The sequence below is a fragment of the Runella sp. MFBS21 genome (assembly GCF_029433105.1).
In the GTDB taxonomy this organism is placed as follows: Bacteria; Bacteroidota; Bacteroidia; order Cytophagales; family Spirosomataceae; genus Runella.
The window spans coordinates 1-115,343 of record NZ_JARNTW010000015.1; the positions used below are offsets into that span (position 1 = coordinate 1).

Annotated in this window: 103 protein-coding genes (1 of these 103 running past the window's edge); 54 read left to right on the forward strand and 49 right to left on the reverse strand. The window is 41.5% G+C overall.

The annotated features are described in order from the left end of the window. Positions 1-142 precede the first annotated feature (142 nt). The gene (locus P1X15_RS22905) at positions 143-697 is read right to left on the reverse strand and encodes a DapH/DapD/GlmU-related protein (RefSeq protein ID WP_277340474.1); all 555 of its coding nucleotides are present in this window, start codon (positions 695-697) and stop codon (positions 143-145) included. 65 nt (positions 698-762) lie between these two features. Between P1X15_RS22905 and lhgO the strand changes: the two genes are divergently transcribed. Beyond that, complete coding sequence (gene lhgO, locus P1X15_RS22910; protein ID WP_277340594.1) at positions 763-1,959, forward strand: L-2-hydroxyglutarate oxidase; 1,197 nt, start codon at positions 763-765, stop codon at positions 1,957-1,959. A 61-nt stretch (positions 1,960-2,020) separates the two neighbouring features. Here the strand turns inward: lhgO and P1X15_RS22915 are convergent, their stop codons facing one another. After that, the gene (locus P1X15_RS22915; protein WP_277340475.1) at positions 2,021-2,872 is read right to left on the reverse strand and encodes an FKBP-type peptidyl-prolyl cis-trans isomerase; all 852 of its coding nucleotides are present in this window, start codon (positions 2,870-2,872) and stop codon (positions 2,021-2,023) included. 51 nt (positions 2,873-2,923) lie between these two features. Next, positions 2,924-4,195 (reverse strand): pitrilysin family protein, encoded by a 1,272-nt coding sequence (locus P1X15_RS22920; RefSeq protein WP_277340476.1) that lies wholly within the window; start codon positions 4,193-4,195, stop codon positions 2,924-2,926. A gap of 193 nt (positions 4,196-4,388) precedes the next feature. Between P1X15_RS22920 and P1X15_RS22925 the strand changes: the two genes are divergently transcribed. The 3 genes from P1X15_RS22925 (at position 4,389) to P1X15_RS22935 (ending at position 7,303) form a co-directional block, all read left to right on the forward strand. Beyond that, positions 4,389-5,237, forward strand: a complete 849-nt coding sequence (locus P1X15_RS22925; protein WP_277340477.1) for an EamA family transporter — start codon at positions 4,389-4,391, stop codon at positions 5,235-5,237. Between the two features lie 108 nt (positions 5,238-5,345). Beyond that, on the forward strand, positions 5,346-5,903 hold the full coding sequence (locus P1X15_RS22930) for a glutathione peroxidase (RefSeq protein WP_277340478.1): 558 nt from the start codon (positions 5,346-5,348) through the stop codon (positions 5,901-5,903). Positions 5,904-6,352: 449 nt separating this feature from the next. Beyond that, complete coding sequence (locus tag P1X15_RS22935) at positions 6,353-7,303, forward strand: N-acetylornithine carbamoyltransferase (RefSeq protein ID WP_277340479.1); 951 nt, start codon at positions 6,353-6,355, stop codon at positions 7,301-7,303. Between the two features lie 50 nt (positions 7,304-7,353). Here the strand turns inward: P1X15_RS22935 and P1X15_RS22940 are convergent, their stop codons facing one another. The 11 genes from P1X15_RS22940 to P1X15_RS22990 form a co-directional block, all read right to left on the reverse strand. Further along, positions 7,354-7,749, reverse strand: a complete 396-nt coding sequence (locus P1X15_RS22940) for a contact-dependent growth inhibition system immunity protein (protein WP_277340480.1) — start codon at positions 7,747-7,749, stop codon at positions 7,354-7,356. A gap of 84 nt (positions 7,750-7,833) precedes the next feature. Then, positions 7,834-8,952, reverse strand: a complete 1,119-nt coding sequence (locus P1X15_RS22945; RefSeq protein WP_277340481.1) for a VWA domain-containing protein — start codon at positions 8,950-8,952, stop codon at positions 7,834-7,836. A 495-nt stretch (positions 8,953-9,447) separates the two neighbouring features. Continuing rightward, positions 9,448-9,984 carry a M23 family metallopeptidase gene (locus tag P1X15_RS22950; protein ID WP_277340482.1) on the reverse strand — a complete coding sequence of 179 codons (537 nt, stop codon included), beginning with the start codon at positions 9,982-9,984 and terminating at the stop codon, positions 9,448-9,450. Between the two features lie 12 nt (positions 9,985-9,996). Next, the gene (locus tag P1X15_RS22955) at positions 9,997-10,572 is read right to left on the reverse strand and encodes a hypothetical protein (protein ID WP_277340483.1); all 576 of its coding nucleotides are present in this window, start codon (positions 10,570-10,572) and stop codon (positions 9,997-9,999) included. Between the two features lie 45 nt (positions 10,573-10,617). Then, positions 10,618-11,178, reverse strand: coding sequence for a hypothetical protein (locus tag P1X15_RS22960; RefSeq protein ID WP_277340484.1), 561 nt, complete (start codon positions 11,176-11,178; stop codon positions 10,618-10,620). A 21-nt stretch (positions 11,179-11,199) separates the two neighbouring features. Next, positions 11,200-11,820: a hypothetical protein gene (locus tag P1X15_RS22965; protein ID WP_277340485.1), complete on the reverse strand. Its 621-nt coding sequence runs from the start codon at positions 11,818-11,820 to the stop codon at positions 11,200-11,202. Between the two features lie 39 nt (positions 11,821-11,859). Then, positions 11,860-14,106, reverse strand: a complete 2,247-nt coding sequence (locus P1X15_RS22970) for a PLAT/LH2 domain-containing protein (protein WP_277340486.1) — start codon at positions 14,104-14,106, stop codon at positions 11,860-11,862. Positions 14,107-14,219: 113 nt separating this feature from the next. Further along, a complete protein-coding gene (locus P1X15_RS22975; protein WP_277340487.1) occupies positions 14,220-14,576 on the reverse strand; it encodes a LytTR family DNA-binding domain-containing protein in 357 nt (118 codons plus the stop codon). A 32-nt stretch (positions 14,577-14,608) separates the two neighbouring features. Further along, positions 14,609-14,923, reverse strand: a complete 315-nt coding sequence (locus tag P1X15_RS22980; protein WP_277340488.1) for a hypothetical protein — start codon at positions 14,921-14,923, stop codon at positions 14,609-14,611. A gap of 435 nt (positions 14,924-15,358) precedes the next feature. Next, the gene (locus P1X15_RS22985; RefSeq protein WP_277340489.1) at positions 15,359-15,991 is read right to left on the reverse strand and encodes a response regulator transcription factor; all 633 of its coding nucleotides are present in this window, start codon (positions 15,989-15,991) and stop codon (positions 15,359-15,361) included. 76 nt (positions 15,992-16,067) lie between these two features. Further along, the gene (locus P1X15_RS22990) at positions 16,068-19,127 is read right to left on the reverse strand and encodes a two-component regulator propeller domain-containing protein (RefSeq protein ID WP_277340490.1); all 3,060 of its coding nucleotides are present in this window, start codon (positions 19,125-19,127) and stop codon (positions 16,068-16,070) included. Between the two features lie 190 nt (positions 19,128-19,317). On the opposite strand from P1X15_RS22990, the gene P1X15_RS22995 reads away from it, so the two are divergent. Genes P1X15_RS22995 through P1X15_RS23005 form a run of 3 tightly spaced genes read left to right on the forward strand, consistent with a single transcriptional unit; the run spans position 19,318 to position 21,827 of the window. Next, on the forward strand, positions 19,318-19,836 hold the full coding sequence (locus tag P1X15_RS22995; protein ID WP_028663893.1) for an RNA polymerase sigma factor: 519 nt from the start codon (positions 19,318-19,320) through the stop codon (positions 19,834-19,836). Positions 19,837-19,850: 14 nt separating this feature from the next. Continuing rightward, positions 19,851-20,768, forward strand: coding sequence for a hypothetical protein (locus P1X15_RS23000; protein WP_277340491.1), 918 nt, complete (start codon positions 19,851-19,853; stop codon positions 20,766-20,768). A gap of 42 nt (positions 20,769-20,810) precedes the next feature. Further along, positions 20,811-21,827, forward strand: coding sequence for a hypothetical protein (locus P1X15_RS23005; protein WP_277340492.1), 1,017 nt, complete (start codon positions 20,811-20,813; stop codon positions 21,825-21,827). Between the two features lie 70 nt (positions 21,828-21,897). Here the strand turns inward: P1X15_RS23005 and moaC are convergent, their stop codons facing one another. Continuing rightward, positions 21,898-22,371 (reverse strand): cyclic pyranopterin monophosphate synthase MoaC, encoded by a 474-nt coding sequence (moaC, locus tag P1X15_RS23010; protein WP_277340493.1) that lies wholly within the window; start codon positions 22,369-22,371, stop codon positions 21,898-21,900. A gap of 251 nt (positions 22,372-22,622) precedes the next feature. Between moaC and P1X15_RS23015 the strand changes: the two genes are divergently transcribed. The 6 genes from P1X15_RS23015 to P1X15_RS23040 all read left to right on the forward strand — a co-directional run bounded on the left by P1X15_RS23015 (position 22,623) and on the right by P1X15_RS23040 (position 29,386). After that, positions 22,623-23,501 carry an EboA domain-containing protein gene (locus P1X15_RS23015; RefSeq protein ID WP_277340494.1) on the forward strand — a complete coding sequence of 293 codons (879 nt, stop codon included), beginning with the start codon at positions 22,623-22,625 and terminating at the stop codon, positions 23,499-23,501. Continuing rightward, a complete protein-coding gene (locus P1X15_RS23020) occupies positions 23,485-24,507 on the forward strand; it encodes a TatD family hydrolase (RefSeq protein ID WP_277340495.1) in 1,023 nt (340 codons plus the stop codon). Before P1X15_RS23015 ends, P1X15_RS23020 begins: the two co-directional genes overlap by 17 nt. Positions 24,508-24,632: 125 nt before the next feature. Then, a complete protein-coding gene (gene eboC / locus P1X15_RS23025; protein ID WP_277340496.1) occupies positions 24,633-25,508 on the forward strand; it encodes a UbiA-like protein EboC in 876 nt (291 codons plus the stop codon). Between the two features lie 14 nt (positions 25,509-25,522). Beyond that, on the forward strand, positions 25,523-26,689 hold the full coding sequence (locus tag P1X15_RS23030) for a 3-dehydroquinate synthase (protein ID WP_277340497.1): 1,167 nt from the start codon (positions 25,523-25,525) through the stop codon (positions 26,687-26,689). A gap of 139 nt (positions 26,690-26,828) precedes the next feature. Continuing rightward, complete coding sequence (gene eboE, locus P1X15_RS23035) at positions 26,829-28,025, forward strand: metabolite traffic protein EboE (RefSeq protein WP_277340498.1); 1,197 nt, start codon at positions 26,829-26,831, stop codon at positions 28,023-28,025. Beyond that, the gene (locus P1X15_RS23040) at positions 28,022-29,386 is read left to right on the forward strand and encodes an alkaline phosphatase family protein (RefSeq protein ID WP_277340499.1); all 1,365 of its coding nucleotides are present in this window, start codon (positions 28,022-28,024) and stop codon (positions 29,384-29,386) included. The genes eboE and P1X15_RS23040 overlap by 4 nt, the downstream gene beginning before the upstream one ends. Here the strand turns inward: P1X15_RS23040 and P1X15_RS23045 are convergent. Genes P1X15_RS23045 through P1X15_RS23060 form a run of 4 tightly spaced genes read right to left on the reverse strand, consistent with a single transcriptional unit; the run spans position 29,383 to position 31,700 of the window. Further along, positions 29,383-29,709: a hypothetical protein gene (locus P1X15_RS23045; protein WP_277340500.1), complete on the reverse strand. Its 327-nt coding sequence runs from the start codon at positions 29,707-29,709 to the stop codon at positions 29,383-29,385. The genes P1X15_RS23040 and P1X15_RS23045 overlap by 4 nt on opposite strands. Continuing rightward, positions 29,706-30,278, reverse strand: coding sequence for an RNA polymerase sigma factor (locus tag P1X15_RS23050; RefSeq protein ID WP_277340501.1), 573 nt, complete (start codon positions 30,276-30,278; stop codon positions 29,706-29,708). The genes P1X15_RS23045 and P1X15_RS23050 overlap by 4 nt, the downstream gene beginning before the upstream one ends. Further along, entirely contained in the window at positions 30,262-30,606 is a 345-nt protein-coding gene (locus P1X15_RS23055) for a hypothetical protein (RefSeq protein ID WP_277340502.1), read from the reverse strand. The genes P1X15_RS23050 and P1X15_RS23055 overlap by 17 nt, the downstream gene beginning before the upstream one ends. A 14-nt stretch (positions 30,607-30,620) precedes the next feature. Beyond that, the gene (locus tag P1X15_RS23060; RefSeq protein WP_277340503.1) at positions 30,621-31,700 is read right to left on the reverse strand and encodes a serine hydrolase; all 1,080 of its coding nucleotides are present in this window, start codon (positions 31,698-31,700) and stop codon (positions 30,621-30,623) included. 133 nt (positions 31,701-31,833) lie between these two features. Here P1X15_RS23060 and P1X15_RS23065 point away from each other — a divergent pair, with 133 nt between their 5' ends. From P1X15_RS23065 to P1X15_RS23080, 4 genes are all read left to right on the forward strand, one after another. Next, positions 31,834-32,358: a DUF6252 family protein gene (locus P1X15_RS23065; protein WP_277340504.1), complete on the forward strand. Its 525-nt coding sequence runs from the start codon at positions 31,834-31,836 to the stop codon at positions 32,356-32,358. Between the two features lie 133 nt (positions 32,359-32,491). Next, positions 32,492-34,237 carry a tetratricopeptide repeat protein gene (locus P1X15_RS23070; protein ID WP_277340505.1) on the forward strand — a complete coding sequence of 582 codons (1,746 nt, stop codon included), beginning with the start codon at positions 32,492-32,494 and terminating at the stop codon, positions 34,235-34,237. Positions 34,238-34,671: 434 nt separating this feature from the next. Beyond that, positions 34,672-35,808 carry an aspartate aminotransferase family protein gene (locus P1X15_RS23075; RefSeq protein ID WP_183978419.1) on the forward strand — a complete coding sequence of 379 codons (1,137 nt, stop codon included), beginning with the start codon at positions 34,672-34,674 and terminating at the stop codon, positions 35,806-35,808. Positions 35,809-35,954: 146 nt separating this feature from the next. Continuing rightward, positions 35,955-36,566, forward strand: a complete 612-nt coding sequence (locus P1X15_RS23080; RefSeq protein WP_277340506.1) for a Uma2 family endonuclease — start codon at positions 35,955-35,957, stop codon at positions 36,564-36,566. A 428-nt stretch (positions 36,567-36,994) separates the two neighbouring features. Here P1X15_RS23080 and P1X15_RS23085 read toward each other — a convergent pair whose 3' ends face one another. The 7 genes from P1X15_RS23085 to P1X15_RS23115 form a co-directional block, all read right to left on the reverse strand. Next, entirely contained in the window at positions 36,995-37,888 is an 894-nt protein-coding gene (locus P1X15_RS23085; protein ID WP_277340507.1) for a hypothetical protein, read from the reverse strand. 162 nt (positions 37,889-38,050) lie between these two features. Beyond that, positions 38,051-39,109 (reverse strand): SdrD B-like domain-containing protein, encoded by a 1,059-nt coding sequence (locus tag P1X15_RS23090; RefSeq protein ID WP_277340508.1) that lies wholly within the window; start codon positions 39,107-39,109, stop codon positions 38,051-38,053. Positions 39,110-39,264: 155 nt separating this feature from the next. Beyond that, on the reverse strand, positions 39,265-40,167 hold the full coding sequence (locus tag P1X15_RS23095; RefSeq protein ID WP_277340509.1) for a hypothetical protein: 903 nt from the start codon (positions 40,165-40,167) through the stop codon (positions 39,265-39,267). Between the two features lie 806 nt (positions 40,168-40,973). After that, a complete protein-coding gene (locus tag P1X15_RS23100) occupies positions 40,974-42,314 on the reverse strand; it encodes an NAD(P)/FAD-dependent oxidoreductase (protein WP_277340510.1) in 1,341 nt (446 codons plus the stop codon). A gap of 138 nt (positions 42,315-42,452) precedes the next feature. Continuing rightward, the gene (locus P1X15_RS23105; protein ID WP_277340511.1) at positions 42,453-43,058 is read right to left on the reverse strand and encodes a hypothetical protein; all 606 of its coding nucleotides are present in this window, start codon (positions 43,056-43,058) and stop codon (positions 42,453-42,455) included. 97 nt (positions 43,059-43,155) lie between these two features. After that, positions 43,156-44,598, reverse strand: coding sequence for a BamA/TamA family outer membrane protein (locus tag P1X15_RS23110; RefSeq protein WP_277340512.1), 1,443 nt, complete (start codon positions 44,596-44,598; stop codon positions 43,156-43,158). A gap of 3 nt (positions 44,599-44,601) precedes the next feature. Continuing rightward, a complete protein-coding gene (locus P1X15_RS23115) occupies positions 44,602-45,306 on the reverse strand; it encodes a M15 family metallopeptidase (RefSeq protein WP_277340513.1) in 705 nt (234 codons plus the stop codon). 245 nt (positions 45,307-45,551) lie between these two features. Here P1X15_RS23115 and P1X15_RS23120 point away from each other — a divergent pair, with 245 nt between their 5' ends. Continuing rightward, positions 45,552-47,018, forward strand: coding sequence for a Gfo/Idh/MocA family protein (locus tag P1X15_RS23120; protein ID WP_277340514.1), 1,467 nt, complete (start codon positions 45,552-45,554; stop codon positions 47,016-47,018). Between the two features lie 57 nt (positions 47,019-47,075). Here the strand turns inward: P1X15_RS23120 and folB are convergent, their stop codons facing one another. The 3 genes from folB to P1X15_RS23135 form a co-directional block, all read right to left on the reverse strand. Further along, positions 47,076-47,426 (reverse strand): dihydroneopterin aldolase, encoded by a 351-nt coding sequence (folB, locus tag P1X15_RS23125; RefSeq protein WP_277340515.1) that lies wholly within the window; start codon positions 47,424-47,426, stop codon positions 47,076-47,078. A 12-nt stretch (positions 47,427-47,438) separates the two neighbouring features. Further along, on the reverse strand, positions 47,439-48,269 hold the full coding sequence (locus P1X15_RS23130) for a DivIVA domain-containing protein (protein ID WP_277340516.1): 831 nt from the start codon (positions 48,267-48,269) through the stop codon (positions 47,439-47,441). 81 nt (positions 48,270-48,350) lie between these two features. After that, positions 48,351-49,790 (reverse strand): M61 family metallopeptidase, encoded by a 1,440-nt coding sequence (locus tag P1X15_RS23135; protein ID WP_277340517.1) that lies wholly within the window; start codon positions 49,788-49,790, stop codon positions 48,351-48,353. Between the two features lie 150 nt (positions 49,791-49,940). Here P1X15_RS23135 and P1X15_RS23140 point away from each other — a divergent pair, with 150 nt between their 5' ends. From P1X15_RS23140 to P1X15_RS23150, 3 genes are all read left to right on the forward strand, one after another. Beyond that, complete coding sequence (locus P1X15_RS23140) at positions 49,941-51,842, forward strand: sensor histidine kinase (protein WP_277340518.1); 1,902 nt, start codon at positions 49,941-49,943, stop codon at positions 51,840-51,842. Between the two features lie 93 nt (positions 51,843-51,935). After that, a complete protein-coding gene (locus P1X15_RS23145) occupies positions 51,936-52,577 on the forward strand; it encodes a response regulator transcription factor (protein ID WP_277340519.1) in 642 nt (213 codons plus the stop codon). Positions 52,578-52,698: 121 nt separating this feature from the next. Next, positions 52,699-53,460, forward strand: coding sequence for a DUF4595 domain-containing protein (locus tag P1X15_RS23150; protein ID WP_277340520.1), 762 nt, complete (start codon positions 52,699-52,701; stop codon positions 53,458-53,460). A 10-nt stretch (positions 53,461-53,470) separates the two neighbouring features. On the opposite strand, the gene P1X15_RS23155 is transcribed toward P1X15_RS23150, so the two are convergent. From P1X15_RS23155 to P1X15_RS23170, 4 genes are all read right to left on the reverse strand, one after another. Next, entirely contained in the window at positions 53,471-54,046 is a 576-nt protein-coding gene (locus P1X15_RS23155; RefSeq protein ID WP_277340521.1) for a non-canonical purine NTP diphosphatase, read from the reverse strand. A gap of 45 nt (positions 54,047-54,091) precedes the next feature. After that, positions 54,092-55,051, reverse strand: a complete 960-nt coding sequence (locus tag P1X15_RS23160) for an FKBP-type peptidyl-prolyl cis-trans isomerase (protein WP_277340522.1) — start codon at positions 55,049-55,051, stop codon at positions 54,092-54,094. Positions 55,052-55,120: 69 nt separating this feature from the next. Beyond that, positions 55,121-56,002: an FKBP-type peptidyl-prolyl cis-trans isomerase gene (locus P1X15_RS23165; RefSeq protein ID WP_277340523.1), complete on the reverse strand. Its 882-nt coding sequence runs from the start codon at positions 56,000-56,002 to the stop codon at positions 55,121-55,123. Between the two features lie 102 nt (positions 56,003-56,104). Continuing rightward, positions 56,105-57,133 (reverse strand): bifunctional oligoribonuclease/PAP phosphatase NrnA, encoded by a 1,029-nt coding sequence (locus tag P1X15_RS23170; protein ID WP_277340524.1) that lies wholly within the window; start codon positions 57,131-57,133, stop codon positions 56,105-56,107. Between the two features lie 193 nt (positions 57,134-57,326). Here P1X15_RS23170 and P1X15_RS23175 point away from each other — a divergent pair, with 193 nt between their 5' ends. After that, on the forward strand, positions 57,327-57,746 hold the full coding sequence (locus P1X15_RS23175) for a nucleoside-diphosphate kinase (RefSeq protein WP_277340525.1): 420 nt from the start codon (positions 57,327-57,329) through the stop codon (positions 57,744-57,746). 192 nt (positions 57,747-57,938) lie between these two features. Beyond that, positions 57,939-58,619 (forward strand): response regulator transcription factor, encoded by a 681-nt coding sequence (locus tag P1X15_RS23180; protein WP_277340526.1) that lies wholly within the window; start codon positions 57,939-57,941, stop codon positions 58,617-58,619. A 32-nt stretch (positions 58,620-58,651) separates the two neighbouring features. Here P1X15_RS23180 and P1X15_RS23185 read toward each other — a convergent pair whose 3' ends face one another. Continuing rightward, a complete protein-coding gene (locus P1X15_RS23185; protein WP_277340527.1) occupies positions 58,652-59,683 on the reverse strand; it encodes a LytTR family DNA-binding domain-containing protein in 1,032 nt (343 codons plus the stop codon). A 269-nt stretch (positions 59,684-59,952) separates the two neighbouring features. On the opposite strand from P1X15_RS23185, the gene P1X15_RS23190 reads away from it, so the two are divergent. The 4 genes from P1X15_RS23190 to P1X15_RS23205 all read left to right on the forward strand — a co-directional run bounded on the left by P1X15_RS23190 (position 59,953) and on the right by P1X15_RS23205 (position 70,573). Next, a complete protein-coding gene (locus P1X15_RS23190; protein WP_277340528.1) occupies positions 59,953-60,132 on the forward strand; it encodes a hypothetical protein in 180 nt (59 codons plus the stop codon). A 13-nt stretch (positions 60,133-60,145) separates the two neighbouring features. Further along, the gene (locus tag P1X15_RS23195; RefSeq protein WP_277340529.1) at positions 60,146-61,255 is read left to right on the forward strand and encodes a hypothetical protein; all 1,110 of its coding nucleotides are present in this window, start codon (positions 60,146-60,148) and stop codon (positions 61,253-61,255) included. A gap of 700 nt (positions 61,256-61,955) precedes the next feature. Beyond that, positions 61,956-65,858, forward strand: coding sequence for an SdrD B-like domain-containing protein (locus P1X15_RS23200; protein ID WP_277340530.1), 3,903 nt, complete (start codon positions 61,956-61,958; stop codon positions 65,856-65,858). 449 nt (positions 65,859-66,307) lie between these two features. After that, on the forward strand, positions 66,308-70,573 hold the full coding sequence (locus tag P1X15_RS23205; RefSeq protein WP_277340531.1) for an SdrD B-like domain-containing protein: 4,266 nt from the start codon (positions 66,308-66,310) through the stop codon (positions 70,571-70,573). Positions 70,574-70,658: 85 nt separating this feature from the next. Here the strand turns inward: P1X15_RS23205 and rfbB are convergent, their stop codons facing one another. Together rfbB and galE are read right to left on the reverse strand one after the other, a co-directional pair. Next, a complete protein-coding gene (gene rfbB / locus P1X15_RS23210; RefSeq protein ID WP_277340532.1) occupies positions 70,659-71,714 on the reverse strand; it encodes a dTDP-glucose 4,6-dehydratase in 1,056 nt (351 codons plus the stop codon). Between the two features lie 24 nt (positions 71,715-71,738). Beyond that, entirely contained in the window at positions 71,739-72,752 is a 1,014-nt protein-coding gene (galE, locus tag P1X15_RS23215; RefSeq protein ID WP_277340533.1) for a UDP-glucose 4-epimerase GalE, read from the reverse strand. Positions 72,753-72,846: 94 nt separating this feature from the next. Between galE and P1X15_RS23220 the strand changes: the two genes are divergently transcribed. Further along, a complete protein-coding gene (locus P1X15_RS23220) occupies positions 72,847-73,704 on the forward strand; it encodes a transglutaminase-like domain-containing protein (RefSeq protein ID WP_277340534.1) in 858 nt (285 codons plus the stop codon). On the opposite strand, the gene P1X15_RS23225 is transcribed toward P1X15_RS23220, so the two are convergent. Further along, on the reverse strand, positions 73,701-74,339 hold the full coding sequence (locus P1X15_RS23225) for a 4'-phosphopantetheinyl transferase superfamily protein (protein ID WP_277340535.1): 639 nt from the start codon (positions 74,337-74,339) through the stop codon (positions 73,701-73,703). The genes P1X15_RS23220 and P1X15_RS23225 overlap by 4 nt on opposite strands. Before the next feature lie 171 nt (positions 74,340-74,510). Between P1X15_RS23225 and P1X15_RS23230 the strand changes: the two genes are divergently transcribed. The 6 genes from P1X15_RS23230 (at position 74,511) to P1X15_RS23255 (ending at position 81,766) form a co-directional block, all read left to right on the forward strand. Next, on the forward strand, positions 74,511-75,419 hold the full coding sequence (locus P1X15_RS23230; RefSeq protein WP_409049701.1) for a WD40 repeat domain-containing protein: 909 nt from the start codon (positions 74,511-74,513) through the stop codon (positions 75,417-75,419). A gap of 69 nt (positions 75,420-75,488) precedes the next feature. Beyond that, positions 75,489-76,874: an MATE family efflux transporter gene (locus P1X15_RS23235; RefSeq protein ID WP_277340536.1), complete on the forward strand. Its 1,386-nt coding sequence runs from the start codon at positions 75,489-75,491 to the stop codon at positions 76,872-76,874. Between the two features lie 73 nt (positions 76,875-76,947). Next, positions 76,948-77,697, forward strand: a complete 750-nt coding sequence (locus P1X15_RS23240; RefSeq protein ID WP_277340537.1) for an isoprenyl transferase — start codon at positions 76,948-76,950, stop codon at positions 77,695-77,697. Between the two features lie 46 nt (positions 77,698-77,743). Then, on the forward strand, positions 77,744-80,389 hold the full coding sequence (bamA, locus tag P1X15_RS23245; RefSeq protein WP_277340538.1) for an outer membrane protein assembly factor BamA: 2,646 nt from the start codon (positions 77,744-77,746) through the stop codon (positions 80,387-80,389). A 75-nt stretch (positions 80,390-80,464) separates the two neighbouring features. Then, a complete protein-coding gene (locus P1X15_RS23250; RefSeq protein WP_028663943.1) occupies positions 80,465-81,085 on the forward strand; it encodes an OmpH family outer membrane protein in 621 nt (206 codons plus the stop codon). Between the two features lie 6 nt (positions 81,086-81,091). Beyond that, positions 81,092-81,766 (forward strand): OmpH family outer membrane protein, encoded by a 675-nt coding sequence (locus P1X15_RS23255; protein ID WP_028663944.1) that lies wholly within the window; start codon positions 81,092-81,094, stop codon positions 81,764-81,766. A gap of 58 nt (positions 81,767-81,824) precedes the next feature. Here P1X15_RS23255 and corA read toward each other — a convergent pair whose 3' ends face one another. Next, positions 81,825-82,805 (reverse strand): magnesium/cobalt transporter CorA, encoded by a 981-nt coding sequence (corA, locus tag P1X15_RS23260; RefSeq protein ID WP_277340539.1) that lies wholly within the window; start codon positions 82,803-82,805, stop codon positions 81,825-81,827. Positions 82,806-82,952: 147 nt separating this feature from the next. Here corA and P1X15_RS23265 point away from each other — a divergent pair, with 147 nt between their 5' ends. The 3 genes from P1X15_RS23265 (at position 82,953) to P1X15_RS23275 (ending at position 85,241) form a co-directional block, all read left to right on the forward strand. Beyond that, positions 82,953-83,513: an RNA polymerase sigma factor gene (locus P1X15_RS23265; RefSeq protein WP_277340540.1), complete on the forward strand. Its 561-nt coding sequence runs from the start codon at positions 82,953-82,955 to the stop codon at positions 83,511-83,513. A 62-nt stretch (positions 83,514-83,575) separates the two neighbouring features. Then, positions 83,576-84,193: a hypothetical protein gene (locus tag P1X15_RS23270; protein WP_277340541.1), complete on the forward strand. Its 618-nt coding sequence runs from the start codon at positions 83,576-83,578 to the stop codon at positions 84,191-84,193. Beyond that, positions 84,168-85,241 carry a hypothetical protein gene (locus P1X15_RS23275; RefSeq protein WP_277340542.1) on the forward strand — a complete coding sequence of 358 codons (1,074 nt, stop codon included), beginning with the start codon at positions 84,168-84,170 and terminating at the stop codon, positions 85,239-85,241. The genes P1X15_RS23270 and P1X15_RS23275 overlap by 26 nt, the downstream gene beginning before the upstream one ends. A 63-nt stretch (positions 85,242-85,304) precedes the next feature. Here P1X15_RS23275 and P1X15_RS23280 read toward each other — a convergent pair whose 3' ends face one another. The 5 genes from P1X15_RS23280 to P1X15_RS23300 form a co-directional block, all read right to left on the reverse strand. Further along, complete coding sequence (locus P1X15_RS23280) at positions 85,305-85,664, reverse strand: VanZ family protein (protein ID WP_277340543.1); 360 nt, start codon at positions 85,662-85,664, stop codon at positions 85,305-85,307. Positions 85,665-85,673: 9 nt separating this feature from the next. Then, positions 85,674-86,897, reverse strand: coding sequence for an MFS transporter (locus tag P1X15_RS23285; RefSeq protein WP_277340544.1), 1,224 nt, complete (start codon positions 86,895-86,897; stop codon positions 85,674-85,676). A gap of 24 nt (positions 86,898-86,921) precedes the next feature. Further along, entirely contained in the window at positions 86,922-88,172 is a 1,251-nt protein-coding gene (locus P1X15_RS23290) for an MFS transporter (protein ID WP_277340545.1), read from the reverse strand. Between the two features lie 96 nt (positions 88,173-88,268). Continuing rightward, positions 88,269-88,958: a LytTR family DNA-binding domain-containing protein gene (locus tag P1X15_RS23295; RefSeq protein WP_277340546.1), complete on the reverse strand. Its 690-nt coding sequence runs from the start codon at positions 88,956-88,958 to the stop codon at positions 88,269-88,271. Between the two features lie 113 nt (positions 88,959-89,071). After that, entirely contained in the window at positions 89,072-90,670 is a 1,599-nt protein-coding gene (locus tag P1X15_RS23300; protein ID WP_277340547.1) for a sensor histidine kinase, read from the reverse strand. Positions 90,671-90,845: 175 nt separating this feature from the next. Between P1X15_RS23300 and P1X15_RS23305 the strand changes: the two genes are divergently transcribed. After that, positions 90,846-91,265, forward strand: coding sequence for a hypothetical protein (locus P1X15_RS23305; RefSeq protein WP_277340548.1), 420 nt, complete (start codon positions 90,846-90,848; stop codon positions 91,263-91,265). Between the two features lie 3 nt (positions 91,266-91,268). Here P1X15_RS23305 and P1X15_RS23310 read toward each other — a convergent pair whose 3' ends face one another. The 3 genes from P1X15_RS23310 to P1X15_RS23320 form a co-directional block, all read right to left on the reverse strand. Next, the gene (locus tag P1X15_RS23310; RefSeq protein WP_277340549.1) at positions 91,269-92,192 is read right to left on the reverse strand and encodes a sugar phosphate isomerase/epimerase; all 924 of its coding nucleotides are present in this window, start codon (positions 92,190-92,192) and stop codon (positions 91,269-91,271) included. 129 nt (positions 92,193-92,321) lie between these two features. Further along, the gene (locus P1X15_RS23315; protein ID WP_277340550.1) at positions 92,322-94,229 is read right to left on the reverse strand and encodes an amidophosphoribosyltransferase; all 1,908 of its coding nucleotides are present in this window, start codon (positions 94,227-94,229) and stop codon (positions 92,322-92,324) included. 168 nt (positions 94,230-94,397) lie between these two features. After that, the gene (locus P1X15_RS23320) at positions 94,398-95,393 is read right to left on the reverse strand and encodes a cation diffusion facilitator family transporter (RefSeq protein ID WP_277340551.1); all 996 of its coding nucleotides are present in this window, start codon (positions 95,391-95,393) and stop codon (positions 94,398-94,400) included. A 71-nt stretch (positions 95,394-95,464) separates the two neighbouring features. On the opposite strand from P1X15_RS23320, the gene P1X15_RS23325 reads away from it, so the two are divergent. Beyond that, positions 95,465-96,022 carry an NUDIX hydrolase gene (locus tag P1X15_RS23325; RefSeq protein ID WP_277340552.1) on the forward strand — a complete coding sequence of 186 codons (558 nt, stop codon included), beginning with the start codon at positions 95,465-95,467 and terminating at the stop codon, positions 96,020-96,022. Between the two features lie 23 nt (positions 96,023-96,045). After that, positions 96,046-96,672: a LysE family translocator gene (locus tag P1X15_RS23330; protein ID WP_277340553.1), complete on the forward strand. Its 627-nt coding sequence runs from the start codon at positions 96,046-96,048 to the stop codon at positions 96,670-96,672. Positions 96,673-96,675: 3 nt separating this feature from the next. Here P1X15_RS23330 and P1X15_RS23335 read toward each other — a convergent pair whose 3' ends face one another. From P1X15_RS23335 to P1X15_RS23345, 3 genes are read right to left on the reverse strand one after another with little or no spacing between them, the layout of a single operon-like run. Continuing rightward, on the reverse strand, positions 96,676-98,052 hold the full coding sequence (locus P1X15_RS23335) for a S9 family peptidase (RefSeq protein ID WP_277340554.1): 1,377 nt from the start codon (positions 98,050-98,052) through the stop codon (positions 96,676-96,678). Positions 98,053-98,078: 26 nt separating this feature from the next. Continuing rightward, the gene (locus tag P1X15_RS23340) at positions 98,079-98,726 is read right to left on the reverse strand and encodes an SdpI family protein (RefSeq protein ID WP_277340555.1); all 648 of its coding nucleotides are present in this window, start codon (positions 98,724-98,726) and stop codon (positions 98,079-98,081) included. Next, positions 98,723-98,980, reverse strand: coding sequence for an autorepressor SdpR family transcription factor (locus tag P1X15_RS23345; RefSeq protein ID WP_028663960.1), 258 nt, complete (start codon positions 98,978-98,980; stop codon positions 98,723-98,725). The genes P1X15_RS23340 and P1X15_RS23345 overlap by 4 nt, the downstream gene beginning before the upstream one ends. A 177-nt stretch (positions 98,981-99,157) precedes the next feature. Here P1X15_RS23345 and P1X15_RS23350 point away from each other — a divergent pair, with 177 nt between their 5' ends. From P1X15_RS23350 to P1X15_RS23415, 14 genes are all read left to right on the forward strand, one after another. Further along, positions 99,158-100,426, forward strand: coding sequence for an OmpA family protein (locus P1X15_RS23350; RefSeq protein WP_277340556.1), 1,269 nt, complete (start codon positions 99,158-99,160; stop codon positions 100,424-100,426). Positions 100,427-100,578: 152 nt separating this feature from the next. After that, positions 100,579-101,247 carry a CBS domain-containing protein gene (locus P1X15_RS23355; protein WP_277340557.1) on the forward strand — a complete coding sequence of 223 codons (669 nt, stop codon included), beginning with the start codon at positions 100,579-100,581 and terminating at the stop codon, positions 101,245-101,247. A 174-nt stretch (positions 101,248-101,421) separates the two neighbouring features. Further along, positions 101,422-102,297: an NAD kinase gene (locus P1X15_RS23360; protein WP_277340558.1), complete on the forward strand. Its 876-nt coding sequence runs from the start codon at positions 101,422-101,424 to the stop codon at positions 102,295-102,297. An 87-nt stretch (positions 102,298-102,384) separates the two neighbouring features. Further along, on the forward strand, positions 102,385-103,368 hold the full coding sequence (locus P1X15_RS23365; RefSeq protein ID WP_277340559.1) for a hypothetical protein: 984 nt from the start codon (positions 102,385-102,387) through the stop codon (positions 103,366-103,368). 29 nt (positions 103,369-103,397) lie between these two features. Further along, positions 103,398-104,087, forward strand: coding sequence for a DUF6089 family protein (locus P1X15_RS23370; RefSeq protein ID WP_277340560.1), 690 nt, complete (start codon positions 103,398-103,400; stop codon positions 104,085-104,087). A gap of 64 nt (positions 104,088-104,151) precedes the next feature. Then, a complete protein-coding gene (locus P1X15_RS23375) occupies positions 104,152-105,171 on the forward strand; it encodes a dipeptide epimerase (protein WP_277340561.1) in 1,020 nt (339 codons plus the stop codon). Positions 105,172-105,185: 14 nt separating this feature from the next. Next, entirely contained in the window at positions 105,186-106,259 is a 1,074-nt protein-coding gene (locus P1X15_RS23380) for an aminotransferase class I/II-fold pyridoxal phosphate-dependent enzyme (RefSeq protein ID WP_277340562.1), read from the forward strand. Positions 106,260-106,407: 148 nt separating this feature from the next. Further along, positions 106,408-107,109, forward strand: a complete 702-nt coding sequence (locus tag P1X15_RS23385) for a DUF2306 domain-containing protein (RefSeq protein WP_277340563.1) — start codon at positions 106,408-106,410, stop codon at positions 107,107-107,109. 125 nt (positions 107,110-107,234) lie between these two features. Continuing rightward, positions 107,235-107,705 carry a MarR family winged helix-turn-helix transcriptional regulator gene (locus tag P1X15_RS23390; RefSeq protein WP_277340564.1) on the forward strand — a complete coding sequence of 157 codons (471 nt, stop codon included), beginning with the start codon at positions 107,235-107,237 and terminating at the stop codon, positions 107,703-107,705. Between the two features lie 393 nt (positions 107,706-108,098). Beyond that, positions 108,099-108,749 carry a TetR/AcrR family transcriptional regulator gene (locus P1X15_RS23395; protein WP_277340565.1) on the forward strand — a complete coding sequence of 217 codons (651 nt, stop codon included), beginning with the start codon at positions 108,099-108,101 and terminating at the stop codon, positions 108,747-108,749. A 116-nt stretch (positions 108,750-108,865) separates the two neighbouring features. Next, complete coding sequence (locus tag P1X15_RS23400) at positions 108,866-110,221, forward strand: TolC family protein (protein WP_277340566.1); 1,356 nt, start codon at positions 108,866-108,868, stop codon at positions 110,219-110,221. 74 nt (positions 110,222-110,295) lie between these two features. Then, positions 110,296-111,432: an efflux RND transporter periplasmic adaptor subunit gene (locus P1X15_RS23405; RefSeq protein WP_277340567.1), complete on the forward strand. Its 1,137-nt coding sequence runs from the start codon at positions 110,296-110,298 to the stop codon at positions 111,430-111,432. A gap of 89 nt (positions 111,433-111,521) precedes the next feature. Continuing rightward, a complete protein-coding gene (locus P1X15_RS23410) occupies positions 111,522-114,980 on the forward strand; it encodes an efflux RND transporter permease subunit (protein WP_277340568.1) in 3,459 nt (1,152 codons plus the stop codon). A 218-nt stretch (positions 114,981-115,198) separates the two neighbouring features. Then, positions 115,199-115,343, forward strand: partial view of a hypothetical protein gene (locus P1X15_RS23415; protein ID WP_277340569.1) — the 5' portion only. Its footprint extends 62 nt past the window's final position; only the first 145 of its 207 coding nucleotides appear in the window; its start codon is at positions 115,199-115,201; the stop codon falls past the right edge of the window.

The window sequence follows — 115,343 nt, forward strand, 5'->3', positions numbered from 1 at the left end:
AAGGGACCATTAACTAAAAGATGGAGAGCATCAAAACGTGAGAAAAAGCAAAAAGTACAATTTTAGAAACTATTTCAGTGACCAAAAATGAATCCTAAATCTGTCAAGCTATTTCAGGGTGATACATGGGAAGTTTGGGCAATCACTTAAACCAAGGCTGCCAGTCTAGTTTATACTTTAAGCTGCTTTTGCGCTCTCCCACTATTTGGGCGGGTACGCCTGCTACCATCATCATTGGCGGAACGTCTTTGGTGACTATACTACCAGCTCCAACTACTGCACCACGACCAATCCGCACGCCTGGCATAATCGTGGCTCGTGATGCAATCCAGGCATAATCTTCAATAATCACCTCTTTGCCCCATACCTTATGAAAATCGTCGTGTGGGTCGTGTGAGAGTGTCCAAATATTGACTTCTTGCGCTATATCTACATGATTGCCGATGAGCAGCTTACCGCCACGACCATCGAGCAACGTATGCTTATTGATAAAACACCCTTCCCCAATTTCAATATTTTTTCCATTTCGAAATTCGACATTCATCATTACAAATCCTCCCTCGCCCAGTTTCTTCACGGTTTGTTTGATAAATATCCTGCGAAAAGCGTAAAAAGGGACTTTCATTATCCCTTCCCGAAACAAATAATCTTTAAAACCTAAAAACGCCGTATAGAAATTGATTATGGTCTTCTTCATGCGTCAAAATTACTGAGTTTAATCTAACTTTGCAGTACACAAAACGCAAAATTACATTGGAGAAAATATACGACATTGCAGTGATTGGAGGAGGCATAGTAGGACTCGCTACCGCCCTGAAAATCAAGGAGAAAAACCCTAAACTAAGCTTAGTAATCATTGAGAAAGAGCATGAGGTGGCTATGCACCAAACGGGCCACAACAGTGGAGTGATTCACTCGGGGCTTTATTATAAACCCGGTAGCCTCAAAGCCACCAACTGTATCAATGGTTATAAGATGTTGGTGGATTTTGCCCAGAAAGAAAATATTCCGTTTGAACTCTGTGGAAAAATTGTAGTAGCTACTCGTCCCGAGCAAGTTCCGATTCTCGACGGCCTGTATGAAAGAGGCCAACAAAACGGTCTGACTGGCCTCAAAATGCTTGACCTCAATGGGCTACGCGAATATGAACCTCATGTACAAGGACTTAAAGGTTTTTTTGTTCCTCAAACGGGTATTATCAACTACAAAGTAGTATGCGAAAAATACGCCGAAAAAGTGCAGAAACTTGGTGGTAAATTGGTATTGGGACAACGCGTCATCGAAATAAGGCAAAATGAGAAAATCTCGATGGTAATCACCGAGCAAAACTATTATGAAGCCAAGTTGGTAATCAATTGCGCAGGCTTATATTCCGACAAAGTGGCTCAGTTTACCCAAAAAGAACCGATTCATTTACGCATTATTCCTTTTAGAGGAGAGTATTTTGAGTTAAAACCTGAGAAGCAACACTTAGTCAAAAACCTGATTTATCCTGTTCCTGACCCTAATTTTCCCTTTTTAGGCGTACACTTTACCCGAATGATAGGAGGCGGGGTAGAAGCAGGTCCCAATGCTGTTTTGGCTTTTAGACGCGAAGGCTACGAGAAGCTCGACATTCATTTTAAAGAATTGTGGAAAACCCTCACTTGGCCTGGCTTCCAGAAAGTAGCTGCCAAATATTGGAAAACAGGTTTAGGAGAAATGTACCGTTCGTTTTCGAAAGCGGCTTTTACGAAAGCATTGCAAGAGTTGATTCCAGAAATCCAATCTTCTGACCTTATCCCCGGCGGGGCGGGTGTCAGAGCACAGGCCTGCGACCGCGAAGGAGGGCTTTTGGATGACTTCAGCATCATTGAGCGTCCGCATACTATCAATGTGTGCAATGCCCCTTCGCCAGCCGCTACTTCTTCCCTGTCGATTGGGCAAACAGTAGCAGAACTTGCCCTCAAAAGATTCTAAAAAAAACGCTGGCGACGTTCAGAACATCGCCAGCGTTATGAAAGACAATCGAGAACCTTTTCTATTTCACGACCTCCACTTCAAATACCAAAGGCGCATAAGGCATAATAGTCGTGCCTGAGCCTTGAGTTCCGTAGCCCAAGGAAGAAGGAAATACCAAAATCGCTTTTTCGTTGTAGCGCATCTTACTCACGCCTTCATCAAAACCTTTGATAACACCCCCTCCGCCTACACGTACTTGAATTTCGCCCGAATCAAACTGCTTATCATTCAATAGTTTGCCAGTGTATTTCACTTTCACCACCTCTCCTGCGGCTACTTTATTCTCAGTAGTGGTAGCTGTACGAATAAAACGAAGCCCTGTGGATGACAGTTCTGTCACGGCAAGTTGCTTGGTTGTGATATAATCTTCAATACGTTGGTCTTCCGTACGTACACTCATTAATTCCAAATCGGCTCCTATTGCCGAATAGGCCGGAAGTATATTGTCAGACTGACTACCAAAAGCTAAAAAATGGTTCATAAGAAGTAACATTCTATCACCCGTACGCATGATCGACATGGCCTCATCCATACCAGCAATTAGCGAGTTGACCCCATAAATGTAAGTCAGAGGCTTATTGGCTACGCGCTCCGTACTGTCAAACTTTACATCTTGAAGCGTAAAAAGTGTATAATGAATCGCTACTTCATCACCTACTTTGGGTTTTGTACCGCCAGAATTAGACTTTAAGTAAGTATAATAAAGCCCCGACCCAGAAGGGCTTTTTTCCATTGTGAGCTTTTTGGAAGTAATATAATTCTGAATTGCTTGTTCGTTGAGCTCGAGGTTCTTCTGCCCTTCATTGTCCAACATATTTTGACACGATACCAAAAACACGGCGGCCATTACCGCTAATACAATTTGCTTCATTCTTTTTAAGTGTTTGTACACTAGTTAATTATCACTCAATTTAATTAGAGATTATCCTACAATCACTCGCTGCAATTCATTCCATTGCCAGTATTCACGCGCCATGTTTTGAATCTCCTCTGCTGTTACGACGCGTAACCGTTGGATATAGTTGGAATAGAAATCAACATCCAATCCTTCAAGTACCATCAATCTGACCCTATCTGCGATTTCGAAGGGAGTATTGAGAGAGCCCGCAAATTCTCCCGCCATATAATTTTTAACTACTTCCAACTCATCAGCCGGTACAAGTTCATTTTGGAGGGAGGTAATTTCTTTCTGTACTTCATCCAAAGTAACTTGGGCAAACTCCTTTTTTACATCGGTCCCAATCACCCAGTATCCTTCTTGGCGCATTGGCACCAAACTCGCAGAGATGCCATAAGTAAAGCCTTTGTCTTCGCGAATGTTTTTCATCAGGCGTGATCCAAAGTACCCTCCTAGGATTTCGTTGGCAACTATCATCCGATAAAAATCGGGGTGTTGTCGCTTGAAAAGTCTCCGCCCTACTCGAATAGACGACTGCACCGCCCCTTCTTTTTCCAACCATAGAGGTTCGGTTTGAGGAGTGATTTCGCGCGAAGGTAGCTCAAGTATCGATTCGACTGTTTTTTGTTGGCCTAAAAACTGATTTACGAGCGCAATCTCTTTTTCTCCCACCTGCCCAGATAAGAATACGCGAAAAGGTCGCCCTTTGATGCGTTGATGGTAGAAATTTTGCAAGTCTGAAGTTAGTAATGCCTTTATAGTTGCTTCATTTTGGCTACGCCCGTAAGGGTGGGCGGTGCCAAAAAGGTGCTTTTTAAATTGATGAGTGGCTACGTACGCATTTTTTTCAAGATTGATCCGAAGATTTTGAAGCGTAATATTCCGCAAATCGTTAAACTCTTTCTCAGGAAAGGTTGCCTCTTGAAGCATTTCAGACACCATCTCCAAAATGGAACCTAAATGCTTGGTAAGCCCATACACCATGACATTGGCGCGGTCGGGGGTATGACTTAAATCTACAAAGGCGCCAATTTTGTCAAAATGCCCACTAATCTGCGCCGAACTAAAGTTTTTGGTACCTTCAGTTAGCATTTTTATTGTAAAAAATGATGCTCCTTCGGTTTGTTCGTGCCAAGTTCCTGCTTCAAAAAGCACCTCAAGCCTCACCACCGGCTGCTCTCCCACATTGACTACGTATAGCGGCCGACCATTGTCTAAAGTCACGACCTGAGGAGTAGGAAATTGAACCGATTCAATGGTGCGAAAATCGGGTGCTTGAGTTCTATCTAGTTGCATACTTTATTGGTGGTCAAAATTTAAGAGTGCAATATTACGGACTGTTTTTGTTTAGATAAACGTTTTTGCTAAAATCGCGTTCGTAATCCTCAACTTCCTTCCGAACTTTCTTACCCAACACCCACTATTTTTCTTTGCTACGATGATTTACTTTCTACTTGCTGTCGCCTTTACTGTGGCTTTATATTTGATAATGAGGTCTTTTCCTAAATATAAAGTCAATTCGCTCCATGCGGTAATATTCAATTATTATACTTGTGTGGCGATGGGGCTGCTACTCATGCCCGACCCTACCCAATATACTCACGCCGCATGGACCAGCGTCCCTACTTTACTTACATTGGCATTGGGGATTATGTTTGTGGTAGTATTTGTATTGATAGGCTCCACGACTACCCAAGTGGGTGTTACAACAGCCGCATTAGCCAGCAATATGTCGTTAGTGATTCCGGTATTGTTCGGATTATTTATTTTCAAAAACAACAACAAAGACTTCACATTTTTAAATTATTTAGGACTATTGCTTGCTTTGGTCGCCTTAGCTTTGAGTACACTCAAAAAAGGAGAAACAAAAACTTCAAGCAGTGGGCTGCTACTATTTTTACCTGTATTGTTGTTTTTAGCGAGCGGTACCAACAATACCCTCATCAATTACATCAGTGCCACTTTTTACGAGCCTTCCCAATCTGCCCTTTTTACGGCAATTGCCTGTACAGGTGCTATTTTGATTGGCACTATTTTCTTAATCATCAAAATACTGACCACCAACGACCAACTCAGCCTAAGGAGCATTGTAGGAGGGCTTATTTTAGGGCTACCCAATTTCCTTTCTTTTTATTTTTTGTTAAAAGCCCTCAGTGCTTTCGGCAACAGTGCAGCCTTTGTTTTCCCGATTTACAATGTGTCAAGCATGTTGGTATCGTCATTTTTGGCATGGCTATTTTTCAAAGAAAAACTACAGTCTCTCAACAAATGGGGACTTCTAGTAGCGGTGATTGCTATCTTTCTGATTTCATATCAAGAAATTTTAGCTTCCTTCTAAAACTTGCTTTGTTTGTTTGAACAATCATCTAACCCATTTCGTTACTAACAGTACAGTTTTTAACTCTAATCCTTATCTATAATGGCTACTATCAAAACCATGTTTGTTATGCTTTTGTCACTCATTACGGGCATTTTTGCCAACAAAAAGGAAATCAAAACTAACACCGAAAACATCAAACCTGCCGCTTCTGTGTATGATTACAAAATGAAGACCCTTATTGGCAATCAAGAAATATCATTGAACAAGTATAAGGGCAAGAAGATTGTGTTGCTCAATGTAGCCTCTGCTTGCGGTTACACTCCTCAGTATGCTGACTGGCAAAAATTCCACGAACAATACGGAGATAAAATCGTGGTATTGGGCTTCCCTGCCAACAACTTTGGTGCACAAGAATCAGGCAGCAACGACGAAATTGCTACCTTTTGTAAGAAAAACTACGGCGTGACTTTCCAAATGTTTTCTAAAATCGACGTTGTAGGAGAAAATCAACATCCACTTTACAAATGGCTTTCAGATAAGTCACTCAACGGCTGGAATGACAAAGCACCTACGTGGAATTTCTGCAAATACATAGTGGATGAAAATGGAAAATTGACGCATTTTTTTGCTTCAAAAATTAAACCAACTGACGAAGAGTTTAAAAAGGCAGTAGGCATTCAGTAGGGGCACGCCTTGCGTGTGACCACATAGTATTTCGTAGGGGCACGCCTTGCGTGTGCCCACATAGTATTTCGTAGGGACACGCCTTGCGTGTGACCACATAGTTTTTCGTAGGGGCACGCCTTACGTGTGACCACATAGTTTTTCGTAGGGGCACGCCTTACGTGTGACCACATAGTATTTCGCAGGGGCAGGCCTTGCGTGTGACCACATAGTATTTCGCAGGGGCAGGCCTTGCGTGTGCCCCCTGATCTGCGTTATTGACTGACATAAATGGGGCAGACGCAAGGCCTGCCCCTACGGAATTTTAAATCATATTTTCTAAAAAAGGGACAATAAAAGTCAATATAACTTTTATTGTCCCTTTTTTTATAACTATTCCTTTAAAAGAGGTGGTTATTAAAACAATTTTGCAATTTTGTTTTTTCTACAACACCACCTTCATTTCAGAAATGCGACATTTTCTTTCGGTACATGATGTAACCAACATTGATACCCTTGTAAACGAGGGACTTCAGCTTAAAAAGTCACCTTTTTCTCACAAACACCTTGGTGAAAACAAAACCATCGGGTTATTGTTTTTCAATCAAAGTCTCCGTACCCGACTAAGCACGCAGCGCGCTGCTCAAAATCTTGGCATGAACACCATGGTAATGACCGTAGGGCAAGACAGCTGGGGATTGGAATTGGAAGAAGGGGTAATCATGGACGGTGGTAATGCCGAACACGTAAAAGAAGCCGCTGCCGTAATGGGTAAATACTGCGATGTTTTGGCCGTTAGAGCCTTTGCAGGGCTGCAAGACCGCGAGAAAGACTATGCCGAATTGGTCATGAATCAATTCAAAAAATACGCAGGTGTTCCTATCGTCAACCTTGAGTCGGCGACGCGCCACCCGCTTCAATCCTTGGCTGATTGTATTACGATAGAAGAATACAAAACCACAGCACGCCCCAAAGTAGTGCTGACTTGGGCACCTCATTTTAAAGCACTTCCTCAAGCGGTAGCCAACTCGTTTTGCGAATGGATGACCCGCCGCGATGTGGATTTTGTAGTAACTCATCCCGAAGGCTACGAACTGAATCCTGAGTACTTGAACAATGCAAAAGTGATTTATAATCAGGACGAAGCGTTTGCGGGAGCCGATTTTATTTATGCCAAAAACTGGTCATCCTACCAACAATATGGTAAAGTACTGACCAAAGACCCGTCGTGGATGATTACCCAACAAAAAATGGATTTGACCAACCACGGCAAGTTTATGCACTGTTTGCCCGTCCGTCGCAACGTCAAAGTAACCGACGAAGTGATTGACGGCCCGCAGTCTATCGTAGTAGAGCAGGCAGGCAACCGCCTCTGGTCGGCTCAGGCGGTATTGAAGCAGATTTTGGAGGGATTGGGATAACAAACTTATTTTTTGGGGTTTATCTTCACAAAATCATCATACGCTTCCATCTAGCGTTTTTCGATAACAGGGGCAATGTGAGTTATTGATAATATATTCCGATTTTTTTCAATCAGGGCAATTACCCGTTGCCACTGTTTCTTTTCGCGTTGCCAATACGTTTCATCGCTTCTCAAGACAGACACTAATAAGTCGCCCTCATAAAAATCGCCAGCAGCAAGCACATTTGAATGGAGGACTTCGAGAGCAAGGGGAATCAAATACAGTAAACCGATCCTTTGTCCAATCATGATTCTGAGGTCTTCGGTTGTAAAATCTACTAACCGTTTTTTTCGTAATTGAGCGCATGTTTGAATCAAATAGGTTTCCTCTTTCATTTCGTCACTCCAAACCTCATTTTCCAGTTCTTCCAGCGTTCGTTGTTTCCAATTGTTTTCTGCCCCCATTTCAATAACTAACTGATGTTACGCAGCCCTATATAAAAGTTTTTTTGTTTTAGTCAATCAAAACCAACACTTGATAGACTCTAACTATGGTTTTATTTCAAACCCATGTTCTCTTAGCTGCGTTGTAAGCCCTTCCAACATGACTTTGTCAAGTGTTTTAGTACTTTCACTTTTAGGCAGTTTTTCGAGCAGAAAGGCCTGCATTTTTGTATCTAGGTCAATGATCTGTTTTTTGATCTTACTGCGCTCTATTTGTTTGCTACCAATATATTTTTTCCGTTCAGCGGTAGACATAAGGCGCATCTTTTCGGGCAAATCTTCTACCTTAAGCGTTTCTATCAATTGAGGATTCTGCTCAGAAGCGTCGATCAAATCCCAACTTTCGTTACGATATCCACCTTTTGCTTTATAAGATGTACGCAATGACACATTAGCTTTTCCATAGTTGGCAGCATTAGCATCTTGCTCTGTTTGTTTTTTCAATTTGCTCTCACCGTGTTTTCCATAGGCGATATATGTCTCATTGAGCTGGCGATTAAGCGCAAAAAGAGTGTCATCATAGGGAGTAGGTATATGCTCAATTTTGCGATCCTTATCAATATTAAAATACAGTCCTTTACCAAGACTAGCACCATCTTGCCAGTGGGTTCTGACACCCTCTTTCCAATTACCACAAAAAATAGTATTGATAAGGATGCTTTTGTTTTGCGCAGTTGTGCATGCATTTCGATAATCGGTTGGTCCTTGATTAAAAGGTTCATTGCCCGCAATAAAGATAATTTTCATGTCGACATTAGACTCCGACCATGCTAAGCTAGTCGTAGCACTCCCGATAGCCCAACCGCAGAATTCCTCTCCACCTTTCGTATAAAGTGCGAAAAGTTTTTCTGAAATATCATCCACATCGGTGGTCAGGGCATTGACCATGCGGAGGTAGCCTTCTCCTGCGGCAAGGTTACTATTCCCATATTCATAAAGCGCTATTTCAATCACTGGGCTTTCATTGCCTCGTTTTGCTTTGATAAGATGATTAACCATTTTCCACAATTGAGCTTTGGTCTGATCTATCAATCCATCCATAGAATTAGAGGTATCGAGCAGAAGAGCTACTTGGATTTTAGGAGCTGTTTGCGAAACCGAAGCTACAACTACTATACTTTTAAAAGCAGCAAGAAGAGCAAAAATAAGAGCTGTTTTTTTCATGATCATTTTACGTTTTAGGGCTGTTTTTCAATGAATTCAAACCATTTTCCCAATAACGAATACTTGCCCTTACAAAATACACCAAAGTTAGAATTAGTAGATATGTTATGGTTTTGGCAAGTAAAAACAAATCTCTAAAAAGGCTATTGGCGGATACTATTTATAAAACCACAATGCATGCTGAGGCTCATAGCAATCTGCGGACGCTCTGCTTCCAGTGTGATTAAGTAGTATAGAATCCTAAAAAGCGAATCTATCTGTGTTTGGGATAGTGTTTTTTGTTCCTTAAAATTGGAGGCACCTGTTTTGATTTTACATGAAGAGGCAAACTGTGAAGTAGAAATTTTCCATTTTTAATACCTATGTATCCTTGTTCAAAACAGACGGCTTCTATTTTAGTAGCTTTTCAAACGGAAAAGTATTCGCTCGACTTTGAGCAGTTGGTATAAAGCGGCAATCGTCTTCTATAATTGAATGAGGGAGCGTTTCCTTTATTTATTGACTAAGGAAATCTACTGCCTTAAAGAAGATCTCAGTAGCATTATCTTTAGAATGTAAAAACGGATAACGGCCTAGTATTTCCTGCGGATCTTTACGAAATTCAAACTTACTTCCTTTTGGAACAGGGTCTTTATACCGAATCTCAAAATGTAAATGCATATCTCCTAGATGTTTGCTTTTGGCATTTCCACTGTTGCCCGTATATCCAATTATCTCACCCTCGCTTACTTGAACCGAAGCCTTTGAAATCTCCTTACTTAAGTGAGCATATTGAGCATAATAGGTAGTACCTAAGTAACCAAATTTTAAAATTAATTGCTCCCCATAGCCTCCAGGATCATTCCTGTAGGTCAACGTTCCGTTTGCGATTGCACGTGCAGGAGTACCAATTCTAGCAAATAAGTCCCAACCATAATGCGCTTTTGCCTTGCCATTACTTCCAACTCTCACATCCCCAAATTCATTGCTCTGAGGGTCTATTCTAGCGCCCTGTGTTGGGCGCATCATCATAAATTCTAAAGGAGTTGTCATACTAAAAGAATGTTATTTTTGAGGAGAACCTGTTTCAGTCAATATAGTTATAACCATCATCCACGTACCAATCAAAACAGCGAAGAATTCAACAATCCAGACTATATAAAGCATCCCTCCTGACACATTGTTCCCCCTTATTGCCCAGACTCCCGTTGTCGCAATCTTGGTCATCAGGCTAAACATTTCTGAAGGGTGGAACACTAAATGAGCTACCCCCGAATAGTCAACATGCGTAATTGGAAACGTAAACACCAAAAAAGAAGAAAAGCTTTCGAGATTTAATGCCAAACTTAACCAGATGGCCCAACTAATATAGAAAGCACATCCACTGCCCAAAAAGCTACCTACCATTACGAGCCGCTGGTTGGTAAGGGCACGGATTTTTACCAAACTTGTGGCTAAAATAGCTCCCGGCACTAAGATCAATACCAGTGCAACTATTCTCAGGAACACTACCGGTATATACCAAAGTGCATATGCATATAGCCAACCTACTATTGGTATGGTCACAAGAGCAACAATAAACTGCTGAAAAGAATGAACATGTGATTCCGTCAATACTGTATCTGTCGATGTTGTTTTCATTTTAGTAATATTTTGATTAAACTCAATCCTGTATCTCTCAAAACACTATGGACGATACGTTCCAAACCCTATATCAAAACATCGATAGCCTACAAGTTGGATTCGCTTCTGAGATTCTATTAAGTTCCCAATTACACTGATTACGCTTCGGTCATCTATCATACTGCCCAAACTACTTAAATCTACAATGGGCTTGATAAGTAATCTTCGATTGGGAGCCGACCTTACCACAGGAGTTCCTCCTTCCCAAAAAACCGCCGTTTGTGCAGTAACACTTGACACATCAGAGCCTATCTGATACCCCCCCCATGTAAAAGCAAAACAGAAATACCCCTCATGGTCTGTACGAACTATATAAGCATTGTTGTTTTTTTCTACTTTCCCCAAAGTAGTAATTTGTAAAGGAGTAACATCACCAAGAAGTACGTCCCAAATATAAACTTCACAGTTTGAGGCAGGAGCTCCACGATTGAATACCCTCCCAATCACAAACCCTGCCGAATCTGCTGTTGTGTCCAATGCCGCTTTTAGTCTTTGGCAAGCATCCCAAATCGCCATGCCTTTTTTTATGACATGTATTGCTTTGTCTATTTTATCTTCATCCATTTTTAAAGAATTATAGTTGTTTCAATTTTCACGATAAACACCTAATATTTTACCTTCATCAATCATGTTTTTTAATGATAATTTAGCCAAAGCTATGCGTCGAGCATCATATTGATTTTTCTTATCACTGTCAATCCTCAAATCAATCAAGCCAGTAGATTTGGTGGTTTCGTACTGATGTGGATAAAACAAAATGGAGTCTGCTTGTACTTCTGCTACCCGAAAGAGCGTATAGGCTTTGTCTCCCAATTTGACCTCATACACATCTCCATATTGAGGAGTAGTCACAAATGTCAATGTTTCTTTGTCTTTTTGTTGATCCGAAATAATCCCCCAAGTGGTGAAAATACCCAAAAGCGCTAAACCAGCAAACGTCCAAACAGGCGTACTCGCTTGGGCAGCAATCAATTTGGAGGTTGTCTCAAGCGACAACGGCATTTCATGAGCCTGAAGAGTTTGCCGGCAATGCCCACACTGCGACACCTTAGCCTTCCCAATAGGGAAAAATGGTATCCAAAAGATGTGAAAATAGCGTTGAAATATACTGACATAAATACTATGTTGTGCTCCACAATGAGCACAGATTTCTTGCTCTACTTTATCAGTTCGAAGTAGTTTAGCTTTTGTTCCAAAAATGATCATGAGGCTAAGATTTCAGAAGTTATAAATGCTTTAAGAGAATCACCAATAGCTAATACTACCATCAGCATTGACTTTGGTTTTACACATTGGCAAATTCAAAGTTCGATTTAGATGCACGGCTAACTTTCTCTGTATAGAAGGATAGTCAAAATAAGTATGAATAGAAGTAGAGACCGCCGGATTGTTAGTGCTACCTACGGGGCTCAAAATTGCAAACTGAATGATCCCCGAAACACATGGTAGGGCTAATACAAAATCAATGATTGATTTTTGGGTTCTCTCGTACAAGCTTATCCTTACTGCAACACGATCCGCTCCTTTATATGTAACTTCTACTGCGCTTGCTTTTTCTTCCCAGGCTACTTTTTTTGAGGCTTGAAAACTTCCATTGAGCTCATTTCCAAAAACACTGGCTATCATTAATTCTAGCATTGCATTAGAAATTGTACGGGAGGATTGATAAATCAGTGGGTTAGCAGTATATGACCACTGAGAACTCCTCCGTAAATCGGCAGATGAAATCGTATATTTAGGCGAATAGCCATCATTACCATCGATAGTAAGCGGATTAGAAGTTAAATTATTGACATAAATTTGGTAGCCGTTTACTCGAATTGTAATATTTTCCATGCTCCAAGCATCAGTTCCTTCTTTGCCTATTGTGAGATATTTAATGTCTTTTATGGTTTTGAGAGAAGGATCAAGAATATAATAACTATCCGTTTGATTTTTTTCGCGGTCATCTTTCGGTAAATCAAGATAATAGTTATTCATTGCGTCATTGAGTTTTACGTACGCTTTATCATCTGTACCAGCATCAGAAGTATTTGCGGTTTTTATGACCAATTCCAAACTATAAATAGGTACATCTTCTATACTAGCAGGCTTAGTAAAAGTAGGTTCGGCCTCAGGAGTAGGCAGTATAATCGACTCTCCATAGGTTGTACCCTTTATATTGGTAGCGTATGATCTTACATAATAAATGGTATTTTCCTTCAAATCACCAAAGGTACTTTTGAAATTTTTCGGAAAACTCCCTTCGTATTTCCCCAATGTTATTTTACCCGTATTGGACGCCAATGTCGGGACTGAGGTTCCTATCAAATGACCATAGTCAGTAATAGGAGCTCCACCATCGCCGCCAAGCGCGCTTTCTAAGGTAACAGAATTATAGGTCATCGCTCTTGAGACATTACTATTACTAATAACAGGTGGTTTAATAGCAAGTGTATTTACTTCTTGCACTTTACCGTAAGCTGTACCTTTAGCATTGGTTGCATAAGGTCTTACATAATAGGTTGTTCCTTCCTTAAGACTTTTTATTTCGCTGGTAAACTTAAGGGGAAATGGCCCTTTGGTAGCATTAAGCTGGGTATTAGAACTAGTAGTAGTGGGTATTTTTTCCGTAGAAGAATATACATGTCCATGTTGAATAATTTCTAAATTACCACTATTGCTAATCGTACTACTTATTCTCAATGACTCTATTTGAGTATCTTCTATTTTAGAGTTATCATCTATACTCGGAGTCGATGTCACAATTACGGCTGCCGTAGTCACTTCTGCCGTTTTTCCATAACTAATTCCTTTTTCATTCTGAGCATAAGCACGAATATAATACTTCGTATTTGACTTAAGCCCCGTAAAAGTCTTAGAAAAAGAGAAAGGAAAAGGGCCATCGGTACCGCCTAATTCCGTCTTTAAATCACTAACAGACGGACTTGGGTTGATTTCGGAATAAACATGACCATATTGGGTAATTTTAGAACCCCCATCATTAGCAAGGGTGTTGGTAATCTTAAACTCATCGGTTTTTATTTCTTCTATTTTGGTATTGTCGTCAATAGCAGGGGCAAACTTTTTGTCTTCAGCAAGAGTCAGTACTTCTACCGTTTTACCATATACTACACCTTTTTCATTTTTGGCAAATGGTCTCACAAAGTACTTCGTTTCTGGTTTTAAATCTCCAATGGTACTTGCAAAAACCGCTGGAAAAGGGCCACCATTTGCCCCCAAATCTTTTTTACTATCAGAAAGTGTAGGCGTATCGCTGCTTGAAGAGTATACATGACCATGTTCGGTAATGTCGCCATTGCCTGCATTGGTTATTTTACTAGTTACCTTAAAACTATTCAAGGTAATGTTTTCGGTCGTAGAAGCGGCATCAAATTCTACAATTGTCACCTCTTTGGTAGGAGTGACAGTATCTTTTTTTTTGGAGTTACAGGCATACAATAAGCTATAAGATATTGCTCCTAAAAATAAAATTTTAATGATTTTTTTCATTTTAATAATGCGTTTTAACTACTTAATCACTTATCAGAAAGCTGCGTCTTTGGCTAGAGTTCTGCCCATTGACCCCTCACAACCAAGCATCTATTATCGTACAGATATAGGTCTCATTGATTTTGTATTAAATAACTACCTTTAACCTGCCGATATCTCCGCCTAGCTATAGAGTATCGACTGCCATTCGTGAGCACACATGCTTTGTCTATCCTACTCAAATACTGAATATATTGCCGGTTGACAACGATACTTTTACTAATACGAATAAACAGAGTTGGTAGAAGAACCGCCTGCATCCGATTGAGGGTTTTACTAAAAATCAGGTGAGGGCCGTCATTAAATACTACCTTGGTGTAGTTTCCCTCCCCCTCCAAAACGACAATATTTTCGGGAGAAATCTGTTGTAAAATTTCCAACTTAGGGCGTTGTCGTAGATTACGCGGAAGCGGTATTGTCAGAAACGTCATGATAATTAAGCATAAAGATAGTTATTTGTCACCTACTCCACCGTCAAGTTCCATGTTACTTTAGCCTCAGAAACCAGCATAGAATCATCATTAGGAATCTTACCTTTCAGTACAAGTGTGTGCTTACCTTTAGGTAATTTGAGCAGCATATTGTCATTAATTACTTTGGTCGTTTGGCTGCTATAATCACAATCGGGCGTATTAAAATCTTTGTAAATATTTAGGATATCAAATACCTCCGCTTGCCATCTAAATTTTGTTTTATCGGTCATAAGTTCCGTCCCGTCAATTACCACGGAGGCACTGGCCTTTATTAAATCATAAGAGGCCGCAAGTTCTTGATACAAAAAATCTTTGAGGCTTTGACCCGTCTTTGGAAGGATGAAATATGGGTGATTTTGCCCTCCAAATCACTGGGCAAAAGCGTAAAGCCCGATAGGAACTGCTTCGACGCTTGACTTTGAGTGTCCTACTTCATCCAAGAAACAACAGGGTTTACTAAAAGTCATTTGAGGTAAGCTTTTTATACAATGTTTCCTATTTTTTCGGTAGAACCAAATACTTGAACAGTGTCTGGTTCTGCATTGTCTTTTTTGCCAGAAATCACAAAAAAACAACATTGTTAGGCTTAATAGCGTGGAGGGTAGAATGAGTCTTTTCATACTAATGAAAATGATAACTATGAATGATTGATAGCTCAAATTTCCGCCATAAATGGGCATAAAAAAATAGCGAATTTTTGCTATTTTTAGCCTCCACTAAATCCCTATTGTATCTGTGTTCTATACTATCTTCTGCCGAAGTGCTTTACTGATCGCCTCTTGGGATGAATTGACGTGAAGTTTTTCGTAGATTTTACGCAAATGCGCATTGACTGTATTGAAGCTAATGTGGCACACATCGGCAATCATTTTGTAGCTATAGCCATCCACCAAATATTTTAAGATTTCTTTTTCGCGATTTGAGAGATCAAAATACTCCGCAGGAGCTGTTTGCTGGGTTTTAAAAAATTGAAGCACCTTGCGAGCAATGCTCGGACTCATCGGAGCTCCACCCGCATACACTTCGGCAATTGCTTCCAAGACTTTTTGAGGGGTAGTTCCTTTTAAGATATAACCCGATGCCCCCGCACAAATCGCGGCAAATACCTTATCATCGTCCTCAAAGACCGTTTGCATCAAAATAGGCAAATGTGGATACTCTTTTCGAATTGCAATAACGGCCTCAATGCCCGATACGTCAGGCATTTTGATATCCATAATAACTAGATCAGGATTGGCTCTGGCTATTTTGATAAGTACCTGTGTAGCGTTGTTGAAAGCACCGCATAATACATAGTCGTCGCTATCTTTGAGAAGCAATTCCATACTACTTGTAAATGCCACATTATCATCAAAAATAGCGACTCGTATCATGTGATTGATTACCTAAAGTTTCAATTACAAATATCTTTTCGGTTGTCAGAACAATCAATAGCGAATATTGATGATTTTAAAGGGGAATCATTAGTTTAATGACGGTTCCTTTGCCTTTTTCAGAGTTAATTTCAATCAATCCCAAAAGATGCGCTACTCGCTGTTGCAAATTGCGCAAGCCATTGCCATCAGCAACATTGTTTATATCAAAACCCACGCCATCGTCGATTACTTTTACCCACATAGAAGCGTTGTATTTTTTTATAGTTATCTGTATTTCTTTGGCTTGTGAATGTTTAGCAATATTGTGAACGATTTCTTTAAAAATCAAAAACAGATGACGTTGCTGTTCAATGCTCAATGTTTGTGCTTCTTCCATTTCGTTCTTAAAATGCAGCTTCATTCCTCGATTCGACAGCATAGCTTCCGCAAAAGCTCGTACTTTCTCGGCAAAATCTTGTGCATTATCATTGGAGGGATTAATCGTCCAGACCATTCCACGCATGGTTTGAATCATTTCTTTGGAGTCTTCGATGATCTTTTCAAGAATGGGCAAGGCATCTTCTGGTTTTTTATGGAATTTCATTTTTGCCATTTCGCCCAAAAAACTAATATTCCCCAGCGTACTTCCCACATCATCGTGAAGGTCTGAAGCGATTTCATTACGGAGAGTTTGAATTTTGAGTTTGTTTTTAAATTCGTTTTTTAAATAGAAATAGTAAGCCATTCCCAATACACCAAAGGCTAAAAGCCATACAAGCGGCCAAAACCACCAATATCCCCAAAAAGGGGGAATAATATTGATTTTGAGAGAAAGAGGCTCAGGGTTCCATACCCCGTCGCCGTTACTGCCCCTTACCATAAACTTATACTCGCCCGAGGGCAGTTTTGTATAGTTGATAGTCCGTTTTTCTTGGGTAGCTATCCAATTTTCATCAATACCCTCCATTTTATATAAGTACTGGTTTTTGGGAGTATTTGAAAAGTTGAGCGCAGCAAACTCAAACTCCAAAAAATTTTGGTCATATTTTAATTCCAAATGTTTTTGGGAGGGATAATACAGACTATCCATTACCTTAATCCGAGTCATTTTTAAGGGTGGGACAAAGGTATTTTTACGCAAACTGTCAGGATTGAAATAATTGACGCCTTTGACTCCCCCAAAGTAGAGATTCCCGTAAGTATCTTGAAAACTACAATTGGTATTAAATTCATTACTTTGCAATCCATCACGGCTATCATAGTTACGGATTACTCCTTTTGTCAATGAAAAATGGACTAACCCTTTGTTACAACTTAACCACAAATCCCCTCTTCTATCTTTCAATATACCATAAATAACGTCGTTTGGTAGTCGAAAAGGTGGCTCACCAATCACCGATGAATAGTGGTTACTCATTTTAAAACTCCTCAAATCCATTTCATAAAGACCACAGTCAGTCCCGATAAAAAGACGTTGGGAATCTTGATAAAAACTACGAACATTGTTACAAGTCAATCCCTGTCTCTTATCAAATTGAAGCGCTATTTTTTTGGTGGGGTCATAGCAAAGCATCCCATGGCCTAGGGTTCCTATCCAAATTCTTTGCTTTGAATCTACAAAAAAGGTTCGGATTGTGTGTGATTTATAGGCCTCTAAACTCTCAAACTGACCCTTTTTTTTCCATTGCCCAGTTTTGGTATTAAAACATTCCAATCCTCGTTCACCACCCGTCCATATCTCACCAAACGAAGTAGCCAAAACAGCATACAAATAATAGGGTTTGTTAGGTAAAAAAGACTTAAAGTGGCGAGTTTTTTTATCAAAACGATTTAATCCAGTAGAAGTAGCTAGCCACAAATAATTGTACCCTTGGGCTGAGATGCTGTATATCTCATTGTGTTGCAAACTATTGGGATCACGGGGGTCATTTACAAAATTTTGAAACTGCCCTGAGGAGTTAAGGTGTGACAACCCTCCTTTGTTGGTTCCAAAGTATAGCCCTGAATCATCCCCCCAAATTGTAAAAACCATGTCATCGAGCATGGTGTTAAAGAGGTTTGTCTGCTTTTTAATGGTCCGAAAAGGAAAACGCAAAGGATCATATTTGCTGAACCCACTACTTCCAAGTCCTAACCACACGATGCCTTGTCGGTCTTGAAATAGGCTTAATACAAAATCTTCTCCTAAACTCGCTTCGTTGGCCAATTCTTTACGAATATGTACAAACTTCTTCAGGTCATGTCTATACAAAGAAACACCACCTTGCTTCGTACCCAGCCAGAGATTACCCGCTCGGTCTTTCATCATACACCTTATTTCATTGTCGCTTATATAAAGAGGTTCTGTTCCTTTGGTAAAACACTTCCAATTCTTGGAATTTTTGGGAGTATCTATTTGATAAACCCCTTGGTTATAAATCGACATCCACAGCTTATTATCGGCATCAAAACAAATGGCCTGAATGACGGATTTTGAATTTATCCTCAATTTTGTTTTGATATTCGTAGGCACAAAAACATCATTATGGTAGTCAAAATAAAATACATCATCATAGGTAGAAAGCCATAGATTACCTGAGGAGTCTAGGCAAAAGTCATATAAATTAGTTTGAAGAGGTAAGTAATGAGCTAGTTTTTTTGTGATGTAAGAGTATCTAAACACCCCTTGTTCATCAGTCATTATCCACACATTCCCATGATAATCTTCGATAAATTTTTCAATTGAAACAGAATCCAACGAATGGGTCATATTTAATTCCTGCCTAAAACTTTTAAAACCCTCTATACGCTTATCATAAAAATTTATGCCTTTACGAGTACCTACCCAAAAACGCCCCTTAGAGTCCGCCAATAACGCTTGCACAAAACTACTATTGATGCCATTTTGGGTAGTAGTTCTAAATGTTTTTAATGAATAGCCATCATACCTACTAAGTCCATCTTGAGTCGCAAACCATATAAAATCATCGAACTGAGATACAGCATAGCCACTACCTTGTTCAAGACCCTCTTTTTGAGTAATATGCTCAAACCTATATGCAATTAAGCTTTGGGCTTTTAGAATACAGAAATTTGAAGAAGCAAAAATTAATAAAATATAATTCCAGTATTTCGTCCAGAAGCATTTATTGTGTGAATGGATGATAAATAACATCTCTAAATTTACATATTTTTAATATTAAATCAGCCAAGCGAAGTCTCAAAATTTATCAAACGGTAGGAGTTCTTGTAGAAAGAAGCAATAACCGCAGCGCTAGTAAATAAAAAATTGAAATATTTTTCTCCTACTTTGTAACCTTCTCCCTATCACCCAGTAATCTCTCCATGAAAACCCAAACAGTTCCATGACCGACGAACAGGCCATGTATGCCGTAAGTCAGGGAGATTTAGATAAGGCGGCAATCTTGTATGAACGCTACAAGAAGTCGCTCCTCAATTTCTTCCTTTATAGACAACACGACCGTGAAAATGCCCGTGATTTGACTCAGCAGGTATTTCTCAGGATGTTGCGCTATCGGCATACCTATCGAGAAGGTGCTTCGTTTCGAACGTGGGTATTGGAGATTGCTCGAAATGTGTTTTTTGATCATTTAAAACAAAATCCTACATTTTCGGATTTGACAGAAATACCCGATGTAGGAGATACCTACGACGAAGCCGACGAACAACACCAATATTTGCACCAGGCACTGACACAGCTGCCCGACCAATATCGTGAAGTATTGGTATTGAGCAGATTTCAGAATATGAGTTATGAAGAAATAGGACAGACCTTAGGGCTCTCGGTAGCCAACGTAAAAGTAAGGGTATTTAGAGCCATGCAAAAATTGAGAGATTTGTACTTTGATGTAAGTAGTAAATAAAATTCAGAAAGACGATGCTAAACGAACAAATCATCACCGACTATCTGCTAGGACACCTCTCGGAGGCAGAGCGTGTCGTTTTTGAGCAGCGCCTCTCTACCGATCCCCTCTTGCGGAAAGAAGTAGAAGAGTTGAAGCAGGTTTGGCAAATGCTCCAAAACACTGAGGCTGATACGGACTCTCAAATGGACGAGGCTTTTTATAAAGCTTTACAAGGAGAGAAAATCCTTGCTACTACCATCGTTAAACTTTCTCCTAGCCCTTGGCGGCAATATTTTAAATATGCCGCTGCCGTGGCAGGTATCGCAATTACGTTTTGGATAGGCCGTCAGACAGCTCCTATTCAAATTGAGTACCGTACTATTGCGGCTGCTTCTACCCCAGCCACCCCGCCTCCTACCCATACAGCCTCTTTGCAAAAAGCAGAATCAAGTGACGACGATTTTATTGAGACCAAAAACCCGCATAAAAAAGGCAAACAAGAGTCAATTGACCAGCAAATCGCATCATTGCGAAAAGAAATGAAAATGACCCAAGAGCTTGTGATTCTGAGTTTGTTGAAAGAACGCTCAGCTTCAGAAAGAATCAAAGGACTTAACTATGCAGCGGCACTCAATAATCCTAAGCCTGCGGTGATTCAGGCACTTATCAAAACCCTCCGCGAAGACGAAAGTCTCAATGTCCGCCTATCGACTATCGAAACACTCGAACGATTTAGGCAAACCGACGAAGTTAAAAAAGTACTTGTTAATCAGCTAGTTATAACTAATGAACCTATCGAACAAAGTACGCTCATCGAAACCCTCGTAAGGATGCGCGTTAAAGAAAGTCTGCCAGTATTTGAACAAATTCAAAAAGACGAAAAAGTGGACGAATCTGTAAGAATTTTGGCTAAAAATAGTATCGGAGAACTTTCCATGATTACCGAATAACGTATTAAACTAACCTCACAAATACAAAACAATCTAAGAGCCATGCGCAAATACATGCTTTTTCTAGGTGCGCTTGCCATTGCAAGCAGTACTTACGCCCAAACATACAAAACGAAGTTTACCGGAGCCAACAAACAAGTAGTGATGGATATTGATGCTAAGCAGCTTGATATCGAAGGTTACAGTGGTGATGAAGTAATCATCGAAGCCTCTGACCTACCCAAAGTTCCGCAAGAAGCCGACGGTTTGCGACCCTTATCGGCGGGAGGAGTTGACAATACCAACATTGGATTGTCGAGCAACCTTAATGGAGATGTGCTAAAAATCAACGTAGTCTTGAAAGGTAAAGCGACTTATAAAGTTAAAATGCCACAGGACTTAAACCTCATCATCAAAAAACGCAACTCTTGCTCATGTAATGAAAACGGAATGTCTATTTCGGGCGTAAAAGGAAGCATCGAAGTCAATACCAACTACGAAGATATTACCCTCAACAATGTATCAGGGCCTATTGTAGCTAACTCTAATCAAGGAAAAATAAAAATCGTTTTTGACGATAAAATGCCCGAAAAACCTTCATCAATCGTGAGCTATAGTGATAATGTGGACATCAGTGTTCCCGAAAAAGCCAAGGTACTTTTTAGCATTAGCGCTTCAGACGGCAATATGTTTACTGATTTAGACCTCAAACCTTATACCCCTGACCCTAAAGCATTAGAAGAAGAGAAAAAAGCCTACGAAGAAGCGCGAACTATCGGCCGCAAAGCGATGGAGTCAGATGCCGCCAGAGCCGCTTCAGAAAGAGTAGCTGTTAGGAGCCAAAGTTCGGGCACTGCTAGTACCTACTCACCGGGCAATAGAGCCTATATCAATCAGTCGGGAGAGGGAAACAATGTGGTCATAGGTAGCACCAATGGCGTGGTATATTCTTTTTCTGATGGCCAATATAGATACTGGGATAGCGACCGCAATGCTCCTAAATACGTATTGAATGAGCCTCAAACCAAAATTTCGATTCGCTCAAGTCGCGGCAATGTGTATTTGAGGAAGAAGAAATAATAGACGCTTTTAAAGCAGTTTTTGTTGACGGTAGCAGATTTCATTTATAAATCTACTACCGTTACTATTTTTATGGCGATACGAAATCTCTCTTTCCCCCACTCTTGGCAATGAGGCGGGTTTCTTTGATGACAATCTGCTGACTCATGGCTTTGCACATATCATAAATAGTGAGAGCCGCTACACTTGCTCCTGTCAATGCTTCCATTTCTATGCCTGTTTTTCCTGTCACACTGGCCGTACATTCAATCACCACCTCCCTTGCTTCATTGACTTTAATTTCTACCTGACAATTTTCTAATCCTAAAGGGTGACACAACGGAATGAGTTCGCCAGTACGCTTGGCGGCCATCACTCCAGCGATGATTGCAGTCTGAAACACGGGTCCCTTTTTTGTATTGATTTCGTTGTTTTCTAACAGGTTCATGATTTCATCCCCCAAAACTACGATACTACGGGCTTTGGCTACACGTTTCGTCACGGCTTTGGCCGATATATCCACCATGCTTGGATTACCCTCGACATCTAAATGAGTAAGAGACATATTTTCTTTTGTTTTAAATACTAATAACACAAAGTAACACGAAAGCTTCGCGTAGTTTCACTTAATTTCTAATTTTTATCATTTTATGGTACTTCCCCATTGGCTACCTTGTAACTTTGTAATCAACAATTGAAGTAATTTATAGTTAATCAAATGTGGTTTACAAAACTTGGCGAGTTTTAACCATTTATGTAGAGCTTGCCAAGGTGTTTTTTTACAACCTTGCCAAGTTTAAATACCAAGATATCTGTATGTTAGCACAGCTTAATAGTCTTCTTTGGGAAATTCTGAACGACCACCTCACCGTAGCCGAGGCATCTTGGCTGCAAGAGCAAGGAAATGCAACTCCCTTAGAATTAATGACTGCCTTTGTGGCAGCACCTCGTTTTTTGGCCAAACGAACCATCAAACCCACCGTAGCCCAAAATATCGAATTGAATGAAACCTTAGAAGGGTTTTCGGTAGAAGATTGGGGAATTGTGCGATTGGGTCGCGTATGGTTGTTGAGTTGTTTGGATAGTACCAATAAGGAAGAATACTGCCGACACATCGAGACGCTTTTTGACACTGCCGAAATGAATGAGTTGGTAGCGTTGTATTCGGCATTGCCCTTATTGGCGTATCCCCAACAATGGCTTTTTCGCGCCACCGATGCCGTACGTTCCAACATGGGCGTAGTGTACGAAGCAATTGCACTGCGCAATCCCTATCCCTACCATCATTTTTCTGAGTTAGCATGGAATCAGTTGGTACTGAAGGGAATTTTTAATGATAAGCCTCTTCACCTCATCTATGGGCTCGAAGAGCGAAGCAATGAAAAGCTAGTACTCACTCTTTCGGATTTTGCCCACGAACGCTGGGCAGCGGGCCGATGGGTGGCACCTCAAGTATGGCGGTTGGCTACGCGATTTTTGAACGAAACTCTACTTGCTGACATGAAGCTCTTGTTTGAGTCAAATTCCGAATACGACCAACAAGCAGCTGCCCTTACGTGTTATCACTCTAATCACGAGCCTGCATTGGAATTATTGGCTAATTATCCACATTTAGAAAAAGTTGTCAACACCCACCACATTACGTGGGCAAATCTTGAATTTTCTGACCTGAATACCTATGTGTCAAAACCATAAAGAATTCGAACAAAATCCTTCTCATTTCGAAGAATCGGAGGAGGTGGTTGCCCAAACCGATTTGAGCTGGGAATCGCATCGTAGCCTTATTCAAGGAATGCGCTTTTTTGACCCCCACATCCATATGGTATCGCGTACTACCGACGATTATGAAGCCATGCGCGATGCAGGTATTGTTGCCCTGATTGAGCCTGCCTTTTGGGTAGGACAGCCCCGGACGGGTCTTTCTACTTTTAAAGACTATTTTAGCAGCCTTGTTGGTTGGGAGCGTTTTCGTTCGTCGCAGTTTGGAATTAAACACTACTGCACGATTGGACTTAACTCTCGCGAAGCCAACAACGAGCCTCTTGCCGAACAAGTAATGGAGATTTTACCCTTGTACTTGTACAAAGAAGGCGTGGTAGGCGTAGGGGAAATTGGTTTTGATGACCAGACCGCCGCCGAAGAAAAATACTATCGGCTGCAGTTGGAATTGGCAAAAAAAGCCAAGTTACCCGTTCAGATTCACACGCCACACCGCGACAAAAAACGCGGTACCGAACGCAGCATGGCGATTGCGCTCGAACACGGTATTGATCCGTCGTGGGTGATAGTGGATCACAACAACGAAGAAACCGTCAAAAGTGTGCTGGACCAAGGTTTTTGGGCGGCATTTACGATTTATCCGTTCACTAAAATGAGCAACGAACGCATGGTGAAAATAGTAGAGCAGTACGGCCCTGAGCGCATTATGGTCAATTCTGCCGCCGATTGGGGGATTTCTGACCCATTGGCGATTCCCAAAACGGCAGTCTTGATGAAATTGAATGGTATTTCTGACGAAGCGATTCGATTGGTAACTTACCAAAATGCCATTGACGCCTTTGCCAAAAGTGGACAAATCGATATTAATGACTTTGAAAACGGTCTTACCATTGACCAAAGTCAGAAGTTTAATGGTAATACGATTTTACGCGGAGGCCAAGAACCGGATGCAAAAAAGAAAAATACACTTTTAATCAAGTAGGTACAAAAGACTTTCCAAGTTTGAATACGTAGAAAACCAAACTTGGAAAGTTAAGAGTTAAGAGACCTTCCAAGTTTCAAAAACTTGGAAGGTCTGTCATTTCAAAATTTTGAAGTAGTCCCAACGTGAGCAATCTCAAACCCTATTTTCAACTGGCGCGCCCTGCCAATATCGTCACCGCAATCGCTGATATACTGGCGGGTATGACCATTACTCAATTTATTTTTGAGCCTTCTGCCCACAGTGCCTATTGGCTGATTCTTGCTACCATAGGATTGTACGGGGGCGGTGTAGTGATGAACGATGTATTTGATGCTGAACTTGATGCCATCGAGCGTCCCGAACGACCCATTCCAAGTGGCAAAGTCTCACCTAATGCAGCTGCTCTTTTAGGAATTTCCCTTTTGGTGATGGGGATTATAGCCGCTGGCATGTTCAGTCTTTTGAGTGCTCAATTAGCCTTAATCATCGCTGCTTTAGCGGTGATTTATGACCGCTATGCCAAACATAGCGCCGTTTTCGGCCCTATTACAATGGGCCTTTGCCGTGGCGGAAATTTACTTCTGGGAATGAGTGTCGTGAGCCAATCATTGATAGAATGGGGCTGGGTAGCTTTAGTACCGATTGCCTACATCGGCGCTATCACCCTGATAAGCCAAGACGAAGTACACGGGGGCAAACGTCGTTCGCTATATATTGCAGCTTCGCTATATATGAGTGTCCATGCCATCCAATTCATCGTCGCATTCCAGCAAGGCAATGGTTCTATGGCTTTACTCCTAATTGCCTTACACGCTTTGTTGATAGGTCATCCTTTGTGGAAAGCTTTTCAAAACCCCATCGGCCCCAATATCGGCAAGGCCGTCAAAGCAGGCGTTCTTTCACTCATTGTCATGAACGCGGCCTGGTGCGTAGCTTTTGGGAACTGGCCTATCGCACTTGTTGTTTTATTATTATTGCCACTTTCCATTTTATTAGCCCGTGTGTTTGCGGTAACTTAGCGTTTTTTAAAATTATGCAACCCCTAAAACAATCCTTTCAGGTCTCTTATAGTTATTCCATATTTTTTACCCAAGACCTGTTTCATCTTGCCAACGATACCCTAGGCGCATTTTTTCGTTCTTTTGACGACGCCAGTTTTCAGCGTAAAGCACTGTGTGTAATAGATAGTGGTTTTGTAGCTCACTACCCAAATCTTACCCAAGATATTCTTACCTATTTTGCAACTTTAGAAGAGACCGTAAAATTAGTACCTTCTATTTTGGTATTACCTGGGGGAGAAGAAGCCAAAAATGACCCTGCTCTCTTTGACCAAATTGTGGAAGCAATCGACCAATATGGTATCGACCGTCATTCGTTTGTCATCGGCATTGGCGGTGGGGCTATTCTTGATTTGGTGGGATATGCTGCTGCTGTATCACACCGTGGCGTCAAACATATTCGTATTCCGACGACGGTTTTATCTCAAAACGATTCAGGAGTGGGGGTCAAAAACGGCATTAATTACCGAGGAAAGAAAAATTTCTTGGGTTCATTTGCTCCTCCTATTGCGGTTTTTAATGACCTCACTTTCTTGCATAGTCTCGACGACCGCGATTGGCGTTCGGGCATTGCCGAAGCTATCAAAGTAGCTCTCATCAAAGACAAAGTTTTCTTTGAGTGGATTGAAGCCAACGCCAACGCTCTAGCCCAACGCAACGACGAAGTGATGGCGTATTTGATTCATCGATGTGCCGAAATGCACGTGGAGCACATTCGCAGTGGCGACCCCTTCGAATTTGGTTCGTCACGACCATTGGATTTTGGGCACTGGGCTGCTCACAAACTGGAGTATCTCACCGATTTTCAAGTGCGCCACGGCGAAGCAGTTGCCATTGGCATTGCGCTAGACAGTGTGTATTCGACCAAAGTGGGCAAACTCCGTGCAGAAGAATTAGAACGAATTTTGGCCGTAATTCAAAAGTTGGGCTTTGATCTGTACCACCCCAAACTTGCCGAAAATGATAAAATAAACCTTCGCAATGGGTTACAAGAGTTCAGAGAACATTTGGGCGGTCGCCTGACTATTATGCTCCTCGATTGCATCGGTAAGGGTGTGGAAGTCCACGAAATGGACGCTGACCTTATCGCAGATGCAGTAGATTATTTAGAAGGACATTTTTCAAGTCTGTTAATCAATTAAAAAAACTCCCTGATACTTTCTTAGGCCAAAAATTCTTATGACAGGAGGTGTGGCCTAAGAAAGTATTTTTGTTTGAAAAACACCTTTTTAGGTAAAACAATGTTTTCCAAACAGATTTTTTTCTACACTATTCACCATAATGCAAACCCCTCACGGACACCTCACTTATTGTAGCAATATTCACCCTGGCGAACAATGGGAAAATCATTTTCAAGCCCTGCGTGACAACCTTCCTTATATAAAATCAAAACTCTCGCCCAACGAACCTTTTGCCCTAGGGCTTCGGCTTGCCAATGATGCTTCTATTGAGCTATCGGAACCTGAAAAGTTGACAGAATTTAAAGAATGGTTGACCGCAAACGATATTTACGTTTTTACCATGAATGGCTTCCCATACGGAGGTTTTCATGCCACGCGTGTCAAAGACAATGTGCATACCCCCGATTGGACCACCGACAATCGTACCGAATATACTAAGCGTCTCTTTAGGATTTTGGCACAACTGCTTCCCGCTAACATCGAAGGAGGCGTTTCTACCTCTCCATTATCTTATCGCTATTGGTGGCAAACCGAAGAAGAAAAACAACAAGCCATCAAAACCGCCACTGAAAATATACTGAATGTGGTAGAAGAATTGATAGCTCTCCGCCAAGCCACGGGCAAAACAATGCACCTTGACATTGAGCCTGAGCCTGACGGAATTTTGGAAAATGGGCAGGAGTTTATTGAGTGGTATGCTGATTATTTTTTGCCTAAAGGCATTGCTCATTTGCAAGAATCCCACAATTTTACGCCCGAAGAGGCCAAAGAAACATTGCTTACTCACATCCAACTTTGCTACGACGTTTGCCACTTTGCGGTGAGTTACGAAGAGCCGCAAGTCATTGTTGACCAGCTCAAAGAACTAGGAATCCGAGTCGGAAAAATTCAGATTAGTTCGGCCATAAAAATGACATTGAATGACCAACGCGCCGAAAAATTAGCTGCCATTCGAAGCTTCGACGAACCCGTGTATTTGCACCAAGTCGTAGCAAAAACCGAAGAAGGCACGTTCCAGAAATTCCCTGATTTGGCAGAAGCGCTACAAGCCGACGCAAGTACCCACAACGAATGGCGAATTCACTTTCACGTGCCGCTGTTTATTGATTCGTACGGCTTGCTCGACTCGACCCAAACTGAAATCGTCAAAACGCTCGCGGTGCATAAAGCTACCCCGTTCACCCAACACCTCGAAGTCGAAACTTACACCTGGGGCGTGTTGCCTACCGCTATGCAAAAACCCATCGGCGAGTCTATTGTCCGCGAAATGGAATGGGTAAAAGAACAACTCAAATGAACAAAACCGTTGTCATAGATATTGTTGGCCTAAGTGCCAATTTGATTGGAGAGCATACTCCTTTTTTGAGTGAGTATGTTAAATCACGCCACACAACGCCGATTAAGCCCGTGCTGCCTGCCGTAACGACCACTTCGCAGAGTTGTTATGTAACGGGTAAATGGCCATCGGAACACGGGATTGTGGCCAACGGCTGGTACGACCGCGAGGATGCTGAAATGAAATTTTGGAAGCAATCCAACAAGCTCGTGAAGGCCGAAAAAATCTGGGATGCCGCCAAACGTCAAGATCCGTCGTTTACCTGTTCCAAGATGTTTTGGTGGTACAACATGTACTCCACCGCCGACTTTTCGGTCACGCCCCGCCCCCAATACCACGCCGACGGGGTGAAAGCGCCCGATTGTTACGCCTACCCTGCGTCGTTGCGCGACGAACTTCAGCAAGATTTGGGACAATTTCCGTTGTTTAATTTTTGGGGTCCCAATGCCAATATCAAATCAACGAAGTGGATTGCGGATGCTTCGCTCTGGGTTGACCGCAAACACGACCCTACGCTGACGCTCATTTATTTACCGCATTTGGATTATTGTCTGCAAAAATTCGGCCCTGATTTTTCAAAAATCAGCAAAGAGCTCAACGAAATAGACCAAGTCGTGGCCGATTTGGTACGGCATTACGAAGCCAAAAATACCCGCATTATTTTACTTTCCGAATACGGCATTAACCCCGTTCACCGTCCTGTTCATATCAATCGTATTTTGCGCGAGGAAGGGTTGATTTCAGTGCGTACGGAGCGTTGGTACGAGCTTTTGGACGCGGGAGCTTCGAAAGCATTTGCCGCTGCCGACCACCAAATTGCCCACATTTATATCAACGACCCTGCCGTAAAAGCGCAGGTAAAAAAGCGCCTCGAACAAACCGAAGGAATTGAGCTTGTACTGGACGACGAAGGTAAAAAAGCGCACCACATCGACCACGAGCGGGCGGGCGACTTGGTCGCAGTAGCCAAGCCCGACAGTTGGTTTACCTACTACTACTGGTTCGACGACGCCAAAGCGCCCGATTACGCGCATTTGGTTGACATCCACCGCAAACCAGGCTACGACCCCGTTGAGATGTTTATGGATCCCAAAAATCCGTTTATCAAACTTCGAGCGGGCTATAAATTAGCGCGTAAGCTGCTCGGTTTCCGTTATTTAATGGACGTTATTCCGCTGGATGCTACGCTCATTAAAGGTTCACACGGAGGTATCAGTGCACCCCGCGAATTTTATCCCATTTGTATTACAGACACTCCCCTAACGCAGTCCGAACTCCAAGCTACGGATGTATATGACGTGATTTGGGGGCATTTGTTTTAAGAGAAAAAGAGCTTTTTCAGCTGTCTTCTTAGCGTAATCATTCGGTTTAAAATAATTAGAACAGAGATGATTACCGCTACTCTGACAGGCAACGGCGGCGTTGGCAAATGAAACTGGTAGATTTCTATGACTGGCGGAAGTTTTATAAACCAAACTCCAATCATCAGCAGCCAACAGGCTACGCAAGAAATCATCAGCCATCTTTTAAAAACACGATAAAAGTGCAGTTGTTTCTCTAATTTTTGCATCAGTTCATCGGTAAAAAATGCGGAAGTATGTAGCAAACTATCTTTCAGCAGCGTTCGTGTTTTTTCTTCGTTCATAATAAGTTACGGAGTTCATCTCCAGCTAATTTTTCCAATAAGATAAACATATTTTTTCGCCCTCGGTGCAACAGCACTTTTATATTGGTCTGACTCAATTCGGTGATTTCCTCTATATCACTTATCCCCAAATCACACAAATAGAATAATCTTAAAACCAAGGCTTCCTCCGCTTTAAGCATCGCCAAAGCGCGTTGAATGTATATTTTTCGTTCATTGCTCAAAAGAACCTCCCAACCAGAAGTTGCATCCTGTGCTGTTTCCTGCGTGGTAGAATCTATTTCTTCAAAATACTCTTTCTTGCTCTTATCTCGAAGGGTATAAGAGGTATTCACTACAATGCGGTAAAGCCACGTTGAGAAAGAGGATTCAAAACGAAAATGTCGAAGGTTGGTAAAAACCCGCAAAAACGCTTCTTGTAAAGCATCGTGAGCCAAATGTTCGTCTTTAAGAATCGAACAAGCCAACGAGAACGATACATCCTTGTGTTTTTCTACCAACATCCGACAAGCCAACGTGTCCCCTGCTTTTATTTTTGCTATTAAAAGAGCATCATCCTCTTTTTTCATCTTTGCTTCGCAGAAAATGAGCCGTTAGCAATCCTATTCCTCCTCCGATAAGAATGACAGAATAAACCAGTAAATCGGTAGTATCTTCCGACAAATTCATTTCCGTAAAAACAGCAGACATTCCTAACCCTGCCCCCGTTCCGAGAACAATACAGCCGATGTCGCGGTAACTAACCTTGTTTTCAGGAAGTGAATCCCCTTTTTCAAGAATGGTCTTTTTAATTAAGTAGTTGTATTTGGCAAGTATAAATACCACCAAAACCCCCGAACCAAAGACGCAAAGTCCCATAAAAATACTCTCAAAATGCTCCATACAATTGATTTTCAAAGATTTACAAATAATTAAAATTCATCGTCTAAGTACTTTCCAATTTTATTGTACAATTCAAAAGCTTTCTCACAATTGGTAAAAAAGACCAATCCGTACTTTTTTTCTTTATTGAAACAACAATATGCTTGAAAGTCATGGTTGTTACCTGTATGAAGATAGCGCATTCCGTACGGCGTAGGTTTCATCGAAAACCCTAAACACCAACCGGTTTGCCCAGTTTGAGTGATTTCGTCATTTGCCGAAAAATGAATTTGTTCGGTCAACATTTCACTAAATGTGCTTTTTTTGAGTCCTTCCTGTTGTATCATGGCAATCAAAAACTTAGCGTAATCGACCACTTCTGTATGAAGGCTATAGGCTGCGCCAAAAGCTTTACCAGGTCGATCTAAGGCTGTCATTTTCCCCTTTTTATGTCCCCTTGCTTTGTGTTGCCTCACGTAATCATTTCCTTCCATGTAGGTTGTATGTTGCATTTGAAGCGGTCGTGCTACTTCTTGCTGAAACACCGAGTCTAACCCAGCTTCCCATTTGGTCTTATGTTGAACCGCAATAACAGCCGCCAAATATTGATATGCTTCTCCAGAATAAGAAAAACCAGTACCGGGTTGAAACTTAATTTCCATTGGTTTGTCATGTGCCCAATTAGGGAAACCCGTTGTATGCCCAAGTACCATACGTGCTGTTATCAGTTTGTAGCGCTCGTCATTATCCTTAATACTTGGATGCGGTAAATAATGAAACAAAGGTTTATCGAGTTCAATAACCCCTTTTTCAACCATTTTCATGACAAAATAGGCAAAAAGTGGTTTGGATAACGAAGCTCCTTCAAATAACGTTTCATGGGTAACAGGGGCTTGAGTTTCGGTATTGGCAACACCAAACATACGATGATACACCAACTCCGCATCGTTGATAATGCCGATAGCTACACCAGGAATATCCAAGCTATCCATTGTTTTTGTAATAAGTTTGTCCAGTTCGCTGATTTTCACAGGCCGCCCACTGACGGCTTTGATAGAACGGTTACGGGTTTGCGCTTGCGTAAAATGCGCCAAAGTCCAAAAGAAAAGGCTGTAATAAAAAAACTTCATAGCAATACCGTTTTATAAATTTGTCGGCATTGGACTATACAGCTTAATAAATGGTTACAAGTAGGTATGAAAAATATATTTTGGGCTTTTTTAGAAGATTTTTACACTGTTTCTTATTTGTTCCACGACCTTCATGAAGCATCTCCTACAGCCACTAACACGTCTAATCTTTGGGATTCTCCTTCTCAGTAGCTGCCAATCTAAAGAAGACACCTTACCCGCTCCTACGACCGAGGGGCTCAATACTTTTGGTTGTAAAATCAATGGAAAAGTATGGATTGCAGACGGCATTCGGAACGACCAAGGCCCCGCCGCGAAGGCCATCGAGGTAGAGTTTAAGCGGTTGAGCGCCACTACTTTTTATTTATTTATCCATACCAATGCCAGCACCAAAGATCGCGTTCAGTTAACGCTGCCCAAAGGTGTCGTGGGTACTAATTTATTGGAAGATTTGTACGACAAACCTTTCGGGATTTATTACGACAGCAATTTCAAGATTTTCAAGACAAAATCATCCAATCCTGGACAAGTGGTCATCTCCCGATTGGATACCGTGAACCGAATCGTCTCAGGCAGATTTGCGTTTGATGCCGAATTCGTTGTTTCTAAAGAAACCGTAAAAGTTACCGAAGGGCGCTTTGATATTAAGTATGAGTGAGGAGAACGACCATAAATGAAGTTATAATTCTATACATACTCGGTATTTTTATTTTTTGGATTTCTGGCTTTCTTTTGGTAATATAGAGCAATGTAAGTCATCTTTACACGCTTTCTATATCTCGCATAAAATAATGATAATCAGACGCCAAGATTACCAACACTTGTTGTGGATGTCATTACTGATAGGAGGAGCAATGTCTTGCCAGCCTCGTTCGGAATCCACCAGTACACTCACCACCGCTCAACTCATCTGTCGTACACAGCCCATTGACAAAGCTTGGTACAGCTCAGGGCAGAAGGCAGCGCTTTTTGATAGCTTGGGAAACTTGAATTTCCCCATTACTACACGCAGCCAAGAAGCGCAACGTTACTTCAATCAAGGGCTAATGCTCGCAGCGGGCTTCAACCACGCCGAAGCTGCTCGTTCCTTTTATGAAGCTATTCGGCTAGATTCTACTTGTGCTATGGCTTATTGGGGATTTAGCTATGTGCTGGGGCCTAATTATAACGCAGGCATGGAAGCCGATAATTATGAACGCGCTTATAAAGCTATTCAGCAGGCTCGTCAACTGTCGAGTAATAGTACGGCCAAAGAAAAAGCATTAATCAATGCGCTTGCAAAACGCTACTCGGCCCAGCCCGTTGAAGACCGAAAACCGTATGATGTAGCCTATTCGCAGGCGATGGAGCAAGTTCACAAACAATTTCCAGACGATGCAGATATTGCAGCCCTCTATGCCGAATCGCTTATGGACTTACATCCTTGGGATTTGTGGGAACATGACGGCACACCCAAACCGTGGACTCCTGCTATTGTTGCTACACTTGAAAGCTTGCTCCAACAAAATCCCAACCACATTGCTCTCAACCATTATTATATTCATGCGGTAGAAGCCTCGCAAACGCCCGAACGAGGTCTAAAGAGTGCCCAAATACTCAGTAAAGTAGCTCCCAAAGCCAGTCATTTGGTACATATGCCTTCCCACATTTATATTCGTACAGGCCACTACCATGAAGGCTCCCTCAGCAACTGGAATGCAGTCAAGGCAGATAGCCTCTATCTCATGGGCGAGTATGCGCAGGGAGCTTTTCCGCTTAGCTATTTTCCCCACAACTACCACTTTTTGGTAGCTACTGCCACCTTAGAGGGTAATTACCAATGGGCCATGAGTTCGGCGCAGAAATTGGCCGACAATACTCAGAAAACATTGATGGCCGACCTCAACTGGAGTACATTACAACATTATTATACCATCCCTTATCACGTAGCGATTAAGTTTGGGCAATGGGACGAACTCCTCAATAGGTGCAAAGCCGATACTGTTCAGCTAAAATACCCTACTGCTATCCGCCACTATGCCCGTGGAATGGCTTTGGTAGGCAAAAAACAAATCGCCGAGGCTAAGTTGGAACTTCAACAACTTGATAAATTAACAAACGACCCCGATATTGCTTCTTTGACCATTTGGTCCATTAACTCCATGCGCTCTATTTTAGAAATAGCTCGTCGGGTGCTAAAAGCAGAAATTCTGGCTCAAGAGCAGCAACTTTCCGCTAGTATTAAGCTTCTTGAAGAAGCCGTAAATCTGGAAGACCAATTAAATTATAACGAGCCTCCTGATTGGTTTTTCTCTGTTCGTCATCATTTGGGTTTGGTTTTACAAAAAGCCAATCGCTATAAAGAAGCAGAAGCTGTTTTTGCCAAAGACTTAACCCACTTTCCCAACAATGGCTGGGCTTTGTCAGGTCTTTATAAAGCACAAGTCAGTCAAGGCCAAAGGGATAAAGCCGAGCAAACGTTCAGATTGTTAGAAGAAGCTCTCAAATGGGCAGATGCCGAGGTAAAGGCACAATTGACAGAAAATTTGAAAAGCTAAGTGGTCATTAACAAAATTCAAAAAGAAGGTTAGGGCAAATTGATGGTAGCCCTATTTTCTCTTTAAAATTCAATCTTGTAACTCAAATTGGCCTTTTGGAGAAACCACCACAGGTATCATAGCAACAGTTCTGAAATTCAGTAACTGACTTTTGATTCCATTAAATTCTTCTTCATTTGGAGAAACATAGACAATATTGAGCACCACCACATCTGCCCTGTTCGGTCTAGTTCCAACATCTGATGTTGCTCAATAAGGTTTTCTTAAAAAACAAGATGAGAGAGCGTACTATCCCTTAAAAGACATTTCACCTATTCCACCACATTCTCCGCCAGATTCGGTATCTTTGCGGAGTTTTTTTATTTCAAGCTAGTTTGATAACGTGTTTGTTATACGACTAACTAATAACAATTAACGGTGGCTTGCCACTTAGTATCATGAACCTGTTTAACGTTTATCCGATTTACGACATCGAACCCGTCCAAGCGCAAGGCTCTTGGCTCTGGGACAGCAAAGGCGAGAAGTACCTCGACCTTTACGGCGGTCACGCCGTGATTTCGGTGGGTCATTGTCACCCCCATTACGTCGAAAAAATGACGGAACAGTTGCGACGAATTAACTTCTACTCCAACTCTGTCAGGATACCGTTACAGGATGAATTGGCCCAAAAACTAGGCGACCTCGCCGGCTATCCCGATTATACCCTCTTTTTGTGCAACTCTGGTGCCGAAGCCAACGAAAACGCCATTAAGTTGGCCTCTTTTTACAACGGCGGTAGCAAAATAGTCGCCTTTACGAAGTCGTTTCACGGCCGTACGGCAGGGGCAGTTGCGATGACCGACAACCCGTCGATTGTTGCGCCTGTCAACTACAACAAACACGTCACGTTTTTGCCGTTCAACGACGCCGAAGCCGTTCGTCAGCACGACATGACCGACGTGTGTGCCATCATCGTTGAAGGTATCCAAGGCGTGGGTGGTATCCAAGTAGCATCAGAAGAGTTTTTGCGGGCCATCCGTCAGAAATGCGACGAAAGCAACGCTACCTTTATTTTGGACAGCGTACAGTGCGGTTATGGACGTTCGGGGAAATTTTTCTCGAACCAACACTACACCGATCTTCACGCCGACCTATACACCACCGCCAAAGGCATGGGCAACGGTTTCCCGATTGCGGGGGTTTTGATTTCGCCTAAGTTCCAAGCCAAATACGGCATGTTGGGTACGACATTCGGTGGAAATCACTTGGCGTGCGCGGCGGGTATTGCTGTACTCGACATCATGAAAGACGAAAACCTCATGGCCAACGCCGTAGAAATCGGGGATTATTTGATGAAAGGCATTGCCGAAATCGGTGGCTACAAAGAGCTTCGCGGACGTGGGTTGATGATTGGAATCGAATACGATTTCGCCATTGAAGACCTCCGCAACAAGCTGTTGTTCGACTATAAATTATTCACGGGCGTAGCAGGCAAAAACACCATTCGTTTGTTGCCATCGCTCGCACTCAAAAAAGAAGAAGCTGATTTATTTTTAGAAGCGTTGAGCAAAGAAGTTCGCGTTTTGGCTTAATTCAGTTAGTCCCGAAATACAATTCGGGACTCCAACGGTATAACGTCTCCGACGTTTTACCAGCCATTAAAACCCTGAAAAAGTAACCTATCTTTTTCAGGGTTTTAATTTATCTTTACCAAAGATACTTTTTAAATCAACTGACCATGTTAACGAAAACCTCTCGTCGAAAAGCACTATTGCCCCCCCAAAAGGTGTCTATTGAAGAATATTTCAGGGCAGAAGACAAATCCATTTATAAACATGAATACCACGACGGCATTATCAAGAAAATGGCAGGAGGACAATTAACTCATAATCGATTGGCTCAAAAAGCAGCCAACCTCATTGATTCTTTTTTGGAAAGTAATGATGTAAATCTTGTGGTAAGTAACAGCGACACTAAAATCCGAATTGAGCAGTACAACAAATTTGTGTATCCCGATGCAGTAGTGATTTGTGAAAAGCCAGAGTTTTACCAAAACCGAAAAGATACAATTACCAACCCTCTTGTCGTCGTAGAAGTACTGTCCGACTCCACCAAAGAGTACGACCGAACCCTCAAATACGAGTATTACCGTACCATTCCAAGTTTCAAAGAATACGTATTGGTACATCAAGACCGAAAACACGTATCGGTCTATACCAAACAACCCGATGCCACCTGGATTGTCCGCGATTACGACGGCGACGATGCCACTGCTATTTTGTACGCCATTCAACAATGCCCACTGTCTCTCAAACGGCTTTACAGGGGACTAGAAATCATAAACCCATAAAAAAACCGCAAGCCCGCACCTACATTCAGAGGCAAGTCTGATTGCTAGTCCAGAAATGTAATTCGGGTCTGTTAGGGGAAGTTCACGTTTTGGCCTAATCATTTCCTTTTTTAACATCAAAACTCTGAGAATAGCCATTGTGCTTTCTCAGGGTTTTTGTTTTGGGAGCTAGCCTGAATCAAAAAGGGGGCAGATGCGAGGCTTGCCCCTACTATTGTTGCCCCAAATTATAATTTGGGGCTAGGCTGAGTAATTCGGGGCTAGCCCGAAAAAAAGCCGCCGAACGAAAGTCGTCCGACGGCTTGCAAACAAGTAGGATAAAATGAAATTTAATTCAACCAGTTAGACCCACATTGCCTTTAGGGTAAGGGGATAACTGGTAGTCAGACTTTCCAAGTTTTGAAAACTTGGAAAGTCTATTATTCACATCAATTCTTCTTCACCTTTTTAATCGTGAATGGTACACAAATCGTAGGTGGACAACAATCAACTTCGGTTACAATCACAGGGCAACATCCTCCTGATGGACAGCTACCATTGCTGGCTGTAAATGTATAACTACCCGCCTTGTTGAAGAGTACAACATTGCCTGTTTGGCCATCTGACCACACTACGTTGGTGTACTTAGCAGGCACTACTACCTGCACCGATTGGCCTGTACACAACTTGAAAGGTACCGTAAAACACTCCCGATCCAAATCATCCTCGTCTTCTTTTGAATTGTTAGGAGTCGAGTCTTTATCTTTCTCGTTGGTTTTACTGATTTCAGCCGTGTTGAACCAAATACCTTCTGCTAGCACTTTTACCTTGATTTGTAAAGTAACCGTGTCACCATTGGCCGCAATATTCCCAATCGTCCAGATTTTAGTGGTTGGGTTATAGCTTCCTCTGCTAGCGGTGCTGCTGACATAAGAGACTCCTACATTCAAACTATCGGTCACTTCTACACCCGTAGCGTTTTTATTACTTTCGTTCCAAACTTTGATAGTATAAGTAAGCTCATCTCCAACTTGGGCTATCTTCTTGTCGATATGCTTGGATAATGCCAAATCAACAGTATCAATACAGGTTTTGGCTGAGACTGTCACGGCATGCAAGCTAGAGTCGCAACCTACTGGCACATTACGCAGACGAACGTAGAAGGTAGTAGCACTGTTGACAACACCCGACGGGGTAAAACTCGTCGTAGTGGCTAAGGGGGTACCTGTGCCAGCGGCATTGTTGTACCACGCTACCTCTGCTATTGCCGATGTTACAGTTGCCTGCAAAGTAGGGAAGCTTTCTCCTTGACATACGTCAAAGGTTGTGACTGGAACCGTCAAGATTGGACAGATAGCTTTCAAGCCCGCATCTACCGAGGTGATGTTACGTGCAGGGTCACCTAATGGTTTGGTCGTGTCTATTGTGTAAGTGCCTGTTTTACCGTCTACACCCGCATCGCTGTCTTTTTCGTCATCGCTGCCGGTGTTAGGAGTAACTACACTCTAACCCGCTGGTACCACAAACTGTACCGAATAAGTCCCTGCTACCAAACTGTCAAACAAGTACTTGCCTTGCGCATTGGTCACTGTGCTGTCAATCTTGGTGCCTGCTGCATTCAACAAATACACTTTCACGCCTGAGGCTGGGGTATCACCACTGCCTTGTACATTGTCGCCATTGTCGAACCATACATAGTCGCCCAAGCTTCCAAAGGGTACAAACCCAGCGTCAATTTGTGGGTTGTTGCGAAGCGTATCACTCTCTGCTTTGCTTACATCAATGGTAATCAAATGGGTGATTCCATTTTTACCTGCATCACTGTCGGAGACATCGGCACCTGTATTGGCAGTGGTAGATTTGCTGCCCGCTGGCGCTGTAAACTGCACGCGGTAGCTACCCGCCAACAAACTGTCAAACAAATACTTGCCTTGCGCGTCCGTCACAGTACTGTCGATTTTGGCACCTGAGGCATTTAATAAATAAACCTTCGCACCCACAATCGGTGGCTCAGCGGCAGTGCTACCTTGCTGACCGTCGTTGTTGGTATCGACCCATACATAATCGCCGATTGAACCATAACAACATACCAAATCGCGGATGCTGACACCTGATCCTCTCAAGTGACGAGTCACGGCTCCACAGTTGATGTTTTTGGCGGGACACGATAGTAATACAGGAGAGCTAAACAAGCCAAAGAAACACAAAGCAGGTTGTTGGTCTTTCAAACAGACATTGTCTACTTTGGGAGTAATGGTGTAGTTAATAGAAACCGCCAACGAATCGCCTACGGCTAGACCCGCTGGAATTAGTACGCGGTAAGTGGGGTGGCCTTGCGGATCCGTGCCCACGACAGGGTTGGCAAAAGGAGCGGCAAACACCACATTGCTCACTTGCAATAAGGTATGATCCACTGCCAAAGTCAACGTGACCGAATCTTGACCTGAACTCGCTCCTGAGGCACTACCATAACCTCCCAAGTTTTTGATGTACAATTGGTCATAGACAGATTGAGTACCGTTTTTAGCCGCACACACTTGCAAAGGAATTAGTACTGACGACAAGCTGTAGTTGTTTTGCGTGCCTGCGGTACCGACCAAATTCAAAGGCACCACGCCCATAGCTCGTGTAAGAGTGCCGCAATAATTGGTTCCTTGTAGCGTATAAGGGATTTCGCTCGCGGTAGGACAAGCCGTGAATACAATTTTATACTGTATAATCAGACGGTTTTTGGTGGTAGTATCGGCTCCTGTGAGGTCAACGTTTCATCCACCCGAATGGTTTCATTGGGCGTAAACTGCTTGTCACCTCCTAGCTGCGTCCCCTGCAAGCGATAGGTACGGTACACATAATTACTCACGGTGGTGGTACTCACGGGAGTCACTGCCACCGCGGTTCCATTGGCAGAGATACCGTTGGAATTACGAACTGCCGCACTGGTAAAAGTCAAGTCTTTATGGTTAATAGTGGTATAGATCAATTCATTTTGAAAACCATAACCTGTATTAAGAATATTGGTTGCAATACTAAAGGCGGTCGAAAGCGTGGGTGTCGGATTGCCATTGGTAGTTTGGTTGAGCAAGGAATGAGCAATCACGCTTTTACCAATGTTCATGGCCGAGGAGCTGAACGTTTCACTGCCCAAGGGGAAACCTGTAGGATAGGTGATGCTACCCGTTAAGCGAGGCAAACCGCTGATACTACCCACGTTACAATCGGGCCGTAATACAAACTTTAGGCGCGTAGTTGCACCCGTAGCGGGTAAGGGCACGGTGATTATCAGTTTTTTGTTGGTGTAGCTCTGCTGCTGCACCCCTGCAGGCGTAGAGTTTACGGAGTTGTTGATATACTCCAACAAAGCTCCTCCCGGTATGGAGATTTCAATGTTGGCCGTACCTGCATAAGTCACCCCTTTGGCACCTTGCAGATTGGTCAGGTTCAGGTAAATCGTATCGGTATTACAGGCCGATAAGGTGGTGGGAGTCAGCAGTTGTAGCTGCCCCGAAGGGGAGGTCTGAGCATGCAAACTAAAAGAGCTTAGCAGCAAAATAAGGCATCCTAGCAGGATGGTAGCACCATGAGGGCTGCCTTTCTGAAGGTGGGAGATAGATCGCTTTGGCATCGGTTGTATAGTTAATTGGATTTTCTATGGCTATAAGATTTAATCATATAGTTTTCTAAATTAGCCATATACTTTTGAAGTCAAAAACTGTACCAAAGAAGAACAAATAAAGGCAAGAGAGAGTATTGAAGCGTTTTTTGCCAATTTTATAACTATTTAAAAATCAATATTTTATATCAAACCAATATCCTTGATAAGAATTATTTCTCTATTTTTATTCCATAATACCAGCAATAATATACCAAATCAAAAACCTATATATTAGACATATATTTTTTTATAAAAATGATAAAAAAATAAAATTGAAGAGGTTTAGCATGGGAACCTCTCCCCTGCCCCCCTCATTGCAGAAGAGGGGTTTTTAGGGATTGTCGAAGTGGTTCTCTCTGCTTCTCTGTCGTTTTAAAAAAACAACCACCCGAATAAGTCCAGAAATGTAATGCGGGACTTTTGGGGCATTGCGTATGAGATGCTTTTTTAGAACATCGCAGACGTTAATCCAGTATTGCCCCAAACTATAATTTGGGGCTAGCATGAAAGACCTTCCAAGTTTTCAAAACTTGGAAGGTTTATACCGCAAACTACTCTGTAATTCGGGAGTGTTAGGGCATTGCGTATGAGACGCTTTTTAGCACGTCGCAGACGTTAATCCAGTGTTGCCCCAAACTATAATTTGGAGCTAGCCATTCGGGACTTTTAGGGCATTACGTCTCCGGTGCCCTACAAAAAAGCGTCGAAGACGCTAATCCATTCTAGCCTCAAACTATAATTTGGGGCAAGCCTGGGTACCTTTTCAAAGGCTGCAATCAGTGAAGAGAAAGTTTATATTTTTCAAAAAACTCAGGATCAAAATTTGCCTGTTGGAAATTATTTAACACCTTTTCAATCGTTATTTTGTCTTTAATCCATTCTTCACACACCCCATGACGAAGGCGAGTACCCAAAGCATTAAAGCCCAATACGGCACCGCTCTTTGAATCATAATTGATCCGAAGGAGTACTTCTTTGGTAGGATGTTGCCAACAATAACTACTTACACCTTCAGGCAAAGAGGCCGGCACCACTCCATAAGTTTGGTACTCTAAATCAAAAAATTTTGCAGAATTAAAAAATACTCCTGGTTGATAGGCTGTACGCTTACCACAGATAGTTTGGGCGACAGTCTCGCCCATGATACGGCCTGTGTACCAAATTTGTTCGATTGATTTACGACCCTCAAGCGGTTGCTGATGCTCTACACAGTCTCCTATGGCATATACATCCGGAAGATTTGTTTCAAGGTATTTGTTGACCACAATTCCCTTATTGAGGTATAGATTATTGGAGTTTGAAGAAAGAAAGGAGATATTGGGCGCTACCCCAATAGTTAGCCCAACTAATTGACAATCAACACTATCACCTTGCACTGTCTCTACTCTTTCTACTCTCTTTTGACCTCTGATTGCTTTGAGTTCGGTATTGAAGCGTAAATCTATACCTCGTTTTTGAATATGTTTTGTCACAAGGTCAGACTCCTCTTTGGGCAACACACTACTCCAATAGCTTTTTTCTCTGACAAGCATAGTAACCTCAATATGACGAGTATGCAGCATTTCGGCAAGTTCCACCCCAATCAAACCTCCCCCTACAATCACGGCTTTTGAGATACCAGCAGTATTTTTTTCGAGCAATTCCAAATCTTGATAACTATATAATCCCTGCACACCACTCAGGCTTTGTCCCTCCCAATCACCCCAACGAGGCACCGAGCCCGTCGCCAAAATGAGTTTATCGTAGGTTAAGACCTTACTAACAATAGCCTGTTTATTCGTATGTTTAGGGGCTACCTTGGTAAGTCGCTCTAGCAGTGAAGGCGTATAGGTCACTTGATAGCTATCTGCGGAGAGAGTTATTGTCTTTTGGAGAAAATCAATATTTTCTACCGTGGCTCTATAAAGATTGATGCGGTTTTTGTCCCAAAACCAATCCTCATAAGGCTTGAGGTGATGGTATTGCTGATGCCCCATATAGACATACATCAACGCCGTACGAGAAAAGAAATGGTCTGTTTCTTTGGAAATAACCACAATTTCAGCGTCGCTCTGCTTTCGGATGTGCCGAGCGGCAGTGATACCTGCAATTCCGTTTCCTACAATAACAATACGCATAAACAGCAGGTTAAAGCGGTATTAATTGTTATACGTTAATAGTTTACCTTCAAATAACCTGACTTTTAGCCACTTACCAAATAACTACATGAAGGTTCAAGTTTCACAAAAATAACCAATTATATGAATGGAGAGCATTCAAATCGCCATTGCGGGATTCCCTTTAGGCCCTATACTCAACCGTAAACCAAAATCCTTACCTTTGCTCACGTCTTCTAGTCTTACCAATATCCCCCCTCTTCCTTTCCAAGAGCGGGTTTTGTCAGTATTAGCTTTTTTGTCAGGGGTGTATTTGCCTGATAAGTAAGTATCAAATTGCTCAAGCAGACTTTTCACGGCATTGCTATCATTGAGATATACATCAAGCTTTACCCCACTGAGATTTTTGTTTTTATCCAAATAATAAAGTACATCTATCGCCTCAAAGTTTTCGGTTTCGTAAGTAAAGCCCACGTGGTTTGTGGTATCTTCAAAAAGCTCGAATGTCTCTTCTGTCTTGATTTTACTCACAGGGTCTCCTAGCTGAAAGCCACGAAAAACACCTCCTTGACGTCCAATGATTGTGGTCAACAACTGTGAGTGATTTGTACTAACAATAGGCTCAGTACTAGATATTACGCTGTCTTTTTTAACGCTTTGCTGTTCGGTAGTTTGCTCCGCACTCTTCCCACACGACAACAACAAAATGCTCGACGAAGCTATAAAAATCACCGCCAATACTGATCTAGTATATGATATAGTCATAGTTATAAAAAATGATACTCTTGCGAAGTTAGGAGTTTTGTGTCAATTATGATGATAGTATAGTTTGAAAATGAAGTAATTTGATAATTGGAATATCCTAAAACTCCCTTCCTATGGCAAAATACGGCCTTGCTTCGCCCAAATGATTGAAAGAATAATTGATACGTCCCACAAAATTGTACCACGTCACTACGTCCATTCCCACCCCAAACCCAAACAATGGGCGATTGGCAAGCTGACTATTGTTAAGTTCAGGATAAGGGTTTCGGACATAGCCTACATCAGCGTAGATATTGGGATAAATAGCGATAGGTAAAGCATTGAATTGTCGTAGCTTGATAAATTTGCTTAAATTGAATGTCCGATTAAGCAGCTGATACCGAAGATTAGTTTTGAGATAACTATAATGAGGCCCATCAATCACATATAGCTCATATCCACGTACCAAATCCCCCCCATATCCCATACCACGGGTTTGTAAGAAAGGCTGCCGAGCAGGCGTAGCTACTTTAAGTTCGGTCAGATAACTAAAATATAATTTTTTGGCCAAAGGTATGTATTGCCCCCAGTTGAAAGTAGCCTCCAATATATCAACGTCCTCGGAAGGTAATACACCTATTTTGCTCACATAAAATCCATAAATATACCCTCTGAGTGCATACTGCCCTCGGTCGCGGCGATCATAGAAATGGGAATAGGAGAGTTGCAGATACCGTTGGCGACTCTTACCTCCCAAAAAATAATTGGGATTGAGGCGAGCAATGGTATCAGCCACGTTTGTCATGGAATATTGGGCAGAGAAAGAATGATATCCGTAAAATTTCGGACGGTGCGTAAGCGTCAAGTAAGGGACTATCCGCTCACGGGTTCGTTCGTCGCTTCCCAAAAAAGAAAGTTTGTCTCGATTGGTACGATAAGCCAAAGAGCGATTGGTGATTCTCAAGATACCGATAGTAAGACCCGTACGCTGCTTTTTGTCTAAATAAGGAATTGAATAATAAATATCCAACCGAGGTATAAAACCAAACTCAGCCCGTAAGCGTAGACGGTCGTTGTTGCCAGTAAGGTTTTGATGCAGGGCATACACGCCATAAATTGTTCGGCTCAAATCACGCCCTCGTTCATACCACCACTCATTGAAATTACGGTCAGCTAGCTCAAATACCGGAAAAGCCAGCAAATACCACTGCTCTTTCAATACCACCTCTATATCTACCATAGTAAGCCCTCCCATCCATTTGGCATCTGCGGTGTAAAAAGGTAGCTGAGTGGTATCGACAACTACTTTCTTTTTAAGCTCTACCGAAAGAAACAAGTTAGTGTTTAGGATTTTTCGGCGGTCGTATTCAAGCAGAGAGTCCAATTGAAATACGGTAAGTGTATCACCTCCTTTTACATCCATTTCACGACGAATGATACGTTCTTTGGTGCGAAAATTACCAATAATTTGAACCTGCCTGACCACAACCTTCTGGGTCGTGTCAGGTGTGCCACCCCAAACCGACATCCAAAAAGCATGAAAGAGCGAAATTAGAAGCATATATTACTCAATAAACCCATATTTTGCTTTTGCTTTCTCGCGCGAGGTAGCATTGTAATGCCACCACTCTGTTTGGATAGAGGTGAAGCCCGCCTTCAGCATGACCCTCCGAAGAAGTTTCCGATTTTCGAGTTGCTGAGCTGAAAGTTTTCCAGCTTTAAGCATCGCAGCTTCCCGGCGTGGCTCCGCCAATTCACCAAAAAAATCAAAAATAGTACCCATGTCGAGAGGGCGACCTTTATCGTCGGCGATGGTCAAATCCACCGCGCAGCCAAAATTATGAATGGAACCTTTGGTAGGATTGGCTACAAAATCTTCGCGCCGATTGGGGGGCATATGGCTCATCCGGTTCCAAAATATTTTTGTAACACTCCGAGGGCGGGCTCCGTCATATACCAAAAGCGTATATTTTGGCTTTTCTTGTTTCAAAAACTGATTTGCTTTGATGAGTTTGTCGGCCGCCATAGGTTGAAGATAAGCCCGCTCCAAATCGCCATAGACGTCTTCTTTGATAAAATTGTCGGTAGTAGAGTATTTCAATTCAACCAAAATACTAGGGTCTAACTTCTGAATATCGACCAAGCCATGCGCAATAAACTTCTCTTCTAACGAAACCTTGTTTTTTTGCCCATTACTCGCCAAAGCAAGTAAGACTCCTCCTCCAAAAATGATTGTTTTGACACAAGTCAACGTTTTCTTCAATGTCATTGATAATTTTTTTAGGATTCTTCAAAAGTTACAAATTACGGATAAATCTCCGGAAAAAATCCTAGCTCTCTCTATTAAATGCTTTCGATATGTCTATCTATAACTGTTAAAACTCAAAAATAGAGATAACTTTCTGTCTATATTTTTAAAAAACCGCTTTAGACAAGGGTAACTACGCCCCTATTCGATGCTTTTGTAGTCATCTGTTCTAAAATTTTAGTATCATTCAAACCTTTTAGAGAAAAATGAAACCCAAACACAAAAACTTATCGGTGTCGCGACGCGATTTTGTGCAAAAAAGTGCGATGGCCGTAGGTAGTTTTTTCATTGTACCACGCCACGTCATAGGGAAAGGCTATACCGCACCTTCTGATAAGCTCAACCTAGCCGCAATAGGCGCAGGTGGAAAAGGAACAGGCGATATTTTCAATGCCTCCAACAACGGTGCTAATAATGTAGTAGCCTTGTGTGATGTTGATTTGAGCAGAGCAGCCAAATCAATCGAAAGGTTTCCCAATGCCACTAAATACAAAGATTGGAGAGAGATGCTCTCTAAAGAAGCGAAAAATATAGACGCTCTCACTATTTCTACTCCTGACCACAACCATGCTATCATTGCAATGGCGGCCATGCAGTTGGGAAAACACGTATATGTACAAAAACCTTTGACACACAATATTTATGAAGCTCGTATGCTCACCGAAGCAGCTCGTAAATACAAAGTAGTGACTCAAATGGGAAACCAAGGTGCATCAAACCCCGCACAGCTTCAAATGGTGGAGTGGTTTAATAAAGGTTTGGTAGGCCCTATACATACTGTTCAGATATGGACCGACCGCCCCGTATGGCCACAGGGTATTCCGGTACCAAGCGGTAAGCCTAATATGCCCGAAGGCATCGCCTGGGAGCAATGGGTAGGCCCGGCTCAGTGGGTAGACTATCACCCAGGCTATCACCCCTTTAAGTGGCGTGGATGGTGGAATTTTGGAACGGGTGCATTAGGCGACATCGGATGCCATACTATCGATACACCTTTCCGGGTGTTGGGTCTCAACTACCCCACCGAAGTAGAATGTAGTATCGGTTCGGTATTCTTGAAAGATTGGAACCCTGAGTGGATTCCAGAAGGATGCCCTCCTTCGGCAGCTGTAGAAATTAAGTTTCCGGCCACTGCCAAAAACAAAACTCCGATGAAAATGATCTGGATGGATGGCGGCTTGCGTCCTTTCCACCCCGATTGGATTCCTGCCAACGAACCACTCAGCACCGATGGCAACGGAGCCAATGGGGTATTGATGATTGGTAGCAAAGGAATCATCGCTTGCGATATGTATGGCAACAATCCTAAGATTTATTATAAAAATGGGGATAAAGTAGTAATGGCAAAGGATAGCAAATATGGTGCTCCAGTGAATTTACCAGAGTATGGTCACCAAATTTATTGGACTGAAGCATGTAAAGCAGGCTTTGGTAGCGATAAGCACAAAGCCTTGACTTCTTCGTTTGATTACTCAGGCCCCCTTACCGAAACAGTATTGATGGGTAACTTAGCAATTCGTAGCTATATGCTTCGCAAACAACAAGGCAATGGCTTTGATTACTATGGCCGCAAGAAGCTCTTGTGGGATGGTACCAATATGAAGATTACCAACTTCGACGATGCCAATCAGTTTGTCACTCGCCAATACCGCGATGGTTGGAAACTGGTGTAGATTCATTGTCTCCAACAAAAAAGCTCGTTTCTGCGAAACGAGCTTTTTTGTTGGTAACTACCCCTTGATGGTAATTTTTGACCTAGCACACACACCCCCAATCGGTGGATTGTGTTTAGAGACACTTACTTCTATGGTCTCTATCTCAGGATACACTTTTCGGCATTCTTCAATAATTTGGTGAGCAATATGCTCTAGCAGGCGAGTTGACTTTTGCATTTGCTTAGCCACGATTTCGTACACTATGGCGTAGTTTACAGTTCCTTCCAAACGATCATAGCGAGCTGCTTCCGTAAAATCGGTAGTGATGTTTACATCAATCGTGTATCTATTACCTATTTTTTGTTCTTCGTCAGATACTCCATGATAAGCGAAAAACTCTATTCCTTCAAGCGCAACGGTTCCCAAAAGGTAGTAATGTTAAATTTGGTCGAAAAATGAGCCTTCTTCTTGTCCTTTCTTATCTTTCTTTTCTTGCTCTACCGTTTCCTCTTTTGGTGGGGTTTCGGCCTCAGGAGTGGCTTCCACATCCGCTACTATTGCCTCAGCTTGAGTATCACTCTCTCCTACTTCACTGCTTGTGAGTGCTGCTGATTCATCGGCTGTTCCGGCTACTACTTCCTCTACCACTTGCTCCGATTCGAGTCTAGCTTTTTGAGATTCTTCTCCCGTTTTGAGAGATACTTCTACTTGGCTTTTTAAATCTTCAAATTTCTCTATTACCGTAGTTTGAGAAAATTTCTTTTCAAAACGTTCGATACTATCTACCGTATTGTTGGCCAATGCTTTGAGCTGAACGATGAGATTGTCACGGTATTTTTCCATGGCTTTAAAGTCTCGCTCATGGTTTTTGAACTCTCCAATAATTTCCTCGCGCACATATTTGGATTGATTTTCGGCATCCATGATGAGCATATTCGCTTTTTTGCGAGCCTCATTTACCAACTCTTCACTTTTTTGGCGTGCTTCTTCGATATACACCTCCGCCGCTACTTTGGCTTGCTCGGTCATTTGGGCGCTGGTGTCTTCGGCTGTTTTGAGCATCCGAAACATCGTAAGCTCCACTTCTCGAAGTTTACCCAATTCTTTCTCCGCGATTTCCAATTGCATTTTAAGCATTTTATTTTCATTCAGGACGCGCTCCCATTCGTTAGAGAGAGAGGTTAAAAAAGCCGTAACTTCCTCAACATCAAAACCTCTTAATACCCTTTGAAAAGTATGCTGGCGAATCTCAATCGGCGTGACTTTCATCTGTTTATTTGGTTATATACCTGATAATTAGGTGCTAAAGTTATAAAAAATCAATTAAAACGCTCGTTTTTGTTGGTTAATTTAAGGATTTAACCACTTATTACGTTGCAAAATCGCCCTCTCATTTTCTAGCTCCTGTAAATGCACAGTGCCGTCAGTAAAGGTAATCATCTGAAGTCCAACCCAAGCTAAGGCATGATTGAGGTGATTTTCGAGGGGCAAATTACTTAAAATACAATCATTCCAGTACCATTCTAATGATTGACCAGCCACTTCTTCTACAATCGACTGGTAATCTTCGAGCGAATATCCCACAAAAGGTATGCCAAATCGCTGCCACAATAGACGCATTACATCATCAAGCGAACGCTGGTGTTGATGAATTTTTCGAATGGTAAGGTCTAAAATCAACGCAACCAAAGCTCCTTTATGATATACAGATACTTTTCTTTTTGGTATACCTTTTTCGTAGCCATCTAGCCACAAATCCCACGAAGACTCCGTCAACGATTGTGCAGCATCACGACTATTTTCGAAATGTCGTTTCATATATACCTGTAACTCACGGCAATAGGCCGCGTCATCAAATACTCCCGACCGCCTCAAAAACAAATCCCCGTAGTAAGTGGTGACTCCTTCTGCTACAAAACAAGTACTGAAATAATTTTCTTTGGTAAAATCATAGGGCAGTAATTCTTGTGGTCGAATACGAATAATATTCCAAGCATGAAATAATTCATGAGAACTTACTCCCAACAAATCGGTATATAATCCTTCGCCTTCATCATCCGGTCCAAGCACAATCATCGTCGAATGCCGATGCTCCACCCCATGGTAGTAGGGCGTGGGTAAAATTAGATTTAAAAAGTGATATTCAGCTTCGGGAAAGCTTCCCATCATTTCGATTTGAGATTTGGTAAATTTCTCAAAATCTATTAAAATTTGATTCCAATTGGGCTTTATGTTTCCCTGCATCCATACATAAAACATCGTATCCTTCACCTGATAGGCTTGGCACTGGATGGTGGCCGAAGCCAACAAGGGACTATCTACCAACTCATAGTAATCTTTAGCAAGGAGTTGTTTACCTTGTTTTTTTAAACCACAAGCAATCCGAAAATCGTCCGCAATATCCAGCGTCAGCGTACATGGTTCGGCTAACCGCCCCTCCATATACACGCACAAATTGACGGGATTTATATACCAAAACTCAGGACTAACATAGCTACTCCCTGCATTCTGAACGTTGGCATAATAATTGTATCGTACACTGATTTCAGTTTCACCAGCAGTTTCTACACGCCAGCGATCTTTGGTGATTTTCCGAAAAGTAAGTGGGTCGTTATTTTTATTAAAAACTCCAAATTGTTGAATATTTTTGGCAAAGTGTTGGAGCTCATACCTACCTGGTCGCCAAGCCGGAAGCTGAATCTCAACTACCTCTTCAACAATATTTTCTATGTGACATTCTATTTCAATAAAGCGGCTTTCGAGAGATTGACTAAACAGGCGATATTGCATATGAAGAGCGGGGAAAACAGGTAAAACGGTAGATGGTTTCTATTACATGAATAGTAAAAATACTAAAAAGATACGACGAATAGTACCCTATTGGCTTTTTTCTAACGATTTGTTTCCTTTAAATCACAATTTAGCAGATAGCTATTCTTTATGAAAAAGATACTTTTATACTGCTTTTTAGTCGCTTTTTATAGCCTACACCTATTCGCTCAAATTCCCCAGAGTGCTGATTCGTTAGCGAGCTACCTAAAGTCAGCACCAAAAGATACCAATTATGTAAAAGCCCTCAACGATTACAGTTGGCTTTTGGTCGAGCAAGGAAAATACAATTTGGCCGATTCTCTAGCCACTCAAAGCCAACATCTTGCGATTAAACTTCACTTTAAGGCTGGAGAGTATGGCAGCCTCAATACGCTGGGCCGCTCGGCATATATCCAAGGGATGTACCCTAAAGCCCTGAAAATATACGAGAAAAACTTACAAATAGCTCAAAAGTATCAATTGCCGCTCTCTACCCTTCAAAATGCCTTGGCCAATTTTGCCATGATCAATCAGCTCTCTGGCAACAACGAAAAAGCATTGGAGTTTTCTTTAAAATCTATCAAAATTTACGAAAACAATCATCTTCCTAAACTCTCAGGCTCCCCTTATGATGTAGCAGCTTCGGTATTTGCGCTTCAAGGCAAGATTGATTTGGCCATTGAATACCTCAAAAAAACTTTAGAGATTAAGACGCGAGACCAAAATTATCGCGGAATGGCTATCTCGGCCAACCGACTCGGAAATACCATTAATCAAAAAGGAGACCCCAAAAAAGGGCTTGTTTACTTGAAACAAGCTGAGCAATACGCCGAAAAAGTGGGTTATATGCAAGTATTACCGGATATTTTAATCAATCAATCTAATGCCTATCGGGCTATCAATCAGCCAGCTGAAGATATTAAAGCTCTCAAAAAAGCTGAACAAATAAGCAAGAAAATCCATACGACTCATCAGCTGGGGGCTATTTATGGTAATATGGGGCAGTATTATCAACATCAAAAACAATTTGGGCTTTCGGAAGAATATCTACGAAAAGCGCTAAAAATTTTTGAAGACATAGGTTCTCTCGAATATCAGGGATATTTGTATCAAGCTCTTACTGAGATGTTTGTAGATAAGGGTGATTTCAAAAGTGCTTTCTTGAATCAAAAAGTAGCTAAGCAAGTCAATGATTCTCTTTTAAGTGAAAAACAGCTCGCTAACATGAATGAATTGAACGCCCGTTTTGAAAGTGAAAAAAAAGAACAACAAATCAAGCTATTACAACAAGATGCTCAAATCAAAGAGCAACAGCTCGCTCAAAATAAGTTTTGGCTAGCAGGCGGTGTACTAGTACTTCTACTGGCGAGTGCCATTACGGCTTGGCTTCTTAATCGCGCTCGGCTACAGCGCTTGCAAGAAACCCTCGCTCTTCGCAACCACATTGCCGCTGATTTTCATGACGAATTGGGGGCTACTCTGAGCAGTATTGCTATTTATAGCGAAATTGCCACGCACGAAAATGGGAGCAATTCTCAAAAAATCCAGCCCATTTTAAAAATGATTGCAGAATCATCTCGCAGTACTGTTACCGCCATGAACGACATGGTTTGGTCTATCAAACCTGACAATGACACTATGACTACCGTCGTTCAACGAATGAAAGACTTTGCCATTCCTTTACTTGAAAATCAATCCATTACCTTTGAGTTCATCACAAATCCTAGCATCGAATCGCTAATCCCCGACATGACTCAGCGTAAAAATATCTACCTTATTTTCAAAGAAGCCCTCAACAATACCGCTAAATACGCGGAAGCAACGCATGTTTCGGTACACATATCTTACCTTAACAAACAGCTTCAAATGTTGATCAGAGACAATGGAAAAGGATTTGATACCGAGACCGTCAAGCAAGGAAATGGTCTCAAAAATATGCAAAAACGGGCACAAGAAATCAAGGGACATCTGTCTATTGTATCGGCACCGTTGGCTGGAACCGAAATCAAACTTATGTGCCCTTTACCATAATTATGCTGGTAAAAAACGTATTTTCACATATATGTGCGATTGTGAAGCCCAAAATATTCTATCAATTTTGTGGTAATATTCAACCATTCACCTATGGCTATCAATGTAGCAATCGTAGAAGATAACGCAATCTTCCGCGAAGGATTACGGCATTTATTGAATTTTTCGGCGGATGTCAATTGTATAGGGGTTTATGAAGATGGTAAAAGTTTTTTCGAAAATTCCCCTCATCTCCTCCCAGACGTGATTCTGATGGATATTGACTTGCCTGGCATGAGCGGCCTCGATTGTACCGCTTACATCAAAAACCAAGCTAGCTATCGAGATACTCACATCGTCATTCTGACGGTGCTTGAAAGTGACGACAAAATCATGGATGCCATCCTAGCAGGAGCGTCGGGATATTTACTAAAAAACGCTTCTGCCGAACAAATCCTCGATGCTATTCGCCAAGTAGTAGCGGGCGGCTCTCCCATGTCTTCTTCTATTGCTAGAAAGGTATTTGGATTTATCAAAACTCATCAAAAAAAGCCAGTTGATAAAATTGACCTCAACAAACGTGAACAAGAGGTATTGGGTGGCTTAGTAGAGGGATTATCGTATCGAATGATTGGCGAAAAACATCATATCTCTACCGATACTGTCAGAACTTACATTCGTAATATTTACGAAAAGCTGCAAGTGCATTCGCGATCAGAGGCAGTAGCAAAAGCCCTTAAAAACAACTGGCTATAAAGCTTTGTCCTCTATTTTCACATCTTTTTTATGTTTTTTGCGCCAATTTCACATATCTGTGCGATTGTGGGTTTGGGTGGTTTGTAGGAATTTTGTTTCAACTATTATAAACATACCACTCATGAAACATTCTCTTATTTACGCTATCCTTATAATCGTTTTGTGTGGAATCTCTTGTCAAAAAGCAGAGTCAGTTTCACCTGATTTTAATTGTGACAAAACCACCAAAATAGCCAAACAGACCTTAGGTACGTTGGGGATCATATTCGAATATAAAAATGGCAAGCTCTCAAAAGTATACCGTGCTGACGGGGGAGGCTTGACCGAAAACTATAATTACACTTCCGACACCACTATTACCATTACGCGCAATTTTGCAGACGGTAGCATCGGCAATACCTTCAATGTGATTCTCACACCTCAAGGATATGCCAAGAAATTTTCGCTAGTTGACAGGCAATATGGCTATACCAATCAATATAGCTATGATGCCAATGGCTTTAAGACCTCGCTTGTTAGTACGTATGTAGATGCAAAACTCAACAGCAATACTGTTTTTAGTTATACCAACGGGAATTTGGTACAAGCCAAAACTTTTCAAAACAATGTACTTCAATACACCGCTGACTATACTTATTACGAAGACAAACTCAGCAAAGGGGATTTGATTTCAAATCAAAATCAGCCTGATTTGTATGGCAAATTTTCAAAAAATCTCATCAAAAGTATAAAATATACTTACGCCGACAAGAGCGCTGATTTGTACGAATATACCTATGAGTTCAATGCCAACGGTTTTGTAAAATCACTTATCGAAAAATCTACCACTACCAAAGGTATCATCACTACTCAAACCAATGCGTATGAATATACCTGTCTATAGAGTTGGGGTTTTATGAGTGATCTTTCAGAAAAAGTACCAATTTAGCAAAAGCCCTTGATCGATGACTGATTTTACTTTTTTGTTCCAAGGTCATTTCGGCAAAAGTCTGGTCATAACCTTCAGGTACAAAGATAGGGTCATAACCAAAACCGTCGGTACCCCGAGGCGTCTCGATGATGACGCCTTCTACAATTCCTTCAAAAGAATAACTTTTTCCCGAAAGCGTAAGGGTAATAACGGTTTTAAAGCGCGCTTTCCGGTTGTCCTCATTGGCTAACTCTTTTAAAACGCGTTCAATGTTACGAGCGTGGTTGCGTTCGCCGCTGTAATAAGCTGAATGAACTCCAGGAGCGCCGTTAAGTGCTTCTATTTCTAGCCCCGAATCATCGGCAAAACAGTTGACACCGTAGTGTTCCCACACATATTCGGCTTTTTGGGCAGAATTACCTTCGATAGTATCGGTGGTTTCGGGAAGTTCTTCGTTACAGCCGATTTCTTGGAGTGTTTTGAGTTCAAAATTGGTGCCCAAAAGTGCCTTGATTTCCTTTAACTTGTGGGCATTGTTGGTAGCAAAACAAAGTTGCATGACTATTTTTACTAAAAAAGCGGCTTTTGAGGCCGCTTTAATTTTTTATTTACGTTTAACTTCTATCTCAAAATAAAGCGGAGAATAAGGTGGTATGGGTACCGAAGTGCCTGTACTTGAGGAAGTACCATTGATACCATATCCCAAAGTAGAAGGAAAAATAACAATAGCTTTTTCACCATACTTTAGTTTGGCAATACCATCATTAAAGCCTTTTACTACTCCTCCCGAGGCTGTACCATTCGGGTCTACGACATTTACATCAATCGTGCCGGCATCAAACTGCTTACCATTTCTTACCAATATCCCTTTGTAAACTACACTTACGGTAGTATTAAAGGCAATTGTGGCGGAATCAGGGTAAGCCTGAGTACGCAAAAATCGCAACCCATTGTCAGTATTCCGCTCTAGCCCTTGGATTTTTTGGGCCGCTACAAAATCATCAATTTGTTCTTCTTCGGTACGTACTTTGAGGATATTGATATCATAGCGAATAGGGATGTAAAGTGGTGCCAAAAGCGACACATCACCCGTCCCGCGCAACGACCACGGAACAAAAAGTGTTACTTTATCTCCCTCTCTTACCTTCTCTTGAGGAGGTGCTAATAGTTCTTCAAAAGAAGGAACAGGATTGAACCGAAAAGCCATTGAAGTGGAATAGTCGGTGGTAGAAATATCCCTCGAATTGTATGACCGAATAAATACATCACTCTTCCCTACTTGACTACTATCAACAATCGTCCCGTCGAGTCGTCTAGCCACATAGCTATAAGTCACTTCATCGCCGACTTGCGGTTTTTGGGCCGTTAGATTAGCCGTTGTGATTGCATAATACAAACCCGTCCGTAAACTATCTGCTACAATTTGATTTGCTTCTAAATAGGCACGAATTTCGGCTTTATTTTCACGGGTTTTACGATCCTGAAAGGCTTCTTCGGTTTGTTCACAAGCTATCATCGTGACCGTTAGGCTCGCAATTACTCCTAATATTAATTTCCCCCTCATTCTTAATTGATTGAAATTATGTGTGATAGGAGAGTCACAAAGTAGCATTTTTGTGACTCCCCTTCCTTTTTATTGTTGTGTTTGTCCTTTTTTCACATCTACTAATTCCACCTCAAATACCAAAACCGAATTTGGCGGAATTACACCTGGCGAGCCCGTTTCTCCGTATGCCAAAGTTGAGGGAATAATAAAAGTACTTTTCCCGCCTTTTTTCATATTCATGATACCTTCTTCCCAGCCAGGGATTACCATACCTTGTCCAATTGGAAAATCTACTGGTTTACCTCCACTTTGTGGGTTTTTGTAAGAACTGTCAAATTCCTTTCCGTCCAATAATTTTCCAACGTAGTGAACAGATACCATATTGCCTGCTACGGGTTTTATGCCATCACCTTCTTTTACAATTACGTAATTTAACCCCGATGGCGTTTCAACTACCTTCAAAGAATTTTTAGCAACATAATCATCAATGATTTTAGCATCTTTCTTCACTTGGCCTTCCCGAGCTGCTGCTTGTGCTTTTTGGAATTCTTGTTCGTTCTGAACTTCAATCAATTTTACGGTAAACTGAATGTCCGAACCTTTGGCAATGCCAGGAGGAAGTGGCTGCATCATACGAGTGAAGAGAGAATCCGCACTTACAAAAAACGAAGCACTATCTTTTTTTGACAACATCGCCAATCCTTCCTCAAAACTTCCTTTAAAAGGAGGCGTCTGAAGCATCATCTGCATTGGGCGTCCTTCTTTGTAAGTATCACGCAAGACAGAGTCTTTGCTGTTTTTCAAAACCAAATGAAAGGTTAGGATGTCACCTACTTTAGGTTTACGACCTTCATCATTTTTGTCGTGAAATTGATATTTTAAACCTGTATCGCTAACACTCACGCGGTTGTTGCAAGCGGCAAGCAAGGCGCCTGCGACAAAGACAGAAAGAATGGTTTTAAATTTCATGAAATAGGTGCTATTGCACATTTAATTGTTACTTCTTTATTTATATTTAGTTGATTTACTGATTTATAATAAAAAACTGGTTCCTTGTTGTATCCAAACCGATTATTTTTCAACGTTTAAAAGTTCGGTTTGGTATTCAGGAAGAATGGATAAAAACCTTTCTAAGGTTTGGGGCAAAGTAAGTTGTGTACGACCTCCTGAGGCATTTTTGTGGCCTCCTCCTGCAAAGTACTTATGAGCTAAATCTCGCACGGAAAATTGATCTACTGAACGAAAAGATAATTTGATTTCATCACGGCGCTCAATCATCAACACTGACATGACGACATTTTCGATCGATAACCCCACATTTACTATCCCGTCGGTATCACCCATTTCGGAGTTAAAGCGCTTGAGCTCCTCTATCGAAAGCGACATATAGGCGGTACGATACTCTGGCAATACCACCAATTTTTCGGACAATACATATCCCAACAGCCTTGTTCTTGCGAAGGAGTTATTATCAAAAATTGACCGATGAACATGATTCACATTGAGGCCAGTTTTCATCAATTCTGCCACCACTAAGTGTACCTCAGAAGTAGTATTACCATGCCTGAAGGACCCCGTATCAGTCATAATACCAGCATACAAACACTCTGCCATAGGTTCATCTACCAAAATACCGTCTCCCAGTTGGTTTATGATATCAAAAATATACTGAGCCGTAGCTGCTTTGGAGGTATCCGAAAAAACAAAACTGGCAAAATCTTCAGGTTCTAAATGATGATCAATCAATATTTTAGTGGCCGGTGCATTCTGAGCTAAGGCGCCCAAATCTTTGATACGGTGTAAGGCATTGAAGTCAAGACAGCAAATCACATCTGCTTGCTGTAATAGTTCTTTTGAGCGAAGTTGACTAGCGGCATTAGCATCATAGGTAATCACCTCTTCAAATTGAGGCATCCACCTGAGATTTGCGGGGCATTCGTTGGGGATTATTACCGTAGCAATATGCCCCTTTTTTTGAAGGTACATTTTCCATCCCAATGAAGACCCTATCGCATCGGCATCGGGGTTTTGATGGGTCAATATCACAAAGCGCTTAGAGGCCGAATTGATAAGCTCGTAAAATGCGTTCCACTGTTGCATAGTTTGCAAAGTTAGTAACTTTCATCGAAATGTTTCGGAAAGCCAAACAGACTTCCTAATTTTGAGACGTTTTTTTGGAATCTTCTTGCGTTGTAAAGCTGTAAGTTAGCTTTTGAGTCGTGGATTTTTCTTCTTAAGAAAACGAGACAATCATTCTATAGTAAACGTATAATATATAACGGACAAATCTAAAATGAGTACAAACAGAACATTCACTATGATTAAGCCCGATGCTGTAGCAGAAGGAAACTCAGGGGCGATTTTAAAAATGATTGAAGAGGCAGGGTTCAGAATCGTGGCCATGAAAAAAACCTTGCTCACCAAAGAACGTGCTGGTGAATTTTATGCAGTCCATGCAGCTCGCCCTTTCTATAATGACCTTTGTGCTTACATGTCGTCGGGTCCCATCGTTGCTGCTATTTTAGAGAAAGAAAATGCAGTAGCAGACTTTCGTCAGTTGATAGGCGCTACCAACCCTGCCCAAGCTGCCGAAGGTACGATTCGGAAGTTGTTTGCTAAGTCGATAGAAGCCAATGCCGTACATGGCTCGGACTCAGACGAAAATGCCGCTATCGAAGGGAGTTTTTATTTCTCTCAGACAGAGCAATTCTAGTTTTTTGATTCAAAAAATATTTCAAAAAAGCCTCTTTGATATGGAGGCTTTTTTTGTTAACTTTTCGTGGAACATCAATTTTATAGTCATTTCACGGGTCAAAAAGTAGGATTCACGGAAATTTCTTGTTTGAGTAGGCATTTGTGATGTATCTTCATTCCACACATTTTATACATATCCCCATAAATAATTATGAAAAATAATGAGATGCGAATTCGCAAACTTGACTCCTCAGTATTGGTAGCCAAAGAAGAGCCTTTTTCATGTGAGGTACTTAGTAAGCTCCTTGAAAGAGAAGGGTTTGATGTAGTGGGCAGAGCAAATGAACTAGATGATCTAATCCAAAAAATCCACACAAAAAAACCTAAATGTGTTATTGTTGAAGCCAATCTTATTGGAAAGGAAACGAATCATTTATTGAAGGAACTCGCCAGTACTACTCACCCACCTAAGCTAGTCCTTTATTTTAATGCTTCAAATTCTAAGGAATTGTCAAAAGCGCTCGATGCAAACTTTAACGGTTATCTATATTCGGAAGACCGGCTCGATGAACTTTACAAATGCCTACTTTATATTCAAACGCAATCTAAATACTATAGTGATGGATTTAAAGATTTAATGAAGAAATTAGGCCTTAAAGAAATAGATAGCGATACCCAGCAAAGACTCAAATCTCTAACAAAAAGAGAGAAGCAAATCCTGTACTTAGTGACAGAAGGCCTTACAGGCTATGAGATTGCGGATTCGCTTTGTATAAGTTATCGAACATTAGCAAATCACAAACAAAACTTAATTCAAAAACTAGGTATTGATAGCAATCGCCATCTATTGAAATTTGGATTGCAGATTAAATCGTATTTAGATAGTATCTAAAAGTAGCCTATTGGAAAAGGGAAGTGTATTCTTTAGAGCCTCATTCTGTTGGCTGTGAATGCATCTCTAAAAGTATTGAAACGATTTCTAGACATGACGAGCTCACGCACTTCAGTGGGTGTTTTAATGTAAAGTATGTATTTCCCTTTTTCCCAATACAAATAACTATCTAAAAGGCTTAGATTGACGATAAAACTCCTATGGCCTCTAAAAAAATGTAGCGGGTCAAGTTCTTCTTCTAAAATCGTTAGCGATTTTGTAATCCTAAAACGCCCTTTAGGGTGCTCTACATAATACCTTTCTTCAATAGTTTCAAAGAAATAGCACTCTTCTACTTTGAGATAGAGTTCACCCGTGCTAGTTTTTGCTTCAATCAAACGTAAGTAATTTTCAGAACGAGGCGGTGCTACGAGCTCCACTTTCTCTATCTTAGGCAAAGCTTTGGAGGTAGCTATCTCAACTTTAGGCGGCGCAGGGGTGGTTTCTGTTTCAGGTTTCAAAAACGAAACGTTATTAGAGATACTTTTGAGCGAAGCATTACTCTCTAAAAAATCCTTTACTAAGGATACGTTGATCAATATATACCCTAACAAAGTGACAAAGGGTAAGTATAAAAAATAAGTTTGGAAAGTAAATCCATTAAATATGTACAAATCTAAGTACCTATTAAAAGAATAGTTAGGAAACTCTCTCAACAAGAACCTAACATGTAAAGTAATAGGGAAGAAAAGAAAGAATGCTATCAAAAAAAGCGGTAAAAACTTAGCCTCGTATTTGATAAGGGAAAAGAAGTTGGTGTTGACTTGTCTAATTCCCATGAATCGGTGAAAAATATCAATCAAAAACACCAATATATACAATGTAAACAATTCAGGAGCTACAATCCCTAAGAACAGATTTTTGAGATAATCAAAGAGCGTCTGATAAGAGCTATACACGTACCATTTTGTCTCCGGAGAGGTTGCCCATCCTATAATTTCGCAAAACAATACCACTCCCAAAAGGAAAATCAAACCATTTTGGGGGCTTCTATAAAACGAGCGTGTAAGTACCAGTGACCTCATGGCTCCTCAAATAACATAAAATTCTTAACCTCTAAACAACCTTCTTATCAGACATAGGCTGATAAAATCACTTTGCAAAGATACAAATTAGTCAATTATTACTACAAACCTTTTCAAATATAGCCATTAATGCGGATTTACTAGCATGCATAGGTGGTGTACCTTTGTATCGTTGAAAGTGTCTAAAAAACAACACGTTGCACTTTCATCGTCCTTTTGTGTGCACTCAAACTATCTCATGTTTCACTTATCAAAAATTTATAATTATCATGAAAAGCTCATTTGAAATCAAGGCAAAAAAATCTTTGGATACACTTATCCGTGATGGCAAATTCTATGCCAAAAATGAATTCAGCAAAGTACTTAACTTCGGAGATAAAGATCCATATGCATCTTGCTGGGGCATTACTATCAATTCGCAAGCTGAGAAAAATCTAGTTGTACAGTAAACATTAGCAAGTTATGAACTCTTCGGATTTTGCTAAGTATAAAAGTGCGCTTCTTGATTGTGAAGGTGCGCTTGACCGAGTAAATCTGCTTCAAGAAGAAGGTTATCTGGTGAGGTTTGCCATTTTTTCAGCAAATCTCGCCAATTTCCTCCCTGAGATTCCATTAGATGAACACGCCTCTTTATTCAAAAAATTGCTAGTAAATCTTGCTTTTGAAAGTTTTGACCGCAATGTATTGAATATTGGTGATTTATGCAGCATACAGGGAGATAAATCTGTACTTAGCACGCCGACGACACCTAAAATTTTCTGTACTTTTCATTTAGGTTCATACCGTATCATTGCCAATTTGCTCATTCGCCTTGGTTATAACTTTTCTACTATTGTACGAAAAGATGTATATACTCAACAGCTTGAATCGATGATGAGTTATACAGCTCGTATGAAAGAAAGGTATAATACCGAAAGTGATGTAAGAGTGCTTAATTCCGAAGATCCAAGTATTGTGCTCAAACTTGCCCGCGAGCTTAAAAATGGGCGATCAGTATTGGTTTATTTAGATGGTAATACTGGGTCGGGAGAAGAAAACTTTGACCAACTCAACTTTTTAAGCCAAAGAATCAACGTAAGAAAGGGGATGACCTACCTCAGTTATATATCTGGAGTGCCATTGGTACCTGTGATATCTTATCGTCAGCCCGATTATAGCAATGTAATGTATGTAGGAAAACCTATTTCGCCCGATAAGACAGTTACGAGAGAAGAATTTTCAAACACCACACTTCAGTCGTTGTTTGATTTCTTTGCCAAGTATCTTATTTCCTATCCCGAACAATGGGAAGGCTGGAATTACATACAAAATGCAATAGTCAATACCGAAAAAGTACACGCAGTACCGCCTCCGGCAGCCTACAAACGGTCTAGCTATGAATTCAACTTTAGCCGCTATAGCATTTTCGAATTGAAAGATGCCGCCGTTTTATTTGATCGTAGGTTTTATTCGACTTACGAAATATCTGATAGTCTTCGAAAATACTTGATGAAATCACCTTTTGTCAATCCTATTCGAGTACTCGGAAAACCTATCTTTCAAGAACTTGTTAGGCAAGAAATTCTCATTTAGAGCTTGTCTCTAAGCCTCTAAACGCAAAAAATCTCCTAAATGCTGGAGATTTTTTGCGTTTAGAGGCTTTTTTCACCCTTATTTCAGGAAAGTTCATAGTCATTTCACCGGGCAAAATAGTCATTTCACCGGCATTTATAGTCATTTCACCGTCCAATAGTTAGATTTCACCGGTTCACCTAAAAAAGGGCATATAACTTGTATAAAATTCATTGTACCTTCGAGCATCGATTTGGAAGTAAAAAAAACGCCCAAATCAAAATGAAGTTTTCAAGAAGAAAATAGGTTTCTTGAAAGACATACAAAAACAGACTTAAAGCATTATAAAAATATTTTCAAAGTAGGGTAAAGTGTGTAGCATTGACCTCGCTCCTTTGGAGCGGGGTCATGTTGTTTTATATACCTATTCGAAAAAATCTTTGTTTTTGGCTCAATTATTGCCCATTTAGACAAAATCCTTCCCAATAAAGCTTCATATGGGTACTTTTCCATGAAGGGAAGACTAGTCAATCTCCTATAAACCAGTCACTTATCGCAAAAGTATATTACATACCTTACCTTTATTTATCCTTTAAGACTATTTAGTGGACATATTGGTATGTTTTTTGATACTAGAATAGACATTATCATGTTAAATAGGTTCTCTATTTCTTCCGATAATCAAGTCAATCTATTCAATAGCACATTTATTCAAAAAACTATGTACACTCTATACAAGCGTACGTCCTTAATCAATGTAGTTTACATTCCCAAAAACACATTCTCTATCCTTATAGTTTTACTTTTAGGTTTACTAGGAAAGAGCTTTGGGCAAACTGTGGAAGGAACAGTTTTTAGAGATTTCAATGCGGATGGGCAAATCACTAACACCTCCACTTTCAATGAAATAGGTGTGCCTAATATATTGGTTAGTGCATTTAGAGCCGATGGTAGTTTGGCAGACTCTGTCCGTACAGCTTCAGATGGTAGCTATGTTCTTACAGTAGGTAGCACGGCCGCTTTTCGTATCGAATTTAAAGATTTTTTAATCGGTGATTTTGAAGGTCCTTTTGCAGTTTCAGGAAGCCACACTTCTGTACAATTCGTCAATGGAGGAAGTACAGGAATAAATCTAGGCATCAATTACCCTGCTAATTATTGTGAAACGGAAACTCCTCAAATGGTAACGACCTGTTTTGTCGCCGTTAACACTGCTATTGGGAGCTCTTCCTTGGGAGATCGTGATGCCTTGGTAGGTGCAGCTTACAATGCAACAGATGATAACAAAGTCATCTCTCACTATGCTACCGTCAATGATATCGGCTCTGCATGGGGATTGACTTATAAAAGAGAAACAAAACAACTTTTTTCAACAGCTTTTACAAAACGTCATATTGGATTTACGCCCAAAGGGCCTGGTGCTATTTTTGTTACAAATATTAATAGCCTAGACACGACTACTACTGAGTTTTTTAATTTCGGAACTGTGGCGGGAGTAGATATGCATACTGATGTACCCACTGAACTAAGCGGTGGAAGACTCGATAGCTATGATATTCCTGCCTACGATGCCGTCGGAAAGGTTGGTTTGGGAGATATTGATATTTCGGATGATGGCAAAACGCTATGGCTCACCAACCTTTCCAACCGAAAATTGTACTCACTCGACATCGCGACAAAAGATACAGTATCATATACGATTCCTAACCCATGTGCCGGTAAAAGCTATCGGCCTTTTGCTACTAAATTTTACCGAAACAAAGTGTACGTAGGGGTCGTATGTACGCGTGAAGATGCTTCTACTAAAACAGATAGCGCAGGTTTAGCCGCCACGGTCTATGCTTTCGAAAATGGCACGTTTAGTCCGGTTCTCAATTTTCCTCTTACGTATGTTAAAGGCGCAAGTAATGCCGATGTCTCAGGAATTGCGCGAGCAGAATTGTGGCGCCCTTGGATTCAAGATTATAATCCAGACCGCACAGGGCCTGTCAGTTTCCCTCAAGCTTGGTTGACAGATATTGAATTTGATGTAGATGGGTCTATGCTACTCGGTATTCGTGACCGTTTTGGGGATCAAGTAGGTTATCAAAACAGGAAACCTATCCAAGACGACCCTGATTTTATAAGTGGAATTACCCCTGGAGAAGTATTAAGAGCGGGTCCATGTGGTCCAAATGGCACTTGGCTCATCGAACAAAATGGTTCTGTCTGTGGTAGTACTCCTTCTTCTAACCAAAGCTCAGCCAATGGCCCTGGCAATGGGAAATATTACTGGGGAGACCGTGTCCAAAACGGAGACAATCACCGTATGAGTTCGCAAGGCGGTATAGCAATATTAGCGGGAAGTGGTAAACTCGCTATGACAGCAGTAGACCCTACTGATGTATTTAACACTGGTGGTATCAAACGCCTCATCAACTCGAATGGAAATAAAGACGGTAACGCCACTGGAACCTCAGTCAATACAAATGGAGGCGTCGTATTGTACGCAAGTGATGCTTTCGGCTACGGCAAGGCCAATGGAGTAGGTGATTTGGAAATCCTCTGTGCTCCTCAACCTATCGAAATCGGAAACCGCATCTGGAAAGACTTGGATAAAGATGGTATCCAAGATGCCAATGAGCCTGGTATTGATGGCGTCACAGTTACACTTTGTGACTCTACTGGTGCTACTATTGCATCCGCACAAACTGCCAATGGAGGTCAGTATTATTTTTCTTCTGCCAACACTTCTGGAGGGCCTGCTTATGTCCAATATGAAGTTCCCTTAAAAACCAACACGAAGTATATTATTAAAATAGAAAACTACGCTACCCAAACCGCTCTTCTAAACTGCATCCCTAGCACAGCAAACGCAGGTAATGACAATATTGATTCTGATTTTGAGATAGAAGATAGTAACCTAAAATTTACTTTAATTACAGGAGGTGCTGGCGAAAACGATTTTAAAATAGATGCTGGCTTTATTGCCTGTGTTAAACCAAATGCAGGAAACGATACCAGTGCTTGTGCTGGTGTATCATCAATCAAGTTAAAAAGTGTTGTATCTCCCGAAAGTTGGATTCCTGCTGCGGGTAATCCTTTAACCATCAACGCCACTACAGGGGTAATCACAGGCGCAGCGCTCAATACTCCGGGTACTTATTCGTTCATTTTATTATATGAAGGATCATCTACTTGCGCTGATACAGTCAATGTAACCATACGTACAAATGTCGAAATCTCCGTTACATCTCCCCAAAATGCTGAGGTGTGTGCAGATGAAGGTAATGCCCAACTTGCCGTGAATGTGTCGGGAGGAAATTGGGCAAGCGTTTCAAACTACCCTGGTGTAGTCATAAACCCTTCTACAGGAGCCATTACAGGTCTTAATACGCCTGGTATATATAAGTTTGTATATTTAGTAGATACTACGCTCTATTGTCTTGATACCGTCAGTATCAATGTCAAGGATTGCTGTAAGCAACCAAGTTGGGAAATTACCGTACCCGCTACTTGCGCCGTAGAATCACAGACTTATTCCGTATCATTTTTTGTGAACAACAAAAATGGTATCATCAAAACCAACTACGGAACAATCACTGGTAGTAACCCCTATTCTGTCACTAACATCCCTAACAATTTTAACCTCGTCATCACCGATAGCCTCAACGCTTCTTGCGTTTTTGATACTACTATCACTGCGCCTGATTGTAGCTGTCCACAAGTATTACCCCTTACACCTAATGCCTCCGCTTGTATCGGCGATACTCTTCCTACCCTTAGGGTGAGTCTGGCTGGATCAAACACAAACGGTGTCACTATTGAGTGGTATAGCTCTAGTACAGGAGGAACGGCGCTTGCTACTGGGCTTTCTTTCAAACCAGCTGGAATTATTACTCAGAATGATACTTTTTATGTTCAACTCAACAATACTTCTGGACCTTGTATTGACCTTGATAGAGCTCCTGTAGTCGTGACAGCCCTTGACTGTCAAGTGGATATTACCCTCAAAAAGTTCGTTAACAAAAAAATAGCAGCCATCGGCGATACGCTAGTTTTTACTATCAAAGTCTGGAACCAAGCCGACAACAACGCCACAGGCGTCGAAGTCCTTGACTCGCTGCCCAATACCGTCGCATTTGTCAATGGGTCGTTTCTCGCTTCAAGAGGTAGTGCATCTTTCACTAACAATGTCATCACTTGGAACATCGGCAACATCGCCGCTAACGGAGATACCGTCACTTTGACTTACAAAATCAAAGCCGTCTCTCAAGGTTTACATTTCAATACCGCGCAGGTTTCTAAAACCAACGAAAAAGACAAGGACTCTACTCCGGGTAACAACGACGAAACCGAAGATGACATTGACCGTCAATGCTTTACTGTACCGGTCAAACTATGCCCAGGTGAAGTAGTAGAAGCTTCAGTGCCTGCTAAATATACCAATGTGCAATGGTTCCTCAACGGACAACCTGTCAACGCTGGTAATACCGTTTTATTTAGTGAGACGGGTAACTATACTTTCACCGCAACAAACAACAGCTGCCCCGCAGAAGGATGTTGTCCTATTATCATCGAACCTGGTGACAATTGTTGCCCAGAAAACATTTGTATTCCCTTCACTATCTCTAAATCGAAATAAGGAGAAAAGCCTATTTAGGTTATAATTCCCATCTACTAAATAATTAGGTAAAATCGAAAGACAAGCTAAGTCTCTCAGTTTTACCTGATTGTTTATATCCCTAACAATAAATTATAAAACCTTTAAGGCTATTTATTCCTACGATTGGCATATTTTTTGAGCGTAATAAAATTAGGGCAACGAATATTTCGTGCCAAATCGTAATGTGATATCTTAAAATCTATCATAATCCTTTAAAAACTTATCAATACTTCCCCTATTTCCTATCAATTAAGGAATAAACTATCCCAAAAAATCATTTTCACATTTTTAGCTTTTGTGGATAATTTATCAAAACCATATTTTTAATATAGAATAACTAGTTAATAGTCACCGATAGTGACTTTAGAACAAGCCAAGTTTTCCTCTTTCCAATAATTTTTCTTTTTCAATCTCATCTTATTAACATTATGAAAAATAGCTCTATTGCTTCTGAGAATGAAGAGGCTCCTTTTAGCAAGGGAGTATTCTCTCTTTTTTCTCAGGTGGGGACCAAGCTGTTGGTTTATCTGGTTTTGAGCCTTGCATCAATACCTGCCTTGGCTCAGGTCTGCCCACCCTCTAACGTTGTTAATCCCTACATAGGCGGGAAAGTGTTTTTGGATTATGCCCACGACGGGGTTTTTACTACAAACATCGACCAACCTATTGCGGGAGTCACCGTCACGGCTTACAATAGTGCCAATGCGGCCGTTGGTACAGCTACTTCAATTGCTGATGGGACTTATCTTATAGAGAGTGCTCAACTAAGCACAGGGACTAGTTATCGAATTGAGTTTAGCAACTTCCCCGCAGGGCATGAACAATCTTTTGCAGGAACCAACAATGGGACTTCGGTACAGTTTGCAGCAGCCAACAGCTGTAATATCAACCTTGCCTTAACCAATCCTGACTTTTATTGTCAAGCAGCACCTAAGTTTGTCACTAGCTGTTTTGTAGAGGGTGCCAACACAGGCAATGATGACGTCTTGATTTCGATGCATTACAATTCAACCCCCACCGCTAATGACGCTGGTGATGCCGTATTAATAGCTCACGAAGCGGTAGCAAGTGCTATAGGTACTACTTTTGGGCTAGCGTATCAAAGACACTCCAAAACTCTTTTTGCTTCTGCTTATATGAAGCGATACACAGGTTTTGGCCCGAATGGACCTGGAGCTATCTATAAAATTGACAATCCTTATGATGGCTCACTTTCGGGTTCATTGTTTGTTGATTTAAACACTCTTTTTGGTTCCGATGTATTTGGTGCTGACCCGCACGATTTCACTACATTGACATCAGGAGGAGATATTATTGATGCCAACTCTTACAACCAAGTAACAAGGATTGCATTCGGAGACCTCGATATTTCAGCAGACGAACGTACCCTGTATGGTATCAACCTCAACGACCGCTCGTTGTACATTATTCCACTTGGCAATGACCCTACCAACCCTACGCCCCCTAGTTCGTCGGCCGAAGTAACGGTAGTGCCTTTGGCAGATGCTGGCAATCCTTTGCCAGATTTACCTACTATCTCCGACAATTCCGAAATTCGCCCTTTTGCCCTAAAATATTACAAAGGTCTTTTGTACATTGGATTAGTAACCAATGGGCAAGCAGGAGGAGCTTTAAGAGGATTGGTTTATACTTTCAATCCTACCAATAGCGCATTCCAAAAGAAACTAGACTTTTCTCTTAACTACAACCGTGGTTGTGGATTTGGCCAAAATTCTACGTGTTATGGAAGTGCCAATTGGCAACCTTGGCACAATGCCAATACGCGCCCTACTCCCACAGTAAATGGTCAAGGCGAGCAAGGATATCCACAGCCTATTTTGTCCGATATTGAATTTGACGCCGCAGGAAATATGATTTTGGGACTCCGCGACCGTTTTGGCGAACAAGAAGGTAATGAATCTGCAGAGCCTACTTCTCCTTTCACACTTCGTAGAGGAGATGCATTTGGAGACTTTCTAAAAGCTACCACCAATGGCGAAAACTCTTGGACTATCGACATGGCCAATTTTACTGATCCTAGCACTGCGAGTGGTACTTCAGAGCCTGTTTTTGGAACTGATAATTATGGTCCAGTACAGGGCTATTATCATGAAGAGACAGGAATGGGAGGACTTGGGGTACTATTGAGAAGCAATGGACTCGTAGCCACGGTCATGGACCCTCGCACGGCTGCTTTTTCCAACGGAATTGATTGGTATGATTTATCCACCGCGGGCGTAACTCAGACTAAGGCCATTACTGTTCTTACAGGAGGTAGTTTCCCCTTCGGAAAAGCTTATGGGTTAGGCGAAATTGAGTTTATTTGTGACTTGGCCCCTATCCAAATCGGTAACCGCGTATGGAAAGATGCCAACAAAAATGGCATCCAAGATGGTGATGAAGTCGGAGTAGATGGGGTAGAGATTGAATTGTACAAAGGTACGTCGGCTACTGGTAGCCCTATTGCTACTGCTACTACCGCCAATGGTGGCCAATGGTATTTTAGTGACAAAAACGCGGCTGGAGTAACTTGGACAGGTACAGGTGCTGATACTACACTCATACCTAATACTGATTATACCATTAAAGTAAAAACTGCTTTGGGAACAGGGGCGCTGGCTACTTGTGCGGCTTTCTCTATCAAAGATGCCCCTAGCGCAGGCGTAGCTGATGTGGCTGATAGTGATGTAAACCCTGATGGAACTATTGTTTATAAAACAGGCAGTGAAGGTGTCAATGACCACACCCTCGACATCGGCGTTATTGAGCCAGTTGGTAGCCTTGGAGATTTTGTATGGAAAGATCTCAACAACAATGGAAAACAAGACGCCCTTGAGCCTGAGGTAGCAGGAGTGATTGTTCAACTCCTTCAAAATAGCAACGTCATCGCAACCGACACGACTGATGCCAACGGTAAGTATGGTTTCAATAATCTGTCGTCTGGGGCTTATCAAGTCAAAATTGTACTAAGCTCATTGCCTGATAGCTGCTTAATTTCGCCTTTGCAAAACGCCGCTGGTGTAGCCGATAGCCTAGATTCAGATTTCGACTCAAACGGTCTTAGCCAAATCGTCACTATCACCACTACTGGCTCGGGTATCAATAAAGACAATCCAACTATCGATGCAGGTCTTTTCTCTCCTAAAGGTAGCCTTGGAGATTTTGTATGGAAAGATCTCAACAACAATGGAAAACAAGACGCCATCGAGCCTGGGGTAGCAGGAGTGATTGTTCAACTTCTTCAAAATAGCAATGTCATCGCAACCGACACAACTGATGCCAACGGTAAGTATGGTTTCAGTAATCTATCGTCTGGGGCGTATCAAGTCAAGATTTTACTAAGCTCATTGCCTGATAGCTGTATTATTTCGCCTTTGCAAAACGCCGCTGGCGTAGCTGATAGCCTAGATTCAGATTTCGACTCAAACGGTCTTAGCCAAATCGTCACTATCACAGCTACTGGCTCGGGTATCAATAAAGACAATCCAACTATCGATGCAGGACTAGTAAATCCTTGTAAACAACCAAATTGGGAGATTACAACCCCAGCAGCCTGTGCTCCTCAATCACAGACTTATTCCGTATCGTTCTTTGTAAACAACAAAAACGGTATCATCAAAACCAACTACGGAACACTCACTGGTAGTAACCCTTATTCTGTCACTAACATCCCTAACAATTTTAACCTCGTCATCACTGATAGCCTAAACGCTTCTTGCGTTTTTGATACTACTATCACAGCGCCTGATTGTAGCTGTCCACAAGTATTACCACTCACACCTAATGCCTCCGCTTGTATCGGCGATACTCTTCCTACGCTCAAAGTGAGTCTTGTCGGATCAAACACCGACGGCGCTACTGTAGAATGGTATAGCTCTAGCACCGGAGGAACGGCGCTTGCTACTGGACTTTCTTTCAAACCAGCTGGACTCATTACTCAAAATGACACTTTCTACGTCCAAGTTAATAGCTCAACAAGTCCTTGTACCAATTTAGATAGAATGCCTATAGTGGTAGCAGCCCTTGACTGTCAAGTAGATATTACCCTCAAAAAGTTCGTTAACAAAAAAATAGCAGCCATCGGCGATACGCTAGTTTTTACTATCAAAGTCTGGAATCAAGCCGACAACAACGCCACAGGCGTCGAAGTCCTTGACTCGCTGCCTAATACCGTCGCATTTGTCAATGGCTCGTTTCTCGCTTCAAGAGGTAGTGCATCTTTCACTAACAATGTCATCACTTGGAACATCGGCAACATCGCCGCTAACGGAGATACCGTCACTTTGACTTACAAAATCAAAGCCGTCTCTCAAGGTTTGCATTTCAATACCGCGCAGGTTTCTAAAACCAACGAAAAAGACAAGGATTCTACTCCGGGTAACAACGACGAAACCGAGGATGACATCGACCGTCAATGCTTTACTGTACCCGTCAAACTATGCCCAGGTGAAGTAGTTGAAGCTTCAGTGCCTGCTAAATATACCAATGTGCAATGGTTCCTCAACGGACAACCTGTCAACGCTGGTAATACCGTTTTATTTAGTGAGACGGGTAACTATACTTTCACCGCAACAAACAACAATTGCCCCGCAGAAGGATGTTGTCCTATTATCATCGAACCTGGTGACAATTGTTGCCCAGAAAACATTTGTATTCCTTTCACTATTTCCAAATCGAAATCGGCTATAAAGTAAAACATACCAGATTTCATAAAATAAAAATAGGTGCGATTGCTCGCACCTATTTTTATTTTATGAAACACCTATTATTATCTCATAATCAACGATTTACATACATACCTTCATAATATTTCTGGTAATTCCCAGAAGTAACATTATCAAGCCATTCTTGATTGCTTAAATACCATTCGACGGTTTTAGCTAACCCTTCCTCAAAAGTAACTGAAGGCTTCCATCCTAGCTCATTCATAAGTTTAGAAGGGTCGATAGCATAGCGCAAATCATGACCTGCACGGTCAGTGACATAGGTAATCAACTCTGCCGATGTACCTTGAGAACGACCCAATTTTTCGTCCATGATATTACACAAGAGGTGCACCAAGTCAATGTTTTTCCACTCGTTACAGCCTCCAATGTTATAGGTTTCACCATTTTCACCTTTATGAAAAATCAAATCTATCGCTCGGGCATGATCTTCTACATAGAGCCAATCCCTCACATTTTCGCCTTTTCCATATACGGGCAATGGTTTATTATGACGAATGTTGTTAATCATCAAAGGAATCAGTTTTTCTGGAAAGTGGTTGGGACCATAATTATTAGAGCAATTGGAAATAACAACCGGAAGTTTGTAAGTATTATGATAAGCTCTTACAAAATGGTCAGAAGAAGCTTTAGAGGCAGAATAAGGAGACCGAGGGTCATATTTGGTAGTTTCCACAAAAAACTCCTTAGGATCATGAAGCTCCCCATAGACTTCATCGGTAGATACGTGATAAAACCTTCTACCTTCTTCTTTGCCCTTCCAAACTACGCGTGCAGCGTTGAGTAGATTAACAGTCCCGATGACATTGGTCATGACAAAAGCCATCGGATCAGAAATAGATCTATCCACGTGTGACTCCGCAGCCAAATGAACTACTCCCGTAAAATCGTGTTCTCTAAATAGATTTTCGATAAAAGCAGCATCCGTGATATCCCCTTTCACAAAAGTATAATTAGGCGCAGATTCGATGTCGGTCAAATTAGCCAAATTACCTGCATACGTAAGAGCATCTAAATTGACAATCTGCACATCTGCATATTGGTTCACAAACCGCCGTACTACATGTGAGCCAATAAATCCAGCTCCACCTGTGATGAGTATTTTTTGCATATTTTTAAGTCAATATTTCTAAGATTATTTTGACAAACGCTGTTGCCATCTCCACGCATCACGCAAAGAATCTTCTAAAGTTTTTTCGGCTTTCCAGCCCATTACTTTTTCTGATTTATCTACTTGGGCGTAGATTTGTTCGATATCACCGGGGCGACGTGGCCCAATCGTATAATTCAATGTAAGATTGTTGACTTTTTCGAAGGTCTGAATAAGTTGTAACACTGTCACTCCTTCTCCAGTCCCTACATTAAAGACATCATAATAATCCTCTTTATCAACTCCTGCCAACAGGGAAAGGGCTTTTACATGGGCTTTGGCCAAATCTACCACATGAATAAAATCACGAATGCAAGTACCGTCAGGGGTATTGTAATCACTTCCAAATACTATCAGCTTTTCGCGAAGGCCCGCCGCAGCTTGGGTCAAGAAAGGAACCAAGTTGCTAGGAACTCCCCTAGGAAGTTCACCTATAACAGCCGACTCGTGCGCTCCTATGGGATTAAAATATCTCAAAGCAATGGCTTTTAATCCTGCCTTAGAAACTACTACATCTCTGATAATATCCTCACAAATACGCTTAGTATTTCCATAAGGAGAGGCCGCTTCTTGGCGAGGGGTGGCCTCGGTCACTGGTAGATGTTCTGGCTGACCATACACTGTACATGACGAGGAAAACACAAAATTTTTCACCCCAAATTCCCGCATAATTTTGAGTAATAATATGGTCGAGCCTAAATTGTTTTCGTAATACATCAAAGGTTTTTCGACCGATTCGCCTACGGCTTTGCTTGCGGCAAAATGAATTACTCCTGCCAATTGTTCCTTTTGAAAGATTTGGCGTAGCGCCTCAGCATCATTGCAATCTGCTTTGTAGCAAACCACCGACTTTCCAATAATACTTTGGATACCTTCCAAAACTTTTTCTTCAGAATTGCTAAAATTGTCGATAATAATTGGCTCAAATCCCGATTGATAGAGCTCAACAACTGTATGGGAGCCAATAAATCCAGCCCCGCCGGTAACTAGAATTTTCATGCAGTGTGTAGAAAGAATGAGTGACAAAACTATAAAATTTGGGTGCTGAAAAAAAATTGTTTTTATTTAAAGCTCAGAATAGCGATACAATCTCATGAAAGAGCAAGAAATCAAAGCATTAGTTTCTCTTCTTGACGACGACGACAAGGAAGTGTCGCGATTGGTAGAGGGGGAAATCAAGAGGCAAGGCGAGAAAATTATTCCTTTTTTGGAAAATGAGTGGGAAAGTGCCGGCTTCAACCCGGCCGTCCAGCGCCGCATAGAGGAGTTAATTCATGAATTACAATACGAACAAACCCTCGAACGACTGGGACTTTGGCATCATGGTGGAGCTATTGATCTACTGGAAGGTCTATGGATTATAGCTACCTATCAATACCCAGACTTGCCTTTTGAAAAGCTAAAAAAAGAATTTGAACAGTTTTATTATGAAACATGGCTTGAGTTTAAAGTAGATATGCACCCTATAGACCAGATTCGGGCTTTAAACCATGTTTTTTTTACTAAACTAAAATTTGGTTCAAACACCAAAAGCTTCCATTCGGCGGGTAATTCTATGCTCAATATAGTACTCGACACCCGAAAAGGAAACCCCATTTCGCTTTGTTGTATTTATATGATTATAGCCCAACGGCTCAACATGCCCGTATACGGGGTCAACTTACCCAATCTTTTTGTGCTTACCTACAAGCAAGATAGCATTCAGTTTTATATCAATGTCTTCAACAAAGGTTTGGTTTTTATGCGGTCTGATATTGACCATTATATTGCTCAACTCAATATCAAATCCAACGAAACATTTTATCAACCGTGTAGTAATCTTGATATTTTGAAAAGAGTTTTGCGAAATCTTGCACTTGCTTTTGAAAAAACAGGCGATAGCGAAAAAATCAAAGAAATTGAACGGATGTCTGCTATTTTGAATGAGCCTTTGGAAGACCAAACGCTTTAGACTGCTAACACTCCCACAAAGTCCTCAATCTCAAATCGATGCAAACGATAATAATATCGCTGTGATTGATTACGGTGGCATATATATCCTTCCCAAAATTCGGTTTGGTCAGCAAAATCATGGATGAATATCTCTTGTTTGAAACTCAATTGCTTAGTGCCATATAGTTTATAAATGGCCTCTTTGGCACACCAATAAGTACAAAGTCTCCTAAAATCAGTCAAAGCGTACTTTTCTTCTTCTTCCGACAAAAATTTGGGTGCGACTCGCAAAAGCTTCGGCGCAACTCGCTCTAAATCTATTCCCAAAGGGGCCGACAGTGACAAACTCGCCACTACATATCGAAGCGTGTGGGTAAGCGAAATTTCGGCTACCCGATTCCGTAAATATGGTTTTCCATACTCATCTTTAACCATACCTTCGTAATGGAGGCCTTGGTTTTGGACCAAAGCTTGCATAGCCCGGCGTCCTGTTAGCCACTCAAGTTGTTTTTGGGGATGTGAAATAGTGATGTACTCTTGCCACTCCTCCGAAGTGACTACGATGTCTTGTTTTAAAGTTTCGATATTTTCGGCGATTTGCCAAACTAGAATTTTACAATCCTCAAAAACGCCCCACTCACGAACGATAGGCATAGAAGCAATGTTATGATTAAATTTGCGCAAAAATACCCAAATAGCATTTGATAGCGAAGTAATTTAAAAAAGCCGTCAAAATCCATATTTCATCAGCATGAATATTCTCTAAATAATTGACTGACTATCAAAACCATACCTTTACGCCATTTTCAATAGAAGAAGACAAAAATGATTCAAGTCCAAAAAATAGATACTTTTTCGGGGCATAGAGACAGTGTATATGCTCTGCAGCCCGCCTTTACACCTGAGCGTTTTTTTTCGGCAGGAGGCGATGGGCTTGTGGTTCAGTGGGATCTTACCCGCCCTGATTGGGGAGAAGTGGTGGCACAAGTGCCCGCGTCCATTTACTCACTTTCGTATCACGACCTTACGGGGCATTTGTGGATAGGCCAAAACTACGAAGGGATACAAATTATCAATCCTCAAAATAAGCAAATTGTAAGCTCTATCAACCTTACCAATGCCGCTATTTTCGACATTCAATTTTTTGAGGAGAAAGCATTTTTAGCACTTTCAGACGGTATTCTGCTGGTTTTAGATCAGGTTCATTTAGCAGTACGTAAACATATCAAAGCCAGTACCCAAAGTGCCAGATGTATTGCGATAAATGCCTATTCAAGAGAAATAGCCGTCGGCTATAGTGATCATTCTATTCGGATATTTGATACAGACGATTTTTCACTCAAACACACATTACAGGCTCATACCAATTCTGTATTTACGGTTTGTTATTCGCCTGATGGCCATTTTTTGCTGTCGGGTAGTCGCGATGCTCATCTCAAAATTTGGGAAGTAAAAAACCACTACGCACTTCATCAGGATATTGTAGCGCATTTGTTTGCTATCAATCACATCGTATATAGTCCCGACCAACAGTGGATTGCAACTTGCAGCATGGATAAGTCTATCAAAATATGGGAGGCCGATACCTTCAAACTCAAAAAAGTCATTGACCGTGCTCGTCATGCAGGGCATGGTACATCGGTCAATAAATTACTGTGGACACCTTATGAGCAGCAGCTTGTTTCGGGTAGCGACGACAAACGAATTTCGGTATGGTCTATAAAAAGTTCGTAACTTTGTCTCTCAAACGCTCATCCATTCTCTAACTACATATTTCTGAGCGCTTTATTTTGACAGACAGCCATGAAAAAATTTTTCCAATTATTATTACAAGCCCTTAAAGGAGAAGAACAAGAGTATACTACAGGAAGTATCAATCGCGCCATTTTTCTATTGTCTGTCCCCATGATTTTGGAAATGGTAATGGAATCATTATTTGCCGTAGTAGATATTTTTTTTGTTTCCCAAATCAATACCAATGCCGTAGCCACAGTCGGGCTTACTGAATCTGTGCTTACGCTAGTTTATTCGATAGCTATTGGCCTCAGCACGGCTGCCACCGCGATTGTATCTCGTCGGATTGGTGAGAAGCAATTGGCAGAAGCAGGTCATGCAGCCGCGCAAGTAATCTTGGTCTCGGTGATATTGGGGGTTGTGGTAGGAGTTAGCGGTTTTTTGGGAGCCGAAAATATCTTGAGAGCTATGGGTGGTAGTGAAGAGCTTATTGCTTCGGGTAGTAACTTTACCCGTATTATTTTTGCAAGTAGTCCCGCTATTATTTTACTATATACACTTAGCGGAGTACTTCGCGGTGGTGGCGATGCGGCTGTAGCGATGCGTTCGCTCTGGATTGCCAATGGACTCAACATCGCTTTATGCCCTTTATTTATCTTTGGGTGGGGTCCTATTCCAGCCTTTGGAGTAGCGGGGTCGGCAATTGCGACCACTATCGGTCGCAGCGCAGGCGTCTTGTATCAATTGTCTGCTTTGGCAAGTAGCAAAGGTGCAGTCCAAGTCCTGAGGTCTCAACTACGCCCTGATTTTGCAATCATTCGCAATCTCATAAGTGTAGCAGCAGGAGGTACTGGGCAGTTTATAATCGCTTCGGCAAGTTGGGTATTCCTGACTCGCATTTTGTCAGATTTTGGTCCCTCTATTGTCGCAGGTTATACCATTGCTATCCGTATTATTGTCTTTACGATTTTACCTTCCTGGGGTATGGCCAACGCCGCAGCTACCCTTGTGGGCCAAAATTTAGGAGCCAACGAACCCAGTCGCGCTGAAACATCGGTATGGCGCGCTGCTTTTTTTAATTTTTTATTTTTGGTAGCAGTAGCTATTATCTTCTTTGTATTTGCCAAACCAATCATCTCCTGGTTTAACCATGACCCAATAGCAGTAGCAACGGGGGTCAATTGCTTACGGATTGTATGCCTTGGATATTTGTTTTTTGCCTACGGTATGGTCATCAGCCAATCGTTCAATGGTGCAGGCGATACACTTACACCTACCCTGATGAATTTGGTATGCTTCTGGGCCATCGAAATCCCCTTGGCATACTTACTTGCAAAGAAATTAGCATTAGGTCCCGAAGGTGTTTATATTTCAGTGGCTTTTAGTGAATCTCTCCTCGCAATCATTGGAGTTATCCTGTTTAGAAGAGGAAAATGGAAAATGAAAAAGGTTTAATGCTTATGCCAAAGGCGTATCCTTTTGAATCACTGATAATTTCTCTAACTTTGTTGCCCATTTTTACGTGCGAATGAAAGAACAAATAGACCGTACTAAACTTCCTCAACATATCGCCATTATCATGGATGGCAATGGTCGTTGGGCCAAACAGCGTGGGGCTATGCGAGTTTTTGGACACCGCAATGCCATCAAAGCTGTAAGAGAAGCTACCGAAGGCTGCGCCGAATTAGGAGTCAAATATTTGACCTTATATGCCTTCTCTACCGAAAACTGGGGAAGACCTGAGGCCGAAGTAAGGGCTTTGATGGAATTGCTTGTGTATACTATTGGAGATGAGCTACCTACTTTATTGAAAAATAATGTAAAACTTGATTCTATTGGTGATACGCAAAGTCTTCCATCCTCTTGCCAACGCGAACTGCATGAAGCGATAGAACGCACCAAACACAATACTGGCCTTAACTTAATTTTGGCTTTGGGGTATAGTGGTAAGTGGGATATTGTACAAGCTACCCAGCAAATCGCGCGTAAAGTACAAGCTGGAGAATTGCGCCCAGAAGATATTACTGAAGACTTATTCAATACTAAATTAAATACTGGAGATCGTCCTGAAGTCGACCTTATGCTTCGTACGGGCGGCGACCATCGTATTAGCAACTTCCTCTTGTGGCAACTTGCCTACGCAGAGCTTTATTTCTACGACAACGTATTTTGGCCAGACTTTCGTCGTGAACATCTTTATGAAGCCATTCTTTCATACCAAAACCGCGAACGCCGCTTTGGAAAAACCAGTGAACAGATTCTAAGTGAAGCGAAATAAACCCCTTTTTTTTGCGTTATACCCTGTGGGAAAGAACCGTGAACCTATGAAAAAATTCAACCAACCTGCCAGATTAGCAATTTTCGTTGCTTTGTTAGTAAGTATTGCTATATCTGCATCAGCCCAACAATTAGGCTTGGGAAGTCGCCTTGCTCCTACTACCCCTACCCAAACAAACGAGGATTTACTTAGTTATGCTGCTCCCAAAGACTATGTCTTGGCAGAAATTATCGTAACGGGCAATCAATTCCTTGACCCTAACTCCATGATCTCGATGTCGGGGCTTAGAGTAGGTGATAAAATCAAAATTCCAGGCGATGCTATTACCACTGCTATCAAGAAATTGATGGACCAAAAAATCTTAGAAGATGTAGAAATCTTGGCCCGAAAAATAGAAGGCGACAAAATTTGGTTGGAATTAAGAATCAAAGAACAATCTCGTTTATTCAAGGTAACATTTGATGGTATTCGTAAAGGCGAGCAAGAATCTTTGAACGATAAAATCAAGCTTCCTAAAGGACGTATCATTTCCAATACTATGGTGAAAAACACACAGTTGGCAGTGAAACGTTTTTTTATGGACAAAGGCTTCTTGAATGTAAAAGTCAAAATTGCCCAAATCGCTGATACCGCACGGGGTAATGCCACCCTCAAGATATTTGTCACAAAAGGGCCTAAAGTAAAAATTCGTCAAATTGTATTTAATGGTAGAGAAGAAATTTATGAGCAAAAACTTCGGAATAAAATGAAAAGTACGAAACAAATGCGTTTTGGTCGTTTGTTTACTCCTTCAAAGTTTATTCCCAAAAAATATGACGAAGACAAAGAAAAACTCGTTGCATTTTATAATAAAAATGGCTTCCGTGATGCGACAATTATCTCAGATTCAATCATTCATAATCCAGACGGCAAGACCATAGATGTAGTTCTCAATATAGAAGAAGGTCCTAAATACTACATCAGAAACGTAACTTGGGAAGGCAATTATCTCTACACCGACGATCAATTGGGGAGAGTATTTGGTCTTAAAAAAGGCGACATCTATAATCCCGAAGAAATTCAAAAACGCTTAGAAGCTAATCCAGGACAAGATGTAAGTTCACAATATATGGACGACGGCTATCTTTACTACAACTGCCGTCCTGTCGAAAAAGCCGTCGAAGGTGATTCGATTGACATCGAAATGAGGATTTTTGAAGGAAAACAAGCTACCATCAACAAAATTATCCTTAACGGAAACACTAAAACGAGTGACCACGTAGTAATGCGGGAGCTGTTTACCTTGCCAGGGCAAAAATTCAGTAAAACGGAAATCATCAATACCAACCGCCAACTAGCTCAGTTAGGATATTTTGATGCCGAAAAAATCGGAATCAACCCTGTTCCCCACCCCGAAGACGGAACCGTAGACATTGAATATACAGTAGAAGAAAAACCAAGTGACCAAATTGAACTTTCTGGTGGCTGGGGCGGCTACATCGGATTTGTAGGGACGTTAGGGTTAGTGTTCAACAACTTCTCAACCCGAAACATCACCAACCTTAAAGCATGGAAGCCTCTTCCTGCAGGCGATGGGCAGAAGCTCGCCGTCCGATTCCAAGCTAGTGGTCGTCAATTTCAGACTTATTCGATTAGCTTTACAGAACCTTGGCTTGGAGGAAAAAAACCTGTCACTTTCGGAATTAACTTAAGCCGTACAGTATACCGAACTGTTGACCAGTTTAGCTTGTACACCCGTTCAAATGGTAAATTGAAGTTTTTAGGGGCTTATCACAATACCGGCGTAACCATATCTCTTGGAAAAAGACTTAAAGTACCCGATCGCTTTTTTGTGTTAAGTACCGCTCTTTCTTATCAGCGATATCGTATGGATAGCTTGGATTTGTTTAATATTGGCTACCCCAACGGTGTATCCAACAACCTCACGTTCAATCTTACGTTGTCTCGCAATACAATCGACAATCCTCAATTCCCTCGTCTTGGCTCGTCGTTTTCTTTGAGTGGGACATTTACGCCTCCTTACTCAGCTATCACTGGTCAAACAAGTTTCTCAAGCAATGAAAGCCGTTATAAATGGGTAGAGTACCACAAGTGGATGTTTGACGCCAGTTGGTTCCAAACCGTGGCAGGCAAACTGGTTTTGAGTACACGAGCTCACTTAGGTTTCTTAGGACGCTACAACAAAAATCTTTCTATCAGTCCTTTTGAGCGTTTTGTATTAGGGGGTTCGGGTTTAGCAGGATATGGTATGTTTGCCTTAGCACAAGACATCATAGGACTTAGAGGTTATACTGATCGCTCCCTAGTACCTATCTACAATACATTAAGTGCTACAGATGCCTCACAAGCCACTACTACTACTATAACTGGTGCTTCAAGCCTTGGAGGTGTTGCTTTTAGCAAATACGTCATGGAGCTTCGCTATCCTCTTTCGCTCAACCCTTCTGCTACTATTTTCGGGTTGGTATTTGCTGAAGCCGGTAACAACTGGGGTACTGATGCCCCTCAAAAAAAATACAAAGACTTTAATCCTTTTGATCTGAAACGTTCGGCAGGGGTAGGAGCTCGTATTTTTATGCCAGCTTTTGGACTTATCGGGATTGACTGGGCATATGGATTTGATGCAGTTCCTGGCCAAACCCAACGGAGCGGACCTCAATTCCACTTCACAATCGGGCAACAAATCAGATAAAATAAAGATTTGGTATATTCGCCATTGGCATCCAAAACCAATGGCGAATCTTTATATCCAAAAACCAAAAGAAATATGAAAACCCGTTGGCTTTTACTACTTTTGCAGTTCGTTTTGATAACGCACTCATTATCAGCCCAAAAATGGGGCTATATGGATTTGGAATACATAACCAGTAAAATGCCTGATTATCAAAAAGCTCAATCGGAATTAGACAAATTTTCAGATAGATGGGCCAAGGAAATTCAGGATAAATATGCCGAAATAGATAAACTTCAACGATTGTATCAAGCCGAAGAAGTGTTGTTGACAGATGATATGAAACGTAAACGTCAGCAAGAAATCATCGACAAAGAAAAAGAAGCAAGAGAGTATAACAATAAAATATTCGGTTTTGAAGGGATGTTGTTTCAAAAGAAAAAAGAAATTATCAAACCTATCACCGACCAAGTGTACAAAGCTAGTGAGCGCGTTTGTCGTCAGCGGAGACTTGACTTACTGGTAGACAAATCAAGCAATTTTGTAATTATTTATGCCAATCCTGTTCATGATTATACAGACTATGTATTAGAGGAGTTGGGGCTAGGGACTGACAATAAAAATAATAAAACCACCCCCGAAAACGTTAATACGCCTGCATCCAAACCCAATACCACAAATACCCCTAATAACAAAACAATCAAACCAAAACAGTAAATAAAAATGAAAAGCAAATTGATCGTGGCTGTTATGGCCATTCTAGCTTTAATCGGAAAAGAGACCCAAGCACAGCAGGCCGCCGCCCTCAAAATCGGTTGGACCAATGTAGATTATATCTTGTCTGTTTTGCCAGAGAGCAAAAAAATCCAAAACGAACTCCAAATTCAGCAGCAACAAATCGAAAAAGTGATGCAGGAAAAATCAAAAGAGTTTGAAGACAAGTACAAAGCACTACAACAAAACGCTACAAAATGGTCGGAGATTATTCTAGCAGATAAGCAAAAAGAGCTTCAGCGTCTTGAGCAAGATTTCCAAGAGTTTCAACGTACTTCACAAGAATCTTTGCAAAGAAAACAACAACAGTTGATTCAACCAGTATTGACAAAAATCAATACCGCTATCGATGAAGTAGGAAAAGAAAACAATTATACCTACATCCTCAACATGGACGGTGGTGCTCAAACTACCCCTATCATTTTGTATGCTGGCTCTGATGACTTAAATGTAAGCAACTTGGTATTGAAAAAATTGGGTGTAGATCCCGCAGAAGTTGAAAAACAACAGAAAGCCGCTGCTGAAGCTGCCGTTCAACAATTGCAACAACAGCAAAAGCCTACAACTCCTGCTACCAACCCTGCACCAGCTAACAAGCCTGCAACTCCTGCTAAGAAAAACTAATAAGGGTATTACCTTACCTAACATACAAAAGGCGCCGTGTACACGGCGCCTTTTGTCTTTAAATCCAATGCTTTCGCTTAAAGAAAAACCACATTCCTGCCATCGAAAAGGCCATCAGCAGCAGCGAAAACCAAAAGCCATAAGGATGAGAACTGCTGGGTAGTACGGTATAGTTCATCCCAAAAATCCCCGCAATCAGCGTAGGAGGCATAAAGATGATAGTAAAGACCGTAAAAATTTTGATAATCTGGTTTTGTTCAAGATTAATCAAACCCATAAAGGTATTTTGGAGGTACTCCAATCGCTCAAAATTGAAAGTGCTGTACTCAAGCAAAGAGCTAATGTCTTTCAACACTATCCGTAACCTTTCTTTTCTATCCTCTGGAAAAAACTGACTTCGCAAAATCCCCGATAATACGCGCTGCTTGTCGATGATAGTTTCTCTCAAAAGCATGGTGTTTTCCTGCATCATGTTGATTTTCAACAGGATTTCTTGCTTGGCTTTTTGTTCGCGGTTGAGGTCTTTACTGATATTAGAAATATCCCTCGACAAACCTTCCAGTACATCGGCATCGCTTTCAATACGAGTTTCGAGCAGGAGTAGTAGCATATCTACCCCACTTTGAAAGGTCTCTTGGCTTACCTTCATCTTCCGAACTGTATCCGCAAAGGTTTTAGAATCACCACTGCGATAAGTAAACAAAACGCCCTCTCTAATCAAAATAGATACTGGATAAATCCCGTAGCCCTCCGCATTGATTTTTAGGAAATTTGAGTTGGCATTGATGGTATTGTTTTGCTCAAAATACCGCGAACTACTTTCAATCTCCACAATCTCCTGGGGTGTCTGAAAACTAATGTCACATTTTGTTTCTACCCATTCTTCTTCTTCTTGAGAAGGCGACTGCAAATCTATCCATAAAATAGCCTTCAAATGGCTTATTTCGCGCACATCCGTTTCACGTTTGATTTGCTTTCCTTCACGATAATATATCCTAACCATACCACTTACTACTTCATTTGTGCCAAAGTTAGCCAATTGCTTTTAGGATTTTACGCAGATTTTGTAGATTTTGTACTGCATTTTGTGAAATGCTACCAAAAAAATTGTCAAAACATATATTTTTTTTGATGTAGATGCAACATTCCTTTTTGTTCATTGTCATTACATTGAAATTACAGCCAATTGGAACCTAGACTTTACATAGACAAACACGTCGAACTCGTAGAACGCTGCAAACAGGGAGAACGAAAAGCTCAGTATGAACTATACAAGCTTTATTCAAAATCCATGATGAACGTGTGTATGCGGGTGGTCAACCACAATGGAGAAGCCGAAGACGTACTACAAGAAGCATTTTTGGATGCTTTTAGCAATCTTCATTCGTTTAGAGGACAGTCCACGTTTGGGGCGTGGCTGAAACAGATTGTGGTCAATAAAGCCATCAATCACCTTCGACAACGAAAAATGCAACTCGTAGATATCGAAGGCTATGGCTCTGGAGATAATGATACCGATATCGCCGATGAAGAGTCGCTGGATGAAGAAGGAATCCAAATGGATGTAGAACGTATTCGCCGAGGAATCGAACAGCTGCCCGAAGGATATAGAGTCGTACTTTCTTTATATCTCTTTGAAGGATATGACCACGAAGAAATCGGGGAGATTTTAGGAATTAGCGAAAGTACCTCTCGTACTCAGTACATGCGAGGAAAAAAGAAATTATTAGAAACGATTAAACATTAGTGAGACGTAGAGCGTCTAAAATATAAGATAAGCCTCTTACGTCCCCACAAAATACCAATACAATGAAAGATAAACTGCAACGATTCGTCAGAGACAACCGCGAGGCATTTGATGTGCATGAGCCTTCTGATGACCTTTGGAGTCGGTTGAGTGAAAAATTACCCCAAGTCGAAAGTTCAACACTTAGTGAAGAAAATATCATAACTAACATAACTCCTCAAAAAGGAGGTAGCGATTCACCTTTCTTCACTAAAGCTTGGAAAAATTTGAATTGGCGTATTGCGGCTTCTATAGCCTTGGTCATGGGCCTTGGATGGATAGGATACAAAGTAAACCAAACGCCTTCCATACCGACAGAGGTAGCTTCTTCTACTTCCACAGACTACGCCAAACAAGTCAGTCAATATACCCATTTGATAGATACTAAACGGGCCGAACTGCGGCAAATGACCCAAAGTGACCCCGCCTTATACAAAGAATTTGCAGTGGAATTGGACGAACTTGAGCGCTCATACAAAAACCTGAAAGCCGACCTTCCCAAAAACCCCAATCAAGAAACGGTGATTCAGGCTATGATCCAAAACCTGCAATGGCAGATTGATTTATTAAACCAACAGTTGGATATTATCCAACGCATCAAAAGCAAAAATAACCATGCAACCAATAATAAACTCACATAAGTACAATAACCCTTGGCTGACGGTCATTGTGTTGTTGCTCACCTTTACTGCCTATGCCAAGGAATCAGGCAATATCGAAAAGAAAAAGTCGGTCATCAAGATTTATGACGTATCAGCCAAAGACAATCTAAACATCGACAATCAGTTTGGGCAAGTAAAAATCAACCTTTGGGATAAAAATGAAGTGCGGATTGACATCAGCATTACGGCCAACTCCAATACTGACGAACGCGCCCAACAATACCTCGACGGCGTAGAGATTGAAGATAAAAAAGACGGGAATCAAATTTCGGTTCGGACCATTATCCGAAAAAATGGAAGCTCTAATTGGAGCTGGAAAAGTGGCAATGGCGAGAAAAATTTTGTTCAAATCGACTATCAGGTATCCATGCCCAAAAACATGCCTCTGAATGTCAAAAATAAATTTGGTGCCACCACCATCCCCGTCTTCAAGGCTCCACTTACTGTAAAATCTGAACACGGAAGCTTTAGGGCTGACGAACTCGTAGGCAGTAGAAATGACATTGACGTATCGTTTGGTAAAGCCGAAATTCAGCAATTAATCAACGGAAACCTCGATATCGCTTATTCTACTTTAGAACTTGACAAAGCCAATAGCATCATACTTAATAATAAGTTTGGCAAAATGAAAATTGGGGAAGTTGATAAGCTTGACGGACGCATTAGTTATTCGGGAGGACGCATCGGATTGCTCAAAGGTTCTAGCAAAATTAAATTGGATTTTTCTGGTGGCTTCCGCATAGACCAACTCAACCAATCGGCTGATAATGTGGATATTCAAGCCAACTATTCGTCGGTAATTATGCCCCTCGAAAGCAATGAGTGCGATTTTGATGTCACCGTAAGCTATGGCGGATTTAAGTATCCCACCGACCGCAAAATTACATTTACCCAAAACGACGACGAACGCAAAGATAACGAACACCGTGGCCCTCGTATGACCAAACAATACGTAGGTAAAATCGGCAAAGGTAATGGCACAAAAGTAAAAATCGTGTCGAGATACGGAGAAGTAAGTTTGAGATAGTTTATTAAAACCAAACCCAATGGCGTCGTTCTTTCTTGCAGGTTTGAAGAGTGACGCCATTTTTTAAGTACTTATCCCCACCCAACGCCTTATCCAAATCGCTATCGGAATAGCAATGATGATGCCCAAAGAGTTGGCTACGGCATCATACCAATCAAAAGCCCGCCCAACTCCCATGCTACCTTGGGCTATTTCGATACCAACACCATATAAAACACCACCCAAAATCACCACCCACACCTTAAGACTACTCCAGTACCACAAAGCCGCCAACACGCCAAAAGCGCCAAAATGATGTAATTTATCCCATCCAAGCCCCGTCGGGACTTGGTCTTTGGGCATTAGGCAAAGTATCAATATCAATACAGTCCAAGCAATCGCCAAATAAGGTTTATCAAAAAACCAGCGGAAAAGCTTTTGCATCTTGTTGGTTTATTTTTCTACAAAATCCAGTTCTTTACCAAAAGTTTCGTCGGTTTTGGTAAGAGAAAGAAGAGCGATTCCATAACAAATCACCCCTAATAACGCTGCACCTCCGATGGTACCGAAAGAAGGCTTGAAGCCTTGAAAAGCAAGCGTCATCGGAATCGCCATGCCCCGCACTACACTCGGTACGGAGGTAGTAGCAGTAGCTCGAAGATTGGTTCCGTACAATTCGGCCACCATCATCAAATACAATCCGATATAGCCCGTACACAATCCCGACAAAAAACAGACAATATACAATCCTACCGAAGTAGAAACATTACCATACAAATAAACACCGGCCAAAATAGCTCCACAAAACATCAAATACCCAATAGCTTTGCGCCTCGAACGCAGCCATTGGCTCAAGGGTCCACTAAAAAAATCGCCTGCTGTGAGTCCAAAATAAATAAACATGACACATTTGCCCGGCGAGATTCCCTCCTCAATACCCAATACTTTACCAAACTCATTACCAAACGTTCCCAAAATACCTACCACAAACCAAGTCGGAACGCCTATCATAACGCAACGCAGGTACTTGATAAATCGCGACCAAGTACTAAAAAAGTACAGGAAATTACCTCGACTTATTCCCTGCTCTTTCACTTGCAAAAACAATCCCGACTCAAAGACCTTGATTCTTAAAAACAATAACATCAAGCCCATACCACCTCCCACAAAATAGGCCGTTCGCCAATCAAACCATTCTTGGGTCAAATAAGCAACACCCGCCCCCAAATACCCCACGCCCGCTACTAAGGTAGGGCCAAGGCTTCTGATTTCTTTAGGAACAATTTCTGTTACCAGGGTCATAGCAGCACCAATCTCCCCCGATAAGCCCATCCCTGCTACAAACCGCAGCAAGGCATACATATTGGGGTCTTCTACAAATCCACAGGCGATATTGGCAGTAGAATACATAATGATAGACCCAAACAAAACAGACAAACGCCCTTTTTTGTCTCCCACAATTCCCCACAAAATTCCGCCCACCAATAGACCGGCTTGCTGAGAATTAAAGATAAAAGTGCCAATTTGAGAAACCTCCGCTTCAGAATACCCCAATGACTGCAAACTCGGAACTCGTACGATGCTGAATATCAGCAAATCATATACGTCCACAAAAAAACCAAGCGCTGAGACAATGACTGGCAATCGAAAAAGCGCGCTGTAAGGAGAGTTTTTCATGAATAATCAAATGAGCCCAGTGAGTTAGGATTCAATAAAGTCAAGGTCTTTACCGTGGGTTTCGGGCACGGTAAGCGTCGAATAAAACCCTAGCACAAAGCAAATAAGCCCCACGATAGCACCTGCATAAATCACATCGACAGAAGGTTTGAAATAGCCATAAAGCCCTGTCATAAAGATAACTGTTCCACGCACCATATTGGGAATCGTGGTGGCGGCAGTAGCGCGGAGGTTGGTACCAAATTGCTCAGCGCCAATCGTCACAAACATAGCCCAGTACCCAATGCCGAAGCCCATCGCCAAACAAAGCACATACAGCATAGTAGCTGACTTTACGCCCGCAAAAAGATAAATTAAACTAAATACTCCCGCAAAAGCCATCAAAAGTGCCACGGCTTTTTTACGAGAATGAAAATAATGACTGATAAAACCACTGGCTAAATCGCCTCCTGCCAGACCGACGTAACACCACATGATAGACAATCCCGGTTTGATGGGTTCTTCTATACCCAAAGCTTTGCCAAATTCATTGCTGAAAGTAGCCAATATCCCAATCACAAACCACGTAGGTAAGCCAATTCCAATACATTTTAGATACCTTACAAAACGTTCGCCATTGGTAAAGAAAGATAAGAAATCGCCTCGGGCAATATGCTTCTGTTCGGTTACGCCTTTAAACATCCCCGACTCCACTACGCCAATTCTCAATAATAATAGACCAATGCCAAGCCCTCCACCTACAAAATAAGCCACTCGCCAATCCCCAAAAACTTCGACTGTAAAGTAGGCTACTACCGCTCCAAAAAGCCCAATCCCCGCTACGAGTGATGTACCTATGGCTCGTAGTTCTTTGGGCAAAATCTCCGAAACCAAAGTAATCCCCGCGCCAAGTTCACCTGCCAAACCCACCCCTGCCACAAAACGCAAGTACTTATAAAGCTCTGTAGCAGGCAAAAAGCTTGTATCTTGAATAAATCCACAAAGAATATTAGCAATTGAATAGGTTACAATCGAACCAAACAAAACCGATAAACGGCCTTTTTTATCGCCCAAAACACCCCACAAAATCCCTCCTAAGAGCAGCCCCCCCATCTGCCAATTGAGAATAGAAGCCCCTACTTCCGACACTTGCTGCTCATTGAGCCCCAAATCTTTGAGACTTGGTACCCTCACAATACCAAACAATAGCAAATCATAAATATCGACAAAATAGCCAAGTGCGGCCACAATTACGGGAAGCCCAAAAAGGGAATTTTGGTTAGAAGGTTTAGACATTGGTTAAGGGGGTTTTTGATTTTTTGCAATAATAATAAAAAAAGCATGGCAGGACTAAAAATACCCGCCATGCTCCGTGTAAGTCGGTATGTTTTTTTAAATTTTCGCCAATTGCAAAGGCCCATAATTAGCTCCAATAGGGATGAGTTGTCCATTTACCCTTACTTCGTAGCGGTCAAACCGCTCTATCTTATCTTTGGCTACAATATACGAGCGATGAATCCTCACAAACCGCTCGGGCGCAAGCATGGCCTCTGCTTCGCTCATGGTCATGCGAGAAGCTATTTTTTGTTGTTTTGTTACAAACAATACATAATTCCCGCCTGCCTCCAGATACAAAATATCCTCCAGCATTACCCTGACTTGTTCGTATCCATTTTTAACAAAAATACTCTCAGAAGCCGGCGTGAAAGCGGAGATAGTTAATTCTTTCACCTTAAAAGCTTCATGGGCTTTGGTGCAGGCTTTCAAGAATCGACTTATGGCAAAAGGTTTGAGTAAATAATCGACCGCGTCAAAATCATAACTCTGAACAGCGTGCTCGGCATAAGCCGTTGTAAAAATCACCAAGGGAGGGTTAGGAAGGGCCCTCAAAAATTCCAAACCAGAAATATCGGGCATCTTTATGTCCAAAAACAAGAGATCAACGGGCTCTTTTTGGAGAAAATCTAATGCCTCAAACGCATCTTGAAAGGTAGCTTTCAAATCAAGGAAAGGGACTTTTTCGGCAAAAACCCGCATAATATCCAACGCTTTTGGCTCATCATCAATAGCAATAGCAATCATACATTTTTCTTTCAATAGTATAAAAACAGAGGAACAAAGTACCCTTAAAACGAATAAATTTACTTAAATATAAAAATAAACACGCTCTCAGAAAAGCGTGGTTATCCATACTATCAAGTCATTTCATCATACTTAACTAACACAGAATCTAGTTTTTTTCGCTTTCTTTTTCCTCGAAAATCAATCACCAAATGCACCGAAAACTCTTTTTCGGTCTGATGAATCAAAAGCTGATGGGTATGAGGATAAAGCAACTCTAATCTTTTTTTGACATTGACTAGCCCAATCCCCGATGAATGCTTCTCGGGGTCTTGGTCGTGGCGAGGATGTAGGCTATTATGAACTTTGAAGTGCAAGCTCTCATTATCACAATTTAGCTTTATAAAAATCCAAGATTGATTACGTAAGCTTATGCCATGTTTGAAAGCATTTTCAACAAACGGAATCATCATCATAGGCGCTACTGACTTCAAGCAAAGCGAATCATCCAGATCAATTTTAAGTTCAAATTTATCTGACTCCGAAATTCTAAGTCGCTGCAAATCAATATAGTTTCGCAGGTATTGTACTTCTTGCCTAATGTCGATTTGGTCTTGGTTGTTTTCGTGCATCATAAACCGCATCATATCGGCCAATTGCTGAATTCCTAACGACGTTTTTTCGGCTTTTTCTTCGATAGCCGTCGCATACAGCGTATTCATGGCGTTAAACAAAAAATGAGGATTAATCTGCGCCCGTAGCGCCGAAAGTTCGGCTTGATTGCGGCTCAAGTTTACTTCTAGGGGTTTTATCAACAACTGCCGAACAATCGTCACCACCACAGCCCCTGCCAACGATATAGACCAAAATGCAAACAAATCATCGGCTCTTACTGAATACAAGAAATAATAAATTCGACGATAGCCATTCAAAATATTGAAGAATTGGGAAAAAATAAGCGCGCCAAAACTACTCACCAAGCTAACTACCAAAACAAAAATTTGCTTAGGTCTGAGATCTGTCCGCTTGGTGCGAAAAGGCCATTCTATCAATTGATTATGAAACAAATACGCATGAATAAAAGCCCCTTGAATCCAAAGCAATAGTACTGCCTGTCCGCCGTTATTTCGTAAAAACCCAAAGGCCAACACCACCCAAAAGCCCAAAATCGCCAACCAACTTCCCTCTTCCATGACTTTGGTTTGTGGGCTTTTTTGGTCATTCGATAGTTGTAAAGTCCACTGATACATTTGTGATAAAATGGTATAAACGGATAATATCGCAAAAAAAGCCACGGTCTTCACAACCACGTACAACAATCTATAATTAGATACCACTTTAGCCCCAATAGTATGATAATTACTATCTTGCCGCAATGCCAGTTCTTTGCTAAAATACAAGTAATTCCAAATGCCAGTCATCAAAAAAACACCTAACAGCCCCCAAAAAGCCAATAAATGAAATGGTTTTTGAGGCCAAAAACGAGGAAAAATGACATTGTTTAGCACATACCAACAGCCATAGGTAGTAAGAAAAACGCTGATTAAGGGCCAGCAGCCATTTTGCCACCAATTGTACCGTAAAAAGATACGGTCTTCTTCCAAGCGGTCGATACGCACTAATATTTGAGCATAATGACTGTAGTTGTCGGCAATCAGAATAATCAAAAATAAAAGGGCGAGCGAGGTGATAAACCAAAACTCAATTTGACGAAAGCGGGAGAGTGTAATCATAGTAACAAAAAAAGGCTATCTTTAGGTTAGACAATCCAAAAATACCCGAAAGGCCAGGCGATATGGAAAATCTGTGACGAATCCCTCAAAAAATGGGATGATTTACAACGAAATATTCATCCAAAGCGTCTTATTAAATAAATTCTCTCGTATAGCCACAAAAACGCGTCATGATATGAAAACAATTTTTTACTTTTTGATTTTTGTAGTGACCCTTAGTTGTAAAGAAAAAAACATTCCAGCTCCTATTTTGGAGCCTCTAGTAGGAAAGTGGCGTTTGGTAGCTAATGAGTACCTCGAAAACGGGCAGAAAATATGGCGCAATGCTGGCAAGCAATCCTACATCATTTCCTTTCGCTTTGACGGAGTCATTTTACAAGAAGACGGCCTTCCTGTTTGCTGTGGCCCTATCTCTCTTAGTATCAACGGAGAAAATTACCAAATCAGCCCACAGGAAAACTTACCTGTGAATCCAACCTGTTTTTTAGTAGATTGTGTTGGTTGTGATGTATGGGATATTGCGCTCACCGACGATTCTTTCATTTTGGATGTATGTAAAATCGGAGCAAGAAGCAAATTTGAGCGTGTCCCCTAAAAATCAAGCAAGTGGAATTTGAGTTTCTTTGGCCACTTTCATCACATACCCTCGTGCTTCGTCGTACTCTTCGGGGGTACGTAGGTGTTCAAGCATCAAGGGTACCTGACGCGGGAGCGCAGTTACGTTACGCAAGTACGCCACATAGTCCATTCCACCACGACCGGGCATGGTCTCGGCAAAATGCACATCTTTTCCTACTACGTCTTTGGCATGACATGATACAATCCACTTTCCGAGTTTTTTGAAAGTATCGTTGATAAGGGCCGTATTGTTGTAAAAACGCTCGGGAGAATTGATAATATTGGCAATATCCACGTGGGCAGCAAAAGCAGACCGATCAATGGCTTTGATAAATTGCAAGCACGAATCGGCGTCGTTGGGCAAACTCCATCCCATCATTTCTAAAGAAAACTTAGCCGTTTTGGGCTTGACGGCATCTATTATCTTACGGCAGTTTTCGACCGTAACATCAAAAAATTCTTTACTGAGATTGCGAGCATCAGGACCATCCCAGCTTTTGGGATTGAACGAACCCGCGATATCGATACAAGTCAAAGCGCCAATCTCTTCGGCCAAAGCTAAGCGTTCGGTCACATAATCGAGATTTTTCTTTCTTTTTTGAGCATCGGTATCCAGCATATTCACCCATGCTCCCACTTCGGCTATTATCACATTTTCGGCGGCAAATGCCTTACGCAAGGCCGCTATCCGGTCGGTATCTTTCAATTCGACTTTGGGTACATAGGCCGCACTGTATCCCAATCTCCGATGTTCTTTAGCTAGTTCGACGGGGTCTTCTGTTTTGAGAAAAATAGGGCCACCTAGCCGCAGTGCTTGCCCTTTCCACTTCATAGAAGGCAATAGAGCTGCCCCCATAATCATACCCGAAGATTGTAAAAAATCACGACGTGAAATTGATTTCATAAAGATACATTTGAGACCTATTGTATAAGCGCCCAAACATTGATTTATAACCAATTCCCTGGTATATAAGCACAAAAAAATCCAGCTAAAGCTTTGACTTTTAGCTGGATTAAAGAAAAACGTTTTTTATCAATAAGCTCTTACAATACCTCTACCTTCGTAGAAGTTAACGTAGGCTTTGTTTACTACTCTATTGCCACCAGGAGTGGGATAATTGCCCGTAAAATACCAATCTCCACTGTGATTGGGACAAGCTTCATGGAGGTTTTCGACTGTTTGGAAAATAACAGATAGCTCGGCCTTCAAATCTTTAGGGCGTACTATCTCCGCTACTTTTCGGGATACTTCTTCAGGAGTAAAACGATCAAACAATGCCTTCACAAAATTTTGTTGAGTAGCATTGCCCGTTTCCAACGAAGCTACACATTGAGCATAAACTTCATCGCGAAGATTGTCCAAACCACTCTCTTTGAGAAGCTGTAAGGCCGCTCTAAACGCCACAAAATCTTTGACTTTCGACATATCGATACCATAGCAATCGGGGTAGCGAATTTGGGGAGCCGAAGACACAATCACGATTTTTTTAGGCCCAAGTCGGTCGAGCAAGCGTAAGATACTTTTCTCTAGAGTAGTACCTCTTACGATAGAATCATCTACTACCACAATCGTATCCACTCCTTTTCTGACTACCTCGTATGTCATATCATACACATGCGATACCATTTCTTCCCGAGCGTCGTCGTTGGTAATAAACGTCCGTTGCTTTACATCTTTCGACACTAGTTTTTCGATACGAGGTCTAAAAGAAAGCACCTTTTCCAATTCTTCGGGAGAAAGGTCTCGGTTGAGTATTGCACTTTTACGCTGCTTGGCCAAATAATCTTCCAAGCCTTCGATAAGCCCAAAAAATGCGGTTTCGGCGGTGTTGGGGATATACGAAAAAACAGTGTTTTCAAGATCGTAATCTACTTCCTCCAAAATTTGAGGAATCAACAATTTACCGAGCATTTTGCGCTCATGATAAATATCAGGGTCAGAAGCACGGGAGAAATAAATACGCTCAAAACTACACGAACGTTTTTCGAGTGGTTTGAGGATTTGATGTTGGTCATACTCACCATATTTGTCAATGATAAGGGCATGACCAGGATTAATCTCCTTAATATCAGCATAATTGGCATTAAAAGCCGCTTTGATGGCAGGTTTTTCGGAAGCCACTACAACCACTTCATCATCGGCATAATAATACGCCGGACGAATACCCGAAGGGTCTCTTACCACAAAAGCCTGTCCTGAGCCTGTCATACCACACATCGCAAATCCGCCATCAAAATCGCGGCAAGAGCGGTGAAGTACGCGTACCATATCCATATTGTCTTCAATGACATCCGACAAATCTGGGTTTTCGTAAATTCCTTTGAAACGATCAAAAACACGTTGGTTTTCTTCATCCAAGAAATGCCCGATTTTTTCCATTACCGTGACTGTATCTACACGGTCTTTGGGGTGTTGACCTAATGACACCAACTTGTCGAAAAGTGAATCAACATTGGTCATATTGAAATTTCCGGCCACCACTAGATTGCGACTACGCCAGCTATTTTGGCGCAACATCGGATGGCAGTTTTCGATTTCGTTGGCACCGTGTGTACCGTAGCGCAAGTGCCCCAGCCAAACCTCACCCGTAAAGGCGACGTTTTCTTGTAGCCACTTGGCGTCGTAGCGAAGATCTTTGTCATCGCCTTTGAGTTCTTTGAAGGCTTTTTTGAATTTCTTCTGAACCTTCTTGAAAATCTCTGCCACAGGTTGCTGATCAACCGACCGATACCGACTGATATAGCGGTGTCCGGGCGGGACTTCCAGCTTGATGTTGGCAACACCCGCGCCATCTTGGCCTCGGTTTACTTGCTTTTCCATCAAAGTGTGCAACTTATAAACTGCGTAGAGGGGTGTGCCGTATTTGTCAATATAATATTGAAACGGCTTGCGGAGTCGAATGAGGGCTATACCGCATTCGTGCTTTATGACGTCGCTCATCAGGGAGTATGAAGTGTGTGACGATTTGTTAACACAAAGTTAAGAAATCCGATTCCAAAACTTCATGTTAAATTTTAAGAAAGTTTACAACCAAAACATTAAACACCTGTATTACAACTTATTAAACTATAAAAAGTTTATTAAAAAAATTAAATAAAACCCTATATCCTACTCTGCCTCCACAAAGTGCTTCTGATTTTTGGCAAGGTTGTGAATGCTCCAATCAATGTCCTTTTTGAATGCCTTGGTACGCACATGGCACTCTGCCACCCGGCAATACTTACAGCAAGCTGGTAAGCAAGGATCGGCGTGAATAAAAAGCTCTACATTTCCTTCAGCATCAGCTTCGAGTGCATCTTCAAATTCGTGAACAGCCTCATGTACCTGTTTTAAATCCCAATAATAAGGCAATGTCAAGTGGCAATCGATATGTAAATCAGAACCATATTTCTGAATACGCATATTGTGTACATCTATCCAATACTCCTTTTTGTGATCTTTGATTAGCTCTACTATGTGCTCCATCAATTCGGGGTCTGTTTCGTCCATGAGGGCTGCCGCCGACCGCCTTATAAGCTTAAATCCATTATAAAATATAATCATCGACAATACAAGCGAAGCAGCACTATCTATCCACTGAAGCCCAGTAAGCATCAAAAGTCCTAATCCTACCAAAATCAAGACACTACTCACGCTGTCGGTCATGAGGTGTTTACCATCCGCAATCAGTGCTTCTGAGCGGGTCTGCTTACCTACTTTTTGGAGATAATATCCCACGCCACCATTAAGAATCACGGTCAACAAAATAAGCCAAACACCCCAATCTAAGTGCTGAATAGGCTCGGGATGAATAAAATGTTGGATGGCTTCGACCGCAATCCAAACGCCCGCAATGATAATCAAAGCCCCTTCAAAACCCGAAGAAAAATATTCAATTTTGCCGTGACCATAGGGATGATCGTGGTCTTTGGGTTGAGATGAAAGATAGATACTATAAAAAGCAAAACCACTAGCAATAACGTTGATAATAGATTCTAAAGCATCACTCAATATGGCGTTGGAATGAGTCAGATAATAAGCGCCAAACTTAATCACCATCAAAACAATACTTAAAGTAAGGGAAACGATTATCCAACGAAATTTAGATTTTTGGCTAACTTGCACAGCTTTTCAAGTGGGGTGATGAAGCCCAAAGTTACGAAGTTATTTAGAAGCAATTACTCATTTTTACGATTATGTCATTACCTTTTGACCATACCAATCCTTGGAAAACCCTGACTTCCAATGTAGTATATGACAACAAATGGATTCAAGTCCGACACGAAGAAGTGCTCAATCCTAGTGGTGGGCCCGGGATTTATGGTGTGGTTCATTATAAAAATAAAGCCATTGGCGTAATCCCTATCGACGATGAAGGTTATACTTATTTGGTAGGCCAATATCGATATCCCTTAGAAGAATACTCGTGGGAAATCCCCGAAGGAGGGGGACCCATGAATGAAGACCCGCTCGAAGGTGCCAAACGCGAGTTGTTGGAAGAAACGGGCTTAGTGGCGGCTAAATGGACCAAAATCGCCCGTGTACACCTTTCCAATTCCGTAGGCGATGAAGAAGGTTTTTTGTATATAGCCGAAGACCTCACCCAAGCCCAACAACAGCCCGAAGACACCGAGCAGCTCCATGTAGCTCGTATCCCTCTCCAAGAAGCCATTGAGATGGTGATGCGCTCCGAAATCACCGATTCGTTGAGCGTCATGGGTTTGCTAAAAGTAGCCCGTTTGAGAGGAATTTAATGTTTTAATGATAAACCGATAGCATGTTTTTAGCCGCTTTATATGGTCTCATTACTGGGATTTTGTTATGTCTTACTTTTGGGACTGTTTTTTTTGCATTGATTCAAACTAGCATCGAACGAGGCTACCGTAGCGGCGTCCAAATCGCCTTGGGAGTAGTAGCAAGCGATGCTTTTTTTATATTTACCGCCATTTTTGGAACCTCTTTTTTACCTCAAATCAACCATTTTGATAAATGGGTTAGTGCCATAGGCATTGTTTTTTTGGTAATATTAGGTATCAAAAACTTCTTTAAAATCCCCTCTTTAGAGCCCAAACCTCACAGTGACGACCGTAGTCGTCGCCGCTCTCATCTTAAGTATTTTTTTAAAGGTGTTGCCCTCAACGCCCTCAATCCCGTCAATTTTATGTCGTGGGCAGCCATTGCTACTTATCTCCGTACCAAAGGCCGCTACGACCTGAGCGAAATGATTTTGTTTTTTGGAATGAGTCTCATAGGAGTAGGCGGTACCGAATCTGCGCTTGCTATTTATGCCCATCGCCTCCGCCGAATGATTACGGTCAAAGTGATTCATTATATCAATATCGCTACAGGTTTAGTGTTTATAGCAGTGGCACTCAAGCTACTATGGGACGGGTTTCTGAAATAGATTCTACTGCTTTTTTAGCCAATCAGTAATGAGGTCTAATGCTTCCGTCGAAAAGGTTTCTTCCAAAAGGCCATATTCGGCAACGGTGCATTTTTGACATTTCTGAAAAAGGTGATTGAGCCCGGCCAGCGCTACTATTTTAAAGTTTTTGTTGCCCGCAGCTTCCAACCCTTTCTCAAACCCTGCTAAGTTTTCTTTGGCCGACACTTGCAAATCACTGCCGCCATTGAGTGCCAATACTGGAATTTTGAGCTGGGTCAAAACAGGCTGTGGGTCGTATTTTAAAAAATAACGATACCATTTGGAGTTGAGCGTGTCAAATTGTCGAGTTACTGATTTTTTACCTATTTCGCTCTTAAATCCTATTTGCCCTAGCACTGCGTCGGGTTGTTTTTGGAGCCAATTATCGAAAGCGATTTGCAAGCTATCTTTGAGGTCATTTTCTAAAGAATTACGAAGTATTACATCATACAAGGCCGAATTGAGCGACCGATAATGTTCCCTAAAAGCCTCTCCCACTCCTGTTTTTTTCAACATATCATCGTTTTGTTGGAGCAATAAATCATATCCTTTGACTCCAACCCCCGCCAACGACACCATAAAAGCCACCTGCTTTGAAGCCACGGCTGCCATAGGAGCAATAATTCCGCCTTCACTATGTCCTATCAAGCCTATTTTTCGAGGATTCACTTCTTTACGAGTATTGAGGTAGGCCATAGCAGCAAGTACATCTTGGGCATAATCAGCCGAAGTACCTACTCTGCCTGTGGTCTGCCCTACCCCCCTGTCATCTACCCGCAAGACCGCAAAACCGTTGCGACTTAGATGATCGGCGATTACCCAAAAAGGTTTATGGCCAAAGAGGGTTTCGTCGCGGTCTTGCTGCCCCGACCCACTTATCAAAATCACCGTAGTTGAGGGATGATTGCTAGGAGGGTAAGTAAAAGTTCCGCCAAACGTAATCGACTTGTCAACATTAGTAAATTTCACATCTTCTACCGCATAGGGATAAGGAGGAGCAGGATGCTGAGGACGCCTTAGAAAAGATAAATTGGACACTTTTTGAAGTTTCAAGGGCATTCCATATCCATTTTGTTTCCAGCTTCCGTCAAAATTGCTGTCGCTTATTTTTCCTGTCAATACTGTATTAAAAGCTTTTAAATCAGCAATCAAACTATCATTTCGAAAAATAGGATTCTGAATATCATGCGCAAACACCCCCTGCTCAGGAATATAAAGAAGGGCCTTTCCAGTAGCAGGATTAAGTTCTAACCCCACTTTCAGCGTAGTTAGGGTTCCTTCGTATAGCCCTTGAGAAGAGGCCGACCAACTCACTAAAAATGTTATTAGGAATAAACAATATTTGAATTTAGCGTTCATGAGTACGACATTTGAATGAATCAAGTTTAATTACTTTTCTCTTGGCGGTATACCACATACGAATAAATCAACAAACCAAACGTAGTTACCATTGTAAGACCTACTGTCCAGACAATTTTCCAGACTTCAGGCAGCCATACCACCACCAACGCCCCTACAATACCTATGGCAAAAAATAGACGAGCGCCCATTTGATGGGTTTTGCGCCAAACCGACTCGCTCTCTAAAGTCCAAGGGGTACGTATTCCTACAAAATAATTTGATTTGATATTGTTGAGATAATTGCCGATTCCAGCCAACAGTAAAAACACCCCCACAAACACCAAATTAACGAACAATTCGTCGGTTACTCTTTGGATAGCCGACCGAATCACCAACACATGAACCGCACTCAAAAAAGTTAAAATAAGTAATATAAGCTTAGGATAGTGCTCCGAAAGCTGAGCTTGATCAAGGCGCGGATCGATTTTGGGTACGTATTTCATAAAAAAATACATCCCAATCGAAATCGCACTCAAAATCATTAACGTCCATTTTGACCCAAATCCATCAGGCTCGCCACTAGGGCTAAAATGAGTCGGGACTATATCTGGCAGCTGATTCCAGACAAAAGCCAAATACATCATAGGGGCAGCAATTACACCCCAAGTCCAAAGGGCAATGTTCTTTTTCATGATTGTTTAAGGTTAAAAATCCAAGACATTAATTCATCTAAAACGGTAGTATTGAGGCTATAATAAATAAACTGCCCACGTTTGTCGGCTACCACTAACGCCGCTTGTTTGAGCAAATCCAGATGATGCGAAATACTAGGTTTAGTCATCTCAAAGCGTTCGGCAATCTCGCCAGCAGTGAGGTCTCCCTCACGCAGTATTTCTAGGATTTGGCGGCGGGTTGGGTCGTTTAATGCCCGAAAAAGTGTATTCATCTCATTTAAGTATTTAGACAAATATCTAAATATTGATTTGAAAAATTAAATATTTTTTAGGTAATTGGTCAAAAGGAATGTTGAACGGCCGATTATTAACTATTTTTAACAAACTGCTCGCACTAATCACTTCCTAAGGGCGTTATTGGGGCGAGAGAGTAACTACTCCTTTTGACCATGAAACGAATCTTATATTCATTTGCCATTTCTTGCCTGATGGTCGTTGAGGCTTTTTCCCAAAAAATCACGACTCTTAGTCCTTATGTAGAGCGGCAATCTCAGGCTTATGTAACTATCACCAAAGTAGAACTCACTGATAGTTATACCATTATGCACTTCACCTATAAAAATACGCGCAGTATTTCTAATCGCCGAGGTGGCCGAGATATGGAAGAACTTTACAAAGTTTTTCCTGAGTTTAGGGGTTTGATGGAACGAGGCACTTCTACTGAATGGATTCATATTGACCCACGCAGTCGCCTCTACAAACCTGGGGATGCCACCAAAAAATTTCGGTTTGTAAGAGCTGAAGGGATACCTATTAGTCCCGATACTTTGGTGGTCAAACCAGGTATGGAAGTAAAATTTAGGGTTTATTTTCGACGACTCGACCCCGGTATTGAGGTTTTTGATATGTTTGAAGGGGATGACCGTGGCTCTCAGCAGTTTTGGAATTTTTATGGAATTCATATCCGAAACCCAAAAACGCCCCCTCCTGCCACACCCAAACCCCAACCCGAAACTAAAAAGGAAGAACCACCTGTAGTGGTAGAAAAACCACAAACTAATCCCGCGCCGCCTGTTGTTGAAACTCCCGCCCCAGCTTTAGTGACAGTAAAAGGCAGCATCATAGATGCCAAAACTAAAGCTCCGATTGCCGCTAAAATCAGCTATATAGTTCCAAGTGAAAACAATGGGCTAGACTCAATGCAACTATCGGCAAGTTCAGGGAAATTCAAAATCAGCTTAGATGCTGGCAACAAGTATGCCTATTCTACGTCGGCCAAGGGGTATTTTCCGGCCAATGGAGCCTTTGATTTAACCCAAACCAAAGCAGGCCAAGAAATAAGTAACGATATTTTGCTGACTCCAATTGCGGTAGGCGAAGCGATTACACTCAACAATATTTATTTTGATGTCGCAAAATATGACCTTCTTCCTGCCTCTTCCTCTGAGCTCAACAATTTGTTGGTATTGATGAAGGAAAACCCTAATATGGAAATCAGAGTAGAAGGGCACACTGACAATCTTGGTGATTTTGACAAAAATGTGGAACTTTCCCAAAATCGTGCCAATGCCGTCAAAAAATATTTGGTGGACAAAGGAATCGATTCGAGCCGCGTAGAAGCGCGAGGCTTAGGTCCTACACGACCCGTCACGAAAGGCAATTCAGAAAGTGAACGCCAACGCAATCGACGTGTAGAATTTATCATTATCAAAATGTAGTTTTTGTAATTTCAAAATAGATTTTTCCTAGGCACAAGGCACGATTTTTGTAATTCGAAATTTAAAATGCGCTTAATATCAAAGAATTCACTCCATAATTTTGGAAACTTTAAATAACTTTTCTAAGTTTTCACAAAAAACACTTATCACCCATGCTTGCCGAAGAACTCATCAACCCTACCACCCCGATACTGAGACCATTTGACTCAGTAGGGCAAGCCGTTGACTTAATGGACGAATACGGTACAAGACAGCTCGCTTTAGTAGATGATGAAATCTACAAAGGCTTGCTAAGTGAGGATACTTTGTTAAACCTTCTTGACGATACACAAACACTTTCGGAGCTAAACTTACCTCCTAATCCTATCCATGCCAATCTATTTCAGCACATCTATGAAGTGATAGGAATTGCAAATCGCTATCAGCTCGATACAGTACCCGTTTTGGACGAAGACAATCTATACGCAGGTACTATTCTGGTCAGTGATATGATGGCTAAGTTTGCTACGCTACTCGGCAGTCAAGAGACAGGGGCGATTATAGTTTTGAAAATGGCAAATCGAGACTACTCACTGACCGACATTAGCAGACTTGTTGAATCAAACAATACTAAAATTATAAGCACTTATTTTTCTGGTTCAGAATACGGTGCTCTCGACCAAGCTACCCTAACCCTTAAGCTCAATCACTCCGAAGTTTCGGCAGTAGTAGCTACACTCGAACGTTTTGGGTACACCGTCGAAAACGTATTTGGAAGTACTCCTTTCGATAGTCCAGATCGCCATCGATTGGATTTACTGATGAGATATTTAGAAACCTAACCACTCAAGGCGCTTTTTCTTTTCTGACAAAACGCAATAAGGTCTTTAATTTTATAATTTTAGGACCCAATATCTATTCTAAAGAGTCTTTTGGAGGGAGATTGTGCTCAAACGCATTGTTTGAAAGAGTAATATCATACCTTTGCGTCCAAATCTATCCCCGAAGCGATACAGATGAAAATCGCCATTCATGGACGCAATTTTGCCTTAGAGACGGCACCTTTTGTACAAACCCTGTTTGATACCCTCCATCAAAAGCAGGTCGAAGTTTCGATTTCGTCTTCTTTTTATTCATTTCTACAAAGCGTAGGTATTAACTCCTATTCTGAAAAAACCTACCTCCATCCGCACGGAGCGCCTGACACTGATTTTATCTTTAGTATTGGGGGAGATGGTACTTTGCTTGAATGCGTCATGCAGGCTCGTTCTCGTCAAATTCCTATTCTGGGCTTTAATACAGGGCGGTTGGGTTTTTTGGCTACCGTATCACCCGCTAGTATACAAAAAGCCCTTGCATCTTTTTTTGATCAACAGTTTCAAATCGAAGATCGCACTCTTGTGAGCCTGCATTCAAGCGCAGATTTGTTTGAAGATTACAATTTTGCCCTCAATGACTTTACCATTACCAAAACTGATACGTCGTCGATGATTACCGTTCATGCATATCTAGATGGCGAATTTTTAAACTCCTATTGGTCTGATGGCCTGATTGTATCCACTCCTACAGGTTCTACAGGCTATTCATTAAGCTGCGGAGGGCCGGTGGTATTACCGACCAACAACGTTTTCATTATCACCCCTATTAGCCCTCACAATCTCAACGTGCGTCCCATGATTATCCCAGATGCTAGTAAATTAAGTTTTAGGGTAGAAAGTCGTAGTAACAATTTTTTGGTATCTCTTGATTCTCGCTTCCGAATCGTAGACGAAACTGTGACCTTGATGGTAAAAAGAGAAAATTTCAATGCCCGTCTGGTCAAACTCAACCAAGACAACTTCGTGGAGACATTACGCACAAAACTACATTGGGGTTTGGATGCCCGAAATTAATTCTCGGCGCAATTTTTGTAAGGGTATTCAATAAATGTGTTCATTTATGCGTTGAAAGCAAAAGTCACGCATCAATCAGTAAAGCGAATGAAATTCAAAGTATTTTTAGGTTCTGTGTTGGTCACGCTACTATTGACGTACACTTCCGAAGCCCAACGCCGTCGGCGAAATCTCTTTGAGCAATACTCCACGGTCAATTTTGGACTCGGTACTTCTAGTTACATGGGTGAACTTGCTCCTTACCGCACTCCCGTCAGAACAGTGTTCAAGATGATGCGTTGGAATGTAAATGCTGGCTACACAAGGCATTTTACACCTCATTTGGCGGCTAGGCTAGGTCTTACGTGGGCACGTATTGCGGGAGATGACGAATACTACAATCGAGGAGGAGAGCCACATCCTAGTTTTTATGTACGCAACTTACATTTTCGCAATGATGTCAAAGAGTTGAGTTTGGTGGGTATCTATAAATTCAGAGGAGATGGCCGTAGCCCTAATCGACGTGCTACTTTTACTCCTTATTTGTTTGGCGGTATCGCTGTTTTGGCGCATAACCCCAAAGCCAAAAGCCCCAACGAAGCACCTTTTAATAATGAGTGGGTGGCCCTCCAACCATTAGGTACCGAAGGACAAGGACAGCCTGGCTATGCCAAGCCTTATTCATTGGTCACGTATGCGATTCCTCTAGGAGTGGGGTTCAGCTGGAAGTACAACGAACGTTGGAATATCAGTTTCGAAGGCGGGTTTCGCTTCAGTGGTTCTGATTATCTTGATGATGTGGGCGGTTTATATCCAGATCCTAATGTCCTCAAAAACGATTTGGCTCGCGCCATGTCAAATCGTACCTTAGAGCGTGTATCAGCACGTACCGGCAAAGATCGTACTGAAATGGTGAGGAGAATTACTCAACCCAATGCTGATCCTTCAGTCGATCCTTTTGCCGAACCTTTAGGTGGGTATCAACAAGGTGATTATAGAGGCAGTTCTTCTCGCAAAGATCAATACCTTTTGTCGAGTATCACGGTCAGTTACGTAATTCCAAGTAAAATAAAGTGTCCTCCTATTCGTTGATAATCATTCAAAAGAGACGAGATAAAACCGTGAAGTATAGCATAAAAATCCTCTTTATTGGCTTCCTGTGGGGAGCCTTTTCTTTAGGAACAATCGCTCAACGTATCAATATAGGTGCTGGTTTAGGCGGGTTTAACTACAAAGGGGACCTATCACCTGCTTTTAATGTACAAAATTATTTGCCAGGTGGGCACGCCTTTTTTCGTTACAACATCAGCCCCTCGGTATCGCTGAGAGCAGGCGGGACATTGGGTATCACTGGTGCAAAAGACAGCCGCTCAGCAGATCCTTTCAATCAAGCGCGTAATGCTTCTTTTAGATCCCGTATTACCGAAGGAAGTCTGATTACGGAGTATAATTTTTTAAATTATAGTCAGAAAAGAAAGGCCAAAAATTGGACCCCTTACTTATTTGGAGGATTGGGCTTTTACAAATTCAAACCTCGTACCAAAACAAGTGATTATAAAACTACCCAGCTCAATATTCCTTTTGGAGCAGGTATCAAATGGGAATTTAAACGTCCCTGGAGCCTAGAGTTTGAGTTTGGAACTCGTAAGCTGTTTACAGACTACTTAGATGATTTGGGGAGTAATGTTCCTCTATCGCAAAAAACTCAGCTAGGCAATCCAACCACCAAAGACATGTATTATTACACGTCGATTACGATAAGTTATACTTTTTACTCCATCATTTGCCCCCCTGGCTTTTCGACTGATTAAAATAATACTAAGTTTGTATTTGACCTTTTAGCCTATCTTTCGGTAGGCTTTTTATATTATTGCTATGCAACTTTTCTTTCATCAATTCGACTTACGCCTTCGTCATACTTTCACTATCGCTCACGACTCGCGCGATTCACAGCCTACTCTTATTGTTGAACTAAAAGATGGCGCCTTCAGTGGGTTTGGAGAAGCTACGTCCAACAAGTATTATGGGATTACTATTGATAGCATGATAAGTGCCCTAGAAAATATCCGCGAGCTTATCGAAAATCATTCGCTATCATCTCCCGAACAATTATGGGAAACTACTCATCCCTTTTTGCTAGATAACCCCTTTGCACAATGCGCACTTGATGAAGCGGCTCATGATTTGTGGGCAAAAAAACAAGGAAAAAAATTATACGATGCATGGGGGCTTTCGGGAGAATCGCTACCCATTACCGATTATACCATTGGGATAGACAGTATTGAAAAGATGATTGCCAAAATGAACGAATTTCCTTGGCCGCTTTATAAAATAAAACTTGGTACCGCTCATGATTTGGAGATTATCAAAGAACTACGAAAGCACACAGATGCGGTTTTCAGAGTGGATGCCAATTGTGCGTGGAATGCCCCTCAAGCCATAGAATATAGTTTTGAACTCAAAAAATGGGGGGTAGAATTTATTGAACAACCACTTCCTGCGCATGATTGGGAGGGGATGAAAGAAGTATATCTTAAAAGTGCATTACCGTGCATTGCTGATGAAAGTTGTATTGTAGAAAGCGACGTAGCAAAATGTGAAGGGTATTTTCATGGAGTAAACGTAAAACTTACCAAATGCGGGGGACTCACTCCTGCCCGTCGAATGCTAGCAGAAGCCAAAAGACTCGGAATGCAAACAATGGTAGGGTGTATGAATGAAAGCAGCGTGGGAATTTCGGCGATTGCACATTTATTACCACTGTTAGACTATGTAGACATGGATGGTACATTACTCATCGCCAACGACCCCGCCACGGGAGTCACTTTTGACAATGGCAAAATAATCTTTGCCAACGAAAATGGTACAGGAGCTTCTTTAAAAACTATCATATAGGCAAAACTCTGAACGTGAACCACTTTTATCAAACAACACACCTTCCCAATCGCACTATTTTACTTGAGGGGAAAGAATACCTCTATTTCAGTGGCACCTCTTATTTAGGTCTCCCCCAAAACCCCCACTTTCAAGCACTTATCAAAGATGGAGTGGATGATTATGGAAATGTATACGGTAGCTCTCGCAACGGTAACTTACAGCTAGGTATTTATGAAGAAGCAGAAGCAAAGCTCGCTACATGGGTAGGAGCACCTAAGGCACTTACCTTGTCTTCGGGCATGTTGGCTGGGCAAGCGGTAATTCGGCAATTAATGCTCGAAGGCTACACTTTTGTGTATTCACCCGATGCTCATCCTGCGGTTTGGCATTTACCCCAAGTCGAAATTTCTACGCTTTCTTTTGAAGAGTGGAGTCAGTCTATTACTCAAATATTGGCAACTATTTCAAGTTCAAAAGTGGCGATTGTCACCAATTCTGTAGATGCTTTACGGGGTAAAGCCTACGATTTTGAATGGCTCAAATCCCTTCCAAATACACATGAAATTGTAGTGGTGGTAGACGATTCACATGGGCTTGGAGTCAGTGGAGCAAAGGGAAATGGGATTTGGGGGAGGTTGCCAAAACTTAACCATCTTCGCATAATCGTAACTGCCTCTTTGGCCAAAGGTATGGGTTTAGCAGGAGGAATTATTTTTTCTGATATAGATAGTATCCAACACATTCGTCATTCGGCTTATTTTGGCGGCTGTTCTCCTATCGCTCCTACCAATTTATATGCTTACCTTCATTCAGATTCTTTATACGAATCGGCCTATCTTCAGTTACAGCAAAATCTTCAACAATTTTCATCGTCGGTAACGTCGCTCTCTCTTTTTCCATTTACAGACAACTACCCCGTTTTTTATACGCCCCACGACGAGCTGTATGCTTTTTTACTAGAGAAAAACATTCTCATTTATAGTTTTTCCTATCCCAAACCCACCGACAAAGCCAATACTCGTATTGTACTCAGTGCATGGCATACCACCGAAGATATAGCTAAGCTAAGTAGTGCTTGTCATGAATTTGCGGTTAGATATTTATAAAATAAGTTTATAAAACCCTCTTTTGTCTTACCACTTCAACCTCTTCTTCTGATTTCTGACTCTTCACTGGTGTAGATTCATCTGAAATCCTCTGTTTTATACTTCACTGTTCACGAGATTTGGTTCATCATTTTAAACCTTTACAGACATGAAACCTTTTCTCATCTTCGCACACGTATTCATTGGTTTTGTAGCACTTACTGTAGGACTTATCCCTATGTTTTCAAAAAAAGGAGGACGTCTACACAACGTCACCGGCCTCATCTATTACTGGTCTATGGTCGTTGTGGCTATCACAGCGTTGCTTTTGGTAGTCATTTCCCCTCTCAACGACGGGCGTTTGTTTTTAACAGGCATTGCTATTTTTAGTTTTTACTTATGTTTTACGGGTAAAAGATCCCTAACACAACGCAACGGAGCTCCTACCCGTTGGTATGATTGGGGTATTTCAGGACTTATGGCTCTTACTGCTCTAGCCATGCTTATGTATGGTATTAGCTTACTTTTTCAAAGTCTTACACACGAAACTGTTAATATGATGGGTATTCTATTCATTGTATTCGGGGTTTTTAGTGGCTCAAGTGCCCGTTATGATTTTCGGAAATACCTCCAACCCTCCTCTGCCAAATATGGCCCCAAAGAGTGGTTTTTTATTCATATTGAGCGCATGGGTGGTTCTTATATTGCTACATTTACGGCTTTTGCGTTGGTCAATGTCCGCTATGTTTTTCCTGATGCACCTAGTAGTGTGTATATCGCTACTTGGATTATGCCGGGGATGATTGGTGGTATGATCATTGGCAGAGTGATACGTCAATATTTATCAAAGCGTAAAGTATCAACTACTTAAACGCTATATAAACATATCAAGATTAAAAACTATATTTGCCTAGTTGATATATGTCAACTTTCTTGAAGCTAAATAGTATATTTTTATTAACTTTAAGACATATCATTTGACATCCAATATAGGCAATGCGTAAAGAAAAAACTGTTGACTTTCACATCAAATGGGCATGGCATGCTATTTCACGCATGTACAACACCTACGCTTCGCGTCGCTATGGGATGACGATGGCTATCGGGTATGTACTCCTAAATATTGATACCGAAACCGGTACTCCTGCTACTAAGATTGGCCCTTCGATTGGGATGGAACCTCGCAGCCTCACCCGTACCCTTAAAACCCTCGAAGAAAAAGGTTGGATTAGGCGCGAAATTGACGAAAATGACAAACGTTTTGTGAAAGTGTTTTTGACCGAAGAGGGTCGGGTAAAGCGTGATATGGCTCGCGAAGGAGTCATTTCCTTCAATACTATGTTGCGAGAGCAAATCCCCCTCGAAAAATTGGTTATATTTTTTGAAGTTATCAAAGAAATTAACCGACTTGTAGATGAAGAAAACAACAAAATCAAAGCGGAGCCACAGATACAAGAAGAGTTTTAAACTCTTCTTTTTCTTTTTTATACCCTGATTCTTCCCTTTTGTCCGCTTTTTCTCCCAGTTCGCACTATTTCAATAGCCTACCACAACTGCTGCTTTTACATTTGTAATACTTATTTTAAAAGAAATAGTAAAAACAATTTTTTCTAAAAAAAGTACCAAACTAGAAAGTGCCGCGCAGCACTATTTTTGAGTTTCTAAAAGTTTTTTTCTTTGACCCAATCACTACTGACATACCGTTGTCAGTGTAGAATATTTTATTTGTAGTAAATATTTAGCCTATTAACAGCCCTTTCTCCAAATATTATCTTTCAATAAAACCTAAAAAAAACTTTGGAAACTTTGAACTTTCTTATAGTTTCCAAAGTTTTCACCTAAAAAAAGTGAAAATAGATAGTGAGAGAAAGAATCCTTGAAAAAGCCCAAGAACTGTTTTTTCGGTTTGGGGTAAAGAGTGTTACAATGGACGATATTGCTAGAGAACTAGGGATATCGAAGAAGACCATTTATCAGCATTTTGAAGACAAAAATTCGATGGTTTGTGCCGGGGTAAAACATCATTTTGAATGTGACCATTTTATTTCTGAACAAATCCACAACGAAGCCCCTAACCCTATCGCCGAAGCGGTAATGGGTGCCGAAATGATGCGCCAAACGATGTCAGGATTGAACCCTTCGGCAATTTTCGATATCAAGAAGTATTATCCCCAAGCTTGGGATATGTTTTCACAATACAAAAAAGGATTTGTACTAGAGTTAATCCGCCGTAATCTAAACAAAGGCATCGAAATGGGGCTTTACCGAGCCAATATCAACATAGAAGTGATTGCACGCCTACGACTCGAACAAATCGAAATGGGTCTTGATCCATACATTTTTCCATTGGGTCAATTCAATCCTTTAGAAACTCAGCTTGAGTTGCTTGACCATTTTTTGCGAGGTATCGTTACGGATGAGGGACTGATTTTGTATGAAGAATATAACAAAACACACATTACCCTACCCCAATCTACTGCACACTTATTCAACAATAAAAGTACCTATTAACAGCTATCTTAAATTGTTTCACTACTTAACTTCCTCTAAAACTATGATTATCAAACCACTATACATCTTCTAATAACAGCCCAATTTCTTAACAATCCAATTTCTCAAACATTTATATGCAACACCTTCAACTCAAATGGAAATGGCTGGTAATGCTTTTGTTGCCGCTCTTTCCTGCCTACAGCCAAACGCGTTATAGTCTTCAAGAAGCTATTCAATATGGCATAACGCACAATATCAACGTCAAAAATACCCAAACTGATGCCCAAAGCGCCGAATCGCGCATTGGTGAGATTCGGTCGGTGGGATTGCCACAAGTAAGTGCATCCGTAAATATTCTAGACAACTTAATTATCCAAAAGGCGATTCTACCGGCCGCATTTGTGGGAGGTTCGGCTGATGATCCTCCAGTGGCGATTCCCTTTGGTGTGAAATACTCTGGCACAGCAGCAGCTCAGCTCAACCAAATCATTTTCAACGCTCAATGGTTGTTGGGATTAAAGGCAGCACAAGCTTATCGAGAGTTGGCTATCAAAAACGTAACACAATCCAAGATTCAAGTAGCCGAAAATGTTGCAAAAGCTTATTACAGTGTTTTGGTAGCCGAAGAAAGAGCCAAACTTTTGGATTTGAATATTCAACGTCTCGATAGCCTCACTCGCGAAATGAGTGCTATGAACCAAAAAGGATTTGTAGAAAAACTCGATGTAGATCGTTTGGAAGTATCGCTTAACAACCTCAAAACCGAGCGGTCTAAAGTTCAGAATCTAGTAGATTTAAGCTATTACATGCTCAAATTTCAGATGGGTATGAAGCTAGATGAAGCTATCGAACTTACCGACCGCATCAACGAAAACGAGGTAGCCCGCATCGAATCAGAGGTAAAAGCCGAAAACAGCGCCCCTTTCAGCTACGACCAACGTATCGATTACTCCATTCTCAAAAGTAACCTACTACTCTCTGAAATGGATGTAGAAAACAATAAGCGGGGGTATTATCCTACGGTAGCTGCTTTTGCGGGTTATGGGTACAACACGGGTCGTAACAAATTTTCAGAATTGTTTAGCTCTCCTTGGTTTAATAACTCAAATATTGGGATTAATGTCAGCATTCCAATCTTTGATGGTTTTGCAAAAAAATACAAAATCCAACAAGCGAAATTTACCGTTGACAAAGTAAAACAGAGTTTGAGCTTGGTAGAACAATCCATTGATTTACAAATCCGTAGTGCCAACATTACGATTTTGAATGGCCTCGAAACCCTCAAAACTCAAAAGCGTAATCTTGATTTGGCCCAAGAAGTAGTGCGGGTCTCCAAAATCAAATACCAATCAGGTACTGGCTCAAACATTGAAGTTATCAATGCCGAGTCGGCACTCAAAGAAGCGCAAACCAATTATTTTGCCTCACTCTATGATTTGCTTTTGGCAAAAATAGACTTAGACAAAGCCAAAGGGAAATTAAACTACTAAAAACCATCTGTCTTGGAAAAAGCTTTGACTTTTCTCCAACATAAGAGACAGACAATCAAAACCATATCGTCATTATGAAAACACAATACATTCTTTTATTAACAGCCACATTGCTCATAACTGCCTGCGGAGGCGAAAAGAAAGCCAATACAGTAGCAGAGAAAAAAGAAGCCTTGGCCCAATTGAAAGCCGAAGCCAAAACACTGACTGAAAAGATTTCAGCTCTTGAGACCGAACTCAAGGCCGCCGACCCTACAATGAAGGCTGCCGAAAAAGTAATGCCCGTGGTAACGACTGCGCTTCAAACCCGCAACTTCAAAAGTTTTATTGAAATTCAGGGCACTATCGAAACCAAAAATACGGCCACAGCCACTCCTCGTATGGCAGGTACTTATACCACTGTGTACGTCAAAGAAGGCCAAAGTGTAAAAGCAGGACAGCTGTTAGCTAAGATAGACAATGCGATTTTGATAGACCAAATCGCCGCTCTCAAACAACAACTTGAACTAGCAAACACGGTTTTTGAAAAACAAAAATCACTTTGGGACCAAAAAATCGGTACGGAGATTCAGTACTTACAAGCCAAAAACAATAAAGAATCTTTGGAAAAAAACTTGGCTGTATTGAATACCCAAATAGACATGTACAATGTGTATGCTCCTATCAATGGTGCGGTAGAAAAAGTAATGGCCAAAACAGGCGAAATAGCTGCCCCTGGTATGCCTCTTGCTAGCATTGTAAACCTTGGAAGTCTCAAAGCTACTGCCAATGTACCTGATGTGTATGTGAGCAACATCAAAATGGGAGACGCTGTAAAGGTACTTTTGCCTGATTTAAACCGCGAAATCAACGCTCGTATTACGTTTATTAGTAAGCTCGTAAATCCCGCCAATCGTACCTTCAAAATCGAAGCCTCGATTCCTACAAGCGGCGACATCAAGCCCAATATGCTTTCTGTATTAAACATTGCTGACATCAACAAATCCAACGCTCTCGTGATTCCTCAAAATTATATTCAAAGCACCGAGTTTGGAGATGTAGTATATGTAGCAGAAACCGAAGGCAATAAAAAAATAGCAAAAGCTCGCAAAGTAAAAACGGGAGTGTCATATAACGGCGAAATCGAAATCATAGAAGGACTCCAAGCTGGAGATTTGATTGTGACGGAAGGTTATCAAGATTTAGTGGATGGACAGGCAATTAGTTTCTAACAAATCGTTAATTGTTATTCGTTAATTTCGGCTATTGCAAACATACAGCTAGCCATTAACTAACAGCGATTAACCTAAACCGTAAGGTTATGACAACCCTAAAAGACTTTAAAATTACCCGTTGGTGCTTAGAAAACAAGACTACGGTATATCTCTTTACAGCCATTATTTCGTTGGCGGGCTTGTTTATATATTTCACCATGCCCAAAGAGCAGTTTCCCGAAATCGCCGTTCCAACGGTGATTGTATCGACAATCTATCCAGGGGCTAGTCCTTCGGATATTGAGACAATTATTACCAAACCTATCGAAAAGCAAATCAAAGCAGCAAGTGGAGTTACAAAAATCAAATCCAATTCGATTCAAGATTTCTCTCTTATTACGGTTGAGTTTTCGACAGGAATCAAAGCTCAAGAAGCCAAACAACGCGTAGCTGACGCCGTCGACAAAGCCTTGGTAGACCTCCCCACCGACCGCAAACAAGACCCTTCGGTACAAGAAGTAAACTTCTCGGAGTTTCCAATCATGAACATCAACTTGGCAGGAAACTACTCATTGAAAAAATTGAAAGACTATGCTGAGCAATTGAAAGACGAAATCGAGTCGTTGCCGGAAATTACCCGCGTGGACATCGTAGGAGCGCTCGACCGCGAAATCCAAATCAACTTGGATTTGTATAAAATGCAAGCAGCGGGAGTGTCGTTTTACGAAATTCAAAATGCAATTCAGGGAGAAAATATCAATATTTCGGGTGGAGAGCTCAACGTTGACAATGTTCGGCGAAACCTGCGCGTAGTAGGTGAGTTTAAAGATGCTCGTCAGCTAGAAAATATCATTGTTCGCTCTTCTACGGGAGCTACTCTCCGCTTGGCCGAGATTGCTGAAGTGAAAGACGGTTTTGCCGAAAAACAAAGCTACGCCCGTTTGGACGGAAAAACGGTAATTACCCTCAACGTCATCAAACGCGGCGGCGAAAACCTGATTTCGGCTGCCGACGAAATCAAGGCAATTTTGAAAAAATACGAAGAAACAAAATTCCCTGATGGCCTTAAAATCAGCTTGACCAACGACAGCTCCGACCGCACCAAAGTAGAGCTAAATGACTTACTCAATACGGTTATTTTAGGCTTTATCTTCGTGGTATTGGTGTTGATGTTTTTTATGGGAGTCCAAGATGCGATTTTCGTAGGGCTTTCGGTTCCTCTTTCTACTTTGGTAGCATTTGTATTATTTCCTGTAATTGCTTCGGCTACGGGTATCACTTTTACGCTCAACACTATCGTTCTTTTCGCCTTTTTGTTAGGGCTAGGAATTGTGGTAGATGACGCGATTGTGGTTATCGAAAACGCCCACCGCGTTTATAACGAAGACAAAAAACTGACTCGTAATGAGGCTATCTCCTATGCGGCGGGCGAAGTATTTGTGCCGGTATTGTCAGGGACTCTTACCACGATTGCGCCTTTCTTACCCCTTTTATTCTGGCCGGGTATTGTGGGTGAATTCATGAAATTCTTACCATTGACCCTCATTATTACGCTTTTTGCGTCGTTGTTTGTAGCCTATGTTATGAACCCCGTGTTTGCATCATCCTCACTCAAAAGAGTAGAAGAACATGCCAATGAAGACAAATCTTTCAGAGCGATTTTGAAGCCTGTTCTGATTTTGGCAGGGGTATCGATTGTGGGCTATCTTATCAATTTTGGTATTGGCAACTTGCTCGCCCTCATTACGCTTTTGTATATTTTCAATCACTATATCCTCACGCCTCATATCATCGTACCATTCCAAGAGAATGTATTTCCTCGTCTTAAAAATGGCTATCGGAAACTCATCGCTTGGGTTATTACAGGACGGCGTCCGTATGGAGTTTTTGCGGCGGTCATTGGGCTACTCATCGGAACATTTATTTTGATGGGTGCCTTCCCTCCCAAATCAGTCTTTTTCCCTAGTGGTGACCCAGATTTTGTGTACGTTTATTGTGTAATGCCTCAAGGGACAGATGCTTCAAAAACCAACGAGGTCATGAAGCAACTAGAAGACCGCGTGTATAGTGTCATTGGCAAAAACAGCCCCGTAGTGGCCTCTGTCATTACAAACATTGGTATCAACGCTGGCGACCCCTTCAATCCTGACCGCACCGTAGTACCGCATAAAGGAAAAATTACCGTGGCGTTTAAGAGTGTGGAGGAGCGGGTACATCATGGCGTTTCGACTTCCGACATTTTGGCCAAAGTTCGGGAAAAAGTAAAGGGGATTCCGGGTGCTCAAGTCACCGCCGAGCCTGAAAGTAATGGGCCTCCAACCGGAAAACCAGTAACGATTGAGATTGCAGGTGAAGATTTTGACCAACTTGTCAATGTGACCGCTACTGTGAAGAATGCCATTATTAAATCTGGCATCCAAGGAATTGAGGATTTAAAGTCAGATTTGGTATTGAACAAGCCTGAAATTATCATTGATATTGACCGCGAACAAGCCGCTCGTGAAGGCATCAGTACGGCCCAAATCGCCTTACAGATTAGAGGAGCCCTGTTTGGAACAGAGGTTTCAAAATTCCGCGATGATAAAGACGATTATCCTATCATGGTACGTTTGAAAGAAAGTGATCGCAATCAGATTGAAAAGCTTTTGAGTATGAACGTGGTGTATCGTGACATGAATCTGGGTGGAGTATTGCGCCAAGTTCCGTTGAGTACTCTCACAAACATCCGTTATGCCACTACCTATAGTGGTATCAACCGCAAAGATCAAGAACGTGTAGTGACATTATCATCAGATGTATTGGGAGGTTTCAATGCCAACGATGTCAACGCACAAATCAAAGACGTAGTAGACGGCCTTGATATCCCACAAGGATACAATATCCGCTTAGGAGGTGAGCAAGAAGAACAAATGAAGTCGATGCAGTTTTTAAGTGTTGCATTTTTGGGTGCTATCTTGTTGATTTTCTTAATTTTGGTAACTCAATTCAACTCTACCAGTAAGCCATTCATTATCTTCTTTACGGTATTGTTTAGTTTGATTGGGGTATTCTTAGGATTTATGGTTACTGGCAAAACTATGTCTATCATCATGACAGGGGTTGGGATATTTGCCTTGGCAGGGATTGTAATTAAAAACGGTATCTTGTTGATTGAGTTTACGGACGAGCTCAAAGGACGTGGATACCCTACTCGTCAAGCGCTTATCGAAGCAGGAGCTGCCCGTTTGACCCCTGTATTGCTCACCGCTTCGGCTTGTATTTTAGGTTTGATTCCATTGGCGTTAGGGATGAACATCAACTTCGTGACGCTATTTACAGAGTTCAATCCCCAAATCTTCATTGGAGGTTTTAGCGCCTTATTTTGGGGGCCATTGGCTTACACTATCATCTACGGTTTGATTTTCAGTACGACCCTTACTCTACTTGTAGTACCCACAATGTACTGGATAGTAGAACGTTTGAAGGCTCGTTTGAGCAAAAAGCCAGCCGAGCAACCTGCTTATTCATTCTCAAATGGCACAGCCAATGGCAATGGAAATCATGTAGAACAAGAAGTAGAAATTTAAGATTTTTGAAGGTTTAGAGAAGCTTGGTAAAAAAAAGCCGTTCCTTTGGAGCGGCTTTTTTTGTGAGGGATTGTTTAAAATCGGTATAACTACAACCATTTTGAATTATATTTTAAGTAAACTTTGCTTTAGACATAAGCGATTTAATATATTTAAGTAAGGAAAGGGTAACGTACTTACCTATTCTGAGTTTATCGTCAATTTTTAATCAAAAACGTATGAATCAGAAAGTTAAGCGAGTAGCTTATAGCTACTTGACAGGGGCATGTCTTGCTCTTTTTACGGCCTTGACAGTTGCTTCTTGTAGTACTAAAAATGACAATGTAAACCCATTGTTACAAGTTCAATCTGACTCTTTAAAAA

Coding starts and splice junctions, on each gene's coding strand:
- P1X15_RS22905 (WP_277340474.1), bottom strand. CDS start 697: ATGAAGAAGACCATAATCAATTTCTATACGGCGTTTTTAGGTTTTAAA.
- P1X15_RS22915 (WP_277340475.1), bottom strand. CDS start 2,872: ATGAAGCAAATTGTATTAGCGGTAATGGCCGCCGTGTTTTTGGTATCG.
- P1X15_RS22920 (WP_277340476.1), bottom strand. CDS start 4,195: ATGCAACTAGATAGAACTCAAGCACCCGATTTTCGCACCATTGAATCG.
- P1X15_RS22925 (WP_277340477.1), top strand. CDS start 4,389: ATGAGGTCTTTTCCTAAATATAAAGTCAATTCGCTCCATGCGGTAATA.
- P1X15_RS22930 (WP_277340478.1), top strand. CDS start 5,346: ATGCTTTTGTCACTCATTACGGGCATTTTTGCCAACAAAAAGGAAATC.
- P1X15_RS22935 (WP_277340479.1), top strand. CDS start 6,353: ATGCGACATTTTCTTTCGGTACATGATGTAACCAACATTGATACCCTT.
- P1X15_RS22940 (WP_277340480.1), bottom strand. CDS start 7,749: ATGGGGGCAGAAAACAATTGGAAACAACGAACGCTGGAAGAACTGGAA.
- P1X15_RS22945 (WP_277340481.1), bottom strand. CDS start 8,952: ATGAAAAAAACAGCTCTTATTTTTGCTCTTCTTGCTGCTTTTAAAAGT.
- P1X15_RS22950 (WP_277340482.1), bottom strand. CDS start 9,984: ATGACAACTCCTTTAGAATTTATGATGATGCGCCCAACACAGGGCGCT.
- P1X15_RS22955 (WP_277340483.1), bottom strand. CDS start 10,572: ATGAAAACAACATCGACAGATACAGTATTGACGGAATCACATGTTCAT.
- P1X15_RS22960 (WP_277340484.1), bottom strand. CDS start 11,178: ATGGATGAAGATAAAATAGACAAAGCAATACATGTCATAAAAAAAGGC.
- P1X15_RS22965 (WP_277340485.1), bottom strand. CDS start 11,820: ATGATCATTTTTGGAACAAAAGCTAAACTACTTCGAACTGATAAAGTA.
- P1X15_RS22970 (WP_277340486.1), bottom strand. CDS start 14,106: ATGAAAAAAATCATTAAAATTTTATTTTTAGGAGCAATATCTTATAGC.
- P1X15_RS22975 (WP_277340487.1), bottom strand. CDS start 14,576: ATGACGTTTCTGACAATACCGCTTCCGCGTAATCTACGACAACGCCCT.
- P1X15_RS22985 (WP_277340489.1), bottom strand. CDS start 15,991: ATGATACGAGTCGCTATTTTTGATGATAATGTGGCATTTACAAGTAGT.
- P1X15_RS22990 (WP_277340490.1), bottom strand. CDS start 19,127: ATGTTATTTATCATCCATTCACACAATAAATGCTTCTGGACGAAATAC.
- P1X15_RS22995 (WP_028663893.1), top strand. CDS start 19,318: ATGACCGACGAACAGGCCATGTATGCCGTAAGTCAGGGAGATTTAGAT.
- P1X15_RS23000 (WP_277340491.1), top strand. CDS start 19,851: ATGCTAAACGAACAAATCATCACCGACTATCTGCTAGGACACCTCTCG.
- P1X15_RS23005 (WP_277340492.1), top strand. CDS start 20,811: ATGCGCAAATACATGCTTTTTCTAGGTGCGCTTGCCATTGCAAGCAGT.
- moaC (WP_277340493.1), bottom strand. CDS start 22,371: ATGTCTCTTACTCATTTAGATGTCGAGGGTAATCCAAGCATGGTGGAT.
- P1X15_RS23015 (WP_277340494.1), top strand. CDS start 22,623: ATGTTAGCACAGCTTAATAGTCTTCTTTGGGAAATTCTGAACGACCAC.
- P1X15_RS23020 (WP_277340495.1), top strand. CDS start 23,485: ATGTGTCAAAACCATAAAGAATTCGAACAAAATCCTTCTCATTTCGAA.
- P1X15_RS23030 (WP_277340497.1), top strand. CDS start 25,523: ATGCAACCCCTAAAACAATCCTTTCAGGTCTCTTATAGTTATTCCATA.
- eboE (WP_277340498.1), top strand. CDS start 26,829: ATGCAAACCCCTCACGGACACCTCACTTATTGTAGCAATATTCACCCT.
- P1X15_RS23040 (WP_277340499.1), top strand. CDS start 28,022: ATGAACAAAACCGTTGTCATAGATATTGTTGGCCTAAGTGCCAATTTG.
- P1X15_RS23045 (WP_277340500.1), bottom strand. CDS start 29,709: ATGAACGAAGAAAAAACACGAACGCTGCTGAAAGATAGTTTGCTACAT.
- P1X15_RS23050 (WP_277340501.1), bottom strand. CDS start 30,278: ATGAAAAAAGAGGATGATGCTCTTTTAATAGCAAAAATAAAAGCAGGG.
- P1X15_RS23060 (WP_277340503.1), bottom strand. CDS start 31,700: ATGAAGTTTTTTTATTACAGCCTTTTCTTTTGGACTTTGGCGCATTTT.
- P1X15_RS23065 (WP_277340504.1), top strand. CDS start 31,834: ATGAAGCATCTCCTACAGCCACTAACACGTCTAATCTTTGGGATTCTC.
- P1X15_RS23070 (WP_277340505.1), top strand. CDS start 32,492: ATGATAATCAGACGCCAAGATTACCAACACTTGTTGTGGATGTCATTA.
- P1X15_RS23080 (WP_277340506.1), top strand. CDS start 35,955: ATGTTAACGAAAACCTCTCGTCGAAAAGCACTATTGCCCCCCCAAAAG.
- P1X15_RS23095 (WP_277340509.1), bottom strand. CDS start 40,167: ATGCCAAAGCGATCTATCTCCCACCTTCAGAAAGGCAGCCCTCATGGT.
- P1X15_RS23100 (WP_277340510.1), bottom strand. CDS start 42,314: ATGCGTATTGTTATTGTAGGAAACGGAATTGCAGGTATCACTGCCGCT.
- P1X15_RS23105 (WP_277340511.1), bottom strand. CDS start 43,058: ATGACTATATCATATACTAGATCAGTATTGGCGGTGATTTTTATAGCT.
- P1X15_RS23110 (WP_277340512.1), bottom strand. CDS start 44,598: ATGCTTCTAATTTCGCTCTTTCATGCTTTTTGGATGTCGGTTTGGGGT.
- P1X15_RS23115 (WP_277340513.1), bottom strand. CDS start 45,306: ATGACATTGAAGAAAACGTTGACTTGTGTCAAAACAATCATTTTTGGA.
- P1X15_RS23120 (WP_277340514.1), top strand. CDS start 45,552: ATGAAACCCAAACACAAAAACTTATCGGTGTCGCGACGCGATTTTGTG.
- P1X15_RS23130 (WP_277340516.1), bottom strand. CDS start 48,269: ATGAAAGTCACGCCGATTGAGATTCGCCAGCATACTTTTCAAAGGGTA.
- P1X15_RS23135 (WP_277340517.1), bottom strand. CDS start 49,790: ATGCAATATCGCCTGTTTAGTCAATCTCTCGAAAGCCGCTTTATTGAA.
- P1X15_RS23140 (WP_277340518.1), top strand. CDS start 49,941: ATGAAAAAGATACTTTTATACTGCTTTTTAGTCGCTTTTTATAGCCTA.
- P1X15_RS23145 (WP_277340519.1), top strand. CDS start 51,936: ATGGCTATCAATGTAGCAATCGTAGAAGATAACGCAATCTTCCGCGAA.
- P1X15_RS23150 (WP_277340520.1), top strand. CDS start 52,699: ATGAAACATTCTCTTATTTACGCTATCCTTATAATCGTTTTGTGTGGA.
- P1X15_RS23155 (WP_277340521.1), bottom strand. CDS start 54,046: ATGCAACTTTGTTTTGCTACCAACAATGCCCACAAGTTAAAGGAAATC.
- P1X15_RS23160 (WP_277340522.1), bottom strand. CDS start 55,051: ATGAGGGGGAAATTAATATTAGGAGTAATTGCGAGCCTAACGGTCACG.
- P1X15_RS23165 (WP_277340523.1), bottom strand. CDS start 56,002: ATGAAATTTAAAACCATTCTTTCTGTCTTTGTCGCAGGCGCCTTGCTT.
- P1X15_RS23170 (WP_277340524.1), bottom strand. CDS start 57,133: ATGCAACAGTGGAACGCATTTTACGAGCTTATCAATTCGGCCTCTAAG.
- P1X15_RS23175 (WP_277340525.1), top strand. CDS start 57,327: ATGAGTACAAACAGAACATTCACTATGATTAAGCCCGATGCTGTAGCA.
- P1X15_RS23180 (WP_277340526.1), top strand. CDS start 57,939: ATGAAAAATAATGAGATGCGAATTCGCAAACTTGACTCCTCAGTATTG.
- P1X15_RS23185 (WP_277340527.1), bottom strand. CDS start 59,683: ATGAGGTCACTGGTACTTACACGCTCGTTTTATAGAAGCCCCCAAAAT.
- P1X15_RS23190 (WP_277340528.1), top strand. CDS start 59,953: ATGAAAAGCTCATTTGAAATCAAGGCAAAAAAATCTTTGGATACACTT.
- P1X15_RS23195 (WP_277340529.1), top strand. CDS start 60,146: ATGAACTCTTCGGATTTTGCTAAGTATAAAAGTGCGCTTCTTGATTGT.
- P1X15_RS23200 (WP_277340530.1), top strand. CDS start 61,956: ATGTACACTCTATACAAGCGTACGTCCTTAATCAATGTAGTTTACATT.
- P1X15_RS23205 (WP_277340531.1), top strand. CDS start 66,308: ATGAAAAATAGCTCTATTGCTTCTGAGAATGAAGAGGCTCCTTTTAGC.
- rfbB (WP_277340532.1), bottom strand. CDS start 71,714: ATGCAAAAAATACTCATCACAGGTGGAGCTGGATTTATTGGCTCACAT.
- galE (WP_277340533.1), bottom strand. CDS start 72,752: ATGAAAATTCTAGTTACCGGCGGGGCTGGATTTATTGGCTCCCATACA.
- P1X15_RS23220 (WP_277340534.1), top strand. CDS start 72,847: ATGAAAGAGCAAGAAATCAAAGCATTAGTTTCTCTTCTTGACGACGAC.
- P1X15_RS23225 (WP_277340535.1), bottom strand. CDS start 74,339: ATGCCTATCGTTCGTGAGTGGGGCGTTTTTGAGGATTGTAAAATTCTA.
- P1X15_RS23230 (WP_409049701.1), top strand. CDS start 74,511: ATGATTCAAGTCCAAAAAATAGATACTTTTTCGGGGCATAGAGACAGT.
- P1X15_RS23235 (WP_277340536.1), top strand. CDS start 75,489: ATGAAAAAATTTTTCCAATTATTATTACAAGCCCTTAAAGGAGAAGAA.
- P1X15_RS23240 (WP_277340537.1), top strand. CDS start 76,948: ATGAAAGAACAAATAGACCGTACTAAACTTCCTCAACATATCGCCATT.
- bamA (WP_277340538.1), top strand. CDS start 77,744: ATGAAAAAATTCAACCAACCTGCCAGATTAGCAATTTTCGTTGCTTTG.
- P1X15_RS23250 (WP_028663943.1), top strand. CDS start 80,465: ATGAAAACCCGTTGGCTTTTACTACTTTTGCAGTTCGTTTTGATAACG.
- P1X15_RS23255 (WP_028663944.1), top strand. CDS start 81,092: ATGAAAAGCAAATTGATCGTGGCTGTTATGGCCATTCTAGCTTTAATC.
- P1X15_RS23270 (WP_277340541.1), top strand. CDS start 83,576: ATGAAAGATAAACTGCAACGATTCGTCAGAGACAACCGCGAGGCATTT.
- P1X15_RS23275 (WP_277340542.1), top strand. CDS start 84,168: ATGCAACCAATAATAAACTCACATAAGTACAATAACCCTTGGCTGACG.
- P1X15_RS23280 (WP_277340543.1), bottom strand. CDS start 85,664: ATGCAAAAGCTTTTCCGCTGGTTTTTTGATAAACCTTATTTGGCGATT.
- P1X15_RS23285 (WP_277340544.1), bottom strand. CDS start 86,897: ATGAAAAACTCTCCTTACAGCGCGCTTTTTCGATTGCCAGTCATTGTC.
- P1X15_RS23290 (WP_277340545.1), bottom strand. CDS start 88,172: ATGTCTAAACCTTCTAACCAAAATTCCCTTTTTGGGCTTCCCGTAATT.
- P1X15_RS23295 (WP_277340546.1), bottom strand. CDS start 88,958: ATGATTGCTATTGCTATTGATGATGAGCCAAAAGCGTTGGATATTATG.
- P1X15_RS23300 (WP_277340547.1), bottom strand. CDS start 90,670: ATGATTACACTCTCCCGCTTTCGTCAAATTGAGTTTTGGTTTATCACC.
- P1X15_RS23305 (WP_277340548.1), top strand. CDS start 90,846: ATGAAAACAATTTTTTACTTTTTGATTTTTGTAGTGACCCTTAGTTGT.
- P1X15_RS23310 (WP_277340549.1), bottom strand. CDS start 92,192: ATGAAATCAATTTCACGTCGTGATTTTTTACAATCTTCGGGTATGATT.
- P1X15_RS23315 (WP_277340550.1), bottom strand. CDS start 94,229: ATGAGCGACGTCATAAAGCACGAATGCGGTATAGCCCTCATTCGACTC.
- P1X15_RS23325 (WP_277340552.1), top strand. CDS start 95,465: ATGTCATTACCTTTTGACCATACCAATCCTTGGAAAACCCTGACTTCC.
- P1X15_RS23330 (WP_277340553.1), top strand. CDS start 96,046: ATGTTTTTAGCCGCTTTATATGGTCTCATTACTGGGATTTTGTTATGT.
- P1X15_RS23335 (WP_277340554.1), bottom strand. CDS start 98,052: ATGAACGCTAAATTCAAATATTGTTTATTCCTAATAACATTTTTAGTG.
- P1X15_RS23340 (WP_277340555.1), bottom strand. CDS start 98,726: ATGAAAAAGAACATTGCCCTTTGGACTTGGGGTGTAATTGCTGCCCCT.
- P1X15_RS23345 (WP_028663960.1), bottom strand. CDS start 98,980: ATGAATACACTTTTTCGGGCATTAAACGACCCAACCCGCCGCCAAATC.
- P1X15_RS23350 (WP_277340556.1), top strand. CDS start 99,158: ATGAAACGAATCTTATATTCATTTGCCATTTCTTGCCTGATGGTCGTT.
- P1X15_RS23355 (WP_277340557.1), top strand. CDS start 100,579: ATGCTTGCCGAAGAACTCATCAACCCTACCACCCCGATACTGAGACCA.
- P1X15_RS23360 (WP_277340558.1), top strand. CDS start 101,422: ATGAAAATCGCCATTCATGGACGCAATTTTGCCTTAGAGACGGCACCT.
- P1X15_RS23365 (WP_277340559.1), top strand. CDS start 102,385: ATGAAATTCAAAGTATTTTTAGGTTCTGTGTTGGTCACGCTACTATTG.
- P1X15_RS23375 (WP_277340561.1), top strand. CDS start 104,152: ATGCAACTTTTCTTTCATCAATTCGACTTACGCCTTCGTCATACTTTC.
- P1X15_RS23385 (WP_277340563.1), top strand. CDS start 106,408: ATGAAACCTTTTCTCATCTTCGCACACGTATTCATTGGTTTTGTAGCA.
- P1X15_RS23390 (WP_277340564.1), top strand. CDS start 107,235: ATGCGTAAAGAAAAAACTGTTGACTTTCACATCAAATGGGCATGGCAT.
- P1X15_RS23400 (WP_277340566.1), top strand. CDS start 108,866: ATGCAACACCTTCAACTCAAATGGAAATGGCTGGTAATGCTTTTGTTG.
- P1X15_RS23405 (WP_277340567.1), top strand. CDS start 110,296: ATGAAAACACAATACATTCTTTTATTAACAGCCACATTGCTCATAACT.
- P1X15_RS23410 (WP_277340568.1), top strand. CDS start 111,522: ATGACAACCCTAAAAGACTTTAAAATTACCCGTTGGTGCTTAGAAAAC.